This is a genomic window from Psychrobacter proteolyticus (assembly GCF_038155145.1).
Taxonomy (GTDB): Bacteria; Pseudomonadota; Gammaproteobacteria; order Pseudomonadales; family Moraxellaceae; genus Psychrobacter; species Psychrobacter proteolyticus_B.
This window is the reverse complement of sequence record NZ_JBAKAY010000001.1, coordinates 403699-519041: the sequence shown is the minus strand read 5'-3', so window position 1 is coordinate 519041 and position 115343 is coordinate 403699. Positions and strand designations below refer to the sequence as shown.

Below are 115343 nucleotides of genomic sequence, written 5' to 3'. Positions count from 1 at the left end.
GCTGCACGAGGCTCTACTCAACGTGCCACCCTGACCATCACTGTCAATGCAAATGGCGATGTGATCAATGTGACTGCCTCTGGACCTGATAGCACGGTCAACGAAGCGGCCAGACAAGCGGTACTCAATACTGGCAGTCTCCCGATTGATGCTGATGACCCCAAATACCCGACTTTTACCATACAGTTTAAAGGCAGCAATTAATCAGTTGCTAGGTTCTTATAATATTGGTAACGTGATGTTAAGCGGCTTGTCTCGCATAGGTTGCTGCCTCATCTAGATGCTTGTCTCATTAAATAAAAAATGAATATCATACTAATTTTAGGAGCTCCATTTACTCATGCGTACCCAAAAAAAATTACTAGTATCGTTACTCGCCAGTACCTCAGCATTGCTGGTATCGCAAAGTGTGCTCGCTGCACCTGTTGTACTAGAATTGGACTATGAGATTCCTGTTCAGCAAAACCAAGTCGCGTTTGTGCCGTTTGCGGGTGACTCTGTCTTATCACCGATTATATTAAATGACTTGAGTAAAACCGAGCTAAAAGTAACCAATCAAGATCTGCCGCAGCAGCCGCACAGTAGCAAAGAGCTGACAGGTACATTACCCGTTTGGCAAAGCATGGGCATACCGTATCTGGTTGTCGGCAGCACGCGTACCAATCGTGGCAAAATAATCACCGATTATGAAGTCATCGATGTTAAATCTGGTCGCGTGATAGAAGGCAAGCAAAGCCTAACCGCTGACAACAATAGAGAAAGTATGCGTTATGCCGGTCATGTCATCGCAGACAAAGTATACGAGCTGATTACTGGTATTCCAGGAGACTTCTCAGGGCGCATTGCTTATATTGAAGAAACAGGAACTGGCAAGCAAAAGATCTCGCGTCTCAAAGTGATGGATGCTGATGGCGAAAATGCTAGAACCATTACTGAAGTGACAGGCTCTATCTTCTCACCAGCATGGTCACCTGATGGCAACCGTATCGCCTACTCAGTACAACGTGAAAAATCATATCCCGTCATCTACGTGCAAAACGTCAGTGGCGGCGGCGCAACTGCCCTGACACCTTTTTCAGGTAGCAATCTAAGCCCTTCGTTCTCTCCTGATGGCAGCAAGATATTATTCTCTAGCAGCTTTGAAGGTAGCGCTGATATCTATGAGATGAGCGCCAGCGGCGGTACACCTAGAAGGCTCACTAATTTACCGAGCAGTGAAGTGCAGCCAAGCTATGCACCAGACGGCAAATCTTTCGTTTTCGTCAGTGATAAAACTGGCTTTAACAAGCCACAAGTCTATCGCTACGAGTTTGCCACAGGACAAACAACTAAAGTGTCAAACGGTGGTTATGCAACCAGCCCGCAGTTTAGCAGTGACGGTACACAAATTGCCTTTTTGAGTGGGCGCTCAGCGGCTATTATGAATAGCAATGGTGCTATCACTACCAATCTTGGCAATACGGGTATTGATGAAGCACCAAGCTTCTCACCAAACGGTAAACGCGTGGTCTACGCATCGACCCAAGGCGGAAAAGGCGTGCTGACCATCAAATCTCTCAACGGTGGCGAAGCGTTTGGTAAGTCAGGACAAGGCGTTATCCGCTCACCCGTATGGTCATCAAGCCCAAAATAATTGGTCGTACACCAAAGTAGCAATTTTGGTGATAGTGGAATAAAGATCAACTGTTAAGCAAACTTGTAAAAGCCCCAACCATAACGAATATGGTTGGGGCTTTTTTTGATTAAAAAACAGCAATAGAGATGGCGATAGATCTTAGTACTTATTTACTTTCAATGGTCAGCACCCCTCGTCTTTGATCTACCTTCCAATGTTACCTAACCCTCCCTCTTTCGTAACAAACCTGTAAACGCACTAGTACCAAAAAAAACATTGCAATGACTTGTATTTTACCTATACCCTAAATAGACCTGACTAATTGGTCAGGTTGTTAAAATATTAGCCAACATATATTAGTTATTTTTATTACTTATCTTACAGACGGATGCGTACCCCTATTGTTTACATCGATAAAAAACAAGTCAAAGATTGGGTTAAAACTTTGATCTCGTGATTTACCACATTGTCTGATATCTACAGTCAAGCGGGTACTAAGCAGTTATTTTAGGAGGAAACCACCATGAGTGAAAACGTTCCAGCGAATACCGATTTACTGTATAGACTGCATGACCGTCCTACCCCCATCAAAGCATTTTTAGGTGCTATACAGCACGTACTTGCAGCGTTTGTAGGTATCATCACACCCTCTCTTATCATAGGTGGCACATTAGGTTTAGGAGAGCATATCCCCTACCTTCTCAGTATGTCATTGATAGTATCTGGCGTTGCAACCTTTATTCAGACTCGTAAAGTAGGTCCTGTTGGCTCTGGCCTCATGGCGTTACAAGGTACCAGTTTTGGATTTTTGGCAGCAGTACTGACGGCAGGGTTTGTGGTAAAAAACCGCGGTGGTGGTCCAGAAGAGATTTTATCAGTTATTTTTGGCGTCTCATTTCTCGGTGCATTTGTTGAGATATTTTTGAGTCAATTTATCACCAAACTCAAATCTTTTATGAGCCCTATTGTTACAGGCTGCGTGATTGTCACGATTGGTTTGTCATTAACCAAGGTAGGTCTGACCGACTTAGCGGGCGGGTTTGGTGCTGAAGATTTTGGTAGTATTCCGAACTTGCTTTTGGGCGGTGGTGTGCTGGCAAGTGTCGTACTGATTAGCATCATCAACAATAAAGTCATTCGCTCAAGCGCCATCTTTATTGGTTTGATGCTCGGCCTTATCGCTGCCGTATTTATGGGACGTATCGACTTTTCATTGGTTTCTGAAGCGGCTTTTTTTACGGTGCCAATCCCCTTTAAGTATGGCTTTGGCTTTGATTGGCAGGCTTTTATTCCTATTGCCTTTATGTACATCATTACCAGTATTGAGACTTCAGGCGATCTGACGGCTACCTCGATGATATCAGGTGAACCGATCAAAGGCCCTCTCTATGAGAAACGCATCAAAGGCGGTGTACTAGGAGATGGTGTTAACTCTCTGATTGCGGCGGTATTCAATACCTTCCCTGTGACGACCTTTAGCCAAAACAACGGTGTAATCCAGATGACGGGTATTGCCAGTCGCTACGTGGGTTTCTATGTGGGCGGCATTCTATGCCTGATGGGGCTATTCCCTGTCCTTGGTGCTGTTTTTACGCAATTACCCAAGCCTGTCGTTGGCGGCGTCACGCTACTGATGTTTGCGACGGTAGCGACTGCTGGTATTCGTATCTTATCTACCGTGCAATTTACGCATCGTAATGTCTTAATCATTGCCACCTCACTGGGTCTAGCAACGGGTATCGCCTTTGTCCCTGACGTACTGTCACAAACGCCGCAGTTCTTTCAGAATATCTTTGGCTCAGCAGTAACGATGGCAGGGATTGTGGCTATCACGCTTGATATGATTTTACCCAAAAACTATGGCATCGAGTTTGATACCAAAGCACGGCATGCTGAAGACGGTTTAGAACCAACGCAAGAAGTCGCTTAAGGCTAAACACAAGCTAGGGCTGAACATATCGAAGTGTTTCGCCGTAAACGAGGTGTGATAGACAGACAAATAGCATAGTAACCGTCTATGCACCTCGCTTATTAAGCACTTGACTTATTAAATAGGCACCCTGTCAAACAGCCACCTTGTCATCATTCGAGGCCACAGCCTTTTAGAATAAAAGGCACCAGAAAATCTGCCGCACGCGCTTCATCTTCTGCGTCATAAGCGGTCTTATCCATTAATCCAACGATCTCAATCTCGAATTCAGCATAACGTTGGGTAGTCGCCCAAATCAATATCAGTAGTTGTAGGGGATCAGTAATCCCAATTTTGCCTTGCTTGTGCCACTCTTTCATTACCTGTGCTTTATCGTGTACCCACTCCTTCATCGTAGTGGACATGAATTCATGCAAATGCGGTGCACCGCCAATGACTTCAATCGCAAACAGCTTATGACGACTTGGATTGACAAAGGCTTGATGTAGCTTGGTACGGACGAATTTTTCGATGACCGTTTTTGGGTCGCTATCTACTGTCATGGTTACCAAACCTTCGTTCCATTCTTGAATGATCGAACGCAGCACTGCCATGTAGAGGTTTTTTTTATTTTTAAAGTAATAGTGAACATTGGCTTTAGGTAAGCCTGCCCTATCAGCAATGCCCTGCATCGTAGCGCCGCGATAGCTTTGGAGCACAAACTCTTCTTCAGCTGCCGCTAAGATAAGCGCTTGATTCTGTGCGCGAATGGCTTGTTGGCTACGGTGCAAAGGCGTATCAGTCACTGAGGTTTCTTCCTTTTGATTGTTTTGAGTCATAGCAGTGGTATCTCACTCTAAGAGACAGGTTCGACAAAATAGTCGCTATATTTCGCTGTATATTCTTATATAAATACATAGATTTGATCAGCATAACCTGTTAAATAAAAATATTTCGCATAAAACAGTTGACCAATTAGTCAGGTTTTAGCAAAATGGGAACTGTAAATCAATTACGCCGTCATTAATTGCCTCTTGCCAGACGTTTTGGACGGCTAAAATATCAGTGTTTCCTTAGCAAATCTGTTTCATATTGTCAGTTCACTATAACTTGAAATTACGCAAAGCGTATATAAGCACCAAAGGGCTGACTACGAACACATAGATTATCAGCTTTTGTTTTCAAGCCAATTAATAGCTGCTAGCTTAATCAAATCATCTATGAAGCTGAAGCAACCGCTACTTATCAAAATTACTGCTTATACCTATAAGTTTATGCAAATAATCATAAGGTATAAACCTCTATCAAACATTTATCGCCCGATACAGATAACGGGTTGTCATATTAGAAAAGGATGTCATCGTGAGCTTAACCTTAGCGCAATTTAACGACCTATCACAAGAAGTCGCCATCGCCCAATTATTGACTTGTTGCACCAGTAAAAGCTGGGCCTATAAACTTGCAGACGCCCGCCCTTTTGCAGACGTTGACGCACTGCTAACAAGTAGCGACGCTATCTGGAATAAAGTACGAAATGATGAGGCTAACTTATTAGAAGCATTTGATGGGCATCCGCAAATCGGCAACGTGGCATCTCTAAAAGAAAAATACCGCAACACACAAAGTAGCGCTGCACACGAACAATCAGGCGCTAACGATGCAGCAGATGAGGTGCTCGAAGCACTTGCCAAAGGCAATCGAGACTATCTCGATAAATTTGGTTTTATTTTTATTGTCTTTGCAACGGGTAAAAGCGCGCAGCAAATGCTAGATCTGCTATTAGCGCGCCTGCCTAATAATAGTGCTACTGAACTAGCTAACGCAGCCGCTGAACAGAATAAAATTACGCGTCTACGTTTAACTAAATTGCTAGGTAATGCTGAGACAAGCAAATAGTAGTCGCAGAGTTAGACTAGCATTTTCACCCGATTTATATTTTTCACAAATTTAAAGGAAGCATTATGTCTGCCACCCTATCATCACATATCTTAGACACTCATCTTGGCACACCTGCGGCTGATGTCGCCGTTACCTTACACCGCGTACAAGACAATGGTGTCGCCACATTATTGGCACATGGCACAACCAATAGTGATGGCCGTGTCATACCAGACGCTTGGCAGTTTGATACAGCCATCGATAGTACTGACCGTCAGCTAAATATTGGCCGCTATACCGTAACGTTCGATACTCAGTCTTATTTTGATGCTCAGCAGCTGACAGCATTTTATCCGCAAGTGGTTATCGACTTTGTGGTAAACGATGCCAATCATTATCACGTACCGCTCCTGCTTAGTGCGCACGGTTATAGCACTTATCGCGGATCATAGCTTTGGCGTTGTTTAGCTCTCTGCTTTGTTTTTAGTTTTCAAGAAATACTATCAAAAGAAATTACCAAGACATTTTATTAAGACACTGTCATATTAAAGGACATTTATTACATGGGCGCCTATCTTCTCGAATGGTTGAGTTTATTTTTCCGATGGTTTCATGTTATCGCTGGGGTAGCATGGATTGGTGCATCGTTTTATTTTGTGTGGCTAGATCTAAGCCTACGCAAACCGCCACAGTGGAAAACAGACAAAGGCATTTCGGGTGATCTTTGGGCCGTCCATGGCGGCGGGTTTTATGAGATTGCCAAATACAAACTCGAACCAGAAGAGATGCCAAAAACGCTACATTGGTTTAAATGGGAAGCTTATACCACTTGGCTGACGGGTGCGGCGATGATGTCTATCGTCTATTATGCCAATGCAACTGCCTACCTGATCGACCCAAGCAAAGTGCCGTTTACTAGTATCGGTGCCATTGCCACCAGCTTGCTTTTCTTATTTGGTAGTTACTTCATTTACGAAGTTATCGTACGCAGTCATTTGGGTAAAAATGCGTTTATCTTTAGTACGCTGATTTTTATCTTACTGGTCATCGCGAGCTGGGGTTCTTATCAGCTGTTTAGTGATCGCGCCTCATTTATACATATCGGTGCCATCTTGGGCACGGTGATGGTAGGTAACGTATTCTTCGGTATTATGCCGGCTCAGCGCGCACTCGTTGACTGTGTACGGCGCGGTGAAAAACCGGGTAAAGAAGTGGCTGAATTGGCTTTACAAGCCAAAAATCGCTCACTAATGAATAACTATTTTACCCTACCGCTCATCTTTACCATGATCAGCAACCATTACCCAATGATGTATGCTCATGAGAAAGGTTGGTTGGTATTGGTCTTCGTCGGTATCATTACCGCGACTGCCCGTCATTACTTTAACCAAAAGCATTTGGGTCATAAGAAACCACGCTATTTGGTTATTCCAGCTGTATTAACTGTATTATTAATTATCTGGATGCGACCTGAGCCTATTGAGCCAGCACCTGCAATGCCTGCTACTGCCTCAGTAGCACCTACGACAACTAATGGCACTTCGCCAGCTACAAGCACGACTACTGACTCAAGCACTGATACCGTTACTAACGCTAATAACAGTTCTAATAGTAGTGCTACTAATAGTGTTAGCACTGATGCAGCTACTGCTGAAGCCGTACCCGTGAGCGCATCAGCAGATGACGCTATGATGGATGTCGTGCATACGCGCTGTAGCACCTGTCATGCTGTGCAGCCAACACAGCAAGGCTTTGCCGCGCCGCCAGCAGGAATTATTTTGCAGACACCAGAAGACCTAAAAATTCATAAAGCGAAAATCGTCACTGCGGTACAAACGGGCTATATGCCGCTTGGTAATATTACTCAGTTGACGGATGCCGAGCGCCAACAGCTCGTAGCATATGCATCATCACTTTAATTTTTGATAAAAATAACTGTCCTTTACGAGCAATATTTTAATAAATATTCAAGGCTCTAAGCGATATAGGAATATAGATAATGAGCAAAAAAATTACCAGTGACTTTGATATCAGTACGTATCCCCGCGACCTAAAAGGCTACGCTGGCAATCCACCAAAAGCGAACTGGCCAGGTGGCGCAAAAATCGCCGTACAATTTGTATTAAACATCGAAGAAGGTGCAGAAAATAGCGTCATCCATGGCGATGGTCAATCAGAGCGTTTCTTGTCTGATATCTTAGGCACACCAGAATTTAACAACCGTCACCAGTCTATTGAATCTGCATTCGAATACGGTAGCCGTGTCGGCGTGTGGCGTGTATTAGATGTATTCAAAGAATATGGTATTCCTATCACCACCTTTACCTGTGCCGCCGCTGCTGAAAAGACCCCACATATTATTGAGCGTGTATTAGAAGACGGTCATGAAATTGCCAGTCATGGCTTACGCTGGATTACCTATCAAGACATGTACCGTGAGACGGAACGCGAACACATTCGCTGTGCCACCCAAATATTTAAACGTATGCTAGGCGGCCAACCTCTCGGTTGGTATACAGGACGTGATAGCCCAAATACTCGTGAACTGGTTGCTGAACAAGGTAGCTATATCTATGACTCTGACTCGTACGGTGATGAGCTACCATATTGGCTCAATGTAAAGGTCCAAGATGGCAATATGATCACGCGCAAACCACATTTGGTCATACCTTATAGCCTAGAGACCAATGACATGCGCTTTTCTTCTAGCCCAGGATTCACCCATGCTGAACCATTTTACCAATATCTAAAAGACAGCTTTGACACCTTATACGAAGAAGGCGCACACACTCCTAAAATGCTGACTATTGGCTTGCATTGTCGCATTATTGGGCGTGCAGGACGCATTAGAGCGTTAAAGCAGTTTTTGCAATATATCACCAATAAGCCCGACGTATGGATATGCCGCCGTGATGAAATCGCCAAGCACTGGTACGAAAATCATCCTGCTACGCCGGATAGCACTGCTAACTGGATGTAAGCTAGGCTATCGTCCTAGTACTCGTTCTACTTAGCTGAGCGCGTACGAATTGGCATAGATTAATAGATAAAATAAGCCATACGTTATTAATAAACATCATTATTAAAAAAGGAATCATTGTGAGTCAAAATACTTCAGAAGTTGGACAAATTATCTCCGCAAATAATCTACCTGATACCCTGCCAGCATTTGCCAAAAAATCAAACGTGGCCGACAGTCGTTTAGGGGCAAAAGCGCTATTTGCAACGGATGATTTTTTTGCGGATAAAAGCCGTATTCTAAATCCTGATGCGCCTATCTTTATCGTAGGCAAATTCGATGACAACGGTAAATGGATGGACGGCTGGGAAACACGTCGCAAGCGCCATTTGGGTTACGATTATTTAGTTATCCAGCTTGCTCGCCCAACCAAAATTTCTGGTCTAGATATTGATACCAGTCACTTCACGGGTAACTTCCCCTCTTCAGCTAGCGTCGATGCCTTGTACGCACCAGAGCTACTGCAGCAAGATGAAGCTGAACTTACCAGTCTAAGCAAAGAAGATTGGGACAATAAAAACTGGCAGGCGCTAGTAGGTATGACCCCGCTTCAAGGTCACAATCATGAGCTTGTCGAGATTGATCATGAGCAAACGGTCACCCATATTCGTTTAAACATTTATCCAGATGGCGGCGTTGCCCGACTACGTGTCTATGGTGATATTCAACTTGATGCCAGCCTAAATACACAAGATGAGACACTTGACTTGGCGGGTGCATTAAATGGTGGTCGTGCCATTGCCAGTAACGATGCGCACTTTGGTGCGGCTAGTAATTTACTACTACCAACTAAAGCGCCTAACATGGGTGATGGTTGGGAGACTCGTCGTCGCCGTGAGCCAGGCAATGACTGGTGCATTATCGCGCTAGGTCAAGCAGGTATCGTTGACGCTATCGAGATAGATACTGCCCATTTTAAAGGCAATTACCCTGATAAAGTCTCGATCCAAGCCGTCTACTCACCAAATACACCAGAGCAAACTTTAGTGACTCAGAGTATGTTTTGGGAAACCTTACTTGAACCACAAAAAACCAACGCTGACGACGTTCATACTTTTAGTAAAGACAAGCTTCAGATAGACCAGCCTATCACTCATATTCGGGTTAATATTTTTCCAGATGGTGGTATCAGCCGTGTACGCGTGTATGGAAAAATTGCTGAGGCTAATACTGACACTGGTACTGATATTGATAGCAAAGAGGCAAAATAATGAGTGTCACTCTAACGGCCAAGCCTTTGACTAAGGCAAACTTTGCCCCCTATGGCTCGGTCATCCAGCGCTATAGTATTGATGAGCAAACCGCTGACAATACTTATGAGATCAACAATGGCTATGCGGTTCGTCATCATGCACTTGCCGAAAGTAAACTAGACGGTGGCTCAGTTGGCATGAGTATCTTTCGCGCCAAAAAGCGTGAGAATCCGATTGCCCTTTCGGTCATGGAATACCATCCGCTTGGGACACAGGCGTTTGTATCTATGGAAGGCCAAGACTATATCATCGTAGTTGCCAAAGCTGGTGTGCCGCCGCAATCGCCTGATGACCTAGTAGTGTTTTATGCGAAATCTCACCAAGGTGTACAGTACGATGCTAATGTCTGGCATCACCCTCTACTCGCGCTTGGCCGTGACAGTGATTTCTTAGTTATAGATCGTATCAATGGCGAGGGTAATAACTGCCATGAGATTGATATCACAGATTGGCATGTGTCTATTGAGTTAAAAGGCGAATGCAGTTAACTGAATAAAAAATAGTCGCATCCGACATGTACAAACTTAAAGCCAGCTAATGTCTATTAGCTGGCTTTTTTATGTTTATTGAGTTATTAAATCATATACCTATCAATTGATTAAAGCCCGTCAGACGACCCAATTTGGGGCACATGGATATCCATTTTGGTGCTTTCATGACGCATCTGATCCTTCGAAAAACATTGTTTGCCACATATATTTAAATGTACGGAAATTGGCTCTCTCATTTGAGAACAGTTAAGGACTATTTTGCTTATTTCTACCCTTATTAATGGCTAATAAGACTAAAAATTAGACGACTCTGTAGATGACAGCTCTCTAGGTCATTTGTGGCACAGTTATTGAATGCTCTTTAGTAGTAAGCATTTAAGCGCTATCAACCAACCGTTGTCTAACGAGCATTGGATTAATAGTTTGTTTACTAGCAAATAGTAACGATGCAGTTTTGGGGCAATCAACAATCAATTATACATAAAGGGGTCATATTTTGCGTTTTGATTTATTAACAAGCTTATCCTGTCATACCAATTCATCTAGCCAAAAGCTAGCTTTACTCAAACCATTATCAATAGCAGCTGTTGCTATCGCTGCTTTAGGTAGTATGTCTAGCATCCATGCTAAGACCTTCTTTACTGATACGAGTGTCTCCGTACTTTACGGTGATGACTACGAACTCGTAGAAGACGGAGAGCTAACGACCGTTACATTAGAGCATGCCTCTGCGCATGACTGGGGCGGCGTGTTCTTCTTTGTCGATCGAAACCAAGGTGCCGATGACATTGAAAACAATAGATTTAGAGAAACTTATGGCGAGCTGTCTCCTACATTCAAAATAGCAACTTTTAATGACAGTTTTATCAAGCAGGTTAATTTAGCCGCTACGTATGAATTTGGTTCGAACAGCACTGGCTTTGACCAAGATAATTATTTGGTTGGTATTGGTGCAGATCTTAATGTGCCTATTCCAGGTACGAAGTTTGCGTCGGCTACTTTATATCATGCTTTCAATGATAATACTGACGATGATCAGCAAATTACCTTGACCTATGGTTGGGAACGCAATAATTTCGTCGTAGATGGTTTTATTGATTATTCATTCAATAATGATGACATTGAAGATAATATTCATATCAATCCGCAAATTAAATACAACTTACAAGAAGTGCTCGGTATTGATAACCGTTTAGAAGTCGGCATGGAGTATAGTTATTGGAAAAATAAATACGGTGTTGATGGCGTGAATCAAAACTCTCCTAGTGCATTGGTAAAATTCCATTTTTAATACTCAATAGAAACTCTCTTGGCAGTAATAAACCCTTGTTCCTACAATATAGGAACAAGGGTTTGTTGTTTATATCTGAAAGAAATCTCACTTGTTCCTGATTTAGGTACAGCGTTTATTTACACCTATAAAGTTGATTTACGATAGCGACTTACGCCTGCGATGACTGTCTGATCAATTACTCTATCATCGCCTAGCATCATTAGTACAAACAACTGCTCTTCCAGTGTTTTAGTCTGCGCCATACGTCGCTCAAGCAATTCCGTTGCACCCATATCGATGACCACAAAATCCGCTTCTTTATTTGGCATAAAGTTACCGATTTTATCGTCCAATAATAGCGACTGGGCATTACCCAAAGTAATTTGGTACAGCCCTTGATGAGCGGATAGTTGATTGCTTTGTAGTTGTTGGATTTTATACGCTTCTGACAGAGTCGTCAGCATCGACAGACTTGTCCCTGCTCCAACGTCAGTGGCGATACTGACACCGGTATAACTTAACGTCTTGGGTAAATTAAATAGTCCACTACCCAGAAACAGATTGGACGTCGGACAGTGTGATATCTGCGTACCAGTCGCACGCAGACGCTCATACTCAGATATTTCAAGGTGAATACCATGTGCCAAGGTGGTGCGGCGACCCAGTAATCCCATCGTATCGTAGACATCGAGATAGCCTTTATGATTGGGATACAGATGTTTCACAAACGCAATCTCATCATGATTTTCTGCAAGATGCGTCTGCAGATAAACACTCTCGTAACTGGCATACAGCTCACCTGCCATTTGTAGTTGCTTGGGTGTCGAAGTAATAGCAAATCTTGGCGTAATAGCCACATGTTGGCGGCCGCGCTCATGCCAATTATCAATGATGTTTTGGGTATCTCGAATGCCCTGCTCAGCAAGCACACACAAATTATCAGGCGCATTTTGATCCATCAGCACATTACCTGTGATCATACGAGTATTGAGCTTGTGGCTTTCCGTAAAAAATGCGTTCACTGATTCAGGATGACTGGTAGAAAACACCATGGCGCTCGTTGTACCATTAGCAAGCAATTGGTTTAAGAAGAACTGCGCCGTATCATGTGCTACTTTTGGATCGCCAAAATTGGCCTCGGTGACGAAAGTATAATTGTTAAGCCAGTCAAGTAATTGCTCACCGTAAGCAGCAACCATATCTATTTGCGGATAATGCACATGGGTATCGATAAAGCCTGGCATGATAAGCTTATCACTATAGTCATGCACCTTGACTACTAACTGTTCTACTTGCTCAGAGGTATTAGCATATTTCGCTAATATTGTCTCGTTATGCCCATACTCTACAATGCACCCTGTCACATCATCTACGACAAGCGCACCATCAACAATATATTCAGGATAAACCTGTACACCTTCAATCACTGGTAGCAACGTTATGTCTTGTTCAACAGTCAATGTCTGTGAATGATCAGAGGTTGCACGCTCAGTACGATCGCTTTCGGTCAAGTAGTGCAGCAGTCGAGCTTGATAGATATGTATGGTCATTCGTAAATCTCACAATGGCTTGATAGTACTGAACAGTTTGATAAATAGTACTGAGCGTTTTAATGTTTTGATAAAAAGTATAAAAGTTATATGGAGTGAACCGTTCAAGAAATGGCCTGATGATACTGCTGCAACAGTTGTGCCACGATAGAAACTGCCACCGCCATCGGCTCTTTGCCGCCAATTTGCAATCCAATTGGCATGACTAACTGATTCACCAGTTGCTCACTGTAGCCACGCTGCATCAAGCGATCTTTAAAACGCTTGGCTTTGGTTGCCGAGGCAATGCAACCTACGTAAGGTGTCGAGATATCTGAACATTGATACTCAGACGAGCTAGTATCAGAAATAGTATCTAATGCTGCCCGTACTAACTCGAAATCAACACTATGATCATGAGTCATAACCAGAATAAAACGCTGACCACCCTGCTCGATAAATGGGCGTAAAAAATCTACAGGCTCATCATCGATATGCGGACGGATATGCGCTGGTAAGTTATAAAGTTTGGATTGATTAGTAGTAGATTCATCAACTAAGTAACGCTTAAACATCTCTGGGCGACTGTCCACCCAATCTACCTGACAAGGCAGCTCAGCGAGGATGGTCATTAGCGCTGATGCCACATGCCCTGCTCCAAACACTAGTACTGACATCGGTGGCGTTACATTGAAGCATTCGAACATAACGGTGACGCTACCGCCGCAACACTGTGCCAACTTTGCACCTAGCGGGTAGTGCTTAGTATAGACAGTATCACGGCGTACCCCTTTAGAAGGGGTTAGCGCGCTTGTATCATTAGCTTCATAAACTTTTGGTTTGACTTCTTTTGATACCGTTGCCGCTATTTCACCATTCAATAGCTGCCGTGCCGTATTGACAACGTCGTGCTCTAGGCCGCCGCCGCCTAACGTATCCATGATACTATCTTGCGTGACGATCATCTTTGCCTGTAGTGCTCGAGGAGCAGATCCATTTACGGCTACGACCGTCGCCAACACGTGAGCGATGCCTTGCTGCTGATATCGCGCTAGACCTTCATACCAAACGACTGGCGGTGCTAACGACTCATTCACTGTGCGCAGGACCTCTTGCCCCTGCTACATTTGGATGCTCTATCGCGTTAGGCTGGTCATCGGTTTGTTTGCCTTCAACTTCTTTTGGATCGATGTCTTTAGCATGACGTACGTCTTGCGGCATTGCTTTTTCGTTGTAAAGGTCACTGTTCTCTTCTGCGCCTTTTACTAAACTATCAACCGTATCTGTATCTGCTTTAGTTGTTAAATCCCACGACGTGCCTTGCATGTGCATGACTGCTTTTAAAACCGCTTCTGGCGTCGCAGGCATGGTCAGCTCTGGATTCTTTTCATAATCACCAAGGCTAGCCACTGCATTATTAAGGGCACACCAAACACTAGCTGCCAACATAAACGGCGGCTCGCCAACGGCTTTAGAGTTATAAATCGTTTGTTCTTCGTTTTTGCGATCGTACAATTTGACATTCCACTGCTTAGGCAAGTCATGCGCGGTTGGAATTTTATAATTAGCAGGACTATCAGATGCGAGCTTACCTTTGTCATTCCAAATTAGCTCTTCTGCTGTGAGCCAACCCATGCCTTGCACAAAGCCACCTTCAATCTGGCCAATATCAATGGCAGGGTTGATCGATTGTCCCGCATCATGCAGCACATCACAGCGCAGGACTTTGTACTCACCTGTCAATGTATCAATTTCCACCTCAGCACAGGCAGCACCCAAGGCAAAGTAGAAGAACGGACGTCCCCATGCTTTAGAGCGATCATAAAATATCTTCGGCGTTTTGTAGTAGCCAGTAGACGATAGACTGATACGGTTCTGGTACGATAGTTGAATCATCTCAGCAAAAGTCAATGTTTCTTTATCGCCAATATAGACATGGTTCTTTTCAAAACGTATGTCTTCTTGCGCTACGTCGAAATGCTCAGCAGCAAATTCAAGTATACGCGCTTTGATATTCAAGCAAGCGTTTTGAGCCGCCTTACCATTGATATCGGTACCTGATGACGCGGCGGTTGGTGAAGTGTTAGGCACTTTATCCGTACGTGTCGCTGATACTTTAACTGTATCCAGATCAACGTCAAATTCATTGGCAACAATTTGGGCGATTTTAATATATAAACCCTGCCCCATCTCCGTACCACCATGATTAAGGTGGATACTGCCATCGGTATAAATATGTACCAATGCGCCTGCCTGATTGAGCGTTTGTACCGTAAATGAAATACCGAATTTTACTGGCGTTAAAGCAAGTCCTAAGCGTTTGTCACTGCCTTCAGCGGCAGCTTTTTGATTGGCTTCTAGGATTTGCTGACGGCGATTGTCATAATCGCAATCGTCTGCCAACTTGGTCATGATAGTCGCTAAATCAAAATGCTCAATCGTCTGACCGTAATGCGTACTTTGACCATCTTGATACAAGTTTGCCAAACGCACTTGCAATGGATCTTGCCTCAGCGTATAGGCAATATGATCCATCATATATTCAGCAGTCATCAGACCTTGCGGACCACCAAATCCTCGATAGGCAGTATTAGATACCGTATGTGTCTTACAGCGATGACCTGCCACATGAGCAGCTGGATAATAGTAGGCATTATCACAATGGAACATCGCTCTATCGACAATAGCATCAGACAAATCTGGCGCATAGCCACACAAGCCAGCCAGTTGCATATCGACACCTAATATACGGCCAGACTCGTCTAAACCAACCTCATAACGGTTGGCAAACTCATGACGCTTACCCGTCACCACCATGTCATCTTGGCGATCTAGACGCATACTGACAGGGACATTATGGCGTTTGGCGATGATACCGCATAGACACGCCCAAGCAGCGGCTTGCGTTTCTTTACCACCGAAACCGCCACCCATACGGCGTACGACTGTGTTTACCGCATGAAATGGCAAGTCCGTCACTTCGGCGACCAACTGCTGTACTTCGCTTGGATGCTGTGACGACGTATACACTTCTAGCCCGCCATCGTCACAAGGTACGACATAAGACACTTGTCCTTCGAGATAAAAGTGCTCTTGCCCGCGCATATGAATATGACCTTCAATGCGAATTGGTGCGTTCTCAAGCGCAGTCGCCGCGTCACCACGCTTCATAAAATGACTCGGACGTACAAACAACTCTTGCTCTAACGCTTTATCAATACTAAGTACTGCTGGCAATGGCTCATACTCTACCACTGCCTTGGTAGCCGCTTTTTTGGCAGCACGATGACTGGTAGCCACTACTACAAATAGCGTCTGACCAACATACTCTGTGATGTCATCTACCATCAATGGCTCACCATCAAACACGGCACCGATATCCGTCTGCGCCGGCAAATCTTTAAAACTTAAGACATCTACCACCCCATCCGCATCTCTGACAGCGCTCACATCCATACTCAATACACGTGCGTGAGCATGACTACTTTTACCTACTGCTAGGTGTAGTGTGCCTTGCGGTTTTGCAATATCATCCACATAAGTTGCCGTCCCCATGACATGGCTGATCGCACTGTCATGCTTAGCCGAGGTGCCAATTTTGTTTTTTGGCGGACGCACGCGGCGGATACTATAACTATCAAATAAGGACGAATGATGGCTCATGGCGGATCTCTTCTATTAGGACGCTTTGATTAATGCTCTTTTATTCTTGGCAAATATAACGATAAGGCGATATTAGCAAACAACTTTGCTAGTTAAGCAGTCTCGGTCTGTCTACCTGCTACCAACTGCTTACCGCACTTCACCAGTAGACGCTGTACCACATGTGAGCGATATTCACGGCTGGCTCTGACATCAGTCATAGGCGTAACGTCTGCAGACAAGACTTGTGCTGCTTGCTCAAAACTCGCAATTTTAGCCGCTTGTCCAATAAGCGCTTGCTGACAGGTTGTGGCTAATAACGGTATGGCAGCCATGCCACCAAGTCCAAGCTTTGCATTCTCTATCGTCATGCCATCTGCTGATACATCGATTCGCGCCGCCAATAGACACGCTGAAATATCATCCTCATAACGTTTGCTAATTTTATGAATAAATAAGTGCTGATTGTCATGCATCAGAGGAATATGGATAGCGACTACGTAACTGCCTGCTTGCAGTTTGGTCTTTTTATAATCTAAGAAAAATTCTGATAAAGGTATGATTTCATCTATATAAATCGAATCGCTATTATCTAAATCGTTACCTGATTCTTCACGATTAGGCGCGCAATGACGCAGATGAATTGACGCATCTAACGCCAATAAAATCGGTGGTAAATCACCAATCGGTGATGCGTTGGCTATATTGCCGCCGATGGTGCCCATATTACGGATTTGTGGAGAGGCGATACGCTCAAACACTTGCGCAAAGCTTGGAAAATACTGCTCAAGCACAGGTAACATCTGCTGATAGCTCATGCCAGCGCCCAGTACTAGTGATTGGTTAGAAGCTTGCTCGTTATCTGACTCTTCATTGCTTGAGTCAGACTTTGCGTCAAGTAATGACCATGACTTTAGTGCCTCAACACCTGAAAGCTGGATAATGACCTCGTGATCAACCAAATGCTGGGTTACACTTAATCCCAAATCCGTACCGCCTGCCCAAATCGTTGCCTGTGGATTGGTTGCTAATACTTGATTAAGCTCACCTAGTGACTTGGGCATATATAACTGTCGCCCAGCATCACTGATTACAGGGGCAATCGCTTTCGACTCTTCATTCTTTAATTCGACGTTATCTAGCACGTTTTCAGATACTGCTGATTCTTTTGTACTACGCATCGCGTCTGTGGCTAGACTGATAGTCAAGTCTTTCACCGCTGAATGCTCCGCCTCTCTCTGCTGACCGATATCACTCATCAATAGGCCCGCCTCGATAATCGGACGATAACCTGTACAGCGGCATAGATTGCCAGAGATTGAAGCAACCACCTCATCATAGCTTAATTGCTTGGTATCGTTCTGACTTGCTGTCTCTTGACTTGTCTGCATACGATTGTTTTCGTAAACACAAGCCAGCGACATCACAAACCCAGGCGTACAAAAGCCGCACTGTGATCCGTGACATTCAACCATCGCTTGCTGTGCTGGATGCAATAGCGCTCGTTCTGGATGATGTTCTGGATTATCTGCTAAATAAGAAGCCGTCATCAGATGATGACCATCCATAAGCGACACTAGCGTAATGCAGGAGTTGACTGTATAGAACGGTGGCGTCACATTTTTTTCGTCGCCATTTTCATCATTGAGCGTTGGCTGGCTAGCACTAGGCAGGCGCTGAACCATCACAGTACAGGCACCGCAATCACCACTACCACAGCCTTCCTTCGTATCCGTTTGGCCTTCGTGCAATCGTAGATACTCAAGCACCGTCGTATTAGGGTTAAGCTGGGTTAGCTCGTGGCGTTTCCCATTTAAGTAAAAACTAATCATAGCAAGACTCGGCTAAAATAAAATAATGAAGATAAGCATAAGGCTTAAGGAATTTGACGGCTTAAATGCTGAACGTAAGCACTTGGTTTGCATCATGCGGCAACCGTTTAAGTACGGTTATTCTGTTTTATAACTTTTAAAGTATTCGCTGTTTTGTTTGCTAATACATTCTTAAGAGATAAAAAAATCAGCACAACGCACTTTTTATATCAGGTAAATCGGTTGCAAATATGAGCATTCATCGAACAAATTTGTTAGAAAACTCGTACTATAGGATACTTGACTATTTGGTCAGCTTTAAACATATTATCACTATTCTTATTTATAACACAACCCGTTAAAATGCCTATAGATACTATCCAATAGTTGGCAAATAATTAGTGAATAACTTCAATCTAAAGAAATAGCTACACGTTTTGTAGATTTTATTCATTGCTCAGCAACTCAAAACCAGGCGCTGTTTTTATAAATATTTCTAATTTTATACATGACAAATCAAACGAAGCGTTAGATAAGCCATACTATAAACAGCGAGATAGCATACTTAAAAACAGTGTCAAATACATGTATCGCCTTTAAACTGCTATGAACAGCTGATTTTTATATATAATGTCTGCAAATAAGCCCGACTCTTCACTACTATTATTTCTAATGATGGATAATCGTGACATATCGTTGGGCTAAAATCGTTTTTGAGATATTACTATGAAGTCATTTGTCTTTACTTATTTGCTAGTAGCAACGATGCTGGTAGGAGGTTGTCAATCGTTTCAATTCGTTGACAGTCCTATCCCCGTGAAGCCCGCCCCTACTAAGCTTGTTGCTCCATAAAAAGCCTAGCGCTTAATGGCACTTATCGTTCAATAAAAATTGGCGCAAAAAAAAGCAGACATCAATAATGTCTGCTTTTTTATTCGATCGCTCTGTCGGTTCTAGCTGTTTTTATAGCTTAGCATCAGCTGGTTGATGCTTAATAATCGTTTTGGCCAGATGATCACCAAACCAAATAGCAGTATCAATATCGCCCGAACCTGGTGTCTCTTCAGGTGGGCCATCAAGCGACTGAGTCATTAGACCCAAAAAGCTAGATAGACGATTTAAGTCGTGAGCCTCATGACCTGTCGGCATCAATGGCAGACCAATCCAATTCATACCATGTTGCATCGCATATAGAGAAATCTGCTGCAATACAGCAAGTTTATCACCGCTCAGACCGCCTGAATTGGCAAACGCTGCTGCCCACTTGCCTTCCCATTTACGATGATACCAACGCTTAGAAGTCTCATCCATAAAGGTTTTAAATTCAGCCGTCACACTGCCCATATACACTGCACTACCAAAAACCAGCAAATCTGCCTGATCTAAATAATCCCAATCAACATCATACACATCGACAGCCTTGGCTTGCGCTTCTGGCAATTGCTGATGCGCACCTTGTACTATCGCCTCAGCGACACGCTTGGTATGACCATAATTACTGTGGAAAATAACGGCGATTGAGACATTAGGCGCGTTATCAGTAGGTGTAGAGGTGTCAGACGATTTAGCAGGTGTATTCATACGTACTCTAATAATAAATAATTGGTTGAATATAAAACTTACAAAATATTGGATACTTAGCCACAGTCGATAGCTAGTGACTTCACTTTCACTGATAAGTACTTATCGATAGCTCAAGCTCTTAAGCTTTCAGGCGATACAATAGAATCGAGCCGAGCAACGTTTCTTTGAGTCAATTTAACTGGTAAAAACATCAATAATGATAGAGCAATCGCATAGTCTTTAATTGCACTGTCTTTAATTACATAGTCTCTATACGTCAGCGTATACATACCAGTATATATGCGACGACCTTCATTGAATTCAAGTCCATTGTATCAGACGTATTTTGTTTTTAAGTTATTTATTAAAGTCTGACTAATTAGAGCACATATACTTTATATAAATGGGTAAGTCGCGTTAACTGTTGAAATAGTAAAAACCACTCTGCAATAACTAATAAACCTATAATTATCAGCACTATAGACAACTATTAATATAAGGTCATATACACAGCAGTCCATTTATTCCATATAATCATATACTAATTCTACTTTTTCTAACCACTTCGTATTTACATTAATGACAATAGGATTATGATGTAACGCTTCTTACTGCTTAAACAAATTAACAGAAATACAGTTTCCAATTCTGCAAACCTGCGCAACTATACTCATATAAATTCTTATAAAAATGATATCTGATAACATCATCGGATAAGGAAGCTATTACCTTGACTACTCTCGTTCAACCTGTAAACGACACAAAAGATCCTATCATTAGAGATGATCTGGCCCTAAATGCACCGCAAAAACCCTTGATTATGGGTGGTGGCATCGTAGGATTAATAGTGCTTGCGTATCTATTAGCCACTCAACATATCTCTCAATCATTGCTACTTGGCATAGGTCTTTTGTTAGGCTATACCCTTTTTCATGCCCGCTTTGGCTTTACCTCTGCTTTTAGACGTATGATGGCAGTAGGTAACGGTCAAGCGATGCGCTCTCACATGCTGATGCTGGCAGTTGCTGTTACGCTATTTGCGCCAATCCTTGCTTATGGCACGACACTATTTGGCGGTCCTGTCGCAGGTTATGTCGCGCCATTAGGGGTTAGTCTAGTCGTAGGCGCATTTGTATTTGGTATCGGCATGCAGCTTGGTGGCGGCTGTGCCTCTGGTACGCTCTATGCGGTAGGCGGTGGACGCTCTGTTATGTTCATCACCTTTATTTTCTTCATAGTGGGCGCCACGATTGGTGCTTATCACTTGCCATTCTGGACAGAAGAGATGCCCGCTTATGCGCCTTTCTCTTTGGCAACTTCTACAGGTCTTGGTTATACAGGTGCATGGCTACTGTCGCTTGCCATATTCGGCATTATTGCATGGGTAACATTAGTCGTTGAGAAAAAAAGAAACGCACCAAAGATGGCACCCGTACCTTCTGAGTTTGGCTGGAAACGAATCTTTCGTGGTTCTTGGCCGCTATTTGCTGCTGCAATCGTCTTAGCTTTACTTAACGGTCTGACATTACTTACACGTGGTCAACCGTGGGGCATTACGTCAGCATTTACATTATGGGGCTCTAAAATTGCAAGCGGCTTTGGCATGGATGTGGCTAGCTGGGGCTATTGGCAAGGGGCTAATGCAGCAGCGCTTGAAGCTTCTATCTTTGCTGACTCAACCACTGTATTAAATATCGGCATTATCATTGGCGCGTTTATCGCCTCTGCTGCGGGTGGCTTGTTCAAGTTTACTAAGATTACTGCAGGTAACTTTGCAGCATCAGTCATTGGCGGCTTGATGATGGGATATGGCGCACGTCTCGCGTTCGGTTGTAATATCGGTGCTTACTTCGGTGGTATCGCCTCTTTTAGCTTACATGGCTATATCTGGGGCATACTGGCAATGGCAGGTACGTTCTTGGCACTATATTTACGTCCTCTATTTGGCCTGTCAGTACCAAAATCTAGCGACTCCGTTTGCTAATACATATGTTGTAACAATGCAGGTTTGGTACTTAATCCGTACTTAATCGGTACTTAAATAAAAAAACAGCAGAATAATCTGCTGTTTTTTTATTGTTTATCACTTTGTTTCCACTACCCATTATTATATAGTCAAAGAAATCTAAAACAGCTACAAGGCAGCCGACCGTAGATTGTACATATAGTACATCTAGGGAGGGTAACACCGTAGCGGTTTAGTAGTTCGCTGACTACAAAGCTGCTAACGACGGACGATGACTAGTGCCATCCGACCTGTTGCAGGTTGCTGCATATGAGTCTGACGGCGATACGAGTAATAGTGAGTATCTGCGTAACTACAGTCAATAGGTAAATCATTTACAACTGTAGCACCAGCAGCTTCTAACTGCATGGCAGCAAGCTTCGGTAAATCCAACTTTATTTTTTCATCATGAGATGATATAGAAAATAGCGACACAAAGTCATCGATATGCTTCTTTGACAACGTCTGGTTGGCTATACACCCAGCCAATAGCTTATCGCGAACGTCTACATTTACTTCATAATTTTCCTGACTGATACACACTCCTATCCAAGCTTGTATAGGGCCTGAATCAGTAAAGCGATTAACAGTCTCTGGTATCACACCGCAGGCCAATCCTTGCCAGCCTGCATGAATCGCTGCGATTTTTCCACTGGTTGGCTGATATAATACGATAGGCACACAGTCCGCCGTCATGATTGCCAGACCGCGACCACTTTGTTGACTGACCATCGCATCAGCAGACATTGGCGCCATATTCAGCGTAGTAGCATCGACATCATGAATATGTTTGCCATGAACCTGACTGACCCAATGTAAGCGATTAATAGCCGCATGCTGCTCATTTTGTGCAGAATTATCTGTCAGTTGCTCATTGATAGCAGCTAATAGATTCATGCGGTTATCTAATACTTGCAGTGCATTATCATTGACATGCAGACCTAAATTCAGCTCACCGTAATTTGACTGACCCGCATACCCTGTACGCTGGTTTTTAGCAGCAGAGTCATCAATATCATCATGCACAAAAGCAGCCGTCTGAAAAACGGCCACATCATCAATTTGCGCAATCATTCTCATCGGGAACGTGTTCATCATGGCTGCTCGCTTTCACCTCTCATCTAGTAAACGTTAGCGTTTACTCTTCATAATAACCGTCGCTCAGTACTGCCATCAGTTTTTGCATATCTTCAGGTAGTGGTGTCGTTACTTCAATGTCTTCACCTGTCGTCGGATGCACGAATCCTAACGTATAGGCATGCAGTGCTTGGCGCGGGAAATTATTAATAGCTTGACGCTGAGCTTCTGTTAATCCAGAGCGCAACTGACGACGGCCACCATAGACACGGTCACCGACTAGTGGATAAGTAATGTGACTTAGATGCACACGAATTTGATGCGTACGTCCAGTCTCAAGCCCGACATCTAGCAGACAGTAGCTTTCGTTCAATGGTGTGACATTTAGTAGATGCGTTACCGCTTCTCGGCCAGCGGTCATCACCGTCATCTTAGTACGCTGGTTGCGATGTCGACCAATCGGTGCATCGATACGACGATGACGAGATAAGCTTGCTTGGTCCCCTGCTACGACACACTTATAGTGACGATAAACAGACTTGTCTTTTAGTTGTTCCATCAGTGCCATCTGAGCAGGTTTGGTTTTGCCAATCAATAGCAATCCAGAGGTGTCTTTATCAATACGGTGTACGAGACCTGCACGCGGTAAATGATGCTGCTGAGGATAGTGATATAGCAATGCATTGACCAAAGTGCCGTTTTGATTACCTGCGCCAGGATGAACCACCATACCGACAGGTTTGTTGATTACCAATACGTCGTCATCTTCATAGACAACATCGATATCTATATTTTCTGGCTGGTCTTCACCATGCTGCTGTAACGTCGTTGATAGATGCAATACATCATCTGCTTTGACACGGACTTTCGGTTTTTGAACACTGCCGTTATAGAGCAGACTACCATCAGTAATCCAGTTCTGGAGTTGCACCCGCGAAAAGTCCGAAAACGCTTGTGAGGCGACCTTATCAATACGCAGACCAGCTTGATCTTCTGTGACCACATGCGTCATATCTACAATCACTGGTACAGCTTGACCCGCTACTGGAGCTTCATCGTCGTCGCCGTCCATATCGCTGTCATCAACATCATTATCATCAATGTCGCTATCGTTCAGATCGTTACCATTATCGATGAGCATCTCTTCATTATCAAGAGCATCATCATGCACTTGCTCACTCATCATTGATTGATTATCAGGTAGCTCATTATTGTTCAAAACATCATTTGGCATTGGTGACTCTTGTGCTGATGAATCAGTATCTAGCGATTGATTCGGTGATAAATTGGTAGTCATGGCATCATTATTCATAGCGGATTGATACATTGATACGTGGCAAAGCCCCTGACAGTGTTTTGTGAGGTGACTTCGAAGATAGTATTATAAATAGCAGTATAAAAAATTGTCGTTTTTTGATTATCGTTTTTTGCCTATAAATGGCAGATAACAACCTTCAAGATACAAAAAAGCAAAGACAATACCGCTCTAGTGTATCATGTCGCACGCATAAGCCCTATAGAAGCTGCATGCTATCTGTTGATTTTTGAGCGTTCCTTTGGGCTGTAAGATGCCTCGCTTAACTCTCTAGAACATGACATTGCTGTAATTTACTGTATATTTACTCATGCTAGCGACATTCGATATCGCTCGTGACAGCCGCTCATGTTAAACTGCCTATACAATATAGATGGCGAAAAAATAGACGTAGCAAATGTTATTCTATAAAGTATAGCCATGTTTTGCTGTATGCTATGGCACTGTATGCGAATGCCGTATTTAGATACAGTTTGAAAATGGCATTGGGGTTTGTTGACTGTGTTTGCCATTTAAACCGTTTGACTATGGCTAAATACATGTGGTCTATCACAGGCTTACTATACAAGCATTATGTATCAGACCCAATCTATCAGTACAATACGTCATAACAAAAACTGCATTCGATAAAAAATTTTTGCTGGTGGATCGCTGACTATTTAGCGTCGTTTTTTATCACTAACCTTTTATATAGCATGATAGCGCCGCTGCTATTATGCGCCTTGTGTCGGAGAAGAAGTATGCAAGCTGTTGGCAATACGTTTATCAAACTGTCCTCAATAACCCTACTGGCGCTTAGCGTCAATCTAGTGGGTTGCCAGACTTTTAAAAATCTAACTGGCGCCAAAGATGGTGAGGCAGTAGAAACAGCTGAAAAATCAGAGCAAGGGTATTATAACGAGGCCGTCAATCAGATTGACAAAGGTCACTATATCCAAGGTATCGAAGAGCTGACCAATCTGCGTACATTCTACCCAACCGGACAGTACGCTGAGCAAGCCTTGCTTGACATGATGTATGCACAATACGAAGGCGATAAGTATGAGATGGCAGCAGCAAGTGCTGAGCAGTTTATCCGTCTCTACCCATCTAACCCACAAGTCAGCTACGCCTACTATGTGCGCGGTGTGGCCAATATGGAAGGTTCATCTGAAAGCCTAAAGTTATTTAAGCTGAACCAAGCTGAGCGTGATACTGCGTATTTGCGTATTGCCTTTGCCAACTTCCAAGAGCTTATCAATAAATATCCAAACAGCCCGTATGCACCAGATGCCGCTCAGCGTATGACGTTCATCTACAATCAGTTTGCTGAGAGCGAAATGAGCGCAGCCAATTGGTATATCGAGCGTGAAGCTTATGTAGCAGCGGTTAACCGTGCCAAATGGGTATTTCAGTATTACCCACTTAGTGAGTCAACGCCAGATGCTCTTGCGGTATTAGCATATAGCCATGAAAAACTGGGTCTAACCGATTTGGCCAATGAGTACAAAACGCTATTGCAGATCAACTACCCAGAGATGCTAACCAGCAACGGTAGTGTGAAATTAAGCACCAAACGTGACCGTACTTGGCTCAATAAGATTACCTTTGGCAAGCTTGGTCGTTCGAACACAACTGACAAATCAGTCGCGTCTGGCGAGTATAACGGCGCAACCAAGACACAAATGATTCGTAATGCGGCCCAGTTGAGACTAGCAGGGACTAACACGACGCCTGCCAATACTCCAGTCACCAATAATACTGCTGCACGTAATGGTATTAGTGTGGGCTTAGGTCTGCCTGAAGCATCAGCTGAGCGCGTGACCAGTCAATCAAGTACTGGCTCAACTGCAAGAGAAGCCAACGTCGATCCACTAAATACCAATCCAACACGCCGCACTACGCTAAATGACGACAGTATGAGTGATATGGATAATAATTGATTACGTGAAGTCTTTCAGCCTAGCTAACACAGTCTGTATTCATTGAGAATAAGGTCAACATTATGTTGGCCTTATTTTTCTAGCAGTACCTTATTACCTCTGCCCCAACATAATCGACCTATGGTAAACTGTTTTTTGTATGAGCATTCCTAACCATATTCTTGAACAATTAAATAGCCAAGCTGACCTGATCAGCATCATTGGTAAACACACCACGCTTAAACGCGCTGGTAGTGAATATAAAGGCTGCTGCCCTTTTCACGGTGAAAAATCGCCTTCCTTTTATGTCAATCCACAAAAAAACATCTATCACTGCTTCGGCTGTAGCGTCGGTGGCAATGCCATCAGTTTTTTGCGTGATTATGAAAATTTGACATTTATTGAAGCGGTCAATGAACTATCAAAACAAACAGGCATTGAAGTACCCAAAGAAGAACAGCAAAACGTTAGTTATCAACGTCGCGCACCCAAACCTATTGCACCGCCGCCAGTGCATAATGTGCCTAGCCCAACTGTAGAACATAACAAAGTAGGTCAAGACGGTACGAATAAAGACAACCATCAAAATAATCGTCAAGACAGTCATCAAAACAATGTTGCCCAAAGTGACCAAAACTACATAGACCAGCCCAGTTACGATGACAATCAGGGCTACGAGAATTTCCCACCGTTAGAGGCGTATGATTCAGCGTCCTATTCGATGGACTCGTATTCCTCAGAGCCGTATTTGCCAAACCATGCAGATGACAGTGGCTATCCACCAGGATGGCTGACAGATACCGATACTAGCACTGGTATGCATGACGCTCATGGTATTGAGCAAAGCGATGATAAAGATGGCAATCTATATGAGCTGCTAGAGCAAATCCAGCAATTCTATCAGCATAACCTGACCACGCATCCTCATGCCAAGCATTACTTTTTATCGCGCGGTATCACTGAAGACATCTTTGAAACCTTTGGTCTTGGCTATGCACCATTTGGTTGGCAGCATCTTGAGCATCAATTTCCGCAGGATATTGAGGGTCTAAAAGCTTTAGGATTGGTACGTCAGTCAGAGTCTGGCCGCGACTACGATCTATTGCGCGACCGAGTCATCTTCCCAATCCGTGACAACCAAGGCCGCACTATTGGCTTTGGTGGTCGGGCACTCGATGACGAAGTAAAGCCTAAATATATCAACTCCTCAGACTCGCCCGTCTTTCATAAGCAGCATATACTGTATGGCTATTATGAATCACGTCAGCAGCGCGCAGACAGCTGGCTGGTGGTCGAAGGCTATATGGATGTGATCGCCCTTTATCAAGCAGGTATCTATGGGGCTATCGCCTCGATGGGTACAGCGATTAATGAAAGCCAAATATCGCGGTTACTGACACTCAATCCAACGCTTACCTTGAGCTTTGATGGAGATAGCGCAGGACAAAAAGCCGCTTGGCGTACACTTGAAGTTGCGCTGCCTGTATTGGCCGATGATAAAGAGTTGCGGTTTTTAACCCTGCCTAACAATCATGATCCTGACACTTTTATTAAGAGTCAGGGCAGCGATGCCATGCGTGAGCAAATCGCTAATGCCATGCCGCTATCGCAGTATATTTTTGCGTATTTGAGTGAACGTTATGACATGAGTCTGGCTGAAGGCAAAGCCAAGCTCATGTCCCAAGTACGCTCGTTGACGACCGCCTTACCCAAAGGCAGTAGCTTTCGCTATTTGCTCAACAATGACGTTTATCAAAAGCTTGGCGGCAGGCGCAGTCAGAATGTCGAGGCCAAAGATGCGCTGCTAGACTTTGATGGTGATATGACCATCAGTCAGCAATTGCAGCTTTGCTTTTTGTTTCAGCCGCGCGCGTTAATCGACGACCCTATTGAGTCGATTTGGCAACAGTCAGGGATTAATGGCTTACACCTACCTGCTCATATCAAACAAAAAGCATCGCCTGATACGCTACGTCCTCTTGCCTGGGAAGACTTGCAAGATGCTGCTCTGCTAGACATCGTAAGCACTATTAAGCGCTGTCTTAATTACCTACCAAAAGACGTCAACGCAGCGGCGCATTTCATTTTATCAAACGTAAAGCCTGCGACTCAAGACATGCTTAGCCGCAATTGGGGCGGCTTCTATAAAGCGCTAACCGCACGCAATATTTTGGGGCTTGATGGCCTAATCGAAGAGCTAGTCAGCCAGCTGCTTGAGCGCAACATGAAGAAGAAAATACAAGAGCTGATACAGAACCCTGATCATATTAAGCTTGCGATCGTCCGTAAACAAACCCAATTATTAAATGATTGGCTACGCGCACAGCAGGCAGAGCAATCGGCACAGATGGTCACGGTGCAGTCTTAATTTTTAATTTCAAATGTTGACCCTTTAAAAGTCTAGCAGCTGCCCCCACTACTAATGATTATGCCCAGTAGCATGAGTCGCTTCTAAATCATTTAGCTGATAGCAAATAATCAGTAAAAAATGGTCGGTAGCTATCACTAGCTCGTGCTTGACGACTGTGGTCTGTGTTAAACTGTGTCGCTGTATATTGACAGCACTGCTTGGTGAATGATTGTGAGCATGCATCGTTAAGCACAAATTTTAGGTATTATTTTTACGTATCCGCTTTTAGATACTATTTTTTAAGTACTGTATTTTTTTAAGTACCATATTGAAGTCTTTTTAGCTTTTTTAATTTTTAGCTGTTTATCAGCATTGTTATTGTAGTGTTTTGAGCCTTTATTCATATCAACTCATTTTTGATATTATTGACAACCTCTACGCCATATTTTGATCAATCGATTGATAAGATCAACGCAAAGAGCGAGCGATAGCGAGTCACAATATAAAAATGTCCGATGCAAGTAAGCGAGTATTTATGAACGATAAGTCAGTTTCTAAGTCCACATCTCAACTGGCCACCTTAATCCAAATGGGCAAAGAGCAAGGGTATCTTACCTACGCTGAGGTGAATGACCAGCTGCCCGACTCTATTACCGAAAGCGATCAGATCGAAGACATTGTGCAAATGCTGACCGATGTCGGTATCAAAATCTTTGAATCAGCTCCTGATGCCGATGACATCTTGATGAACGATGATTCAAGTGATGACGATATGGCAGCAGATGAGGCAGCGGCAGTACTCGCCTCTGTTGAAACTGAGCCTGGTCGTACCACTGACCCTGTACGTATGTATATGCGTGAAATGGGTACGGTTGACCTACTGACTCGCGAAGGCGAAATTGCCATTGCTAAGCGTATCGAAGAAGGTATTCGTGATGTACAGCATGCCATGTCTTACTGGCCTGGTACCGTACAGTTTGTCCTTGATGAGTACCAAAAAGTACAAGACGGCGAAAAAAAGCTATCTGACGTCATCACTGGTTTCTTAGATCCTGAAACCGAAGAAGACAAAATCGCTGCCCAAGAAGCAAAAGAAGCAGCGAAAGAAGAGCGTGAGCGCATTAAAGAAGAAAAAGAAAACCCACCGGTTATCAAAGCCAAGGTCAATGCGAAAGCAGCTGCGCTTGATGATGATGATGAAGACGAAGATGACGTTGAAGACGAAGCTGAAGAAGAAACCAGCGGTCTTGATCCAGAAGAAGTTCGTTTACGTCTAGAAGAGATTGAGCATCTATTCATTAAAGCCAAGCAAGCCTTGCTTGATTATGGCCGTGGTAGCGTACAGGCTGATACCGCGTATGCCCTACTTGCTGAACGCTTTATGATGTTGAAGCTAAATAACCGCTTGTCAGATCAAGTTATGGCTATTATGCATGACGTCTATGATGACGTGCGTAAGCAAGAGCGTCAAATCATGCGTTTGGTGATTCGCCGTGGTCGTATGCCGCGTGAAGAGTTCCGTAAGACTTTCCCTAGCAATGAAACCAACGTTGATTGGTTGATTGAACGTATCAAAGGTAAGCCTGCATTTGCTGGTACGCTAGAAAAAGTTACTGATGACGTCATTTTACTACAACGTCGTATCCGTGATTATGAGCAGCAGCTCGACATGAAAATCCATGATATGAAAGATGTGGCACGTCGTATGGCGGTTGGTGAAGCAAAAGCTCGCCGCGCGAAAAAAGAGATGGTTGAAGCTAACCTACGTCTGGTTATCTCTATCGCGAAGAAATATACCAACCGTGGTCTACAGTTCTTGGATCTTATCCAAGAAGGTAACATTGGTCTGATGAAAGCCGTTGATAAGTTCGAATATCGCCGTGGTTATAAGTTCTCGACCTATGCTACTTGGTGGATTCGTCAGGCGATTACCCGCTCTATCGCTGACCAAGCGCGCACCATTCGTATCCCTGTGCATATGATTGAGACGATCAACAAAATCAACCGCGTCTCACGTCAGTTGCTACAGGAAATGGGGCGCGAGCCAACGCCTGAGGAATTAGGCGAACGCTTAGAGATGGACGAAGTTAAAGTCCGTAAAGTCCTGAAGATTGCTAAAGAACCTATCTCTATGGAAACCCCTATCGGTGATGATGAAGATTCGCACCTAGGTGATTTTATCGAAGATGGTACGATTTCAAGCCCTGTTGATGATGCGACTGCTGCTGGTCTGCAAGAAGCGACGCGTGATGTATTGGGTAACCTGACTGAACGTGAAGCGCGTGTCTTGAAAATGCGTTTCGGTATCGATATGCCAACCGATCATACTCTAGAAGAAGTCGGTAAACAGTTCGATGTAACGCGTGAGCGTATTCGTCAGATTGAGGCAAAAGCATTACGTAAATTGCGTCATCCATCACGTTCTGAGCACTTGCGCTCTTTCCTTGAAAATGACTAATTTCTCAGAGAAATACTGAGCCTAGTTAATAGGTTTTCGATGATCGCTAAAAATAAAAAAGCTGAGTATATCTCAGCTTTTTTTGTGCCTGCTTTTTAATTCTAGAAATTATTAATTACTGTGTTTATTAATTACAAAGCTCCATAATTGCATAGCCTCCTAGTCATAGATCTCTTTAACCCAAGCGCTCCTTATTCAATGTACACCCCTATTTTCTTTACCTTCTACTACCTTCTTTCATTAAAAATTATCTAATTATAGACACAGACTATTCTTCAAGAACCACTTTATAGTTGACACTATCAACCTTATTCTATATAGTTGCTTCTATCAACTATATCAAAGAGTTTTTATGTCTAACAATTCATTGAGCGAAACACTACATCAATTAATGCATACCTATACCAACCTACTGCTGGAAGGCATTCGTCAGCAAGGGGTAGAGTTGTCCGTGACCAATATCAGAACCTTAAAAGGTGTCTGCTATAACCCGAATAGCACTGCGCTATCGATCTCTAAACACATGCAGCGAGACAAAGCGCAAATCACTCGTGCCTTAAATGACCTATTGGCGGCTGAGCTAATATTAAAGACAGACAACCCGCTTGATGGTCGTAGCCAATTACTACAGCTGACCCCTAAAGGCGAAGAGGTTATGACAAAGCTTGATGCAGCAGAAGAATGGACAAGACAGCAATTAACGAAAGATTTAAGCCTCGTAGAGCTTGCGTTATTTTTCCGTGTCAGTCGCACCATGATAGACAACGTTAGCAGCAGCAAGACTACCGATAAATAAGTAAGGACAAATCCATATGAATAACACAATAAATCAAAAACCCGTACGCGAAATCATGACCGTTGCTCACAAGCAAATGATTACTCCGCACTACATCCGTATATACCTCACAGGCCAAGCAGATACTATTGCCAATATCGCGACTATGACAGTTGGTGCAAACAATAAAGTGCTTGTTCCCGTCGATAAAGCTCAACCAATTGATCTAAATGACAATACTACATTCGTTGTCCGCACTTATACTCACCGCGGCGCTGATGTAGCAAAACAACAGATCTGGATTGATTTTGTTGCTCATGGTGATGAGGCGCCTGCTTCAGGCTGGGCCACTCATGCTGAGGTTGGCGACGAGGTTGGTATCTTAATGAAGCCTAAAACCAAAGCGCTTTGTCCCGATGCAGATAATTTTCTACTGATTGGCGATGCCACAGCGATACCAGTGCTAGGTTCAATATTAGAAAGCTTGCCTGCCAGTGCGACTGGTCAGTGCATCATCGAAGTACACGGTGCGGAAGATGAGCAAGAATTGCCGACAGCAGCCAATATCACCATGACATGGTTACACAACCCAGATCCAACGCAAGGCAGTCAATTAATCGACACAGTAAAATCTCTTGATTTGCCAACTGCAGAGCAGAGCCGTTTTGCTTATATCGCTAGCGAATTCTCATCTGTCAAAGCCCTACGCCATTACCTAAAGGTCGAGCAACAGTGGTCTAAGGATGAGCTATATGCCTTTTCTTACTGGAAAGCAGGTGTTGCAGAAGATCAATCTGTAAGCGATCGACAAGCAGAAAAAAACACCGACTAATTAATTGCTCTTTATGATAGGAAAATAACGATGCCGGCAAATACCGAGACCCTGCTCATTGATGGTAATAAAAATAGTGGCGCTAAGAATGATGGCACTAAAAAAACACCGTTGCTCTACAAAGTGTTATTAATACTTGTCTTAATGACTGTCATAGGTGGTCTCTTAACAGGTGTGATGACCTATATGAATGTCGGATACTCCGATACATTTTTTATAGATTGGTCTAGAGCGCTACTTGCAGCGTATGCGATCATGCCGATTGGCTTTTTACTGATGGGTCTGGTCACAAAATTTATTAATCATAAGTTACCTAATACCAAAGCGTACAAGCGCAATCTCATTACAGGTATATTGATGGCTTGTATAATGGAGTCTATGTTGGCCTTTAGTACTGCCTCAAAGACGATTGGTTTTGCCAATCAAACAGCCTTTTTAAATGGCTGGTTAGAAGGATTTATAGTTGCATTACCAGTAGGATTGACGTTAATGGTCATTGTCTCTATGACTATTAGACCAAAAATTGAGGCATTTCTAAAAAGCTAAGATATCACGACGATGCTTATTAGTTTTTTTGGTACACGACCGCGACGCTAACCAGATTAATAAAAAAGCTCAATAAAATTGAAAAACATAAAGCATTAAGGGCGTGTTGAATATTCAACACGCCCTTGTCATGTCAGAAGCTTTCTAATACTATTTTACTGCTGGTTATGTCAAAACTCACGTGTATTTAATAAGTCAGTCGTAACAACGTTTAGTGTTAAGTTCGATTTGAAACAATCTTTTTTTACCCGTCATATATTGTTACTATTCGACAATATTCCGATGACTAGACAGTACAACTGTCATAATTAATCTAGTTTTGGCTGTATACTCTACTGTTATAGAAACGTATAGTCAGAATACAAACGCTAGTTATAAGCTGTATGCTACTAGTAGCCGTTTATTTGTATATGGTTGACAGATTGGTAGTAAACAAATACTACTACGCTTTAGTGTTTATACTCATAATGAGTAAGCTAAAAATCTAATGTTCCACTCTGACAGTTGTTGATTATTAACTAGGTATCGATATCACACATTTTATGAATACAGAAAACATAATATCTGCACTTAACAACCCCATGCGTCGTCAAATCATAAAGTGGTTGAAGGACAGGTCGAACTTTCCAGCGTCATTACCAGAGCATGCTAATTTGGATGGGGTATGCGTCAGCTACATCCAAGAAAAAGCTGGATTGTCGCAATCAACCATTTCAAACTATATGGGTGTGTTAAAAAAAGCAGGATTGGTTACGTCCGAACGCCATGGACAATGGACGTTTTATCAGCGTCATGAAGCTAATATCGAAGCATTTCTCAATGAAGTTGAAAAAGAGCTGTTGAAGCTTTAAAAATTTCTCATAATCTATAGAGCTATTTTTCTTTGTTACAAAACATCTAGATATTTCAATATAACGATTAACTATCTCCATACCGCATCATCCAAACCAGTTACTTCTTCCCTTCTAGCTACCCCTTTCTCTTCTGCCATACTATTAGCTTGTAAAAACTTTATCCATAATGGAATATAGTCTCCTAATCAGGTTTTAATTTGCATAAAAAAAGCCGAGATACACTCAGCTTTTTTATATTTGTGAATATGACACTATTGATACATAGCTAATTTAATGCGCGCCTAAGCTTTGCTCAGCATCTGGCTTAGCATGCACACCGAAATTGTCTATCATCGCTTGGCTCGCCTCGTTCAAACCGATGAGCTCTACCTCAGTGCCTTCGCGGCGAAATTTAATAATCACTTTATCTATGGCGGCGACTGCTGTCACGTCCCAAAAATGCGCGCGCGACACGTCAATGACCACGTTAGAGACAGATTCTTTAATATCAAAGGAATCAATCATACGCTCTGCTGATGAAAAAAATACTTGTCCATCAACTTGATAATAACGCGTTTGCGCTGCTTCATCCATGTGACTATGCACACTCATATAGCGCTCAATCTTATTGGCAAAGAACAGTGCTGACAGCAGCACGCCAATCAATACGCCATAGGCCAAGTTATGCGTCGCGACTACCACAGCAACGGTCGTAATCATAACCACATTACTTTGCAACGGCTTGGTTTTTAGTTCTTTAAAAGAGCCCCAGTTAAAAGTACCGATAGATACCATAATCATCACAGCGACCAATGCAGCCATTGGAATAATCTTTAGCCAATCGCTTAAGAACACTACCATCAATAATAAAAACACGCCTGCCACTAAGGTAGAAAGACGTGTATAACCGCCTGATTTGACGTTGATGATCGACTGGCCAATCATCGCACAGCCTGCCATCCCGCCAAAAAAGCCACTAACCACATTGGCAATACCTTGGCCTTTACACTCTTGCGTACGGTCGCCTTTGGTATCAGTCAAATCATCTACGATCGTCATGGTCATCATAGACTCAAGCAAGCCAACTATCGCCAGACTAATAGAGTACGGGAAAATAATAATCAATGTATCTAAGTTCAACGGGATATCAGGTATCAAAAACATCGGCAGGGTATCAGGCAGCTGACCCATATCATTGATGGTTCGAGCCTCTGTACCTAATAAGATGGCTATAGCCGTGACCAGTACAATACTGATCAATGGCGATGGAATCACTTTACCGATCTTTGGAATATATGGATAGCCATAGATAACGACGAGACCTAGCGCCACAAGACCGTATACGTGTACTAGATTTGAACCTGCCTGCGGCATCAGCTCAGGAACCTGTGACATAAAAATCAAAATAGCCAAGGCATTGATAAAGCCGAGCACTACGGATTGCGATACATATTTCATCAAATTCCCCAGCTTTAAGAAGCCAAAGACAATCTGTATAACACCTGTCAGCACACTGGCTGCTAACAAATACTGCAATCCATAGTCTTTGACCAGCGTCACCATTAGTAGCGCCATCGCACCCGTCGCCGCCGAAATCATCGCTGGACGACCGCCAACAAACGCAATCACTACTGCGATACAAAATGAGGCATAAAGCCCTACTTGGGGATCGACACCAGCAATGATAGAAAACGCAATCGCTTCAGGAATAAGCGCCAAAGCGACGACCATGCCAGCCAAGACATCGCCTCTCACATTGGATAGCCAATGCTCTTTAATTGTATTTAACATATTTAACTCAGTTTTGGGGAACTGCTATAGTCTGTCAATAAACGAGGTATCTGATAGTTATTTGGAAAGTATCCAATGGTTACTTAGGAAATATCTAAAAAGTAGTTAAAAACCCGCTCACATCAAAAGTCTGACACATCTCTATCTAGGTACATTGCCCAGTGCTTATCAAATGATAAATATAAAAATGTGAACGATCATAGTTAGCGAGTTATCGTCATAACTTACTTTTAGTGGGGTAATCTTTACGATCCACTAGGTATATCGAATAGTGATACAAACGTTAAAGCAGTGCGTGCGCACAAGAAAAAGCGTCAGACGCTTTATGAGAGTAATTGCTATAGGAAGCAATCATTACTGAGGAGAGGGTCAGCTAGGGTGGCGTATTCATCTTTGTGGTGACAGCTTTTATAGAGTTAAGAAATGATATTTCGCGTCATTTTAACATATATAAAGTAGATTAATAAAAACATCGCCCTTTTGGCGAGGATTTAACTCCTTTAGCTATCTCAATTACCGAGCTTAAGTGACCACCCTACGCTTCTGTTTGAATAAATTTATAGCCTTTTGGGCTTTACAGAACTCGATTCTATATTAGAATCACACGTGACATTGAATAGTGTCTCCATATATCCCATCGCTAGGAAACTGACATGATTGTCCGGCAAACGCCTAATGCCCTTAAGATATTTTTCACCCTGCGTGGATCAATCATTCCAAAAATCTATCCGCAAATTTTGCTGATTACTATTCTTAGTACGCTTATCACGGTTATCCAGCACTGGCTTCCTGACTCGTTTCCTTATTATGGTATGGCAACGTTTACCTTGCTTGGAATCGCCCTATCGTTGTTTCTTGGGTTTCGGAACAATGCCAGTTATCAACGTTGGTGGGAAGCGCGCGGACTGTGGGGACAATTGGTCTATGACTCTCGTAGCTTAACGCGCCAAGTGCTGTCCTTTATAGATGATGGCAATGCGACTGCCATAGATGGTGGCGAGGATGACAATGTGACTGGACGCGTTACTCAGCGAACGATGGTATATCTGACCATTGCGTTTGCCCATGCGGTGCGCCACCGATTGCGTGGTACGCCACCTTGGACGGACATTGAGCCTCTTGTCGCGGCGATACATCATGACCGTATTCGCCAAGCGAAAAACGTACCTGATTATATAATGCACCTGATGGGTAAGCAGCTTGGCGATATTCGGCGTCGAGGACTGGTATCGGAGCAAGTCATACAAAACATGGACGAGCGCCTGACCTCTATGACAATTGTACTGGCAGCTTGCGAGCGCATTCATAATACCCCACTGCCATTTGCTTACATGCTACTGGTACATCGCACGACCTATCTGTATTGCATCATGTTGCCTTTTGGCTTGGTGGCATCACTCGGTTGGGCGACCCCGTTGATTTGTGCGGTGATTGCTTATACCTTTTTTGGTTTGGATGCGCTTAGTGAAGAGTTAGAAGAGCCTTTTGGCTTGGCCGCTAACCAATTACCTTTGACTGCCTTGTCACGCACTATCGAGATTAATCTACGAGAGGCATTGGGAGAGACAGATATTCCGCCTGATATCACTCCTATCAATGGTTATTTGCAATAGCTTCCATTAATAGTTTTAATAAAAGCCACTTAGCTTACTGTTTCGCGATAAATCTGACTAAATACAGACTTCACTTGAATAATCGCTCATAGACCACTATAAACAGTGCATATATTCTCTGCCTAATATAGCCATTCCACTATAAAAGTATGACAGCGTTAACCTCGCTTGAAGTATCACACATACATCTATACTCGGTTGCCTTGTACTACGTTTAAATTGAATCGACTATAGCTTGACTGATTTAAATGCCACTGATGTCCACACTGAGCCTGTCTCAGCTTTTGGCGTTATGATTTCGGCATGATTTAAGCAAATGTTTAACTAACTGAATGTCTATAGCAGCGATTTTCGAATGACTTAATGTTAGTTACTTACTACTAATGACTGATTAACTTTTTCCTATTTACCTATACCAGCGAGGCTCATATCATGAGTGATGATTCAAAAGACAACAACGACAACGTCGACAACAGCGCAAATAACCCAACCAGCAATCAGCCATCAGTTAAAGTCACTGATTTGACGCCAAATAAAGGTGCGTTGGTAGGCAAAAAGACCGATATTCAAAACCCAGAGCTTTGGGAGTTCCCGATGAACTACCCACTAAGCATCATCGGTCATGAAGGCGAGCGTGAGAGTTTACTTAATGAAGTAAAGCTAATTTTGGGTAGCCAATTCCCTGATTTTGATTTGGCGTCTATTGAAGTTAAGCCATCTAAAACAGGTCGTTTTCACTCGGCACGGGTCAATTTGTACCTAACGGCTGCTGAGCAAGTAAATGCGCTTTATGCCTCACTTGATAATGCAAAAACGGTTCGTATTGTTTTATAAGTCGCATAAAAAACTTTAACGCCTTTTTAGTCCAAATCGTCACTCGCTAGTAATAACATATGGGTGGCGATTTTTTGTGGTTTGATGTACAATCTGCGCCCGCATTATTGCCGCCATGACTCGCATTATCAGTCGACAATAACCGAGAGAATGAAAAGTAAAACTCACGATATTTTTACAAAAATTTTATTATTGACCGCATTTGCGTCTAACCCTTATCCCATCGTCCTTTGCCAAAATTTGGACTGCCTACAACCTTGTAGCAACATAGTTTTATTCTAAAATCAATATAGTATTTTCAAAATTTTCCCGCTATATTGTGCCTACCAATTAACAAACACGCTATATGTAGTACTCAGTGATTTTAACCGTCACTATGAGTAGTGGTAGCTTTTTGCCCAAAAAAACCAGCTAGCACAACCCCACATAATAGCGTTATAAAGAATGTCTGCCGCCCACTCGGCGCGCAGCATCACAATAAGCAATCAAAATAGAGGCCAGCATGACACATATTGACAAAATCCAAGTAACCAAACGTGATGGACGTTTAGAGCCTATTGATTTAGACAAAATTCACAAGGTAATAGCGTGGGCAGCTCACGACTTGGACAACGTGTCTGTGTCTCAAGTTGAGCTAAAGTCGCACATCCAGTTTTATGAAGGTATCAAGACTCGTGACATTCACGAAACCATCATCAAATCTGCCGCCGACCTAATCTCTGAAACCACGCCTGACTATCAATATCTGGCTGCGCGTTTGGCTATCTTCCATCTACGTAAGATTGCTTATAACAAATTTACCCCGCCGCACCTATACGACCATGTCAAAACTTTGACTGACGCTGGCAAATACGATCAGCACATCCTAGCTGACTATAGCCGTGCTGAATTTGATGAGTTAGAAGAGTATCTTGATCACTGGCGCGATATGAACCTTGCTTATGCCGCTGTTGAGCAAATGGCTGGTAAGTACTTGGTACAGGATCGTGTGAGCAAGACTGTCTATGAGAGCCCGCAGTTCTTATATATGCTGGTCGGTATGTGTCTGTTTAGCCAATACGACAAGTCAGACCGTCTTGATTTCGTCAAACGCTTCTATGATGCAACTTCAGAATTCAAAATCTCACTACCGACGCCTATTATGTCAGGTGTGCGTACGCCATCGCGCCAGTTTAGCTCGTGCGTATTGATCGAATGTGGTGATAGCCTAGACTCTATCAACGCGACCACCAGCGCCATCGTACGCTATGTGTCACAGCGTGCTGGTATCGGCATCAACGCAGGTCGCATCCGTGCCCTTGGTAGCCCTATCCGTGGCGGTGAAGCACAGCATACGGGCTGTATCCCATTCTACAAACTGTTCCAAACGGCTGTGAAATGCTGCTCACAAGGTGGCGTACGTGGCGGTGCTGCGACGTTGTTCTACCCACTATGGCATTTAGAAGTGGAGTCATTACTGGTACTGAAAAACAACCGTGGCGTCGAAGACAACCGTGTTCGTCATATGGACTACGGCGTCCAGTTAAACAAGACAATGTACACGCGCCTAATCAAAGGCCAAGACATCTCGCTATTCTCACCAGGTGACACGCCAGGCTTGTATGATGCGTTCTTTGAAGATCAAGACAAATTCGAAGAGTTATACACCAAGTACGAAAACGATCCTAACGTACGTAGTCGTCAGATTCCAGCTGCTGATTTGTTCAGCCTAATGATGCAAGAGCGCGCCAGTACCGGTCGTATCTACATCCAAAACGTCGATCATTGCAACACCCATAGCCCATTTGACGCGACGGTTGCCCCGATTCGCCAGTCAAACCTATGCATGGAAATCGCGCTACCGACCAAACCACTCGATAACATCAATGACGAAGAAGGCGAAATCGCCCTTTGTACGCTATCAGCGGTCAACTTGGGTAAAGTCGAAAACGTCAGCGACATCGAAGAGCCAGCTGAGCTAATCGTCCGTGCACTTGATGCCCTGCTCGACTATCAAGACTATCCAGTAAAAGCGGCTCAAAACGGCAGTATGCGTCGTCGCACGCTTGGCGTGGGCGTAATCAACTATGCTTACTACTTAGCTAAGAATGGCGCACGCTACTCTGACGACAGCGCGCTTGGTCTAACCCATCAGACGTTTGAAGCGTTGCAGTTCTATCTCTTGAAAGCGTCGAACAAATTGGCAAAAGAGCAAGGCGCGTGCCCTGCGTTCAATGAGACCACGTACTCACAAGGTATCTTGCCGATTGATACGTACAAAGCTGACTTGGATAAAATCTGCCAAGAGCCGCTACATCTCGATTGGGAAACGCTACGTGGCGAGATCACGGAACACGGTCTACGCAACTCTACCCTAACCGCCTTGATGCCGTCTGAGACCTCTAGTCAGATCGCCAACGCGACTAACGGTATCGAGCCACCACGTGGTCTGGTCTCTATCAAAGCGTCAAAAGACGGTATCTTAAAGCAGGTCGTGCCTGAGATTGATAAGCTAAAAGATCAGTACGAGCTACTATGGCAAATGCCAAACAATGACGGCTACCTAAAGCTGGTCGCTATCATGCAGAAGTTCGTCGATCAAAGTATCTCTGCCAATACCAACTACGATCCAGTTCGTTATGCTGGTGGCCGTGTACCGATGAAGATATTGCTAAAAGACTTGCTAAACGCTTATAAAATGGGTGTGAAGACGTTGTACTACCATAACACTCGTGATGGTGCGAACGACGCCCAAGCGGATATGGAAGATGATTGTGCTGGCGGGGCGTGTAAGATTTAAGTTTACATTATTAAGCTACGAAATTATTTTAGAAGAATCTTGATTTGAAATTAACTTTAATAATAGGAATCTACTATGTCAGATAAAAAAGTATTATTCATTGCCTTTGCAATGCCAGATGAGCGTCAACGCGACTTTTTAAAAGGACAGTCTTTAAGTCCTCGTGCTCCTTATGAATTTATTGATATGTCGGTAAAAGAACCTTACGATAAAGAATGGAAAATGAGAGTTCGTACTCGTATAAAAAGATCTGATGGAGTAATAGTTTTAGTTAGCGAAAACTCATTGAATTCAGATGGTCAGAAATGGGAAATTCAATGTGCAAAGGAAGAAGGCAAACGAATCTTAGGTATATGGATTTACAAGGGCGACAGAACAAATATTGAAGGTGTAAATACTAAAGTGTGGACTGACGCAAATATTATTTCATTTATCGACTCACTTTGATGTTTGAGGATAAAATTATGAGCTTCAATGAATTGTCAGACAAAACTCAAATGTTAATTGAAAAGCTATCAGCAGTCGAACATGATCGTTGGGCTCATTGGCAAAGTTACTTACATTCAAAGTGTAAAAAAAATGACGATGGTAGCTTGACTATACCAAAAGAGTTAGTCGAAAGATGGAGTACCCAAATAGAAACTAATTACTTCGAGTTAAGTGAAGAAGAGAAAAAAAGTGATAGAGAGCAAGTGATGAAATATTTGCATTATATTCTAGAATTCAAAGAACAATAACAACTATGCTTTCAAATCTGAAAAGTATTTGACTAATTTATTTAATAAGGGACAAAAAGATGTCAAGGAAAGCTTTGATAATTGGTGTAAATGATTACGATCACATTGGTTCATTAAATTGGTGCGAGAATGATGCTATATCTATTGACCAAGTACTGACCAAGAATGCAGATGGTAGCCCTAACTTTTCAGCTCAGCTATTAACAACTAACAATAGAAATAAAATAACACACAGTCTTGTTTATGAAAAAATTCAAGAACTATTTAGTGGAGAAGCTGATGTAGCTGTATTTTTCTTTGCTGGTCATGGAGGATTCAATGAGAATATGAGCGAAGGTATTATATGCTTGCAAAATTATTCGCAGAACCATGAAGGATTTATCCGCATTTCCGATATATTACACATAGCTAATGAATCTAAAATCAAAAATAAAATTATAATTCTGGATTCCTGTCAATCAGGAGCTGCTGGTAATGATAGAAATATTAAAAACGATTCCAGTGTAATTGGAGATGGTATAACTATCCTTACGGCATGTGCTAAAGAAGAATATGCCATGGAAAATAGTGTAGACCGGCATGGACTATTTACAAGTCTGCTTATAGAAGGTTTAACAGGCGGCGCTTCAAATATTTTAGGTCAAGTAACCCCTGGTAGTCTTTATAGCTTTATTGACAGTGCATTGGGACCTTGGGATCAACGACCTATATTTAAAACGAATGTATCGCGTTTTGTTTGTTTGAGAAAAAATATACCCTTAGTAGACCCCTCAATTCTAAGAGAGCTTCCTAATTTTTTTAAAGACCCTACCGATATATTTCCATTGGACCCATCTTTTGAACCAGACAGGAAGAATATTCCAGAAAATTTAAGACACTTACCTCAAAATATTAATAATGAAGAAATTTTTAAAAAGCTACAAAAGTGCAATCGGCATGGACTCGTAGTCCCACACGAAGTAGAACATATGTATGACGCGGCTATTGAGTCAACTGGTTGTAAATTAACAGCATTTGGAGCATATTACAGAAAACTCAGCTTAAAAGGTTATATTTAAATGTCTGTTTTTATAAGTTATCGCCATACTGATAGGAACACAGCTATTCAAATAGCTCATGAATTCAATACTAACAACGTTGATTATTACTTAGATGTAATTGATGATGAATCGAAAAGTACTGAAGATATTACAGAAGTTATAACCAAGAATATTAAGAAGAGCACACACCTATTAGCTATAATATCTCCTACCACAAGCGGTTCATGGTGGGTTCCTTTTGAGATCGGTCAAGCTACTGTTTCTAATCGGAGGATCTGTTCCTATGCTGTATCAAATAGCTCTCTAAACCTTAGTGGGATGTCTTTTAGATTCCTTTCAAACTTCTTACCTGAATATTTACGTAAATGGCCAGTCTTAGTTTCTAAAATGGATTTAGATAAATTCATAGAACAGTATAAGCGAGATACTAGGAGCTCTATTGGTGAGGGTTTTGAAAGTCGACGAAATAAAAGTGAATCATTTAGCAGGTCTGAACTTACCAAAAGTGGCGCAGATGCATTTCATGATGCTCTAAAAATGCGGTTATAAATTTGAATTGTAGGGTGCGCCCAGCGCACCCTACAAATTAAGCTCAAACGGAAGAGTCCTTAAGAAAAAAGAAAGCCGCTTTAACACGGTCGTTTAGCCCCGACTATAGCGATATCCTGCTGACGACGATGGCGATGCAGTCGGTGGCTGAACGCAGTATCGAGACAACAGGAATGCGGTCAGACACGATAGACTGCACGCCAGCGGCAAGGCAGATACAAGCGGTAGGCGGGATTGGCTACTGTTATAATTAAAACATAGATGTAACTAAAACGACGGAGGTCATGTGCAATATACCGCAATCATCAAAGACGGTGGTTTGTTTATCCCAAACGTATTTTCAGACCTAAACGATGGTGGCTCGCATATCGTACAAGTCGAGGTTGATATTGCAGAGGTGCGTCAGCAGTTAGGTGTGGATGAAGCACCAAAGACAACTGTCGCCAAAAAAAGCGTGGCAAAAGCAGTCAAAAAGCCCGTATCGAGAGCGGCTAAAAAAGACTTAAAAATAGCAGCAGAAGAGTCTGATGTGAGTACCTTACGCAAAAGCGCACTTGATGAATTAGAAGCACTCGATGATAGTGAGCTGAGCGAGATATTCAAAGCCTATATGAACGATGGGCAAGAGTCGTCACAGATATCACTAGAGAACCTCTAAGCTAAAACGCTATAATCCAAAAACGTGTCATAACCTCAAATCAAAACCAGTCAAACCCCTATAAATTAATAACCGAATCAATTATAAAGGCAGTCCCATGACTTACTCGATTTTTTCTCAAACGCCAAACAATGCGCTAAAAGAGCCGATGTTCTTTGGTCAGCCCGTCAACGTGGCGCGCTATGACCAACAAAAACATCCTATCTTTGAGCAATTGATTGAAAAGCAGCTATCGTTCTTTTGGCGTCCAGAAGAAGTCGATGTATCACGCGATCGTATCGACTTTAGCAATCTGTCCTCGCATGAGCAGCACATATTTTTGAGCAACCTCAAGTACCAGACCCTACTCGACTCTATCCAAGGTCGTAGTCCAAATGTGGTGCTACTGCCGCTAGTGTCTATCCCTGAGCTTGAGACGTGGATTGAGACATGGTCGTTCTCTGAGACCATTCACTCGCGCAGCTATACGCATATCATTCGTAATATCGTCAATGACCCAAATATTATCTTTGATGACATTATGCAAAACGAGCATATCTTAGGCCGTGCCTCTGATATCGCCCAGTATTATGATGAGCTGTACCGCAACTCACAGCTATATAGCTTGTACGGTCCAGGTACGCATAACATCAATGGCGAGGAAGTGACGGTTGATTTGAGATCACTGAAAAAGCAGATGTATCTGTGCATTATGGCGGTCAACGTCCTAGAAGCCATTCGTTTCTATGTATCTTTCGCTTGCTCATTTGCCTTTGCTGAGCGTAAATTGATGGAAGGCAATGCCAAAATCATCAAGCTCATCGCTCGTGATGAAGCGCTGCATCTGACGGGTACACAGCACATGCTGAACCTGATGCGCAATGGTCGTGACGATCCTGAAATGGTCGAGATTGCCGCAGAGTGCTATGAAGAAAGTATCGAGATTTTCCGCAAGGCTGCTGAGCAAGAAAAAGAATGGGCAGGCTATCTGTTCAAAGATGGCTCGATGATCGGTCTAAACAAAGACATTCTTTGCCAATATATCGAATACATCACCAACTTGCGTATGGAAACCGTCGGCTTGCCAGCGGCGTTCCCGAACTCAAAGTCAAACCCAATCCCGTGGATCAACACATGGTTGTCGTCTGACAATGTGCAAGTAGCGCCGCAAGAGACTGAGATTAGCTCGTACTTGGTTGGTCAGATTGACTCTGACTTATCAGACAGTGATTTTGATGACTTTGAATTATAAAAGCTGAGTTGTAAGAGCTTTGAGCTATAAAGGCTTGAGCGGTAGAGATTTGAAGCTATAAAATTTCTACCGCGGTAATCGTCTTATGGATTAATAGTAGGGATAGCAATAACACAGACATATCCCAATAGGATTCACGATGACTTGGGTAATGACCAGTAAAAAGCAGTTCTATCTACACGATGACGAGAGTCTGCTAGATGGACTGCTACGCACCGGACACGAGGTAAACTATCAATGCCGCGAAGGCTACTGTGGTAGCTGCCGAGTCAAACGTATTGCCAGCTCGCATACGGTCGATTATCCATTTGACCCATTGGCAATGATTGAAGAAGATGAGATCCTGCCTTGCTGCTGCCGTGTGCAAGGTGTCATCTACATCAATCATGACCCTATTGAGAAGTTATAGCAGGGTTATAAGCAATAGTGGCTATATGCAAAAAGGGTTATAAGTAAGCACAGTTAGCCTTTAAAATTTAGAAAAATCAGCTTCAACAAAAAGCGCGCTCCTTTAAATAAGGAGCGCGCTTTTTTATGCTATCAGCTAAATAAATGTGCTGTCTCATACATACATTATGAGTCAGCACATACTGGTAAGAAGAACCTACGACTTACTGCGACGCGGCATCTTGTTCAAACAGTTTCATCAACTCTTCGCGCATACGATCACGCTCTGCCTTTGACATCATTGGCGTTTCTTCGTCACCTTGAATGTTTGGCTGCTCCATTCCGCCCATGCTTTCATTTTGTAGTACAACAGGACGCTCAAGTGGTTCTTGTGCTGGACGCTCTTCTAACGTAATTTTTACTTGGGCGTTTTTACCTTGACGCAATATCTGCGCATCTAGCTCGGTATTTGGTGGCTTACGGGCAACGTACTGAATCAAGGTATTGGCATCTGTCATCTCGACATCATCGATAGTCAGGACGATATCACCGACGCGTAGACCGCTTTTTGCCGCTGGGCTGTTATCAATGACGTTTAGTACTTCTACGCCTGTCGATGTTTCTAACTGCGTTGGGTCACGTAGCTGTGACTGAATCTCGATACCTAACCAGCCACGACTGACACGACCGTCTTTGATCAAGGCATTCATCACCTGCTCAACCAGTGCCGTCGGAATCGCAAAGCCAATACCCATCGAGCCACCAGAGCGCGAGAATATGACGGTGTTGATACCGACTAGCTCACCGTGAGCATCGACCAGTGCGCCGCCTGAGTTACCCGGATTGATCGCCGCATCAGTCTGGATAAAGTCTTCAAACTTATTGACACCCAGTCCAGTACGACCAGTCGCTGATATAATCCCTTGTGTCACTGTCTGACCCACGCCAAATGGATTACCAATCGCTAGCGCCAAATCCCCCACACGAATTGGATCTTCGCGGAAACCAAGTGGCGTCAGCCCTGTCATATCGACCTTGATCACGGCTAGGTCGCTATCAGGATCTGTACCAATGATTCTGGCACGGCTCTTACGACCATCATTGAATGCGACTGTGATTTCATCGGCCTTTTCGATCACATGGGCATTGGTCACGATATAGCCATCTTCTGATACGATCACACCAGAGCCTAAATTGGTATTGCCCTGCTCTTGTGATGGGCCACCATGATATTCAAAAAACCGGCGCAGTACGGGATCATCCATATAAGGATGCTCTGTCATCGTTTGCGTCGTATAGATATTGACTACAGACTGCGATGCACGTGCCACTGCATTATGATAAGAAGAGATAGGCGCTGGCGTGTCCGACACTGGCTCTGCTGCTTGCTGCTCCGCAGGCGGGGTTCTCGGCGGCTCCCATGTGGCCTCCGACGTCGATTTCATACTCGTGAACAACCAGATAAACGCCGCCAACACTAGCAGCAATAAGACCCAAGGTAACCATTTTAATAAAGACGCCTTGTTATTGGTGTTCCGGGATGACGACATATAAAACCTCTATAAATTTATTGCAAACAGACAGTGAAAAACGATGTGAGATAATAGCGACCGCTTAGCTAGTCTTGACTCATCAATTGAATGGTCGAATGCTATACAGTTAGGCAGATTCACGTGTATAAATTATAACCGCAATACCAGTAAATAGTAACGTATCGTGTACCATTTCAGTTATCCAGCTTGTCTGCTTGCTTACAACGGCATGTTAAAATAGCTTTTACGATACTCGACACTTCAGCATTTCGAGAATTGAACATAAAGTCAAAAGAGCAAAACCAAACACTCTCAAACATGATAGATAATACATAATTTTTGCTTAATTAATCTATAGCACCTTACGACATACACTTTATTGATGACAGGAAAACATAATGACTGCAAATCATACGACAGCTGAATCCAATACTCAAAGCATCAGCGTTCAGGAATTGATACAGTTCTGTGACGACTATTTATCTACTAGTGCGTTTAAAGACTATGCGCCTAATGGTCTGCAGGTCGATGGTGGACGCCCGATTCAACGTATCGTTACTGGTGTCACGGCTTGTGAAGCCTTGATAGATGCTGCGATTGCTAACAATGCCGATGCGATTATGGTGCATCATGGATACTTCTGGAAAGGCGAACCTGCTACGCTTACTGGTATGAAAGGTCGACGCGTGCGCAAGCTGATGCAACACGGTATCTCTATGATTGGCTATCATCTACCGCTCGACGCACACCCAATCTCTGGCAATAACGCAAAACTTGCTGACATGCTCGGTATGACGATCAACGGTGCGCTCTATCCTACCGAGTCCCATCCTGTGGGCAATATCGCTACTTGTACACCGCAAACTGCTGACGATCTCATTGCCACCATTACTCAAGCCTTAGGTCGCGCGCCATTACATATTCCAGCTGAGTATCATACAGACTCATCTACTCAGACAAATGGTAGGCTAATCGAACGTGTGGGTATATGTACGGGCGGTGCGCAGGATATGATTGAGCAGGCTGCTACTATGGGCTGTGATGCGTTTATCTCAGGAGAGATATCTGAACGTACCACGCATAGCGCGCGTGAGCTTGGAATTGACTATTTTGCTTGTGGTCATCATGCAACGGAGCGTGGCGGTATTCAGGCGTTAGGAGAGATAGTCGCTCAAAAATTTGGTCTGCCAGTTACCTTTATCGATATCGAAAATCCAGCATAAACTAGCTACTTAGAAATCCATTTTAAACGGTTGTCATTTATAGAGAAAAACTTGTAGGAAAATGATAGTTCAAAAGCCAAACTAGACTTGCTAACAGCTTCAGTCAAACCATAAGCATAAAGTCTAGTTTGACTACTATTTAAACTTTGTTATTCTATTTTTGATTATTATGTACCAAATATCGGGAAAATTAACCGTTTATATCTTAATTGTTAAGTTTTATCGCTTTTTTCTTAACTCCACTTGAATAATGCAATTAGTAACCGCATATTACTACCCGTAAGAAAGAACGTTTTGTCATGAAACTTCCCATTATTACAGCTTCCGGTTATGGCACCAAAATAATGCTGGTCGTTGTTTAAGACTTTATCGTGCTATATCAGCGATAAGGTTTTAAACCGCTACCCATTGAAATACTATGTTTGCACTATATATGTTAGCAGCATGGTATTTTTTATTTTTGGTGTCGCGATGACGGTATGACATAGTCAGTTTGATAGACAGCTATAAACTATCAATTCTGGTTATTTTGCTTACCCTCATTGCTGGACAAACAACTTTAGTAGCCAGCTATCCTATTACTAGTAACGTAATATTAGTGATTCAAAGTATAGCCAGCCATCAAAGTTAGCATAGTTAAAACAGATGAATGTATTTGCCTCATTGGCAAAACCTTACATCAATGTTTCAAGCTATGCCTTTGTCTCAATAACTTAATCATGACCTTACCTATGTTTGATATATAGTTGTTTGGCCACTAGCCATATTTAGTTATCGATGAAGGAATCATCTGATTTATATCCTTCGCGTCGTTGTGCGTTCAGTATTTTAAACCAATACTCATAAACACTGTTTTAGAACGCTCTTATGACATATCGATAGCTGGCTGACAACAAACTATCCCACTAACTCTTAGAGAGAGTACGCTAGTGGCGCTATAGTCAAACAAGATAGAGCGGCATTTATCCTATTAAAAATGCCACTCTATTTAAGATACGATATCGATATATGTCAATATTATGCACATACATTTATACGTGTTTTTGCGGTAAGAAGGATGGCTAAAATCAGGAGACATCCATGCAGCGTATTACTTATCGTGTAAAAGTATCTGCGCAAGGGGCCAAACGCCGTATTTCTTATTTACTGCGTCCATCTAAACGCCTACTAAACACCAAAAGTAACATCGTTTCATCCGTTACCCCTATTGCGTCTAATCGTTTTGCCAGAACCAAGAAGCTGGCACAAATCTCTAGCATCGCTCTACTCTCGTTGCCCGCTGAGAGTTTGACGACTATGAACACATCGGTACCAGCCTATGACAATGTCATGCTGGAAAACACCTTGACCATTGCTGCGGTACCAGGCGATAGCACTTACTTTGCTACCGATGGCTTCCAACATGGTTTTGGGTTTGATCTGGTGCGCACTTATGCCGACGAGCTCGGTGTCGATATCAATCTAAAAGCCTATGCCAGTGAAGAAGCGGCGCTAAAGGCACTAAGAACCGGCAACGCTGACATGGCGTTGACTACGGCTAGCACCAAGCTAAAAAGCCAGTTGAACCTATCTTCTATCAATGTCAGCTGTGGTTATGATTCTAGTCTGACTAAGAACGGTCTACACCCTAAGGTAAGTTGGACGTTTAGCTCATCCAATGACCCACTATCAAGAAAGGCCAGCTACTTTTTGTGCGATAGCATCAAGCTAAAAAACACACAAAAACTTGCCGCGTTCTACAATCAAAACTTGCTTAAAGACGCCTATAGTCAGGATCATTTCCAGAGAACGTTGACGGAAAAGTTACCGGACTATCAATCTTCGTTTGAAGAGCAAGCACGCAATTATAATCATGATTGGGAACTACTGGTCGCGATGGGTTATCAAGAGTCACATCTTGATGCCAATGCTGTGTCGCCGACTGGCGTACGCGGATTGATGATGCTGACCAACAACACTGCAAAAGCAATGGGCGTCTCAGACCGTGTTGATCCTTACCAAAGCATTGGTGGCGGTGCACGCTATCTAGAGCAAGTAAAAGCAGACTTCTCTGACGTGCCAAAAACTGACCGTATCTGGTTTGCCCTCGCAGGTTATAACATGGGTCCCAATGCGGTAAAAAGAATCCAACGCGAACTACGAGCTCAAGGTATCGATGATAAGAGCTGGGCAAACGTCTATGCTTATTTAGCAGATAATAGAGCGTCGAATAGCCGCTATGGTCAAGCCATGCATTATGTCAGTAATATCCGAAGCTATCTTGAGACTATTAAAACTCAGACGGTCTAATCTATAAATATTATTAGATTTTTGAGAATGAAGTTTCCAAATACAAAAAAGCTGCTCTTATAAAGAGCAGCTTTTTTGTGCGATACGATTCATAGTTAATATTAATGACGTCTTATGTAAAAGGCATTCATTAATATCTTATTCATTAGCGATTTGGAACTGTCAGACGCTGACCACGCTGCAACATCGTATCAGCAGCGATATTGTTCATATCAGCCAGCTCTTGTGTTGAGACACCATATTTACGTGCTAGACCAATCAAGCTATCACCCGAGCCAACCGTATAGCTTACTGTCGCTTTTGGTACTTTAAGCGTTTGGCCGCGTTGTAGCTGAGCATTGGTCGCTAGATCGTTGGTCGCTGCCAAGTCCTCTACCGAGATGCCAAACTGACGTGCCAAAGCAATTAGGCCATCACCAGATTTAACTTTGTAGTTTTCAGTGTTACCCAGTTTCGTACCACTGCTTACTGAGCTACTACTGTTACTAGCAGAGCTGCTGCTTTGGCTGCTACTAGATGCACTTGCCACACTGCCGCTAGCAGGGATGGTAATAGTACGGCCCAGTATCAGATTCGAGTTGGTATTCAAGTTATTCGCTGATGCCAAATCGCTTAAGCCAATGTTGTAACGTTTAGCGACACCCGTTAAGGTATCACCTGATTTTACTTTGTAGCTGACCGCTTTGTCATTTAATTGACGATCGACCAATTCTTTAGAAGCAGGTACTTTAATCGTTTGACCACGTTGCAAGCGAGCTTTTGCATCAAAATTGCTGTTTACCGCAGCAAGTTCCGTTGCACTAACTCCGATGCTATTCGCAATACCAATCAGCGTATCACCTGATTTTACTTTGTAATTGGTGGTCGCAACCGAGCTTGAGCTGTTACTACTGCTAGCGCTTGTCGTACTTGCAGCATCGAAATCAACACTGGCTGGCACTTTAAGTGTCTGACCAACATATAGCGAACTTGTGCTGTTGAGACCGTTGAGACCGGCTAAAGTATCTGTCGACACGTTGAATTGACGTGCCAATGCAATTAAGCCGTCTCCTGCTTTTACTTTATAGTTTTTGGTCGCAGTGCTTGATTTACTCGGCTTGGTAGAAGGCGCTGCAGGTGTCGTCGCAGGCGCAGTTACTTTACCCGGTATGAGCCATAATTTTTGACCTCTGAGCAGATCAGCACGGCTGCTCAGATTATTGTAGCTGGCTAGCTGAGTGACCGATAAGCCAAAACGATTAGCCGTACCGATAAGCGTATCACCACCTTGTACAACATAACTGTCAGGCTGACTAGCGGCGGCGTTGTTAGCAGTGCTTAATGGCTCGATAGTCTTGGCATCATATAGATACAATGTGCTGCCAGAGAGCAGATTGGCACTGGCATCTATCTGGTTCCATTCTGCGATATCACGCCAGCTGACCCCTGCTCGACTCGCAATGTTCGAGAGCGTATCGCCACGTTTTACCGTATAAGTGGTACGTGCGCCTTGTGGTTTTGGCTTACTTACCGAAGTTTTGGCAAAGCTAAGTTTTTTCTCTGCACCACTCGCTTCTAAGATAGATTGCTGCGTCTGTACGGCTGATAGATTGATGTTGCCATCAGCATTGATAACATTGGTCTCAGAAGTATTTCTACGGATTTGATTGGCGATGAAATCACGCTCTTCTTTACTAAGCGGTGGCTCTTGGACAATTGTATTATTCTGAGTAATCTGAGCTGAGGTAGTCGGTAGACTGTTACTGCTCTTAAGCTCAGCATTGATCTTGTTAGTCTCTGCAGTGGTTAGTGGTGGCTCAGTGCGAGCTGAGGAATTACCGCTGTATACCGAGCTGCTAGTTGGTGTCGCAGATGGTGAGATATAGCTGGTAGTCTGCTGAGGTACACTTGCGCTAGCCGCATAATCAGCCAATGCGCTACCAGTAGATGGCAGTGATGAGGCAGTATATGGTTTATTATTATAGCTTGGCGTAGTCGCTGTCGTACTTGAACTACTTGCGTTATTTGATGCAAGCACGTTACCTGTACCATTACCTCTGAGCCCACTTAATTTGGCATCGGCATTGAGACTGACGTCGTTTGGAATGATGACACGCTGTGGACCTGAAGAGTCAACACGGCCTGATGTCAGTGCAGTATTTAGACGCTCTAGCTCATCATAGCTTACGCCAGTCAACTGCGATACTTCCGCCAAACTCACACCATAGTTGACAGGTACACTGCGGAAATGCTGACGGTTAGCGATAGCTGGTAGATACACACCATACTGCTCAGGTTTGGCGACGATTTCGGCCACGGCTAAGAAACGCGGCACATAGTTCATCGTTTCAGTCGGTAATTGAAGTGACCAATAGTCTGTTGGTAGTCCGCGCGCTGCGTTGGCATCGATTGCTTTCTGTACACGGCCAGGGCCAGCGTTATAAGCAGCCAATGCTAGCTCCCAACTACCGAACTGGTTGTGCAATGCTGTCAAAAAGTCATAGGCAGCACGTGTCGATTCGATAACATCGCGACGACCATCATAAGTGCTGCTTTGATTCAAGCCATAGATACGGCCTGTACTTGGGATAAACTGCCATAAGCCCGCAGCTGCCGCACTACTCGTACCACTTGGATCGTAAGAGCTTTCGATAACTGGTAACAAGGCAAGCTCTGTTGGGATATTGCGACGCTCTGCCTCTCGTACCGTATGATAGATATAGCGACTGGCGCGCGCAGTTAGACGATTAAGATAATCCTGTCTACTAGTAAACCAGCTTTTTTGACCTTCAATACGCTGATTATAGATTGGCTTACCACCATTCATGCGGTAGCCTGCGCGTAGACGATTCCACAAATCACCATATTGCTGAATAGCAAGCTGGTTACCTTCTACCATGGTCATGTCAGTGGCTTCTAACAAGTCAGCCAACTCATCCAAACTCTCTGCATCCAAAAACGCAGTTGAGTAGTCTGCACTACCTGTATTAGCCCCTTGATTGGCAGGACTTTTGGTGATGACAGATGAGCTATTGGTCGCACCTTTGTTTTTTACCGCTGATGTATTGCTACACGCACTAATCAGTAAAGTGGATACCGCAAGCGTCAATGGCAACGCAATAAATGAGCGAGAGTGTGATAGCACAGTAGACATGATATTGGAGGTTTCCTAACGACAGAAATTAATAAGATAAAGTTGATGGATAGTATAGTATGCAATGTAAAGCAAAGACTAGCCTAATATAAAAGATAATAATAGACGCTCAAGTAGCCTATAAAACTAAGTAATGACTGTTTAACCCACTAAAACCCTTTATAAGTTAGAATCTCAGCCAGTTAGATTAGCTATTGCTTATATGAATTATTGTATTTTGAGTATTGCTTGGTCAATGGCGACTTAATTAATAGCGACCTGTGATACTGCGCGCAAGAGCACTGCATTACCAGTAGACAAGGTTAAGGTCACACGAGATGTGGTGACAAATGATACTTGCTGACCATTTTTTACCCAGCTCTCATTGGTCGTCACATTGGCTTTGGCTTGTGAACCAGTAATCACCACATTATCTACCGAAATATCATAGCGATAATTAGACGTATCATTCCAGCTGTTTTGAAGCAGCTTTAAGTACGCATCTTTATCTAAACTGGTAGATTTACCTTTTCTAGATAAAGAAATAAGCGCGTCATCTGACACAAGGCGCGATACCTGATTGATACTTTGGCTATTCGCTGATGCTTTCATTGCGGCGGCATAGTTCTGTACCAAATCTTCGGTCATAGTAGCCGCTTGTGCATTGATACTGATGGTGCTGGCTACTGCTACGATTGCAGTGATGCTGGCGCTTTTCACCAATAGAGCTAATAGCCTATTTCCCAATAATTTTTTCATGATAATCCTTAGCGATATTTTTCTCGTTAGTGTCATATAGTGACGATTAACGCTCTTTTATCATTTATTTTGGCAGTGTATCTGTATAGATATATCTATATAAGTATACTCATATCATATGCCGAGCCTATCATCGAATTCTCACAGCCATGTGACACCCTGTGTAATTATTGCGACTAGAAACACAGGCTATCAAATCAAATGTTCTTAACACTTTATGCTGTAAATTCTAGCTCAAACGGTTAGATACTTTGTAGCTCTAGCTTGATAGTCAGCCCATAATGAACTGACCATTTTTAAACCATCAATCTTTAGAACCGTCAATACTATGGTTAAGCTATTAACGTTAGAGTTTGGCTTCATTAGGGCATAGTTAAGGTTTCGTTAAGACTTGGTTTCGTTATTACTATCTTCATACTGCTCATCATCGCTGAGCTTCATGCCCAAACGCTCTACCCGTCTATCCATCATCTGACGAGCCAAGGCCTGCATGTCTTCGACGCGGTCTATCTCATCAACAATCTCAAGACCTAACAATGTCTCAAACACATCTTCTAACGTAACCAAGCCTTTAACTTCACCATACTCACCGACTGTAATCGCAATATGAATACGGTTTTTTAACATCAACTCTAACAAGTCAAACAGCTTCATCTTAGAGAAGACAAAAGTGATGTCGCGTTGAAATTGCGTCAACGGCTTATGCATAGCATGGTTAACTTTAGCCAGTAGCATGTCGGTTTTTAGCACAAAGCCTGTAATGTTATCCAAATCACCATCATAGATTGGCAAGCGAGAAAAAGTCAGCTTTGGACGATCAACCAATAGTTCAGCGACGGTCTTATTCTCTTCAAATGCAAGCATCACCGAGCGCGGGGTCATGATATCTTCGACTTTAATAGCGCCAAATGCGAGCAAGTTACGAATGATACGCGACTCTAGTGGATCGATTTGACCTGACTCTTCACCGATACTAGCAAGAGCAGCAAATTCGCGGCGGCTAAACGTTTGCGGCTCTTTACCGCGTACTAATAATTTCGTCAGACGCTCTGAGAACCAGATTAATGGGTATAGCAGCATGATGATGCCACGAACGAAATAAGCAACCAAACCACTTAGCTGACGCCAGTAAACTGTACCCAAAGTTTTTGGGATAATCTCAGACAAGAATAAGATAGCAAGCGTCATGAGGGCCGAAAACAGACCAAACCACGCACTACCAAATACGATCGTGGCCTGTGCACCCGCACCGATAGAGCCAAGTGTATGAGCAACCGTATTTAACGTCAAAATAGCGGCTAGCGACTGATCAATATTGTCCACTTTAAGGCTTTTAAGCATTTCTGCTTTTTTAGGACTGGTTTCTTGCACATCCGCAATAAACGATGGCGTCATGCTTAGCAAAACAGACTCTGCTAATGAACAGACGAAAGAGACACCAATAGCGAGTAAGACAAAAAATATCAATAAAGAAACGCTAAGCGCGGTTGGTGCTGCCGCCTCGCTGGATGTTGATACAGCACCAGCTGCCCACACTGCCTGCGGTAGCATAAGAATTGCTAATGCAGATAGTGCCGAAAAAGAAGTATAACCAAATCGAGAACTAGTAGTCATTCTCGGGGGAGGTTCTGCAGATGCGTCTTTACGATGAGCGCGCGGACGACATAAACGAGGTACAAACATAAAAGTGGTGAACAAGTTAGGTAACCTAAAAAGAGTAAAAGGAAGATAATGTCATGAGCAATTTATATTGATTTTCAGATTATCATTAACAAAGTAATAAAAGACATCTGTCTATCGTATAAATAGTTACTCAAAGCTGATTTAGCTGATTTAATCGCTATTTCAAAGCCATACTATGCTTCAATAAGCCGTATTATGCTTGAATATATAGCATACTAAATACAGGCAATCATTGCCATTTGATAGTAGCATTGATGATACCATTTCACAATAAGTCACCATTTTTAAGTTTTTGTTTTTTGATGACTTTTATTACCCTACTATTAACGGTTGTATGACGACATCTTTACTAGCCAATTCATGACAGCTATTTAGCCTGAGGCTTTATATAGATTATCTGAATATAGTAAAAACATTGTTGTCCTACTCGTTGGCTGATAGTATGCCTTACGCTAAGAAAAACACGCTCAGCCTATGATTAACAGTTACCAAGTCTGGGATTTTTTGTTACTATGCGTCTAATTTTATTATTGTCTATGACTTACTGAGAGATATTATGAGCTTATTTATTCAAGCTGCCCATGCTGCACCAGAGACTGCAGGTGCTGCAGGTCTATTTGGTCAGATTTTACTGCCTGTTGCGTTTTTTGCGATTTTTTACTTCTTGGTCATTCGCCCGCAGTCTAAGCGTACCAAAGAACATCGTGCCATGGTTAACGCATTGACCGTTGGTAGTGAAATTATTTTCGCTGGTGGTTTAATGGGTCGTATCAAAGCAATCGAAGGCGATTATGCCGTTGTGAGCCTAAACAACAATACTGACGTAAAAGTACAACGTGCTTCTGTTATTTCAGTATTGCCTGCTGGTACGATCGAAAGCGTCTAATTAGAATGTTCACTAGCTTTTATTAGTGAAAATTTATTAGTGAACATTCGATAGTCGTCACATTAACGAATGTAATGACTAAAAAATGACCGTATATGATTTACGGTCATTTTTCGCTATTAACACAGTAAGGTAAAATTGCTATATAAATTAGGCTTACCGTTTAGATGTCCTATCTTTATCCAATCTAGCCATATGATTTTTGGTGACCAGATAAACAGACATCTGTATTATTTGCTTTACTGTTTTATGCGTTACTATCATCGCGGATGATCGCAATGGTGCATGATGACGGCTGCTGAACATAGCACTCGACCGTTGCTATCGCTAACTTCCCATCTGCTAACTTGTGGCCTACGTCGCCAGTCGTTTATCAACTTAAAGAAGTGATTATGCAATATCCCGCTTGGAAATACTTACTAATTGCCGTCGTGCTACTCGTTGCCGGTCTATATGCTGCCCCCAACCTTTACCCTGACGAACCTGCTGTGCAGATTACGAGCGCAGCCGCAGGAACTCAGCTATCTGAAGGCATCTTAACTGAGTCTCAAAGCTTACTCGAAGAGGCAGGTCTAGATAACCACGATGGTACGTTCGAGGGCAACAGCGCGCTGGTACGCCTCAACAATCCAGTCGATCAGCTAAAAGCGCAAGAAGTGCTACGTCAAAACTTGGGCGAAGACTATGTCGTTGCCCTTAACCTAGCACAGACTACCCCGCAGTGGCTACGCGATATCGGTGCAAGACCGATGAAGCTTGGTCTCGATTTGCGTGGTGGTGTACGCTTTGTACTCGAAGTCGATATGGACAAGGCGCTTGAACAGCGTTTGACCAGTGCCAGTCGTGATATGCGACGTGAGCTACGTGCTGAGCGAGTAGCAATCAAAGGTATCAAAACCGAAGATCGCGGCGTGGTATTGCATTTTGCTGATACTGATACTCGTAACCGTGCCCAGAATGTATTGCAAGGCTCGATGAGCAATACGTTTAACTTGCAGTCTTCTATTGATGATCAAGGTCCTGCATTGGTCTTATCGTATAACGATGCGACACTTGACGAAATCAATAGCTACGCGGTCAACCAGAACTTGACGACTCTACGTAACCGTATTGCTGAGCTGGGTGTTACCGAAGCTTTGGTACAGTCGCAAGGTGCTAGCCGTATCGTCGTTGAGCTACCTGGTGTACAAGATACTGCTGAAGCGAAACGTGTGCTTGGTCGTACTGCAAACCTTGAGTTCCGTATGGTGGCAGAAGATGCCGATACCTATACTGGCGGCATACCTCCAGCAGGTACAGAGGCATTCCCATTCGAAACACTCGATGGCCCGCCTGTATTGTTAGATCGTCAAGCGATCGTCACAGGGGACAAAGTAACCAACGCGCAAACTGGCTTGGATGAAAGTGGTCTACCTGAAGTAAGTATTACCTTGGACAGTGCTGGCGGCAAGCTCATGCAGAACGCCACACGTACAGCGGTTGGTCAACAGATGGCTGTATTGTTCATTGAAAACAAGCAAAGAATCACTTACGAAGAAGATCCAGCCACTGGTGAGACGACTGAAGTACGCACACCTTACGCTGAAACCAAAGTCATCAACCGCGCCAACATTCAAGCAGTACTGGGTTCATCATTCCGTATTACTGGTCTAGATAGTAGTGCTGAAGCAGCTGAGCTTGCGCTATTGCTACGTTCAGGCGCACTTGCTGCACCGATGTACTTCGTAGAAGAGCGCACTATTGGTCCATCACTCGGTCAAGAAAACATTGATAAAGGATTGTTCTCTACGCAAGTCGGCTATCTATTAGTCTTCGCGTTCATGATTATCTTCTATCGCTTGTTTGGTGTGATTGCCAACGTTGCGCTAGCCGTTAACGTTATTATTATCATTGCGATTATGTCAATTTTGGGTTCATCACTTACCCTACCTGGTATTGCAGGTATCGTTTTGACCATCGGTATGGCGGTTGATGCCAACGTACTGATCTTTGAGCGAATACGAGAAGAAATTGCCAACGGTGTCCGGCCAAAATCAGCCATCGTGGCAGGTTTTGATCGCGCATTTAGCAGTATTTTTGATGCCAACATTACAACCTTATTGGTCGCGTTTATCCTATTTGCGATTGGTACTGGTCCGATTAAAGGCTTTGCGATTACGCTAGCTATTGGTATTGTCAGCTCGCTATTCACCGCAATTTTGGTGACACGTGCACTGGTACAAATTGCTTATGGTAAGCGTAAATCCATCAAAAGTCTGAGCATCGGTTAGGAGAATATTATGGCGATCGATAATAACAACCCTTTAGAACAGCAGAATAATCCTGATCGAAATGGCTCAAACGGTGACACGACCAATGCAAGTACGCGTCGCCGTAACAAACCGCGTCGTGATGGTAAAGGTAGTAATACTAAAACCAATAACCCTACTACCGCAAAGTCAGGAAAAAGCTCTAGTCGTCGCGGCGGTAAAGGTCAAAATGCCAAAGACAGTCAAGCACTGTCTACCGCTGTTGATTCTGACGTAATATCAGGTGACGCTGCTGATGATGCCGCAGCTGTCGCTGAAGGTGGCATCAAGGCAGTTGGCAACCAGCGTATCATTCCATTTATGAAAATAGAAAAGCCGATGGCATTACTATCTTTATTTATGGTAATCGGTAGTATCATTGCTATCGCGGTAAATGGTCTGAACTTAGGTCTTGACTTTACTGGTGGTGTCTCTGCTGATGTACGCTATGAGCAGCCTGTTGAGCAAGTTGCTGTTGTACAAGCACTAGCAGACAATGGCTTCGATGATGCAGTTGTACAGTACTTAGGTACGCGAGAAGAGCTATTAGTACGTCTACCCCCTCAGTCTGATAACGTCGATGGGCTAAGCGCAAATCTGACGCAAGCATTGGCACTACCTAGCAACACCGCTACAATTAGCAACGTCAATATCATTGGTAGCCAAGTTGGTAATGAGGTTTATCTAAACTCAGTCATGGCATTGGTATTGGCACTGGTATGTATGCTTGGCTATGTTGCCCTACGATTCCAGTTCAAACTGTCTCTAGGTGCTGTACTGTCTCTATTCCATGATGCCGTCGTAACCATTGGTGTATTTGCACTATTCGGTTTCCCGTTTGATCTGACGGTATTGGCTGCGGTATTGGCATTGATTGGTTATTCATTGAACGATACGATCGTTGTCTATGACCGTATCCGTGAAAACTTCCGCCGTGTTCGCGGAATTACGCCAGAACAGACGATTGATTTGTCGTTGACCGAAACGCTACGCCGTACGATTATGACCATCTCAACTGTTCTATTGGTCGTACTAGCCATGCTCTTCTTGGGCGGTGATGGACTATACTGGTTCTCAGTAGCTCTGTTTATTGGTTTGCTTGCGGGTACTTACTCATCGACTTATATTGCCAGTTCGATTCCGCTGCGCATGGGTCTATCGCGTGATGACTTTATCGTAAAAGTGAAACCAGAGTTTGAAGAAGAAATCGTTACTTTCAACGATCCAAAAATGTTTGAGCAAGACAACGTTTAGTAAGGTATATTAGATAGATTGATACGTTGAACTAGCGTGTTATCACACTTTATATAATTACTGATTGTACAGCTACAACGTTTAAATAAGAGCACCTGACTCATGAATAATGAGTCTAGGTGCTTTTGTCTTTATAGCTATTTTGTCTCTTATATTAAATGTACTGCCTTACAATTTTATTATCATTTAACGAACACACCTCTTTATCGTTCACGTATAAACGAGCTACCCATGTCAGCTAATTCAGCAACTTCTCAAGCGATGCCACCTATTGACACAAGCTATAAGCGTATTGTCGCGATTGCATTGCCTGTGCTACTCGCCAATTTGGCTATGCCATTGCAGAGCGTGATTGATACGGCCATTGTCGGCAATATGAATGACACAGCGAAACTTGCTGGTATGGGTTTAGCCATACAACTGCTGTCGCTATTGCTTGTTAGCTTTAACTTTTTGCAGTATGCATCATCTGGACTTGCTGCGCAGGCATTGGGACAATTAGCTAATAATACTAGCAATACATCAGCCGTATTAGCACCTACGCCTTTACTGTCTATCCTACAGCGCGCGTTACTATTGGCATTTGTTATCGGAGGGATATTACTACTGGCAAAGCCATGGCTGATTGATTTTGGCTTACAAGCACTATCAGCTAATCCTGAAAGTGGACGCGCGGCGAAAACCTATTTAGACGTACGCTTTTGGGGCGTGATTGCGGAGCTGATGAATTTTGCATTTATCGGTTGGTTTGCAGGACAGGGTAAGACCCGTTATATGCTTTATCAGCAGGGCTTTATTGCTGTACTTAATATCGTACTGACTCTGTTTTTTGTATTTGCAATGCAAATGGGATTGGCTGGTGTCGCACTGGGAACGACTATCGCATTTTGGTTTGGAATACTGATGGCATTATGGTTGAGTCGCCAACATCTAAAAGTATCGTGGTCTGTATTATTCAAAGCGGATCGACAGTATTTTACGAAAGAAAAAATGCTTAGGCTATTTTCTTTAAACAAAGATATCTTTGTACGTACCCTTATTTTAACGCTAAGCTTTGCTTGGATTACTCGACTGTCTGCGCAAAGCGGTGATGTCATACTGGCGGCTAATGCTATTTTATTGCAAGTATTAAGTATATCTGCCTTCGCTTTAGATGGCGTCGCTGTCTCTGCTGAAACGCTGAGTGGACAAGCTGCAGGGAGACGTGATTGGCCACGTTTTCGTATTATCATAAAGCGTACAGGCGTGGTTAGTTATGGCCTTGCTATCATGTTGAGCGCCATTTGGTGGCTTGCAATGCCTACGTATTTGGGATTTATGACGAATATTGAGTCGGTGTTTACCCTCGCCTATGACTACCATTTATATGCCGTGTTGTTGCCTCTTGTCGGTGTTGGTGCCTATTGGCTGGATGGGATATTTTTTGGTTTGACGGCTGGTAGTGTGATTCGTAATGCGGCGCTGATACTGGCTGCTATTTTCTTCCCATTGAGCTGGGTGCTCTATCAGCAATGGGATATGACAGGTATTTGGCTTAGCGTGTGGTGTCTATTATTATTGAGACTAGTCATCCTAGGTGGGTTTTTGTACCGTGCCAATCAGACTGGCAGTTATGAAAAACTACAACCTGAAACTTAGTTAATTTTATATTATGTTTGCTCTATCAATTTTCGATAGAACGTTTTTATTAAGCTCGTTTTTTACTTTTTAATTTTGCAGCAATACAGTTTGAATCAATAATTTTTATATCGATAGATTTATAAAAATATCATAAGAAAAATTTAGGATGTCATGTGAATACTCATTCAAATGAATTAAGCCATCAGCATGAAAACCGCTACCACTGGGCTGAAGGCTTTAAGAAAAGCTTGCCAGTTGCTATGGGCTATCTGCCTGCCGGTATTGCCTTTGGTGTACTCGCACAGGTAGCAGGTATCCCGATATGGGCAACGATTATGCTCAGTATCGTTCTCTATGCTGGTGCAGCTCAGTACGCTTGTCTACCAATGCTAAGCGCTGGCCTACCGATTGGCAATATCGCCACCAATATTGCTGCGATTAATCTACGTCATGTATTCTATGGTATGCCGTTATTACAGTATTTACCGAAAAACAAGCTGGCCAAGACGTATTGTCTGTTCGCTTTGACCGACGAGACTTTTTCGATCATGACAAGCTTACCAAATGAGTCACGACGAGCGCTAATACTTCCTATCAGCTTATTTAACCAAAGTTGGTGGGTGCTGGCGAGTACGGTTGGCGTCATGATAGGTAGTACGCTCAGTGACTTGGTGCCAAATTTAGATTTTGCGTTGGTTTGTCTGTTTGCGATTCTCGCTTATGAGCAGTTTCAAAGTATCAAACGCTACTTCCCGATTGGTATTGCTGTGCTTGGCTTAATCATTGCTTCGCTATTTACCAGTGACTGGTTGCTATTAGTAGCCATCACTATCTGTATGTTTATGATTTTGGTACGTGGGTTTTGGATAGAGCATCAAAAGATGGGAGACTCTTATGACCAGTAGTTATCTTATTTTTGCTACGCTGGCCATGGCAGCAGTGACCTTTATCACTCGTGCGCTACCCGCACTGATACCTAGAAAGCTACTAGACACACCTTGGCTACATCGATTAAATGAGAGTTTGCCATTATCAGTGATGGTGCTGCTAATTTTAACTAGCCTCTCCTATCAGGACTTATCGACGACTGTTACTTTAAGCAATACCGAATTACATCTATTAATGGCACAAGTCGGTGCACTTATTTTGGTATTGTTTATCTATCATATCAGCCGTCAGCTTTTGGTCAGTATGGTTGTCGGTATCGCAGCAATCAATGGTCTGTTTTGGTTATTTAACAGTTTCTTAGGCTAAAAATTTCGTTCACTTATATATAGGTTAGTACCCTTAGCGATATTTTAAACATAAAAAAGCTAGATTCTATTTAGAATCTAGCTTTTTCTTATTTCAGAATAATGGTTTTAGTTCAGCTTAAAGCTCTTCTACACCCATCATATCAACTGGGGTATCAGCCACTATTTGTACGCCTTTTTTACCCGTTTTGGCAGTATCGTTACGCTGCTCTTGCAAGTGATCAAGATATGCTTCATTAATCTGACCAGTGATGTAACAGCCGTTAAATACAGCACAATCAAAACCTTCCACTCGGCTATGCTTGGTATCTTTTACCGCGTCGATCAAATCATCCAAATCTTGGAAAATCAAACGATCAGCGCCGATGATATCACGTACTTCTTCAACGCTATTACCCGAAGCAATAAGTTCGCTACGTACGGGCATATCAATGCCGTATACGTTTGGAAATTTCACTGGTGGCGCAGCACTGGCAAAAAACACCTTGTTAGCACCAGCATCTCGTGCCATTTGAATGATTTCATGGCAAGTCGTACCACGAACGATAGAATCATCAACCAACAGTACGTTTTTACCTTTGAACTCTAGTGGCACAGCGCTCAGCTTTTGGCGAACTGATTTTTTACGTTGCTGCTGACCTGGCATAATAAACGTACGACCGATGTAGCGGTTTTTCATAAACCCTTCACGGTACTTGACGTTCATTTTTAGCGCCAGCTCCATCGCTGAAGTACGCGATGTATCTGGAATTGGAATGACCACATCGATATCGTGATCATCACCCCATTCAGCAAGGATTTTATCTGCCAGTTTTTCACCCATGCGTAGGCGTGATTTATAAACTGAGATGTTGTCCATAATCGAATCTGGACGAGCAAAGTAAACATATTCAAAGATACAAGGCGTGTATTCTTTTTGCTCGACGCACTGATACGTATGTAGCTTATGGTTCAAATCAATGAAAATTGCTTCGCCTGGTTTTACATCACGAACGATAGTAAAGCCAGAACCTGTCAAGGCAACTGATTCAGAGGCAACCATATACTCAGTGCCGCCATTCGGTGCCATACGCTTACCAAAGATAAGTGGACGGATACCGTTTGGATCGCGGAATGCCAGTAAACCATGACCCGTGATCAAAGCGACAACGCCGTAAGCACCTTCACAGCGTTTATAGACAGCTTTTACTGCTTCAAAGATATCATCAGCAGTTGGATGTGTTTTGCCTAGATTCTGCATCTCATGTGCCAGTACGTTTAACAGTACTTCAGAATCTGAGTCAGTATTAAGGTGGCGGCGATCTTCGATATACAAAGATTTGGCCAAACTCTCAGCATTGGTCAAGTTACCATTATGCGCAAGGGTAATACCATATGGTGAGTTAACATAAAATGGCTGCGCTTCGGCGCTGCTAGAAGTACCAGCTGTCGGGTAACGAACGTGACCGATACCGAACTTACCAACCAGTTTCATCATATGACGATTCATAAATACGTCACGCACCATGCCATTTTCTTTACGTAGATAGAGTCGCCCATCTTGCAAAGTGACAATACCTGCTGCATCTTGCCCGCGATGCTGTAGCATCGTCAAACCGTCATAAAGAATCTGATTGACTGGTTCGTGAGCTGCAACTCCAATGACTCCACACATAATAGCTATATCCTATTTTGACTCATACATTAGTACGACAATAACGGCAAACTTAACGACAGTATATTGCTAAACTCATTCACTGTCGCACGCCGCTAACCTGATGATATTGTAAGAAACTTAACGAGATTTTTCGATAATCTATTTTTGATTATCAGTGACCCGTGCAAACATTTAGAAGTATAAAAAGAAGTAAAATAATAGACAGTTAGATAAAATAATAGGCAATTAAACAGTTACGACTGATTGACCTGATCCCACGCCATGCCCAATACGTCTGATACCAACGCCTTGCCCATCGGTGCATATGGCATTAGCTCAGGCGCTAGTACTGAGGTTTGCCACTGCGGCATCTGTACTAGCAATGGCGCACTGACGCTCAGTACAACCAAGACCATTAGTACGTTTTTGGCAGCACCCAGTACGCCGCCCGCCATTTTGTCCAAGACGCCCAAACGTAAGGTTTTAAGCACGCCTGAGAACACAAAAGCCATCAGATGCATGACTGCCAATATGGCAATCACTACCAATAAAAAAGCCATGGCCATCTGTAACACAGGGTTTTGTACGATACCCGTCAATTGGGGCGACACCACTCCTGCTAGCCTAGTAGCAGCGATAAGGGCGATAAACCAACCTACCAAGCCTATTGCTGTTTTAATCAGTCCTACTTGAAAGCCGCGCCATAAGCCAATCAAGACAACGATAGCAATCACAATATCTAAACCACTCATGCTTTACGCCTTATTACCTTATTTATTGGATTAGCTTTCCATGGCATCGTAATAGCCACCGATTGCCTGAATGCAAGACTGCACCAGCCCAGGACCACGATAAATAAGCCCCGTATAGAGCTGTACCATGTCTGCGCCTGCTTCGATTTTTTTGACGGCTTTGGCACTACTATCAATACCGCCTACGCCTATCAAAGCGACTTTACCATCTAACTGATCAGAGAATTGTTGCAAAATCTGGGTACTAATATGACTTACAGGACGACCCGATAGACCACCCATTTGATCACCATCACGCAAGTCTTCGACACCTACGCGGCTCAATGTCGTATTGGTCGCAATCAAACCATCAATTTCAAAGTCTATTAATTGCTGTGAGATATAATCAACTTGTAATGGCTCTAAATCTGGAGCAACTTTAAGCACTAATGGGACATAAAAACCATATTCAGTAGCTAACTGACTGTGACGGTTTTTAATCGTATCCATCAGCTGAGTCAGCGCTTCACCACTTTGCAAATCACGTAAGTTTTTGGTATTTGGCGATGAGATGTTGACCGTAATGTATGAAGCATGCGGATACACACGCTCTAAGCAATACACATAATCATCGGCGGCTTGCTCTACCGGCGTATCGGCATTTTTGCCAATATTGATTCCGATATTGCCTTTATATTTACAGCGTTTAACATTGTCGATTAGATAATCAACGCCTTCATTGTTAAAGCCCATACGATTGATAATTGCGTCTGCTTGCTTGATTCTAAATAGTCTTGGCTTGTCGTTGCCTACTTGCGGTCTTGGCGTGACGGTTCCTACTTCTATAAAACCAAATCCTAACTCAGCCAGCGCGTCAATATAATCGCCGTTTTTGTCCAAGCCTGCTGCCAGACCAACTGGGTTAGAGAACTGCAAACCCATACAGTCTGTTGGTTGCATTGACTGACCATACGCCAAGCCTAAAACACGCGCTTTATGCGCCTTATCCAATAAAGATAGTGTCATCTCATGGGCGTGTTCGGGATCCATATTAAACAAAAAAGGACGAAGTAAGGCATAAGACATAGTGATGGCAGACCCTGCTTGGAAGAAATAGTGAATAAAAAATGCGAATGAAATCGGGCGCAGCGATTATATCAGCTTAACAGAAATAAGAGCAAAGTTTCAGTCGCTAAATTTCTACATTTAAGCAGTAACCAATACTGATGAGTCTCTGCTACATAACGATGAATTGTCGTTTTCTAAGTTAAAGATATAGCACGAAGGTACTCTTAAACATCTACGGTACTGGACGCCCATCAGTCAACGCAATCCAACCACGTATAATGCGATATAAATGCCAGATAAAGGTAAAGGTCATAATCAGCAAACCAAGACCAGCCAATAATATTGAGCCAATAGCGATATTGCCACTATCCGCCAATACGCTAACGCCAAAGCCGCCTAGTGCAAAGGTAATCAAAATGATGCCAATGACGAACCAAACAATACTGTACCAAAAGGTCTTAATTTGCCAATCGAAATGCGTGGCTAACCATGACCCATTAGCATCATGGCGCTTAGCATAGTTCATGACAATCGGCACAATCCACAACAGACCCGCGGTAAAGTAGCTGATCACATATAGGAAATAAGTGATGTGGTTATAAGTAATTAAAGAACGGCGCTTATCGTTGCTCATACTGTCCCGCATTATGTGAGGTTTTCCTTACTGGTAATATTTTTGTTCAATAGTCATATGGTTAACTATTTAATGGAGCCGGATAAATGGCTTTTCAATGATACCAACGATACAGCAGTATTCTACTGTCTAATATCGAGTGTCGAGTAAAAAGCACACAGTGATATAAGCATCTAAAATACTTATCACAAAATGATGCATTTTAAGAAGTGACCGTTGCTTGTACCTGAATAGATTTATTGGTCAGGTCTTGCTGCATAGATAACTGTGTAAATTGCCAGCCTTGCTGTTCAAGCTTACCCAATGCAGTGCTGACGACCGCTTGACTAGGATGCGTAAAGCTCAATTGTACTGCATCGCCAGTCGCAACTACCTGAGCACCTGCTATACCTGAGTTATTGAGCAGCGCGTTAATACGACTAGCAGGAGGCATATCAACCTCTCCAGTAGCGTTATTCCCAGTATTCAATGCACTACTATCAATATTACCTGCCTGAGCACGCAACCAAAAATAATCTGCCACTTGCTCCTGATAGTCACTCTTACTATCGCTCGCTGCTTGATGAACGCTATAGCCACCATAGCCGCCTATAAACAACAGTAGAAATACGGATAATACAGCTAATGCTAGCTGATCACGGGGAGGTAATGCTTGCCAGCGCGTCGTTAGTACATTTTGATAATTATTCATACGCTCTGACAATACATGAGCCTTAGTACTGGTTGCAGAGACAGCTGCATTGCGTTTGGTACGGCGTTGTAATCGTTTCATGTTTTGACCTTTATTACCAATACCTTGATGAGTTACGACGCTGTCGCATTGCTTGCCATGTCGCTGTTTTCTGCAATATTATTTTCTATCACATTGACAGTGACTTGACCACTAAACTGACCTTGCTCGTTACTATTCACTTGCGCAAGTTTGGCATTCAAGCCTTGCGCTACCAGTGTGCTTGTGAATTTATCAAGGCTACCGCGATCTGGAGCAATCAAGGTAAAACTGAGCGCTGATGGCTGCATTACCAGTGACTGTGCATGCAATGAGGACTGTTTAATTAACGGTGATATGCGTGACAGTGCGGCCATATGCGATGCAGGCGCTTGGCTATCGCTACGCAGTTTTGGTTGCAGCTGTACTTGCAGTTTGGTGCGCGTACTCAGTGGCTCATCGGCGAACCAAGACTGATATTGTGCCGCAATTGCAGTCTTGGTTGCGGCGGTTGCTTCATTATACTTATACCACTGCACACCATCGGTTGCCATTTGCAGCACTAACGCTGATAGCGCAACCATCATTGCCACTCGCAAATATGGTGATAGTTGTGAGTCAGTAGATTTCATAAAGAAATTGAGCGCGTGACGTTCGGGACTGTCAATTGGCTTAGGTACTGTAGGCAGGGTCGTCAGTAGCAGCTGATGATCGGCGATCAACGCTTCAGTTTGCGCTACTAAATCCATGGACGATGATGAATCTAGTGAGTTAACCGATGCGTCAATAGGTGCGTCAATAGAGAGCAGCACCATTACCTCACTCAAATGCGGGAAGCGCTCAAACATTAGCGGTAAATAGCTGACGGCCATACCCTGACGCAATGATTGGCGCAGCAGCATAGTCTGTGAATCTTGATAAAGAGTTACTTGTTGACCTGCGCCCTCTTCTGGCGGTGGCAACAATAAAAAATCTGGCAGTAACGCCACTATATTCATACCGGCTAGCTGCGCGCTTTGTTGCCAGGATTCAATGTCGTTTTGTGCCAGTGCATACAGTTGCGTCGTATCAGCATTGCTCAATTGACGGATGTTTAATTGCTCAATAGGCGTTAATGACGTTTCTTCAAATAAATATTGCTTGCCGCTATTACCAAGCTGTTTAAGCTGAGCAGCATTAAGCGCTGTGTCCACGTGCAATGCATGACTTGAGGGAAAATATAGACAAAGCGCCTTTGGGCTACTGGACTTATAGTTACCATAGATTGTTTGCAGCTGTTGCCAACCGTCAACCATTTGCCACTGCTGTACATCTTCGTGCCAGACAGCTATCGGGCTATGCTGCGCTCGTAACCAAACATGTAACACTAAACGTGTCCTCAATTATTGCTGCGGTTATCAAAATATCGTTAAGGCTTATGCGGTTTTTGAAAGAGCTAGATGACTTTATACAATTAATAATTGGCATGCTTCTCGCCAATACCATTTCAAATCCGTTATATTCAATCAATTCTGCTCTAGCAAAACGTCCCTAATCAAAATATTAGAGTATCTAGTCTAGTACGGCTGGTCAGGAACAAAACGATCAACTTCCGTTGCCATGCCAGTCATCACAAACTCCATGTCAAACACTCTGGCTTCCGCTAGAGAAAATGACTCAGGATAATCGCCTGTCAGCAATCCCGCGATATAAGCGACGATAGACATATGACAAACAACAACCAAACACTCAGCTTCAATATTGGCAATATCTATCAGAGCTTGGCGAGCATCATCCGAGGGCGTTATATTGTCCTGCACAGATGAAGCTACTTGCGGCGCTCGCGACTGGAACGCAGATAAAGTTTGCTGCGCTCTAATATAAGGGCTAACCACAAAACGATCTGGACTATAGTGAGTGGTCACATACTCTGCCGTTTGCGCTGCTTGCTGCTGACCAAAGTCCGTCAGCTGACGCGCGCTATCTGGACGTGTTTCGTCTTCTGCTTGACCATGACGTACTAATATAATTTTCATAACCTTCCTTGGAGCGCTAAGTTCGACTCTCTTGATACTAATTTTTAATGATGTGTCTTACTTATCAACATCGCTGTCTTTGCTTTTGGTATTGCTACCAGAGGTTTTCATATGAGCGGTAAGTGCTGCATTGCTATGATCATGCGCCATGACAAACTCAACATCGCTACGGAACCCAGCTTCCATCAGATGTAGCGCAACGCCTAAAGCAGCCTTGTCTTCATAAATGACCGCATAGAGCGCATGGGTAATTGGCATATAGATACCCGCTTTGGTCGCCTTTTCATGTACTTGCTGAATGGTATTCACCCCTTCAGCAGTTTGGCCAAGCTTCTTGACCGCGGCATCAATACTCATGCCGCGTCCAAGCATATTACCGATACGATAGTTACGACTCAGCTCTGAGCTACAAGTGGCGTATAAATCACCAACCCCTGACAAGCCCAAGAAAGTGAGCGGATTGGCACCTTCCTCAACACCAAAACGACTCATTTCTGCCAAAGCACGAGTAAGAATCATCGCCTTCGTATTCTCACCTACTTCATAAGCGGCCGCCATACCCATGGCAATTGCGTAGATGTTTTTGAGCGCGCCGCCAAGCTCGACGCCGCGTATATCATCACTAGCAAATACCCTAAAGAAGGCACTATGTAATGCTGCTTGTACGGCATGACGTAATGGTTCCGACTCACTTGCGATAACCGTAGCAGACGGCATATTTTTCATGATTTCGATAGCGAGGTTCGGCCCTGACATGACGCCAAAATTCACTTCTGGAAGCACTTCTTTAATAATATCACTCATCATCGCAAAGGTGTCTTTTTCCATACCTTTAGTCAACGATACAATAGACTGACCACTGATAAAAGGCGCGATGTTTTTTAGCGTTTCGCGAAAGGCCAAACCTGGCACAGCGATAAAAACAATGTCTTTATCTTTGACACTTGCCGCCAAATCATGGCTGTATTTCAGTCGATCATCAAGCTTATAGCTTGGTAGATACTTTTTATTGGTCTGTGTTTTGGCCATCGCTTTTACCGTACGCTTATTACGTACCCATAGCGTGGTATCACAGCCATTACGTGCGGCTAAATTTGCCATTGCCGTACCAAAGCTACCACCACCTAAAAACGCCAAACGCAGCTTGGTAGGATTGCTATGAATGTCGGCCATATCCTTTGCCACAGCGGATTCAACAGGGCTAGGATTTGATTTTTTACGGCCGAGACCTGACTTGGTTGCTCGCTCAAGAATACCTGCAAGCATACCATTCTGCTTTTCAGATGACTCTTTGTCCGCTTCATTATTAGCACTGGTGTTGTTTTTATTACTATTGTTAGGGCTTGTCATGTTCTTTTATCCGTGTTGACTGACGTGTTATCAATAGAATCTATCGTGCTCAGCTACTGGCCTTATTATCTTTGAATTACAACTTTGTGCAATTATAATCTTATAAATAGACAGTACTAAGCTACATTACGACTCGAAGCGAACTAGCGGTTCGATATCAATAGGTTTGCGTTTGGACTCATCCTTGGGACTTGTGCCAGTATAAACAAAAGCGGTCACATAATCATCTGGGCCTACACCAAAATATGCTTTTACTGCAGGCTCATTGCATAGCAGCCCAGTGCGCCAAACGGTACTAAATCCTTGGGCCTTTAATGCCAAGATTAGATTTTGTACAGCAGCACCTGCACTGAGCATCTGCTCAAAAGGTGGCACTTTTTTGTGTTCTTGCATTTGAGTCACAGCCGTTATGATTAGCGGCGCTCGCAGCGGCATATTTTTAGTTTTAGTGATGGTTTTTTCAGACAACTCTTCGCCATCTTGTAGCGCTTTTGCTTGGGCAGCTTCGAGCAAGGCACGGCCTAACTCGTGGCGCGCTTCACCTTGCGTCACAATAAACCGCCACGGACGCAATTTTTTATGATCTGGCGCAGTTGCCGCACACTCAATGGCAGACTCAATCTGCGCACGCGTCGGTGCTGGCTCATCTAGATTGCCCATACTGCGTCTTGAATTTATCCAACCTATCAGCTCGTCACTGGTAGATGATATGTCATTCGCTGCTACATTCTTAATAGACAGTTTGTTGTCTTCTATTTCTTGGCTTTCATTATCAACATTGTCAGTTGTAGTCATTGTTTTATCCTTATTTATTATTATCTATCACTACTTATTATTTATAATATCATTTTCTTATTTTTTAACAGCTATAGAGCAGTTGAGAGCTACACATTAGGCAGTCTCAACTCAACGATAAACTACGCAACATCTTCAACTCGGTGATCCATGCGTAGGTAGTCTTCTGACTGCATCTCAAGCAAGCGTGAACGAGTACGTTCAATCTCAAACGCCAATTTTTCTCCTTGGTACAAGTCTAGAATAGGCTGCTCTGCCCGTACCAATAGTTTTACACGGCGATCATAAAACTCATCGACGAGATAAATAAAGCGGCGCGTTGGATCACGCAAGTCGTCATCTAGTGCTGGCACAGAGTCAACTAAAACAGTGCTAAATCGTTTGGCAAGCTCAATAAAATCAGCGGCTGATCGCGGTGCCATACAGAGATGACGGAAGTCACAGAATAAGATATCTTCGGTACAAGCGTTGATTTTTACTTCTCGTCCATTGATAGTAATGGGCTCTTTACTGATTTTCTGATTATTTGACAAGCTCGCAAAACGGTTGGCTAGCCAATGATAGTTCGCCTTAGTAAGCGGCGCTTCGTATAATTCAGCTTGCTGCAATACGCGCAGACGATAATCAATTCCCGAGTCGATATTCATTACCGTCGTATGACGCTCAACTTCCGCAATGGCAGGCATAAAACGGTCACGATGTAAGCCATCTTTATACAATCCAGCTGGCTCAATGTTTGAAGTAGCAACCAAAGTAATACCGCGATTGAACAGCATAGTGAACAAATCGCCCAATATCATGGCATCAGAGACGTTAGAAACAAAAAACTCATCAAAACAGATGATAACCGCTTCGTTATAAATAATATCAGCGACTTTTTCGAGTGGATCGCTCTCACCTTGTAGTTTGTTAAGCTCTCTATGGACACGCTGCATAAAATGATGGAAATGCAGACGCATCTTGCGCTCGATGGTCAACGAGTCATAAAACATGTCCATCATCCACGTTTTGCCGCGGCCAACACCGCCCCACATATAAAGACCCGTTGGCGCGACAGGCTTAGATTTTAAAAAGCCAAAAAAACCTTTCTTTTGCGGTGCACTATTGATGAGCTGATGGTATATCTCATCAAGATAGCTCATGGCCTGAAATTGCTGCTCATCCCGAGTAAACTCATCTGTACTGACGGCTTTCTCGTAACGTTGCAATGGAGATAAACTCATAATACGACTCATCGTTGAATTAAATAAATATCAAAATAGTAGGATAATTTAGCATAACGCTGGTGCTGCCAAGCAAGCCATGCTAAAACATATCAAAACGGAAACTATCAAGCTGAGTTAGCTATGAATAAACTTAGCTGTCCTGCCCAAAGCTATGCTTGTCTAATAAACCTTTGAGCTCTGACAAGCGACCATGGAAGAAATGACCCGCGCCATCGACCACGCTGACTTCAATACCTAATCGGTCTGCAAATGCCTGCATATTATCAGGTTCAATCACCTCATCCGCATTACCATAAATCTCAAAAGTTCTATCCGCAGGCAAATTAATATCAGTACTGTCGTTTTTTTCGACTGATGGTGCGATAAGGGCGATTTTCGTCACTTCAAAGTCATCCAGTCCCCATATATGTGCGGCTTCAAGCACTTGCTCAGCCACGCGTGCAGTAACATAGCCACCAAAAGAAAAGCCACCCAGCCATAGCTTTCGAGCATTGGTTTGTTCAGCAATCCATTGTAGCACGGTCATTGCATCGACCACTTCACCTTCCGCATAATCATGCTCGCCTGTCGATTGGCCAACGCCGCGAAAGTTAAAGCGCACCACGTGCATACCATTATCACGGGCAAAGCGATACATGGTGGTGACCACTTTGTTATTCATCGTACCATCAAACAAAGGATTGGGATGGCACAGCAGCGCCACCGTGTCTGTACTTGGGTCATTGGGATTGTCATTTTGCCACAGTGCGTCAACCTCGAGCACGCCAGCAGGAGCAGGAATCAATTGCATAGTATTACTTATTAATAAAAAATGAATGGCTCAATTATCCTAGATACAATTTATATTTCAAGTGATTTGCTGTGTACGGATGCGACTTGTTTTATTTTTGGTCAATAACGGTTGTCTGCCGTTTTGGAATATTGCTGTTCTTGAAGTTTTAAATTGATTTATATCTAGGGCATGGTTCATCGGCAATATACCGGTAATACAGCACACAATAACTGTCTAGACAGGTAATATCTAGATAAGCTACATTCATAAAGCTTTGCCTATAGCTAAGACGTTCTGCTTATATAAATCAGGAATTATTTATGAATACTTTTAATAAAACTGCCAGTTTGACGGCTACGTTAGTGGTTGCACTTGCTTTGAGCGCCTGTCAGAGTACGCCTTCTTCACCCGTGATTCAGCGTGCCAACTCTATCTATGAGACAACCGGTATCGCTGATACCAAGGTCAAAGCACAACAAAATGCGATCGATAGTGCTCAAAAAACTTGTCGAAGCAAGCAAGTGATTATCGTTGATGACAACGTAAAATATAACGGTATCTTAAACGAACGCACTGGCCGTATGGTTGGCCAAGTAGGTGCTGTCGTTGGCTCGATATTTGGCACGGGTACACCAGATTTGTCACGTAGCGATGATTATGAATACACCATTAACTTCCGTTGCCAATAAATATCGTCCATATCATATAAATCAGATACAGTGTCAGGCTCACTCAGCCTACTATTTGTAGCACTTTCACTTGCCCTCCTTGTATCTAAATTATCTCGAACCGACTATATCTAGCTAAAAATATATATCTACTTTTCTCTACACGACAATCTCTTTTAGACGCAAACAGGTTTACGATCTAACCGCTAACATGAAGTGACATACAATCGTCCTCTGATTAAACAGCCAACAAACTGCGATATAGATAATATATCAATCAAAGCTTGTTGGCTTCGCTTTTTGTACTCTCTTTTTTAAGTTAAACTATCCGCTACGTATTCAGCACATCCTCGTCAGTCTTTATATTTTCATTATCTTTGGTCTAATATTATGCGCAAACCCAATCTTTCAAATATTAAACAGGCCAAAGTATTAGCACCTGCCAAAGATTTGGCTACCTTGGAAGCGGAACTCGCTGAGCAGGAAGACCATCTAGAGGATACGGTCCTACGCCTAAGTGATTACTTGTCAGCGGTTGAAATGGTCATCAAACAAACTTTTGACCACCGTGTATGGGTAAAAGCTGAAATTCGTAATCTGTCGAGTAAAGGTGGTCATTACTACTTTGAACTGGCAGAAAAAGATGACGATGGCAAAGTGGTCGCCAGCTGCCGTGGCAATCTCTGGCGTTTCAAAGCTGCTCGTGTATTAGCTAAGTTTGAACGTGCGACTGGTATGCCGCTTGAGCGTGATTTGACCGTACTTCTTAAAGTATCGGCAGGGTTCCATGCTCAGTACGGCTTTTCAATCACCATTGAAGATATTGATCCTAGCTATACGCTAGGCGACTTGGCACGGCAGTATGCAGAAATGGTTGACCGCTTAACAGGTGAAGGGCTATTACATCTTAATCAGCAGCTACCTGCTCCTTTTGATATCGAGCATGTGCTGGTCATCGCTCCTGAAAAGGCGGCTGGACTAGGAGATTTTCAAGCAGATGCCGATCGCTTAGCCAGTACAGGTGCGTGTCAGTTCCACTACCATAATGCAACCTTTCAGGGCAATCATGCACCCGCTGAAATCCGTCAAGCCATCGTTAGCGCCCAGCAGCAGTTTTACGATACTTATCAACGCCTACCAGACTTACTAGTCATCATTCGCGGCGGCGGTGCGGTTGGTGATTTGGCTTATCTCAATGATTATGAGTTGGCAGCTTTGGTTGCTGAGCAGCCTGTCCCTGTCTGGGTGGGTATCGGTCATGAACGTGACAAAGTCATCTTAGATGAAGTCGCTCATACTAGCTTTGATACACCCTCAAAGGTGATTGCTGCTATCCATAGCCACTTGGCCCAGCTCGTCACTCAGACGCTACAATATCAGGCACAAATCAAGCAAGCGGCTCAGCGTCAATTGAATACTGCTGAGCAACAAACTGCGCGACAGTTAAGTCAAATACAATCGCAAACGATTGGGCAGCTCACCGCTCTACGAAAAGACAGTGACTATGCATGGCGCAGTATTCAACAAAGTGCCCAGCGCCAAGTAAAGCAAGCCGTCAGACTGACGGCTGAGCGATACACACAAACGCAAACCTTGGCGCATCAACAACTTGTAAAAGCCGCTACCAATAGCAAAAGTTATCAAGAGTCAATCATGCAGAACGCGCAGCAGAAAATTGTGCAAGCACAGCGCGATAGCGAACATCTACGTGACATCGTGCTATTACATCGCCCGTCTCGCGTGCTCAAGCAAGGCTATACCATGCTAACGGATGCTCAAAACAAGCAAACCCTCACTAGTAGCAGCCAACTGTATCCTGAGCAAACCGTTAATATCATTTTAAAAGATGGCAACGCAAAAGCGCAGATTATAGATGTCACTATGGATAAGAAAGCGACGGAAACCTCAGGCGTTCCAACTTAATCACATAATAATATCTACAAATTACTCATCTACTTACCTTTAACAATTAGGAAATTTTATGACTACCCCTACTCGCAGACGCAAAAAAGCCGCCCCAAAAACCTTTAAGGCGGCTTACGATATTTTAAAAACCAATGCGGCTGAACTACAGCAACAGGACGAGCCTGATATTGATAATCTGATGACAACGGTTGAAGAGTCTATTGCCGCTTATCGCGTTTGCGAGACTCGTATCAATGCTGTACAGCAAGCACTGGATGCGGCCTTTGCCGAAGAAAAGTCCACCAGTAGTGTTGATAGTTAAAAAAACAGCCACTAAATAGCAGCTGATTAGTCAAACCAAGCGCATCAAGCTCATTTGGCAATGCACTTGCTTTGGATTTGATTTACTCTGGTTCATCAACCTCAAAGACTTGGCGCAGATAGGCAAGATACGTATCATTATTGATCATGGTCTTGCCTGGGCTATCAGACAGCTTGGCCACTGGCTGACCATTACACTCTACCAATTTAAGCACGATATTAATCGGTGTAATGCCCATATCATTGGTCAAATTGGTGCCGATGCCGAAACTGGTTCTAATGCGCCCTTTGAAATATTGATGCAGCTCCCACGCCTTCTCTAAATCCAACCCATCGCTAAAAGTTAGAATCTTGGTTTTTGGGTCTATCTTTAGCTTCTCATAATGGGCAATTGCCTTATCACCCCAAATATAAGGGTCGCCGCTATCATGACGCAGACCGTCGAATAGTTTAGCAAAATACAAATCGAAATCACGTAAGAACGCATCCATGCCGACTACGTCTGTCAATGCAATACCCAAGTCGCCACGATACTCATGCACCCACGCTTCAAGCGCAGCCTTTTGTGAGTCACGCAGACGCACATCTAATGCCTGAAATGCTTGCATAAACTCATGTGCCATCGTGCCTATCGGCGTCATTCCTAATTGCTTGGCCAAATACACATTAGATGTACCACCGACTATCTTTGGCTCAGCTTTATGTAGTGTCTCCACTACATGTGCCTGCCAGCGTCGACTAAAGCGTCTACGCGTGCCAAAATCCGCAACAATAAATGGCGGCGTCTCCTGACCGTACTGAGTTTGCGCATCGGCATACTGATGTAAGAGTGCTACTTTTGCATCGAGGCGATGTTGCCCTTCTTCAATCACACTGTCATTAGATAGCGCATTAAAATACAGCTCATTGACAATGGCTAGTACAAATACTTCAAAGAACATCGCTTGAATCATTGGCCCTTCGATATCGATAAACAGGCGACCTTTATCGTCTGTACTTACCGTAATAAAGCGGCGTTTTAGCTTAAATAATTCTAGATAATCAACGAAATCTGAGCGAATAAAGCGCAGGCTACGTAAGTACTCTAGCTCATCTGGCAAAAAGCGCAATTCGCATAAGCTGTCTAACTGCTGCTCTAGATCTTTTTGGATATCAGCCAACGGATAGGCTGCATCTTTATTGTTACGGCAGCGAAAGCGATAAACACCATGGGTTTGCGGGAACTGATGCAGCATGGCTTGTAACATCGTAAATTTGTACAAATCATTATCAAGCAATGAAGTAATAATAGGTGCATAAGAAACGGTCATGCTATGGCCTTAAAAGTGCAAAATAAGAAACAAACGTCATTTGATAGACAAAGCGACATCATATGTGGACGATAAACAATACACGCTCATTCATTATGAGCCATCGATAAACCGTTCAGTATAACGAAGTTTGGTATTTATTTCAGAGTTCACTTTTGATTGCAGTGAAATGATTGCGATTAATAGTGACTGCCAGCACCACATTTGTATGCTCAACAGATCCTAAAACCATTCATAAAAATATCGTATAAGTCTATCCAGACAATCCATTCATAGGTGGTTATTACAGCTTACGCTTTTGCACTCATAAACTGCTCGACATAGTCATCAGCAGGATTATTCCGCAACTCGCTTGGCGTCCCCGTTTGTATGAGTCGACCGCCATTTAGCATACTGATACGCTGACCTACTTTGACAGCTTCATCGATATCATGGGTAATAAATACGATGGTCTTGTTCAATCGCTCTTGCAATTCGAGTAATTGGTCTTGCAACTGGGCGCGAATGAGCGGATCAAGCGCAGAGAATGCTTCATCCATTAGTAGAATTGGATTGTCCGTCGCTAAGGCACGAGCCAGACCAACGCGCTGCTGCATCCCCCCTGACAACTCATCAGGGTAGCTGTTTTCCAAATTCGATAGACCGACTTCATTGAGCCAATGTCGTGCCGTTTCATGTCGCTCGTTTACGCTCATTTTTCGAACACGCAGCCCATAAGCGACGTTTTGTATGACCGTCATGTGCGGCACTAAGCCGAAATGCTGAAAAACCATACTGACTGTCTGCTGACGATAATGCTGCAACTGCTTATCGTTGAGCGCTAAAATATTAATAGCCATAGCAGAACTGTCTTCTACTGCCGTACTTGTATTATCTGTCACTGATTGCCTATCAGCCATTGTATAAGTCGCATCTTCTCTATTCAGAGCAGTATCTACCCATATCTCACCACTGGTTGGATCTATCAAGCGGTTAATATGGCGTATCAGCGTTGACTTGCCCGAGCCTGACAGTCCCATGATGCAATGCAACTCGCCTGCCTTGATATCTAGATTGATATTATACAGACCAACTGAATAGCCCGTTTGCTCTTTTACTTTGATGCTATCCATACCCTCAGCCAGCAATGCCAATGCAGACTGTGCTTGCGTACTACTGGCATTATAAATCTTACTGATATTTTTTAATTGGATATGATTCATCGGTGCTCTCACTATTCACGTGGTTTTAGTATTAGGGCTTCGGTCGATTACCATGGATTCAGTCATATACCACTAGATAATTTTTTATCCAATCGGACGTCTGCCAGCTTCTATGGTTTTTTGACGGGTACGCTTACCTTGACCGAATGCTTGCGTGATACGGTCAATGATAATAGCAACAATAACGATGGCCGTACCTGCTTGTAGACCCTGACCGATATTGAGCGTTTGGATAGACTGCAATACATCTTCACCAAGCCCAGGAGCACCAATCATTGAGGCCAATACCACCATGGCAAGTGACATCATCACAGCCTGATTGATACCTGCCATAATACTGGGCAACGCTTGTGGCAATTTAATCCAGAGAAGTAGCTGTAAATGCGTACTACCAAAGGAGCGTCCTGCTTCGACCATTTCATGATTGACTTGTGTAATCCCTAATGTCGTCAGACGAATCAAGGGCGGCAACGCATAAATCACAGTCGCAAATAACGCAGGCACTTTACCAATACCAAACAACATCAGCACTGGTATGAGATATACAAAACTCGGCATGGTCTGCATGATATCTAGCACTGGTGTCACAATCTTGCGTAGCAGTTCGCTACCTGACATAGCGATACCAATAGGAATACCAATCACCACCGTAACTAGTACCGATACGATAAGCAGCGCTAAAGTATCAATCAGTGCGCCCCATAAACCAAAAGCGCCAATCAAAAACAGCCCTGCACCACATGCCAGCGCGAACCAAATCTTGCGAACACCAAGCCAGCCAAGCACAGTCACAAATGCAATAATCAACCAAGGCGGGATAACCGTTAATAATCGTTCAATAGGTAGTAGCAAATAAGTAAGCGCCATAGTGCTAATAGTACGAAATACATCACCATAACTTTGAACGACGTTTGCTAAAGCGTTATTGAGTGGGGTCTCAAGCGACCATGAAGGAAAGCTTGAGGCGAGCGCTGACGCATTGATACTAGATGTAGTTGTAGAGACAGCACCCGTTAAGCTAAGGCCTAACTTGGTAGCGAGGTTGGTAGCGGCCTCATCGGATAACCATGCTTGCCAAACCTCTGGGTTGTCACGCAAAAACACCATGGCTTGCTCATCGCCAGTGCGTTTACTTTCGCTCATCTCCAAGATAGCACCGTTGAGCTCATCAGAGGTAAATTGCACCTTTTCAAAGACAGCTGCTAGTTCAGGATTGGATTCGACAAACGGGGTAGAAACGGCAATACCTAACGGTGATACTGGGAATCCTGATACGCAATCCATCTTACCATCAGCGAGCAGCAGATTTTGCCAACAATCATCCTCATAAGCTGGGAACTCTAGTGGCGCAAGGTCATATTTTGCCATTAGTCCAGTGGGCTGCCAGTAGTAAAATAACAGTGGCTTATGCTGTTCAAAAGCGGAGGCAATTTCGGCATCGAGAGCAGCACCCGTACCAGGGTGTGCGTTGTTAAAAAGGCTGTCTAGGCCGGTGGTTTTTAGCAAACGTGTGTTAAAAATCTCACATGTCCAACCAGAGGGGCAGTTCATAAAGCGAGATTTACCAGGGTCTTCAGGGTCTTTAAATAGCTCAGTATATTTAGGCAAATCTTGATAGCTGCGAAGTCCTGGATTCTCTTCCAAGACGTATCGCGGGACATACCAGCCTTGAGTTGCACCACCTTTTAGCGTATCGCCGATGATGGCCACTTTATTCTGCTCAATGGCTTTTTCCATGATTGGCGAGCGACCAACCCACTGCTCCCCGATGACCTGAATGTCATTTTGTGATAGTGCTGTATCAAGTGCAGGCCCTGCTCCTGGTACTTCTTCTACTGTGCAGCCGTACCCATCTTCTACGATATGTTTGAGTACACCAGAGGTGAACTGCCCACTCTCCCATGTCAGTGCCCCAAATTTAATCGGCGAGTTGCAGGCAGCAGACGCCGATACAGGCAATAGTATCGCGCTCATCCACAGTAAGCTCAATGCAATCCATTGGCGCATACTCTTTCCTATTATTATGTTGTATCGGCATGAAATCACTATTAGAACAATAGAACTAAAAATCAGCTGAAAGGTCTATATCATGTTTACCAATGCTGGCTCTAGACCATTCAGCTACTATCTACTGTTGTTTAGACTTACTACAAAGTGTAGCGATTTATAGAAGTGATGACAAACGCTTATTTGTCGATTAGTTCAGTATATAAATTTACGATAATCTTGATAAAGCTCTTATGACAAGTCGCTCTTAATTTGAGAAATCTATATTTGAGAAGTCATATTTTAGACAAAAAAATAGCACCTATCTGGATAGGTGCTATTGGTTATGGAATCGATTAAAAAAGGTTACTATTAATTCCTATAGCTACTATAAAATGTTTAACTAAAGAATCGTTATTTCAAAAACAGCGCCATCGCCTTTTTAAACAGTCCACCATAAGGCGGCAATAGTAAGTTCAGACCATTGAGTTTAGTTTGGACAAAAATTGGCTTCATATGGCTTAGACGTTCAAAGCCAGCCTTACCATGGTACGCGCCAGTACCAGAATCACCCACACCACCAAATGGCAAATCGTGCTGAGCCACATGTATCAAAACTTCGTTGATACACAGACCACCCGAGACCGTATTGTTACGCACGTTTTCGATACTACTGTAGTTGTCACTAAACACATATAGCGCCAATGGACGTGGACGCGAGTTCACAAAGTAAATGGCATCATCAAGCGTCTCATAATGCATCAGCGGCAAAATCGGGGCAAAAATCTCGTTTTGCATAAGGTCGCTATCAGGCTCAGGCTCGCTGACGATGACTGGCGGCATTAGACGGGTTTCTATATTAGGCTCAACGGCAGTTAACGCATGTACCTCACCACCTGTTAGTGCATCTAGATAGCCTTTTACCCGTTTGAACTGCTCACTATTAATAATGCGAGAGTAATCTGGGTTTTCTTCGATATCAGGATAATGCTTGGTCATCCACTCTTTTGCGAGTTGGATAAACTGGTCATGGTATTGGCGCTGAATCAAAACATAATCTGGCGCAATACACGTCTGTCCAGCATTTAGTGTCTTACCCATCATCACACGATTAACGACAGACTCTAGATTGGCATCATCTAGTACAATCACTGGTGATTTACCGCCAAGCTCAAGCGTCACTGGTGTTAGATTTGGCGCAGCGGCAGCCATGACCTTTTTGCCCACCGCAGTCGATCCGGTATATAGCAGATGGTCAAATGGTAGCTCACTAAAGGCAGCGGCAATCTCAACTTCACCGAGTACCACACAGATCATATCTGGCGAAAAATAACGAGCAATGGCGTCAGCAAACGTCTGAGCAAATTGCGGCGCGGCTTCACTCATCTTGACCATTATGCGGTTGCCTGCGGTGATTGCATCAATCATTGGGCCGATTGCTAAAAATAACGGATAGTTCCAAGGCACCATGATACCGACCACACCCAATGGCTGAGGTTGGATTTCATTATGGGCTGGCATATATAGCGCTGAAATCGGCGCACGATGTGCTTTCATCCATTTTTTGCCGTGTTTTTTGGCGTGGCTAATACCGGTAAAGCTAGGAAACAACTCAGCAAACTGCGTCTCTGACCGGCTACGATAGCCAAAATCTGCACTAATCGCCTTTGCAAAACTCTCTTGGTTATCACTAAGCATCACTTCTAGATTGTCTAGCTGCATCGTACGAGTGCCCCAATCGTTGATTGGCTGGGTGCGGCTTAACATTTGCAAGCGTGAAAATTGCGCTTTCATCTCATCGATAGTCGTCGCCGTACTTAGGGCTTCAGGCACACGCTGCAGCGCAAAACCAGTCTCGGTCACTGGCTGCTCATGGGCGCTTTGGTTGCTATCTGTCATTTGTCTTCCTTGTCATAATCATAGTAATAGTCATAAGGTTTGTAGTCACTACATTATATTGGGTTAGAGGCTCTATCTTTCTAGTCAGGTGCACTCTTTGATAACCTACTCTGACTATAAATTTCATCAGATTCCATTCATCACACTTTAATGTAGCGCATCGACTGAGCAATGAACAGCACCTTTGGTTGACTACTGCGTCTGTACTAACAGTACCTTTGTAAGCGACCTACCACTGTTCTATACCAGTTACTTTTTCGTCCATTGTTAGCATTTACACCACTTGCAGACATTACGACAGTATATATCTTTGGGCGATAGTCGCCAAAACTGCTACACTACCGATGAGCATTATTTATTTTAAACTTGATAATAATAAGACAGATACTCTCATGCAAAATGACACACAACTCCTTAATGATACGCTTGTCAGCAAATCTCTCTCAGCGGCCGATTATGTCCCTACTCTCGATGCGATGCTAGCACGCACCCTTGAACGTATCGATCTAAAGAAACGACAAGGGCTGCGTACGCCTGATGAATTATGGATTGTCGATCATAACGATGTCTACACGCTTGGACAGGCAGGCAAAGAAGAACACATATTACAGCGTACTGATACGCCTATCATCAAGACCGATCGCGGTGGTCAGGTGACATGGCACGGTCATGGACAGTTAGTGCTCTATTGGTTGTTTGACTTGGACAGCCTCAAATGGAGTGTGCGCAATCTTGTCTCCCATGCTGAGCAAGCGATAGAAGACGTCATCAATGACTGTTTGCGTAGCTCACCATCTAGCAGCGACAATATCAGTGCTCATGCGCGCCGTGATGCCCCTGGTGTCTACTTATATGCAGATACTGCTGCAACAGATGACAGTACCTCTACAGATGACAACTCTCTTGATAATAAGATTATGCTTGGCAAAATGGCCTCGCTAGGCTTTAAGATTAAGCATGGCTTTAGCTACCATGGTATTGCGATTAATTTAAATTGTGACCTATCTTCATTTAACGCCATTAATCCTTGTGGCTATGCTGGCATGCAAATGTTGCGACTGTCTGACTTTGTAGCCATGCAGACAGATTCAGAGCAAACAGAGCCAGAGGCGCAAACCGAGCAGCAAATGAGCGATTTATTCAGCTATGAAACAGTCACTCAAAAACTTATTGATAATATCGCCAAGCGCCATGCTGGACTGATTGAGTTGCGAGCTATCGCGCCTAAGTGAGTTTTGAGCCCGTTTTTGCATAATCTTTTTTTGCATAATATCTTGCACGCTTAGACTTAAGCATTAAGAGAAAATTCAGTACAAACTTGCTATAATCGCATGCAGTACAAATCGGACGCAGCAACTATCCTTGCTGTGTCCCTAGCTCAACCCCTTATTCAAACATTTAAAACAAAAGCAAATTGGAGCATTTTATGGCAGATTTTAACAAAATTTTGGACGCAGGCGACGTAGACGGCGGCATCATCAACGTAGTAGTAGAGATCCCAGCTGGTAGCAGCCATAAAATTGAGTGGAATCGCGAATTAGCAGTATTTGAGCTTGACCGTATTGACCCACAGATTTTTGCTAAACCTTGTAACTATGGTTTCATCCCACAAACACTTGACGAAGACGGCGATGAGCTTGACGTATTGCTATTGACTGAGCAGCCACTACCGACTGGTATTTTCTTAAAAGCAAAAGTTATCGGCGTAATGAAGTTTGTTGATGATGGCGAAGTAGATGACAAAATCGTTGTTGTCCCTGCTGACGACCGTGACACAGGCAATGCTTACAACAGCTTAGAAGACCTACCAAAGCAGTTGATCAACCAATTAGAGTTCCATTTCAGCCATTACAAAGACCTGAAAAAAGCTGGTACGACGGTTGTTGAATCTTGGGGTGATGTCGCCGAAGCGAAAGAAGTTATCAAAGAGTCTATCCAACGCTGGAAAGATCTATAATTATCAAATATTGGCAAAAATACCAATAACGATAAATCATACAATACCGCAGTCACCATAGTGGCCGCGGTATTTTTTTGCTTGAACATTGCTTATCTAACATGGTTATAATGAGCATATTACTCATTCACACTTATACGCCGTAATAAGGACAGTCATGTTTAACCCCGACCCTAGCGCAAAACCGGTCAATACCAAGTTGCCAAGAGACGTCATTATGATGGTCGAAAAAAACAACCTAGTAATGGCCATTAAAACTTTGGCGGCAGACGAAAACATCAGTATGGATGAAGCCAAAAGTAGAATTGATGCTTATGAGACTCAGCTAAAGGTAAAGCAACAACAGAAGCTCAATACTATCGCTAGTAAACAAGGCATTCCAAATCAAGCCATCAGCTTTGATAGAGAACAAGAAGAAGACGAGCCTGGGCTATTGGTAAAAAATCGTGTTAAAACCACCAAACAGAGTCAAGGGTTTAAGGGGCTACAAGATGGTGTCGATAGTCAGTTGAATGACTTAGGCTACAAGAAACCCCTACTACCTTATTGGCTAAAACGACTGCTCGTCATTGCTGTCTTGATGATAGGAATATTTTGGATATTGTGGCGAGTATTTGGTTAAGTAATTTAGCTAAATAAAGGGCTGAATAAACATACCTTCTATAAGACTACATACCGGCAAGCTATAATTTAAGAATGTAGCTAGCCAGTATGCTAATAGAACACCTGCTTCTAAAGTATCTTATCGCATCTGCTAATCTCGAACTACTTAGAGTAATCCTTTATATAAAAAGTAACAGCCTACGATGGTTAACAGTACTGCAAAGCATTTTTTCAGCAACTGCGGTGATAATGCATGAGCGACTTTTGCGCCTAGCTTGGCGGTGAAAAAGCTCATGATGCTAATGCCCAAAAAAGCATAGATGTGAACAAAGCCAATCGTATTGGGCACATCAACTTGCGCCTGCATGCCAAAGAACATAAATCCTAGCGCACCTGCAATCGCGATAGGCAATCCACAAGCTGCTGAGGTTCCAACGGCTTTTTGCATAACTACACCGTAACGCGTGAGGTAAGGTACGGTTAAGCTACCACCGCCAATCCCAAAAATAGCAGAAGCGATACCGATACCCGCCCCTGCTGCTAATTGCTTAGGTTTTGAGGGCAAAGCTATATGGACATTGCCAGCATCGCTATTTGCTTTCTTTTTGCCACCCATAAACATTTTATAAGCGACCCAAAGCAAAAACACACCTACAATCAACTGCAGATACAACCCAGATATCTGTCCTGCGATCCCCGCCCCTAAAAAGCACCCTATCGCCAAACCTGGCGTCAGATTTTTAAAGACAGGCCACATGACTGCGCCCTTTTTGTTATGCGCCATGAGCGAGCTTATGGATGTAACGATAATAGTCGCCAGTGAAGTACCCAAGGCCAAGTGCATAATACTGTCAGGACTGTAACCCATTTGCGTAAAGACAATAAATAGCAGTGGTACGATAATAGTGCCACCGCCTACTCCAAATAGCCCCGCAGCAAATCCTGCTAGCGCCCCTATTATTAAAAAAGTTATTAATTCCACAGGATAGTTACTTCTTATTTAGATTTAATGAGATGATTATTATAGTTAAATGACTGCTCAATATTGCACGAGCAATAGCCCATAGGCTTAGGTGTTGGATAATAGGTATTGGATTAAACAAGTTCCACTTGCCCAACTCTAGAATAGGCACGATTAAAGTAAACCAACCCTTCATCAGTTCCGCCTTGTGGCTCAGCCTGATTGATGGCGACAACGTGGCACATAAAGACGCTATGCGTGCCGACTTCTTGAATTTGTTCAATCTCACAATCAAAGCTGACCAAGGCATCCTCCAATACAGGAGCGCCTGTTTGTAATTGTGTCCAAGAACCATATTCAAACCGTTCTTCTGAACACAGTTTAGAGGCAAAAGCATTGGATAGCTGCTCATGTTGCGCGCCTAACACATTGACACTTAGAATCTTATTTTCCAGAAAGTAGCCATGTGACCGAGACGTTTGATTCATACAGACAAGCAAGGTCGGCGGTGTGTCTGTGACACTACATACTGCCGATGCTGTAAACCCATGCACGCCCGTTGCACCTGCTGTGGTCACCACATTGACCGCAGTCGTTAACAAAGACATGGCATCTCTAAAGTCGGTCGCGTCAATCCTATCTTTAATCATTGCTTCAATCCTGGGAAACATTAAAAAATAACGTTAAAAAATTGTGCTTCAATTTTAGTTTTACAAAGGAAATTCTTTAAATAGAATTTCCTAAACGGCTCAACTCTAAGCAGTCAGTTCTTGACGAACGATTTGAGCACCAGCGCTTAATGCCGCGAGCTTACCACGGGCGACTTGGCGAGACAAAGGTGCCATGCCGCAGTTGGTCGCAGGATACAGCTTGTCAGCATCAACGAATTGTAGCGCTTTGCGTAGCGTATCTGCCACCTCTTCTGGTGTCTCGATAGTGTTGGTTGCCACATCAATGGCACCAACCATCACCTTTTTACCGCGAATCAGCTCAATCAGATCCATAGGTACACGTGAGTTTTGACACTCCAGTGAGATGATATCGATTTTCGACTGTTGCAGTTTAGGGAACGCTTTTTCGTATTCGCGCCACTCTGAGCCCAGTGTCTTTTTCCAATCAGTATTAGCTTTTATTCCATAACCGTAGCAAATATGGACAGCTGTCTCACACTTTAGACCTTCAATAGCGCGCTCTAAAGTTGCAATACCCCAGTCGTTCACATCATCAAAGAATACATTAAATGCAGGCTCATCAAACTGGATAATATCAACGCCAGCCGCTTCTAATTCTTTCGCTTCTTGGTTCAGAATTTTAGCAAATTCCCAAGCCAATTTTTCACGGCTTTTATAATGACCGTCATATAACGTATCAATCATCGTCATCGGCCCTGGCAACGCCCATTTGATTGGCTGGTCGGTTTGCTGACGTAAAAACTTGGCATCATCAACGAACACGGACTTCGGGCGACTCACCGCACCAACGACTGATGGCACACTCGCATCGTAGCGATTACGGATTTTGACCGTTTCACGCTTCTCAAAGTCAACACCATCAAGGTGCTCGATGAATGTAGTCACAAAATGCTGACGGGTCTGCTCGCCATCACTGACAATATCAATCCCTGCATGCTGTTGTTCTTGCAATGATACGCGTAGCGCATCTTGCTTGGCTTCAAGCAACTGCTCGCCCTCTAACGCCCAAGGTGACCAAATTTTCTCGGGTTCTGCTAGCCAAGACGGTTTTGGTAAGCTGCCAGCGGTAGACGTCGGTAATAGTAGTTTCATACGATTTATCTTCTAATTAACTTATTTTTTATTATGTTGATGAGTAATGCTCAGTTAAGCGGCTTGTTTCCTAGCTGTTTCTTTATCAGCAGCTTCTTTTTGAGTATCCTCGCCTGTTACATCATAGCTTGCAGCCCATTCCTCAAGGATTGTTTGATACGGCTTAATAAAATGCGTCTCAGTAAATCTGCCTTGGGTCACTGCCATTTGACTACGTTCGGCGCGGTCATAGACCACTTGAGTCAATGAATAGTCTTGGTAATTCAAGCTAGGTTGATACACTTGGCCAGCGCTTGAGTTGGCATTGTAAATCTCAGGACGGTAAATCTTCTGAAAGGTCTCCATAGTACTGATTGCACTAATCAGCTCAAGATCGGTGTAATCACTGAGCAAGTCCCCTGCAAAATAAAATGCTAATGGCGCGGCGCTTCCTTCAGGCTTAAAATAACGTACCGTTAAGCCCATTTTATGAAAATAATCGTCGGTCAACGAGTATTCATCTTGCTTGTATTCAATACCCAATACAGGATGCTGATTGACAGTACGATAGTAAGTCTTGCTGGTTGACACGCTCAGGCAAATCACAGGTTTTTTGTGAAAGTGAGCGTTGTAAGCTTCTGAATTCAATAAATATTGAAACAGCTTACCGTGCAACTCACCAAAATTATCTGGCGTTATGGATGCTAGGTTTTTGTCGCGATGCTCTGGTAACACAATACTAAAGTCATAATCACGCACGTAAGAGGAGAAGCTGTTGCCAACCATACCGTCGATACGCTTGTTTTCTTTGTGATCCACAATCGTTGTTTTTAGCGTTTCGATAATAGGAAATGTCTGACCATTGCCTTTAACATCCAGATCGACAGAGATGATATCAACTTCAACAGAATAACGATCTGCTGTCAGATTGTCCCAATGCGCCAATGCATTAAATCGGTTATTGATCATGGTTAACGTTTTGCGTAAGTTCTCTTGGCGGTGCTCGCCGCGTGCCAAATTTGCAAAGTTAGTCGTCAAACGCGTGCTGTCTGCAGGCTGATAGTTTTCGTCAAAACGAATGTGCTTAATTGAACAATTGAATTCTTTACTCATGGTGATCCGCTACCTTATTTATCTGAGATAAAACCAAATCTGTGTATGAGGTGAATCATACCGAAATCTAAACATGAATAAAAACGATACAATTTAAACATAAGGTGAATTTTATTCATCTTATTAAAAATTAGAGATACAAAGGAAATTTAACAGCGGAAGTTTTAAGAGTTCACTTAACGTATAACTAAGCCTTTCACACACTGGCGGCGAAGAAGGCTTTTATACTGCTTAAGAGTATTTGAGGCATAAAAAAAGGACACCGTAGTATCCTTCTTATTCAAATTTGAGCCTGATAACAAATTGATTCTAGTGATGCTCACCAGGAAGAATTTTGGCAAAGGCGCGCTGAGCAAGGTTAGGCTTGCTATCAGTCGTTTGCGCAGCGGTCGAACTTGGGAAAATGCGATAGCCAATGGACTGAACGCCAACGTTAAAGGCTGGTACCAGTGAATAAGTCGCCGAGGCAAATTTACCCATATTACTAGCAATGCTATTTGGCTTATGAACGATGGCTTTTGCGACCATCATCGCGGCTTCGTCAGGCATCAGTGCTGGCATATAGCGATACAGCTTAGTTGGCGCAATCATCGGGGTACGCACAAGTGGCATAAAGATATTGGTCACTTTGATATTATCGCCTTTGACTTCAGCAGCCAAACAGCGACTAAATGCATCTAAAGCCGCCTTTGACGCGACATACGCTGAAAAGCGAGGGCTGTTTGCCAATACCCCAATTGAGGATATGTTCACGATTTGACCAGTTTGACGACCAATCATCGTTGGCAAGAAGCCAAGAATAATTTTGACCGCGCCAAAATAATTAATCTCCATGGTACGTTCAAAGTCATGAAAACGGTTGACCGATTCATGCACTGAACGGCGAATCGAACGTCCTGCATTGTTGACTAGTACATCGACATGCTTAAAGTCAGCCAAAATATTTTCACTGGTTTTTTCAATCTCATCCATATTGGTCAGATCACATGGATAGTAGCTAGCCGCGCCGCCAAGCGTTTCAATGTTTTCTTTGACCATTTTTAGCTTATCTTCAGTACGGGCCAGCAAAATAACATGCGCGCCGCATTCACTGAGCAAAAAAGCCGTACGTTCGCCGATACCACTTGAAGCGCCTGTGATGATAATATTCTTGCCTTTGACGGCTTTGGTAATTGCTTTTTTCGAGAGATTGGCCATAAAAAGTCCTTTTCGTTTATTCTATAGTTATTGGTATTCGGTTATAGCATAGCAAAAAAATGTCGTATGGAGTGAACAAAACCATAGTGGGCGTTAGCTAACGGGACTTTTACAAATTTCGTCGACATAAATATTTATAAGTACATTTTTAGCTTGTTGTTAATTACTAAGTGTTAAGTACCATGCTTTTTTCTGATTAATTATGAGGAGTATCTGCTTGATAGACACACTAACTCACTATATCGACTTAATTGCCAAAATGATCGAAGTCATTGGCGTCCTCATTATGTTTTTTGGGCTATTTCTTGCTTTGTATAAAGCTTTTCGAGCGTCTGGTCATTTCAACAATGATACTTATGTTGAAATCAGACAGACTGTAGGCAAGTCTATATTGTTGGGGTTAGAAGTGCTGATTGCCGCTGATATCGTGGCTACTGTCGTCACCGAGCCATCGCTACGCAGCGTACTGGTGCTAGGTTTTATCGTACTGATTCGAACCTTTTTAAGCTTATCGTTACAGGTTGAACTAGAAGGTCGATTCCCTTGGCAAAATAGAAAACCTGCGCCTGACAAACCGTCTGATACTGACAATCATACTGTGCCAATTGACAAAGCATAGCTGTTAGATAAAAGCACCATCAAAAAACGATGCATCGACATGATTAGCACGAGTTTATAAAACAAGATTTAAGCGATTGCTACTCATGCGCCTGCAAAAAAGTTTCGACAACTTTGAATTGTCCAGCCGTGCTTTCTTCGCCATACATCGCCTGTCTAAAGGCATTAGAATTTGGAATACCTGTCGTATACCATGCAATATGTTTACGAGCGATGCGGCAGCCTGAGTACTCCCCGTAGAAATCATAAAGCTCTTGCAAATGAGCCAGTACGATCTCTTTTATCTCACTAACGCTCGGTGCCTCTAGACGCTCGCCAGTACGCAAGAAATGCTCAATATCGCGAAATATCCATGGTTGCCCTTGTGCAGCACGCCCAATCATCACCGCATCACAGCCTGTCATCTCATAGACGTGTTGGGCTTTTTGTGCGCTATCGATATCTCCATTGGCAATGACAGGAATACTGATGCTTTCTTTGACTTCGCGTATTAGCTCATAGCGTGCATTGCCTGTATACATGTCTTCACGCGTACGTCCATGAATAGCAATCGCTGCAATACCTGCCTGCTCAGCACGCTTGGCGACTCGTAAGATGTTTTCACGACCGTTTTCAAAACCCAGACGTGTCTTTAGCGTGACAGGTGCATCAACGGCATTGACCGTTGCATCTAGTAATCGCGCGACCAAATCCTCATCTTGCAACAATGCAGAGCCTGCCAGCTTACGACAGACCTTCTTGGCCGGACAGCCCATATTGATATCGATAATCTGTGCACCATTATCAATTTGATAGCGGGCTGCTTCAGCCAGTTTATCCGGCTCAGCACCTGCTATCTGTGCCGAGATAGGCGCAATCTCATTGTCAAAATTGGCACGGTACAAGGATTTTTTGCGCGCATAAAGCGCCGTATCAGCGATGATCATTTCACTGACCGCATGACCTGCACCAAATGATTTGCACAATCGACGAAAAGGATTGTCCGTCACGCCTGCCATCGGTGCGACCATCAAACGATTTTCAATCGTCAGGCCACCGATATTTAATAGCTGCAACAATGGATGGTCAGACAAAGGCGAGGACGAAGGTAAAATGGGAGAATCAATAGACATAAAAAACGGCTTGATTTGTAAGGAAAACAAGCCGTTATTCTAAGGATTCGTGCACATAATGCAAGCGATTAACGTGAATAACTTGCATGAATGATGTGTGATTTCAAACAATTACTCTAATTATTTATCAAGCACACTGCCCTGCTCTAGTGTGATGTCATCATCATGCTCTTGCATGCGCCACGGTAGACTATCAGGCGATACATTGAGGAAATGTAAATATTTCTCAAACTGATCAATAATGTCATTAATCACTGATTCAGATTTGTAGCCGTATAAGTCATAGGTCTGACCACCACGGCGTAGATACACCTCAGCGCGATGATGATGCTCTTGTGGCAAGGTATCCGCACTGTCTTCAGTATAATAATCAGGCGCATCATGCTCAGATAAGCGCACCTCATACCAAAATTCAACATCGTCACCGCGCTGTAGCTCTAATACGGCTCGGTTATTAACCGCGTCATAGTTGACCTCAGTCGTCCAACCAGTTTCTGCAAATTTAGACGACACCTCCATCATCGAAGGCATAACCACTTCTTTGATATAACTTAAGACCTTTTCACGCGTTGGCTTATCGGTCATATAGTCAATACGCTCGCGCCATGCAGACGGTTTGAGTAGATGCGGCGGCAGTCTGTTGTCATTACCGAGGCTCTGATTACGATGTCCTTCGATACGTAACGCACGCCACATACCAAACATTGAAATAAGAATAATAATCGCAAATGGTAACGCACTAACGATAGCCGCTGTTTGTAGGGCTTCTAAACCACCTGCAAGTAGTAATACTGCTGCGACAGCACCTTCAGTCACTACCCAAAAGCTACGCTGCCACCATGGTGTATCACTGCGACCACCTGCCGCTAGCGAGTCGATTACCAATGAGCCAGAATCCGATGACGTCACAAAAAAGGTAATAATCAATAAAATGGTCAACGACGACACAAATTCAGTAAATGGTAGATTCTCTAACAGTTTAAACAAAGCAATCGCTTGGTTGTTTTGTACTTCACTGATTAATGAGGTATAACCATCGACCATAATCATGTGTAGCGCGGTATCACCAAACACCGAAAACCAGAAGAACGTAAAGAAGGTCGGTACCAGCATCACACCCAATACGAACTCACGAATAGTACGACCACGGCTAATCTTGGCGATAAACAGACCCACAAAAGGTGCCCACGCAATTGTCCATGCAAAAATAAATAAGGTCCAGCTGCCGATCCAATTGCTATTCTCGTATGCCTGCAAGCTAAAGGTACGCTCGACAATATTACCCAAATAACTACCTGTATTTTCCATAAAGGCGTTCAAGATAAAAATGGTCGGACCGACAACAAATACGAACAGCATTAATGCAGTTGCCAATAGCATATTTAAAATAGATAAGCGTTTTACACCCTTATCCATCCCTGCCAATACCGATACCAGTGCCGCGGCTGTCACCAAGGCAATGGCAATCACCTGTACGGTCGTATTCACTGGAATGATATCTGGCAATAGATAATTGAGTCCCGCATTAATTTGCGACACTGATAAGCCAAGACTGGTCGCAATACCAAACATCGTACCTAATATCGCAAACACATCGACTGTATGACCGATAGGGCCATGAATCCTTTCACCAATAATCGGATACAGCGTCGAGCGTATTGATAGTGGTAGACCATGACGAAACGCAAAATAAGCTAGTGATAAACCAACGACACCATAAATCGCCCAAATATGAAAACCCCAATGAAAATACGCAATTTGCATCGCTTCTTTTGCCGCGGCAATAGTTTGCGGATCCGACATTGGCGGACTTGAAAAGTGCATCACTGGTTCCGCTACCCCATAAAACAGTAGCGCAATCCCGTAACCTGCCGAAAACAGCATGGCAAACCATTCAAGGAATCCGTACTCCGCCTCAGCATGATCAGGGCCCAGCTTGATACTGCCATAAGACGAAAACGCTAGTACAATAATGAACATCAAAAACAGTGCCACTGCCAGCATATAAAACCAGCCGAATGTCTCAGTCGTAAAACTAAGCACATCACTAAACAGAGCACCCGCTGCTTCAGGATTGATCGCGGTACCAATGACCAATAGCAGCATAATAATTGCTGCAGGTACAAAGACTGGTAATAAAATAGTCGAACGAGGTAATTTACTCATGAAAGATAATATCCTCAAAAGTTAACAATGCCTTTTTATGAAAATTTTTAATTAAGGCAAAGATTAGAAAGTATGTGTGAATGGTTATAATAATTATCACACTCTTTTCCAAAACCCTAGACAAGCGTTCAACTCGTAACATGACTTTAACGAATGTTACATGACTATTACCAAGAAAATAAAAAAGGCAGCTTGCTAGCTGCCTTTTGATTGTATATATATTTTTTTAGTGATTTATAACCTATAAATGCTCGCTAATTCGTAAATACCAATATTTTTTGTACCTAAATAGAAGCAATCTGTTTCCTAACTAGGCATCAATCACTGCCGCCAACTTCTGCGCAATATCTGCCAAATCATTGTTGTCGGCTTGGGTCACTGCATGACCTCCCAACTCATGGATACTTGATGGAATGAGATGCACATGATAATGAAAGACTGTTTGACCTGCTTGTGAGCCATTCAACTGCATTTGGATAACGCCTTCACGCTCAAAAACTTGACGCTGGGCTTGCATTACCTTTTTAGAGGTCATTAATACCGCAGCAGCGTACTCTGGCTCAAGATCGGCCAGATCTACCGCTTTTTGCTTTGGTATCACCAATACATGGCCTTCTGCTTGCGGCATGATATCCATAAAGGCGAGCGTTTTATCATCTTCATATACTTTGTGATATGGAATATCACCATCTAGCATTTTGGCAAAGATATTATTGTCATCATAAGTGGTCTGTTGATTCAATTCAGTCATTATTTTTCCTTTAAGGGTTTTATTATCAGTTAATTAATAGCTTAATAGCTATCCAAAATAGATAAAAGCATCTGTCATATAGTGGACGAAATATAGCCTTAGTACAAGTCAGTATGACAATCGAATTTGAAAAATATCAAGCCATATTCCAACCATACTAGCTCACTAATTTATTGGCGGGCCATGCCCTTAAAATGTTATATTAACCCTCTATTTTAACAACGCTATGTTTATGGATTTGCCTACTTTGCCGACCAATACATCAAACAACTTAGATAGCTCAGACAACAATACTGACGCTTTGCTCGATGAAGCAGCCCAATTATCTGGAGCGACCCTAGTTTTTGGAGAAGGTCTCTCTGTATCTAACAGCATTGCCTCAGACCAACTTGACCCAGCGCAACCTAACATTGAGTCTGAAAACACTACTCAAACCATTGATCCGAACGCTATCATATTAGCAGAAGCATTGACTGATAAAGCCATCAGCTGGCAGATACACAATTGTAAAATTATAAAGAAGACTGTCACGCAAGATTTGCCACTGCCTTTTTTGTATCACTATGACAGTTTAGATGATGCGATCAAACAGACGCATCCGCTTACTCCTGAGCTACTGATTCAGTTCAATACACCCATGTCGGCTCACGAAGCTGCCAAATTAATTGGCATTGACGAGGAGCTGCTGACCAGTCCTTGGCATGTAAAAATTATCGGCTCGTTGGTAGTCTTTAGTGAGGCATTGCAGTTGGCTGTACGGCTACACTGGACCAATACGGGTAAAGAGACGCAGCAGGTATATACTAAGAATGCTGCCGACGCTATTATTGCCGCTTTTAAAGACTGGCAGTTTTTTGGTCGTGTAGACGTCCTTTATAAAAACAATAAGCAAATATTAATTAGTATTGACGAGCTAAACCCTAACACGCAAGCACTACCTGCCGAGTCACTGTTGACGATTGAAGCTAGTAGTGATTACCAACAGCTACTGGCTACTCATGCGCTTGCAGCTATTGTGAAATTAGAAGCAGACAAAGCTGATCTTCCTTGGTTTGACAAAGCCATATTAGAACGCATTGAATAACTATTTTGAATAACTGTTTTTTCGTTCATCGCTTGTGGTTATTAATTCGTTATTATTAATTCACTGTTATTAGCATATTGTTTTTAGTTATTCATATCTAATGGTATGGTAACGAATTAGTATTATTCACTAGTACTCACTCTCTATAAAAAGCACACTATCCCTATTAAAACTGAGGGTGCACATTTTTATAACCCCGCCTATTTGTAAGGAATATCACATGGATTATCGCTCAAAAACCTCTACCGGCGGTCGTAATATGGCAGGCGCGCGCGCATTATGGCGTGCAACCGGCATGACTGACGGCGACTTTGGCAAGCCAATCATTGCGATTGCTAACTCTTTTACCCAGTTTGTACCCGGCCATGTGCATCTAAAAGACCTTGGACAACTGGTCGCCCGTGAGATTGAGCAAGCAGGCGGCGTTGCAAAAGAGTTCAATACCATTGCGGTCGATGATGGTATTGCGATGGGCCATAGCGGTATGTTGTACTCGCTACCAAGCCGCGATTTGATCGCTGACTCTGTCGAGTATATGGTCAATGCTCACTGTGCAGATGCACTAGTTTGTATTTCTAACTGTGACAAAATCACTCCGGGTATGTTGATGGCCGCCATGCGCCTTAACATTCCAGTGGTGTTTATCTCAGGTGGCCCAATGGAAGCAGGCAAAATCTTAGCCAGTACCGTTGGTAAGAGCCATAATACGGATAGTAGTGACAGCAGTGCCGTTCGCAAACTTGACCTAGTCGATGCAATGATGGACGCTGCTGATGATAGCATCAGTGATGAAGACGTCGCTGCTATTGAAGCTTCAGCCTGCCCTACTTGTGGTTCGTGCTCTGGTATGTTTACCGCCAACTCGATGAACTGCTTGACCGAAGCTTTAGGCCTAGCCTTACCAGGCAACGGCTCACTGCTAGCTACCCATTCATTGCGCCGCGAGCTATTCTTAGAAGCGGGTCGTACCATTGTGTCGCTTGCTAAACGTCGCTACGAGCAAGATGATGACTCTGTACTACCACGCTCTATCGCTACCAAAGCTGCTTTTGAAAATGCCATGAGCTTAGATATTGCCATGGGTGGTTCTACCAATACCATCTTGCATTTACTTGCAGCTGCCAACGAAGCAGAGATCGATTTTAAGATGGCTGATATTGACCGTCTAAGTCGCGGTGTGCCTTGCCTGGCAAAAGTAGCGCCTGCCTCACAGAAGTACCATATGGAAGACGTGCATCGTGCTGGCGGTGTCTTTGCATTATTGGCTGAACTCGACCGTGCTGAGTTATTAAAAACTGACGTGCCAACTATCCATAGCGCAACGATGAAAGAAGCGATTGATAAGTGGGACATCATGAACCCTGACAACCATGAAGCTCGCGCACGCTTCCTTGCAGCACCTGGTGGCGTACGTACCACAGAAGCATTCTCACAATCAAAAGAGTGGTCAAACCTCGACGTCAACCGTGAGTCAGGCTGTATCCGTAGTGCCAAACACGCCTACTCTACAGATGGCGGCTTAGCCGTACTATATGGCAATATCGCTGAGCGCGGCTGTGTGGTCAAAACCGCAGGCGTCGACGAAAGCATCTTGACCTTTACTGGTCGAGCACGTCTATTTGAATCGCAAGATGATGCGGTTGCTGCGGTACTGGCTGACCAAATCGTTGCAGGCGATGTGGTCATCATTCGCTACGAAGGCCCTAAAGGCGGCCCTGGTATGCAAGAGATGCTGTACCCAACGACTTATCTGAAGTCAAAAGGATTGGGTAAAGAATGCGCCCTACTGACAGATGGTCGCTTCTCTGGTGGTACATCAGGTCTATCAATTGGTCATGCTAGCCCAGAAGCTGCTGAAGGTGGGGCGATTGGTTTGGTCGAAGAAGGCGATAGTATTCATATCGATATCCCAAATCGTACCATCAACATGCAAGTAAGCGATGCAGACTTAGCCGCTCGCCGAGAAGCCATGGAAGCGCGTGGTCGTGATGCATGGAAACCTGTCAACCGTGACCGTCATGTTTCGCCAGCATTACGTGCTTATGCGGCTATGACTACCAGTGCTGATACTGGTGCCGTACGTGACGTGAGTCAAGTCGAGCGCTAGTCTGTAAACTATTGATGATACAGACATACTGATAAAAATATATTAAGCCTGCGCAATGCAGGCTTTTTTTTCACCAAAAAACAACGTAGCGGTCGTTTTGATAACTATTTTTTGCGGTAATTATTTTATTTTGACGTCATGATAAAGAGTATCAGTGACTGACTATCAACTATTGCTGTGAATTGTCATCAATAACTAGAATTACCTTCTTAAAATCGACCCTTAAAACATAGCGACGTGCGTAAACCTTATGATTGAAAAATATAACTTATTCTTATTAATCTGTGGGATTGCCTTTTTACTAGGGGCCTTGTTTCCTGTTATTTTTAAGCGCACCTCTATCTCTTTACCGATGCTCCAAGTCAGCTTCGGTCTGATGATGGGCTACTGGTGGACGTCTTTATCCTTTTTAGACCCACTTGATAACGGCTTACTTATCGAAAAACTGACTGAGATTGTTGTATTGGTTTCATTGGTTGGTGCTGGTATTAAAATCGACACAGAGTTGTCTTGGCGATTATGGCGACCAACAGTAAGACTGCTACTTATTACCATGCCTATTGGTATTTTTGCGATGGCAGTCTTGGGGTATTACGCGTTTGGTTTGAGCCTTGGTGCAGCTATTTTATTGGGTGCCGTACTTGCCCCTACTGATCCAGTGTTGGCTTCGAGCATTCAGGTTGGACCTCCCAATACAGGAGGAGAAGACACTCCGCGCTTTACCTTAACGTCAGAGGCAGGGTTGAACGACGGTTTGGCTTTTCCGTTTGTGTACCTAGCGATTAAGATTGCAGAAGCGTTCAGCGAAGGCAAAGCCTTTACTTACGAGATGCTATGGTCGTGGTTTACTCATGATGTCTTATGGAAGATTGGCGCAGGCGTAGTGGTAGGTATATTGGTTGGGAAATTATTGGCCAAAGTCGTGTTTTCTAAACATACCCGTGAGACTACCATCTCGCAAGGCTATGTGGTTATTGCATTGACGCTACTAGCCTATGGTCTTGCCGAGTATGTACATAGTTATGGCTTTATCGCTGTATTTGTGGCCGCATTTGCGTTTCGTCGCTCGGAGTGTGAGCATACCTATCATCAAAAACTGCATGATTTCGCTGAGCAATCAGAAGGCTTACTAATGTCATTAGTGCTGGTTATCTTCGGCATGTTCCTCGGTCAAGGGTTACAGGCAGGCGTCGAGCTGACATGGCGCGTCTATATCGTCAGCTTTACCTTCTTACTACTTATACGTCCAATTGGTGGATTTATTGCCTTATCAGGATTGAACTTACCACATACCGAGAAATATGCGATATCAGCTTTGGGTATTCGCGGTATCGGTACCCTGTACTATCTGTCCTATGCGCTCAATCAAGGCTTTTTCGCGGATGAGGATGCGCTTAAATTGTGGATTGTCTGTTCGATTGTTATTTTGACTTCTATCTTTATCCATGGTCTCAGTGCATCAAGATTGCTCAAAATGACACCAAACAAGCAGCATTAAAATTAATGCTGCTAGAGTATGTCTTCAAGTCACTTAACAGTTATCTGAATGAGCTAAGAATTATTAACTCTTAAAAATATTAAAGTATCTCTTCTACCCAGCTCAAGACGGCTTCTGTCAATGCAAACTGACGAATATCATTGAGCATAGTGGTATCAAAATTATGAATAAAGGCAAATGACAATTGGCGCTCAGGGTCACACCAAGCAACCGAGCCGTTATATCCCATATGCCCAAATCCTGATAAAGCAGGACTCATTCTCCTATCCGCATCATCGTTGTTAGCATACAAGCTAAATAATCTATGGTAGCCCAATCGCCATTTCATAGCCGCTGGCATAACCGCATCTAAACCCTCAACCTGCGGCGTAGATAACTGCTCAAAAGTAGCACTATCGATCAGTATTTTTCCTTGCCATATACCGCCATTAGCGAGCATTGCGTAAATCGTTGCCAGTGCTTTAGCGGAAGCGACACCATTTGCCGCTGGAATGACAGCTTGTAACGTCTGGCGGTTATGATAATCAAGAGCATGTTTGCCAGCAGGTATCAGCGCTGATTTATAATTTTTTAGATTGAGCTGACTGGTATTAAAATATAAGCTATTAATACGCGCAGTATTCAATACAGGCTGTACGCTATCAATATCAGAGCTATCTAGCTTTTCATCAAGGCTGTCATCAAGGCTACTTTGCGTCTCAGCTGCATGCTTATCGTTTAGCATTTTCTGTTGCCAGCGATGATAACTAGGTAAGCTTGCATAAGTACGTAAAGTCTCTTGAGAGTCTACTGTTAAGGTTGGTTTTTGGCGTTTCGATTTTAATTGGGTGCTCGTATCTTCTGTTTCTTCAAAATCTTTGGCCAATTTTGCCACCTGATCTACTTTGCTATCTGGCACACCAAAATAGCAGCTGTCGGCAATACCCAGAGGTTCTGTTAGATACTGGCGCAGGGCTTTAGCTAGCGACAAATGAGTAACCGCCTCTACTACGCCGCCCAATACCCAGCCATAGATCAATGCACTATAAGCGCTATCATATTTGGTCGCATCTTCGGGAGAGGTAATGGGCATCGCTGCAATGTGGCGCAGCATCGTATTCCAATCAAGTACCGTCTCGCTATCGACATCAATACTTTGAATCGAAAACAAATCGGCCTGATGTGACATGACTTGTCGCAACGTCATTTGGTCTTTGCCGTTTGCAGCAAATTCTGGCCAGTAATGGGCAATAGGTTTGTCATATTCAAGCAGTTGCTGCGAAACCAGCACATGAACCAACGTTGCCAATACCCCTTTACCGGTAGAGAAATTAATGGCCAACGTATCGGGCTGCCACGGCATATCAGGACGTGCCATACCTGTACTGGCTTGTGCAATACACTGACCTGCCTGATACACGGCCACAGCCCCGCCAGCAAGTGCATCATCAAGCTGTAAGTCTGTCAGTAATTGCTGTAAGTTTTTTTGAAAGTCAACGTTTATGAGTGTACTAGAATTTTCTGTATTATGATCCATTATTATTACCTTGCTCCAGTGATATAAATTATTGTATTTTTAAGATGATAGTAATACACAAGCTATATAAAATATTTGAACCAGTATAAATGAATTGTGAGCCAATAAAAAAGGCCACCTATTGGTCGCCTTTTTTATTGTTTGTTTCAATGATATTTTTAGAGTTTGCTAACGTCTACGACAGCATTGAAATGCAGTGCTGTAAATTTAGTTAACGCGGTACTAGCAAACGATTATGGACCTCTTGTTCAAGCTTGGTCAAACCATGGCTGCGTCCACGCGCCATAGCCGTATCCATCTTACGCCCGCGCAACCATCCTGCCCGCAGCGCTATTGCTGCTCCTACTCTATTACCCGACCTACAATGCATAGCGACTTTCTTGCCATGGTGCTGGCGTAGCACATTATCAAACGCCAATATCTTAAGCTGCTTTAGCTCTTTAGCACCGCTGATAGGCAGCTGTTCATAGTGCATACCTGCTTGCTCAACTGCTGATGCCTCATCAAAGCTCAACTCGTCATCAGGCTGCAAGTTGATGACCAGCTCGACGCCCGCTTTCGCTAAAGCCACGACTTTTTCATCGTCTAATGCACCGCACACGATAGTGTTTGCATCGGGACGAAAATAAGGCTCAAAGATATCGGCTAAATCGATGCCATTATCGGCACTAATATGCATGTTAGCACCGCTATCGTTAGCAGCGACCGTATCAGTCGTCATCGAGCTATCTGTTTGATCTACGTCTATCGCGTTTTCTTCTGAAGGCATGTTTTGTGAAGTCATAATAATAAATATGTACGTTAAATATGGCTGTTAAAATAGAAGCTTTATGATGTTTATATTACTTGCTGTCGCTCTTTAGGGTTACAACACCCGCCAAATGCGGTTTATTGTTTTTAGAGCTATACAGTCCAAACTCACAAGTATCATCTACGTTTTTGAGCTGAGCTACTGGCTCAGCAATCAGCTCTACTTCAGCTGGCAAAAAGATAGGCAGCTTAAATGAGACGTCAATTGTGTAAGCATCAGGCAAGTCACCCATTAGAGCAAGACACTTAGCTTTTGACCACATACCGTGCGCAATCGCTTTAGGGAAACCAAACGCACGTGCTGATAGTGGATGCAAATGAATCAAGTTAAAATCGCCTGAGACAAAAGCATAACGACGACCGATATCTTCTGGCACTTCAAAAATGCTATGAACACCCTCTTCGTTTACTTCAGGCTTGACCATGACTGGACGCGGCACGCTCTTCTTATCTTTACTGCTAGGTTTTTTGCTACGTGATAAATAAGTCGACGTACCTTCCCAGATGACTTCATCTTCTGACTTTACGATAGTCACGAAGTCAAACTGCTGACCTTGGGCATGATCGCGCAGGTTATCAAAAGTGACCGACATTGCTACCGTTTCACGCTCTCCAATCGGGCGATACTGGGTGACGCTATTATCGACATGGACAAGACCTAACATGGCAAATGGGAATGGCTCTTTGACCATCATGTTCATCTGTAGCGTCTGTGAAAGTACCGAGAAGTAAGTCGCTGGCACTTTACCATCATCAGCAAAACCGCAAATTTTGCGATAATCATCTAGGTTTTCTTGATCGATATGCAAGTCATCTACATAGTAAGTAGATTGTGGCAACTGGTCTCTACTGACCTTGCCACCATTACCGATAGGCAATAAGCTTTTGACAATATTGGCATAAGTGGTGTGCGCTTTTGGCAACGCATCATAATGTTTGTCTGACATAAGTACATCCTAAGTGTGGCTTGAACAAGTTCTTTAACGTATATAAAGACAATCTGCAGTCATTGACTAAAGCCTACTATTAAATCATCTAATAAGCATTAAATTTAATCAACCTCATGAGTATCTTTAATAGCAAAAAATAGTTTGGCTATTGGTTCTTGTGTTTTTATCATAAAAAAGCCACCCTTGGGCAGCTTTATTACACTTTATCAGAGATTATTTCGTAAGCATATGTGATACAAACGAGAAATAATACCTCATATGATACAGCTACTGTCTCTATCCGTACCTTATTTCTCACATATACCTGTCAATTAATCAACATTACGCACCAAGTAAGCTTTGACCACAGACGCGAACCGTGTTGCCATTTAGACCGCCAGACGCAGGTGACGCGAACCATGCGATAGTCTCAGCCACATCTACTGGCAAGCCGCCTTGGCTCATTGAGTTCATGCGGCGACCAGCTTCACGAATAGCAAACGGAATGGCTTCTGTCATTTGGGTTTCGATGAAACCAGGAGCGACTGCATTGATCGTCATGCCTTTAGCATTGTCTTCTAATTGCTTGGCAGTTGCGTTAACCAAACCAATCACCCCAGCTTTAGAAGTGGCATAGTTAGTCTGACCCATGTTGCCAGCGATACCTGAAATTGATGATACACATACGATGCGTGCATTTTCTTTCAGTACGTCATTGTCCAACAAGTAGCGATTCAATCTAGCGATACTGGTCAAGTTGATATCAATGACCATGTTCCACTTTTTCTCATCCATCTTAGCCAACGTCTTATCACGAGTCACGCCAGCATTATGAATGATTGAATCTAGACCACCACGTTTTTGAGCAGCGTCAGCGATTTCTGCACCAGCGTCTTCACTAGTGATATCTACTGTCAAAGCAGAGCCGCTGATTTCGCTAGCAACTTTTTGTAGGTCAGCTTGCTGCTGTGGTACATCTAGACAGATAACATGAGCCCCTTCACGAGCCAATACACGAGCGATGGCTTCGCCAATACCGCGACTTGCGCCAGTCACTAGCATAGTCTTGCCGCCCAAAGGCTGGTTCCAGTCAACATCGACTGAGCTGCCTTTACTGACACGTACTACTTGTCCTGATACGTAAGCTGAACGAGCTGAGGTAAAAAAGCGTAAGGTTGAATCTAGGTTTTCCTCTGCGCCTTCTTCAACATAAATCAGCTGCGCTGTGATACCGCGCTTAAACTCTTTACCCACTGATTTCACAAAACCTTCAAGCGAGCGTTGAGCCATTGCAAATTCAATATCAGTGATGTTCTCTGGCGTACGGCCAACCACAACCACACGGCCTGATTTTTCTACGCGGCGTGCAACTGTATGGAAAAACTCATAAAGCTCTTTTAGCTGTTCAGCATTGCTGATATTACTGGCATCAAAAAGCAATACTTTGAATTGATCATCGCCGCCCGTGTTGGCTTTTGCCTCAACGCCTGCATCAGCAAGTGCGTCTTTGATGTCATCACTGCTGTTTACATATACTTCGGCATGGACGTCTGACAGGATACGGGCAACAGACTCACTGACACTCTTGTCATCACCAGTAGCACGGCCAACCAATACGCTACCACGCACCAAACGCTCGCCGCTTTCGAAACGATCAAGCGTCGTTGGCATCGGCAAACCTAAGTTTTTTGCTACTTTTTTGCCAATAGAAGATTGAACAAAATCACCGTAACGGTCTGACATAATATAATCCTTATAATTAATGATTCGTATAATAATAAAAAATGCAATGAATCTATTATATAGAGACATTGACATCGTAATTATTTAAATTTAGTAAATCGCCTCAAAACTAGCCTAACTATACACTTCCCTTATAAACAAGTCCAAAAACAGATAATGTCTACAACAATCTGTAAACAAGTCAGTATACAAGCCAGTCGTATTTAGCAGCGTTAAGCGCCACTATAACATGTTAAAATCTGACCTATAGGTTATGGCATACTTAATTATTGATAACAATATATTATCAAACGTACTGTTATGCAATGCTAATATTTCTTACTAGCCAGTCTATTAGAGCGATGCGTCATGGTCATGAATCTACTACCGACCTCATACAAGCGTCACATAGTTTGCTAAAGAGATACATTAAGTGAATAAAAACGCCTTATGATAAACAACTGTATTGCGTAATAAGTGATAATATTTGCTTGTATAAAATAACTTAACTATTTTTATTGTTACCTATCACTTTTTACTTCTACCCATACTTTTTAAGGATAATATTATGAGTAATAAAAACAATCATCCAGATAGCCCTGTTGTTGAAAGTACAGTTGTTAAAGCAACGGATACAAAATCAGATACAGCAAAAAAAGAAACCGCTGCAAAAAATACCTCGACTAAAGACAATAGCGCTAAAGATACTAGCGCTAAAGAAACTGCTAGTAAAAAAGCGGTCGATGAAAAAGTAGAAACCACTGCTGCCAAAAAACCTGCTCCAGCTAAAAAAGCCAGCACAACCAAACCAGCTTCAAATCTGAATCGTGTTGCGATCTTAGGTGGTAACCGTATTCCATTCGCGCGCTCAAATGGATCATACGCTGATGTTAGCAACACAGACATGCTAACCGCTGCATTGGACGGTTTGGTTGAGCGTTATAACCTGCAAGGCGAAACAGTAGGTGAAGTGGTATCTGGCGCAGTGATGAAACTTAGCCGTGATATCAACCTTACTCGTGAAGCCACATTGAATACCGCGCTAAACCCACATACGCCAACTTATGATATCTCACAAGCTTGCGGTACTGGCTTACAAGCGACCTTTGCTTCTGCTAACAAGATTGCACTTGGTCTGATCGATTCGGCAATCACTGGCGGTGTAGATACTACTTCTGACGCTCCTATCGCTGTCGGCGATGGCTTGCGTAAAGTACTTATCAAACTTGGTGCAGCAAAAGACAACAAACAACGTCTAAAAGCGCTAATGGGTCTCAATCCAAAAGACTTAATCGATTCACCGCAAAATGGTGAGCCGCGCACTGGTTTATCAATGGGCGATCATCAAGCGATTACCACGCTTGAGTGGAATATCAGCCGTGAAGCGCAGGATGAGCTTGCATTTAACAGCCATCAAAACCTAGCACGCGCTTATGACGAAGGCTTCTTTGACGACTTAATCACACCGTACAAAGGCTTGACTCGTGATAACAACTTGCGTCCAGATACTACCTTAGAAAAACTGGGTAAATTAAAGCCAGTATTTGGTAGAAAAAATGCCAATCCAACGATGACAGCTGCCAACTCTACGCCGCTTACTGATGGTGCTTCTTGTGTACTACTAGGTACTGATGAGTGGGCAAAAGAGCACGGTCTAAAGCCACTTGCTTATATCGTCCACCAAGAAACCGCAGCGGTAGACTTTATTGGTAAATCTGGTACTACAGAAGGCTTACTAATGGCACCAGCTTATGCGGTACCACGTATGCTTGAGCGCGCTGGTCTGACTCTACAAGACTTTGACTTTTACGAGATTCATGAAGCCTTTGCTTCACAAGTACTATCAACCTTAGCTGCTTGGGAAGATGAGAAATTCTGTGAAGAGCGCCTAGGCTTAGATGCACCGCTAGGCTCTATTGATCGTAGCAAGCTAAACGTAAACGGTTCATCACTAGCGGCAGGTCATCCATTTGCGGCAACTGGTGGTCGTATTTTAGCTACTGCTGCTAAATTATTGGATCAAAAAGGTTCAGGCCGCGCACTTATTTCTATCTGCGCAGCAGGTGGTCAAGGCGTAACTTGTATCCTAGAAAAATAAGCTTGGTCACTTTTAAGTGGAAAAGATACACTGACTTATTATTTTAATCAGTACATATCTATCAATAAAAAAATGCCCTTTAATTTATTTAAAGGGCATTTTTTATTGTCCGTACTTTGCTATGATAGAAAAGACCTAGATAGTAGCCTCTTAAAAAAGCCGATACGCAAAACAAAGGTAATATTTATGGGTAAGACAAAAATTTTATTAAGAAAAATGAGGCAAGTCATTTTTGGCTCTGAAAAACTGGTGATGACAGAACCGCTTGCAACCGCTGATTTTCGATCTCTAACGACTGAGGAGGATGTAGATCGGTACAATCAGGAACAAGCCATTCTTACTGAACGCATCGAAAAAGACATTCTTGATGATGATTTACGTCGAAAAATGCACCAAGACTTAATCGATACATATGATGAAGAACTAGAAAATGAAATAGATGACTATGCACGTGACTTTCGTTTTAACGGACGTGAGATGAGCGAGCAAGAAAAACTGGATCGACGCACCTACTTTCAAGAGCTGGTACGACTACAGCGAGAACTGATAAAACTACAAGATTGGGTCGTTGATCGCGGTGAGCGTATCGTCGTTATTTTTGAAGGGCGGGATTCTGCTGGTAAAGGTGGTGCCATTAAACGCATTACCCAACGATTAAACCCACGCGTGTGCAGGGTAGCTGCCCTGCCAGCTCCCACTGAACGCGAGCAAACGCAGTGGTACTTCCAACGTTACGTGGCCCACTTGCCTGCAGCAGGCGAAATCGTATTGTTTGACCGTAGTTGGTACAACCGCGGAGGCGTTGAGCGTGTCATGGGGTTTTGTACTGACGCGCAATATGAGGAATTTTTTCAATCAGTACCAGAGTTTGAGCGTATGCTCGTACGCTCAGGCATTCGCTTAGTAAAATACTGGTTTTCTATCACCGATGATGAGCAACATGCACGATTTATGAGCCGAATATATGATCCGCTTAAGCAGTGGAAACTCTCACCAATGGACCTACAGTCGCGCCGACGCTGGGAAGATTACACCAAAGCAAAAGAAACCATGTTTGAGCGCACTCATATTCCTGAAGCACCTTGGTGGGTTGTCGAAGGCAATAATAAAAAACGTGCTAGGCTGAACTGTATTGCCCATTTGCTCGACCAAATCCCTTACAAAGAAGTGCCTCGTGACGAAATTGAGTTACCCAATCGCAAACGCGATGATGAGTACTACCGCGAACCTATTCCCGATGATATGTATGTGCCGCCTCGTTATTAAGCGACTAGCGCCTACTACTATAAAAATCTAAAGAAACTTGATCTAAAAAAGCAGCCTTACTAATTAATAAGGCTGCTTTTTTTATATTAATAAGTTCAAAACCACAGCCAAACTTATTAAAGATACAGGTGTGATTTCTAGTTATTGCCTAGTTATTACCTAGATACTACATAGTATAAGTCGATTGCAAGCTATCGATTTTTCCAGCTAATAAGCGCTCAACTTCATTCTTGATTCTTTGGCCAGAGACATCACTACCAATCTGTACAGCAAACCCTGCTGGGCGACTGCCTTGACTCTTAGAGTTAATCCAAACAACCTTACCATTCATTGGTAGGCGTTCACTAGAGTTAGGTAGCGTGATAGCAATAAACACTTCATCACCCAATTGCTGAAGTTTGTCCGACGGTACAAACAAAGCGCCATTACTGACAAAAGATAAATAGCTGGCATATAACATTTCGATACTTTCATAATGACAGGTTAAAATCCCGCCACGTCCTGGCATTGCCATAGTCAGCTTCCTTCATCAACTGGGTTTAGTATGTTTATATAAATAATTGATAGTATATAGTTAAGAACAATTGCAAATTTACGAACACAAATTAAGCGTTAAAACATGGCTCTATAAGCTTGCCAACTCTTGCATTAGCTTATCATAGGCAAATTTTTCTTGCACATTTTGTTGCAGCGCAATTTTGGTCTGCTGCACGCTGTTAGCAAATGCCTCTAACCCGCTATCAGTAGGTTGATAAGTAGCCAATATCGTTGATAGATTGACATCCTTTTGTAGTTCACTCAGCCCCAAACAGACACGGCGTATATCAAGGAACATCAGCTCAGACAGCTGTATAAACTCTTTAATATTAAGCTGACCTTGCCAATAATCACTTGCCGCCACACCACTACGTTTACCACTACGTAATGCCTGCCACGTGGTCAGCCATAAGCTGCGCTTGCTATACCATGGTGCTTGCGCCAAAGCTATAGCAGCTAACGGCGCACCATTGGCCAATTGTATCAATTGCTCAATCGCAGCGTTACCAACGGCTTCGCGGTTAATCGTATGACCTAGCGCCTGCGTCACATAATCGACAGCAACAGTCGGCTCAATTGTCTGTAGTGCCAACTGTTGAACACGACTCTTAATCGTTGGCAATAGCTGAGCAGGCGTATCACTAATCAAAAATAGATGCACCTGCGCTTGTGGTTCTTCCAATGTTTTAAGCAGCGCATTAGCAGCGGCCACCGTCATTTTTTCAGCGTGATCTAATACACAGATGCGCATTCCTTGCCCGCCTTGATAAATAAAAGGCTGCAAAGCACGAATATCATCTACTTTGATCTTAAGAGCACTATTACTAGTAGCTTTAGCGCCTTTTTTATCTTTTGTACTGCTTGATTTTTCTTGAAGCGCATCGCTTTCGGCACTGATAGGCATACTAACGAGTGGTAATACTTGTAGGCTCGGATGAGTTCCCGATTTGAGCCACTGACAGCTCTCACATACTTCGCAAGCACCTAGTGGGTGTGTACCACGCTCACGGCATAATAGCCAAGCGACCAATCGCCATACAAAGGCGCGTTTGCCCATACCCTGCATACCAGCAGCGAGCAATGCATGCGGCAAGGACTGCTGCTTAAGTACGCGCTCGGTCAACTGTAACCACAGTACTTTTTGCCATGGCAATAGTGGCGCAAAATACATACGGTCTGTGTTATCTAGTGCGTCCATATTTCCTGTCAAATTATTCATGGTTATGGCTCTATCACATTGATTAGGTATTTCAGGTATAGCCACGACGACGATACTTTAGCGTTGTAGAAAACTTAGAATCACACGCAACTTTGCTCAGACTATTACTTAGTAGAGTTTTGAAAGTTATCTAAGCTCATCGCGTTTAGACGGTCTAAATCTTCTTGTGTATCGACACCAGCTGGTAGCTGACAGGCAGCTTCTGCGATGGCGATATGCTGACCATTTTCTAAAACACGTAACTGCTCTAAGCTTTCAAGTATCTCAAGTGGCGTTTGCGGCCAGTTTACGAACTGCTGTAATAGACTGACACGATAAGCGTATAAACCCAAATGGCGATAGGCGTTCTTCGGTGGTTGCGTCTGATTATTATCAGCTAATACAACATCACGGTCACAAGGAATCGGTGCGCGGCTAAAATAAAGCGCACGCTGTAAGTTATTAGCAGATTGGCTGACCACTTTTACTACCGATGGCCGCTGGAACGTATCATAGTCATCGATAGGTTCACAGAGTGTGGCCATCACACTATCCTCATCCGCTACCAAAAGCGCCTGTACTTGCTCTAAAAGCAATGGCGGTACAAGGGGTTCATCGCCTTGCATGTTCACCACAATATCGTGGTCAGCCCAACCCTTGATAGCTGCTACTTCTGCCAAGCGATCCGTCCCTGAAGCATGCTCACTACTGGTCATAACCACATCAAAGCCTGCATCGATACAAACTTTTGCAATTTGCTCATCATCAGTCGCTATACACATGTCATCAGCAAAACTTGCGGTCTGCGCTTTTTCTGCTACCCAAAGTATCATCGGTTTACCATGAATAGTTAGCAATGGCTTACCAGGTAGTCGTGTACTCTTAAAACGTGCAGGAATCACGATATGGGTCTTGGCGGGCGTAGTGGCGAATGACATGGCGTATTCCTATAAAAATTATACGGCGATTTAAAGTATTAGCTGATATTTATAATGAGGCTGAGGTATTCATATCATGGTCGATACGAACCCCTAGCGCCTTTAGCTGCGCATCTAGATTATGATAACTATTCTCTGATAATACAGCCGTCACTGGCAAGACCCATAGTCTACTGACAAGCTCTATATACTCATCACTTAAGGCTTGTGTCGCTGTATAGTTTGCCAATAGTGCTCTGATTTTTACCGCATCTTTACTGGTTACGATAATAGGATAATCACCATATTGTAAAAGCTCAGCCAAACTAAAATCATAATGGTCAGGGTAAGAATGCCCTAGGACCTCAAAACCAATGGACTCTAAGGTATCAAAAAACCGCTGCGGATAGCCGATACCACTAACAGCATGGACGCGGCTACTATTAGTAGGCTTCACACTATTTATTTGAGCTGCACTCGATGTAGGATTCCATAGGCGCTGTAACTCAGCTGGTTGCAAATGCATGGACAAACGGTCAGTAGACTGTATCTTATTATCACTTCTAGAAGTCCGAGTTAAATCTGTACTTGGCTTTTCATGATAGATAACATTTGCACCCTCTAATCGTGACATCGGCTCACGCAAAAAACCTGTTGGTAATAGCTGCTTGTTACCAAACCCACGGGCAGCATCTACCACAATCCATTCGATATCACGCTGTAGTGCATAATGCTGCAAACCATCATCTGCAATAATCAATTGCAAATTAGGCTCTGCCTTTAATAGAGTGGCAATCGCTTGCTGACGATTGGGACACACTGCCATAGCAGCACCTGTCATATGAGCAATCAAACACGGCTCATCCCCGACTATATGGGGTAAACTGGTAGCACTAACCAATGCAGGCATTTGACTCGTATCACCGCCATACCCGCGACTGATTACCCCTACTTCTATGCCTTTTTTTTGTAAGTAGTTGACCAGAGCAATAATCAGCGGCGTTTTACCACTACCGCCAACACTGATATTACCAATGACCATCACGGGAATAGGTGCGCGATAGCTTGATAATAGGCCAGCCTTATAAGCTTGACGACGCAGCAAGGTGATGAAACCGTACAACCAACTGACAGGCAGCAACAACCATAACCAAACAGCTTGACGTTGCCATGCGCGGGTGATTGTCGTCTCAATACTCATTAATCAATATCGCTTATCTTATTGGTTCATGGCGGCGTGAAAATTGGCTAAAAGCTTCTAAACTGGCTACTCGAAATCTCGAGCATACATTTGCGCATAGTGGCCTTGCAGCTGCATTAGCTCATTGTGCGTTCCTAATTCAACAATCTGACCACCATCCATCACAGCAATACGATCCGCTGATTCAATAGTCGTCAATCGATGGGCAATGACCAGTGTGGTGCGGTCTTTCATCACATTATCGAGCGCTTGCTGGATATAATACTCAGACTCATTATCCAGCGCGCTGGTGGCTTCGTCTAAAATTAGAATCGGTGCATCCTTTAGTAGTGCGCGAGCAATAGATAAACGCTGACGCTGACCACCAGATAGTTGCAACCCTTCAGCACCAATTTCACTCTGATAGCCATTTGGCATTTTCATAATAAAGTCATGAGCGAAGGCATCTTTTGCGGCTTGTTCAACCTCAGCTTGAGTCTTGTCAGCTAGGCTGCCGTAAGCAATATTATTAAATACGGTGGTATTAAACAATACTACTTGTTGGTTCACCATTGCAATCTGAGCACGCAAACTCTCTAACTTAATATCTTCAATAGGCATACCGTCTAATGTGATTTGCCCTGAGGAAGTCTCTAGAGTACGTGTTAATAAATTGACCAGTGAGGACTTGCCCGCACCACTTCGCCCGACTAATGCAACTGTCTCGCCTGCTTTAATATTCAAGGTAAAGTCACGTAGAGCCACCGTCGAATCTGGATATACCAAGCTGATATTGTCTAACGACATTTGCCCTGATAGCGCTTTACTGATTGTTCCTGTGTCTTCTTCTTCTGGCTCATCAAGTAGTGCAAAAATCGACTCACCAGCAGCCAGACCTTTTTGCAGCTTCTGATTAATATCAGTTAGTGAACGTACTGGCTTACTCAATAAACCTGCTGCTGCAATGTAGGAGATGAACTCACCTGCTGAAATATCATCTATTACTGCAGGTCGCAACGCAAGCCAGACGACAACGGCCATCGCAACCGCCATCAACAGCTGTACGGCTGGCGTATTAATACTATTGGTAACAACCACCTTCATACCTTGGCGTAGATTTTTCTTCGATGTCTTATCAAAACGTGCTGATTCGTATGATTGACCACCGTAATTTTTGACCACTTGATAGCCACCGATGACCTCATTGGTAATGTGACTGACATTACCCATCGTCTCTTGGATACCTTTTGAGAGCTTAAGATAGCGCTTTGATGCAATACGCACCAGCCATAGTATTGGTGGCAATACCACAAATAAAATAAGCGTTAGACGCCAATTGCTATAAAACAAAAAGCCAATCAATGCGACAACGGTCAAACCATCACGCAGCAAGGTCTTCATTGAGTCTGTACTGGCGGCCGTGACCTGTTCAACATCAAATATCAATTTCGATGAAATCGTACCGGCTGGATTGGCCAAATAAAACGAACTAGGCAAGCGCAGTAATTTATTAAAGACTTCTACACGTAGCTCATAGACTAAGTTGCGTGAGACCAATGCAGAGTAATAGTTACCCAAAAAACTACCAACCCCGCGCACAAAGAATAGCAATATAATCAATAGTGGAAATAAGGTTTGTTTGCTTCGATCATTCTGATTGATAGCATCAGTAATATATTGCAGAAGCTTGGCAGTCCAAATCTCTGTCCCTGCATTAATTGCAAAACCTAAAGCCGTCAATAGCAATGCCCACCAGTAAGGCTTTAAATACCTTAATAAGCGTAATAGTGTCTTACTCTTAGGCGTAACGGGCGATACTGCCGATGCATTTTTAGCAGAAGATTTTTTAGAGTCAGGTAAATAAGCTTGGCTCATAAAAGCCTCAATTTGGGTATCGTGGTATGAATGGGCTGTGTGTCACACAGTTTTATGATGATAAGACTATATCTGTTATTGCGGCAGCGTTTGGCCAAGTGGTACCACTGTACTGATGTTTAAATTCAAAAATCCGAGCTTTCCAGCGATATCCATTACTCGTACCACAGACTGATGAGTTGCATTGGCATCCGCTGCAATAACAAATAGCATATCGCGATTGCTGCCTGCCTCTTGCTGCAACATACTGGTCAGTTCTGCCTCATTGCTACTAGCAAGTGTAATGCCGTTGACCAAATAGCTACCATCTTCTTGCACAGCTACTTCGATACTATTGTTTTGTTCTGTCAGTGCAACACCTTCCGCTTCAGGAAGGATAATATTTAAACGACTAAAGTGATTAAATGAAGTAGCAAGTAATAAAAACACAATCAAAAACAGTAAACAATCAATCATCGGTGTTAGATTAATTTCAAGCGGTTCAACCGTTGGTTTTCTAAAACGCATATCAATCTCTTTAATTCATCTACCATTTATAGGCTTAA

At 43.3% G+C, this 115343-nt stretch carries 95 protein-coding genes (1 of these 95 running past the window's edge); 49 read left to right on the top strand and 46 right to left on the bottom strand.

Translation table 11 applies throughout. The features are described from left to right. The 3 genes from V6252_RS02045 to V6252_RS02035 form a co-directional block, all read left to right on the top strand. On the top strand, positions 1 to 204 hold the final stretch of the coding sequence (locus V6252_RS02045) for a cell envelope integrity protein TolA (RefSeq protein WP_341609064.1). It extends 819 nt beyond the left edge of the window; 204 of the gene's 1023 nt are visible here — the last part of the coding sequence; its start codon lies beyond the left edge, outside the window; it ends in the stop codon at positions 202 to 204. Positions 205 to 340: 136 nt separating this feature from the next. After that, the gene (locus V6252_RS02040; protein ID WP_341609063.1) at positions 341 to 1633 is read left to right on the top strand and encodes a translocation protein TolB; all 1293 of its coding nucleotides are present in this window, start codon (positions 341 to 343) and stop codon (positions 1631 to 1633) included. A gap of 505 nt (positions 1634 to 2138) precedes the next feature. Then, complete coding sequence (locus V6252_RS02035; RefSeq protein WP_341609062.1) at positions 2139 to 3545, top strand: nucleobase:cation symporter-2 family protein; 1407 nt, start codon at positions 2139 to 2141, stop codon at positions 3543 to 3545. Between the two features lie 152 nt (positions 3546 to 3697). Here the strand turns inward: V6252_RS02035 and V6252_RS02030 are convergent, their stop codons facing one another. Further along, complete coding sequence (locus V6252_RS02030; RefSeq protein WP_341609061.1) at positions 3698 to 4363, bottom strand: TetR/AcrR family transcriptional regulator; 666 nt, start codon at positions 4361 to 4363, stop codon at positions 3698 to 3700. Positions 4364 to 4886: 523 nt separating this feature from the next. On the opposite strand from V6252_RS02030, the gene uraD reads away from it, so the two are divergent. The 7 genes from uraD (at position 4887) to V6252_RS01995 (ending at position 11456) form a co-directional block, all read left to right on the top strand. After that, the gene (uraD, locus tag V6252_RS02025; RefSeq protein ID WP_341609060.1) at positions 4887 to 5420 is read left to right on the top strand and encodes a 2-oxo-4-hydroxy-4-carboxy-5-ureidoimidazoline decarboxylase; all 534 of its coding nucleotides are present in this window, start codon (positions 4887 to 4889) and stop codon (positions 5418 to 5420) included. A gap of 65 nt (positions 5421 to 5485) precedes the next feature. Continuing rightward, the gene (gene uraH, locus V6252_RS02020) at positions 5486 to 5854 is read left to right on the top strand and encodes a hydroxyisourate hydrolase (RefSeq protein WP_341609059.1); all 369 of its coding nucleotides are present in this window, start codon (positions 5486 to 5488) and stop codon (positions 5852 to 5854) included. Positions 5855 to 5965: 111 nt separating this feature from the next. Further along, complete coding sequence (locus V6252_RS02015) at positions 5966 to 7321, top strand: urate hydroxylase PuuD (protein WP_341609058.1); 1356 nt, start codon at positions 5966 to 5968, stop codon at positions 7319 to 7321. Between the two features lie 80 nt (positions 7322 to 7401). Next, the gene (gene puuE / locus V6252_RS02010) at positions 7402 to 8382 is read left to right on the top strand and encodes an allantoinase PuuE (protein WP_341609057.1); all 981 of its coding nucleotides are present in this window, start codon (positions 7402 to 7404) and stop codon (positions 8380 to 8382) included. A gap of 149 nt (positions 8383 to 8531) precedes the next feature. After that, positions 8532 to 9632, top strand: a complete 1101-nt coding sequence (gene alc, locus V6252_RS02005) for an allantoicase (RefSeq protein ID WP_425355840.1) — start codon at positions 8532 to 8534, stop codon at positions 9630 to 9632. Then, positions 9632 to 10162 (top strand): ureidoglycolate lyase, encoded by a 531-nt coding sequence (locus V6252_RS02000; protein ID WP_341609056.1) that lies wholly within the window; start codon positions 9632 to 9634, stop codon positions 10160 to 10162. Before alc ends, V6252_RS02000 begins: the two co-directional genes overlap by 1 nt. A 499-nt stretch (positions 10163 to 10661) precedes the next feature. Beyond that, complete coding sequence (locus V6252_RS01995) at positions 10662 to 11456, top strand: DUF5020 family protein (protein ID WP_341609055.1); 795 nt, start codon at positions 10662 to 10664, stop codon at positions 11454 to 11456. Between the two features lie 125 nt (positions 11457 to 11581). Here V6252_RS01995 and guaD read toward each other — a convergent pair whose 3' ends face one another. The 5 genes from guaD to V6252_RS01970 form a co-directional block, all read right to left on the bottom strand. Continuing rightward, on the bottom strand, positions 11582 to 12988 hold the full coding sequence (gene guaD, locus V6252_RS01990) for a guanine deaminase (protein ID WP_341609054.1): 1407 nt from the start codon (positions 12986 to 12988) through the stop codon (positions 11582 to 11584). 104 nt (positions 12989 to 13092) lie between these two features. Next, a complete protein-coding gene (locus V6252_RS01985; RefSeq protein ID WP_341609053.1) occupies positions 13093 to 14064 on the bottom strand; it encodes an XdhC family protein in 972 nt (323 codons plus the stop codon). Next, positions 14057 to 16630 carry a xanthine dehydrogenase molybdopterin binding subunit gene (gene xdhB, locus V6252_RS01980; protein WP_341609052.1) on the bottom strand — a complete coding sequence of 858 codons (2574 nt, stop codon included), beginning with the start codon at positions 16628 to 16630 and terminating at the stop codon, positions 14057 to 14059. Before xdhB ends, V6252_RS01985 begins: the two co-directional genes overlap by 8 nt. A 92-nt stretch (positions 16631 to 16722) precedes the next feature. Then, entirely contained in the window at positions 16723 to 18441 is a 1719-nt protein-coding gene (locus V6252_RS01975; protein WP_341609051.1) for a xanthine dehydrogenase small subunit, read from the bottom strand. Between the two features lie 942 nt (positions 18442 to 19383). Then, complete coding sequence (locus tag V6252_RS01970) at positions 19384 to 20001, bottom strand: flavodoxin family protein (protein ID WP_114701015.1); 618 nt, start codon at positions 19999 to 20001, stop codon at positions 19384 to 19386. Between the two features lie 712 nt (positions 20002 to 20713). Here V6252_RS01970 and V6252_RS01965 point away from each other — a divergent pair. Next, complete coding sequence (locus V6252_RS01965) at positions 20714 to 21967, top strand: YeeE/YedE family protein (protein ID WP_341609050.1); 1254 nt, start codon at positions 20714 to 20716, stop codon at positions 21965 to 21967. A gap of 240 nt (positions 21968 to 22207) precedes the next feature. Here the strand turns inward: V6252_RS01965 and V6252_RS01960 are convergent, their stop codons facing one another. Both V6252_RS01960 and V6252_RS01955 read right to left on the bottom strand, forming a co-directional pair. Beyond that, on the bottom strand, positions 22208 to 23086 hold the full coding sequence (locus tag V6252_RS01960; RefSeq protein WP_341609049.1) for a polyphenol oxidase family protein: 879 nt from the start codon (positions 23084 to 23086) through the stop codon (positions 22208 to 22210). Positions 23087 to 23126: 40 nt separating this feature from the next. Then, entirely contained in the window at positions 23127 to 24362 is a 1236-nt protein-coding gene (locus V6252_RS01955; RefSeq protein WP_341609048.1) for an RluA family pseudouridine synthase, read from the bottom strand. Between the two features lie 758 nt (positions 24363 to 25120). On the opposite strand from V6252_RS01955, the gene V6252_RS01950 reads away from it, so the two are divergent. From V6252_RS01950 to V6252_RS01920, 7 genes are all read left to right on the top strand, one after another. Then, entirely contained in the window at positions 25121 to 26302 is a 1182-nt protein-coding gene (locus V6252_RS01950; RefSeq protein ID WP_341609047.1) for an outer membrane protein assembly factor BamD, read from the top strand. Between the two features lie 139 nt (positions 26303 to 26441). After that, entirely contained in the window at positions 26442 to 28649 is a 2208-nt protein-coding gene (locus V6252_RS01945; RefSeq protein ID WP_341609046.1) for a DNA primase, read from the top strand. A gap of 517 nt (positions 28650 to 29166) precedes the next feature. Then, a complete protein-coding gene (gene rpoD / locus V6252_RS01940; RefSeq protein WP_191115137.1) occupies positions 29167 to 31089 on the top strand; it encodes an RNA polymerase sigma factor RpoD in 1923 nt (640 codons plus the stop codon). Positions 31090 to 31441: 352 nt separating this feature from the next. Then, positions 31442 to 31885 (top strand): MarR family winged helix-turn-helix transcriptional regulator, encoded by a 444-nt coding sequence (locus V6252_RS01935; RefSeq protein ID WP_201547344.1) that lies wholly within the window; start codon positions 31442 to 31444, stop codon positions 31883 to 31885. Positions 31886 to 31901: 16 nt separating this feature from the next. Beyond that, a complete protein-coding gene (locus V6252_RS01930) occupies positions 31902 to 32696 on the top strand; it encodes a siderophore-interacting protein (RefSeq protein WP_341609045.1) in 795 nt (264 codons plus the stop codon). 30 nt (positions 32697 to 32726) lie between these two features. Next, positions 32727 to 33242: a DUF2798 domain-containing protein gene (locus tag V6252_RS01925; protein ID WP_341609044.1), complete on the top strand. Its 516-nt coding sequence runs from the start codon at positions 32727 to 32729 to the stop codon at positions 33240 to 33242. A gap of 542 nt (positions 33243 to 33784) precedes the next feature. Next, entirely contained in the window at positions 33785 to 34093 is a 309-nt protein-coding gene (locus V6252_RS01920; protein ID WP_101204781.1) for an ArsR/SmtB family transcription factor, read from the top strand. 273 nt (positions 34094 to 34366) lie between these two features. Here the strand turns inward: V6252_RS01920 and V6252_RS01915 are convergent, their stop codons facing one another. After that, positions 34367 to 35866, bottom strand: coding sequence for a SulP family inorganic anion transporter (locus V6252_RS01915; protein WP_341609043.1), 1500 nt, complete (start codon positions 35864 to 35866; stop codon positions 34367 to 34369). Between the two features lie 653 nt (positions 35867 to 36519). Between V6252_RS01915 and V6252_RS01910 the strand changes: the two genes are divergently transcribed. The 11 genes from V6252_RS01910 (at position 36520) to yfaE (ending at position 45716) form a co-directional block, all read left to right on the top strand. Continuing rightward, complete coding sequence (locus tag V6252_RS01910; RefSeq protein WP_341609042.1) at positions 36520 to 37479, top strand: bestrophin family protein; 960 nt, start codon at positions 36520 to 36522, stop codon at positions 37477 to 37479. A 543-nt stretch (positions 37480 to 38022) separates the two neighbouring features. Continuing rightward, positions 38023 to 38313 carry a YbeD family protein gene (locus tag V6252_RS01905; protein ID WP_057762424.1) on the top strand — a complete coding sequence of 97 codons (291 nt, stop codon included), beginning with the start codon at positions 38023 to 38025 and terminating at the stop codon, positions 38311 to 38313. Positions 38314 to 38815: 502 nt separating this feature from the next. Beyond that, the gene (gene nrdA / locus V6252_RS01900) at positions 38816 to 41092 is read left to right on the top strand and encodes a class 1a ribonucleoside-diphosphate reductase subunit alpha (RefSeq protein WP_341609041.1); all 2277 of its coding nucleotides are present in this window, start codon (positions 38816 to 38818) and stop codon (positions 41090 to 41092) included. 75 nt (positions 41093 to 41167) lie between these two features. Further along, positions 41168 to 41539, top strand: a complete 372-nt coding sequence (locus tag V6252_RS01895) for a TIR domain-containing protein (RefSeq protein WP_191115130.1) — start codon at positions 41168 to 41170, stop codon at positions 41537 to 41539. A 17-nt stretch (positions 41540 to 41556) separates the two neighbouring features. Continuing rightward, positions 41557 to 41829 carry a hypothetical protein gene (locus tag V6252_RS01890; protein ID WP_191115129.1) on the top strand — a complete coding sequence of 91 codons (273 nt, stop codon included), beginning with the start codon at positions 41557 to 41559 and terminating at the stop codon, positions 41827 to 41829. Positions 41830 to 41888: 59 nt separating this feature from the next. After that, entirely contained in the window at positions 41889 to 42887 is a 999-nt protein-coding gene (locus V6252_RS01885; protein WP_341609040.1) for a caspase family protein, read from the top strand. Beyond that, positions 42888 to 43418 (top strand): toll/interleukin-1 receptor domain-containing protein, encoded by a 531-nt coding sequence (locus V6252_RS01880; RefSeq protein ID WP_191115127.1) that lies wholly within the window; start codon positions 42888 to 42890, stop codon positions 43416 to 43418. 128 nt (positions 43419 to 43546) lie between these two features. Further along, positions 43547 to 43672 (top strand): hypothetical protein, encoded by a 126-nt coding sequence (locus V6252_RS01875; protein ID WP_261862785.1) that lies wholly within the window; start codon positions 43547 to 43549, stop codon positions 43670 to 43672. Positions 43673 to 43704: 32 nt separating this feature from the next. Continuing rightward, on the top strand, positions 43705 to 44076 hold the full coding sequence (locus V6252_RS01870; protein ID WP_341609039.1) for a hypothetical protein: 372 nt from the start codon (positions 43705 to 43707) through the stop codon (positions 44074 to 44076). Between the two features lie 97 nt (positions 44077 to 44173). Further along, complete coding sequence (gene nrdB, locus V6252_RS01865; protein WP_201547353.1) at positions 44174 to 45307, top strand: class Ia ribonucleoside-diphosphate reductase subunit beta; 1134 nt, start codon at positions 44174 to 44176, stop codon at positions 45305 to 45307. Positions 45308 to 45446: 139 nt separating this feature from the next. Beyond that, complete coding sequence (yfaE, locus tag V6252_RS01860) at positions 45447 to 45716, top strand: class I ribonucleotide reductase maintenance protein YfaE (RefSeq protein ID WP_101205363.1); 270 nt, start codon at positions 45447 to 45449, stop codon at positions 45714 to 45716. A 202-nt stretch (positions 45717 to 45918) separates the two neighbouring features. Here yfaE and V6252_RS01855 read toward each other — a convergent pair whose 3' ends face one another. Further along, positions 45919 to 47244 carry a S1C family serine protease gene (locus V6252_RS01855; RefSeq protein WP_201566687.1) on the bottom strand — a complete coding sequence of 442 codons (1326 nt, stop codon included), beginning with the start codon at positions 47242 to 47244 and terminating at the stop codon, positions 45919 to 45921. A gap of 380 nt (positions 47245 to 47624) precedes the next feature. Here V6252_RS01855 and V6252_RS01850 point away from each other — a divergent pair, with 380 nt between their 5' ends. Together V6252_RS01850 and V6252_RS01845 are read left to right on the top strand one after the other, a co-directional pair. Then, complete coding sequence (locus V6252_RS01850) at positions 47625 to 48449, top strand: Nif3-like dinuclear metal center hexameric protein (protein ID WP_341609038.1); 825 nt, start codon at positions 47625 to 47627, stop codon at positions 48447 to 48449. A gap of 1080 nt (positions 48450 to 49529) precedes the next feature. Continuing rightward, complete coding sequence (locus V6252_RS01845) at positions 49530 to 50738, top strand: transglycosylase SLT domain-containing protein (RefSeq protein WP_102094788.1); 1209 nt, start codon at positions 49530 to 49532, stop codon at positions 50736 to 50738. Positions 50739 to 50883: 145 nt separating this feature from the next. On the opposite strand, the gene V6252_RS01840 is transcribed toward V6252_RS01845, so the two are convergent. The 3 genes from V6252_RS01840 to V6252_RS01830 form a co-directional block, all read right to left on the bottom strand. Then, positions 50884 to 53871, bottom strand: coding sequence for a LysM peptidoglycan-binding domain-containing protein (locus V6252_RS01840; protein WP_341609037.1), 2988 nt, complete (start codon positions 53869 to 53871; stop codon positions 50884 to 50886). Between the two features lie 243 nt (positions 53872 to 54114). Then, positions 54115 to 54609 carry a hypothetical protein gene (locus V6252_RS01835; RefSeq protein WP_101205368.1) on the bottom strand — a complete coding sequence of 165 codons (495 nt, stop codon included), beginning with the start codon at positions 54607 to 54609 and terminating at the stop codon, positions 54115 to 54117. A 384-nt stretch (positions 54610 to 54993) separates the two neighbouring features. After that, entirely contained in the window at positions 54994 to 56292 is a 1299-nt protein-coding gene (locus tag V6252_RS01830) for a CNNM domain-containing protein (RefSeq protein ID WP_201571462.1), read from the bottom strand. Between the two features lie 556 nt (positions 56293 to 56848). On the opposite strand from V6252_RS01830, the gene yajC reads away from it, so the two are divergent. The 6 genes from yajC (at position 56849) to V6252_RS01800 (ending at position 63594) form a co-directional block, all read left to right on the top strand. After that, a complete protein-coding gene (gene yajC, locus V6252_RS01825) occupies positions 56849 to 57178 on the top strand; it encodes a preprotein translocase subunit YajC (protein ID WP_057759529.1) in 330 nt (109 codons plus the stop codon). A gap of 392 nt (positions 57179 to 57570) precedes the next feature. Further along, positions 57571 to 59448 carry a protein translocase subunit SecD gene (secD, locus tag V6252_RS01820; protein WP_101205370.1) on the top strand — a complete coding sequence of 626 codons (1878 nt, stop codon included), beginning with the start codon at positions 57571 to 57573 and terminating at the stop codon, positions 59446 to 59448. 9 nt (positions 59449 to 59457) lie between these two features. Next, entirely contained in the window at positions 59458 to 60720 is a 1263-nt protein-coding gene (secF, locus tag V6252_RS01815) for a protein translocase subunit SecF (protein WP_290177817.1), read from the top strand. Positions 60721 to 60951: 231 nt separating this feature from the next. Beyond that, positions 60952 to 62358, top strand: a complete 1407-nt coding sequence (locus tag V6252_RS01810; RefSeq protein ID WP_341609036.1) for an MATE family efflux transporter — start codon at positions 60952 to 60954, stop codon at positions 62356 to 62358. A 155-nt stretch (positions 62359 to 62513) separates the two neighbouring features. After that, the gene (locus tag V6252_RS01805) at positions 62514 to 63245 is read left to right on the top strand and encodes an AzlC family ABC transporter permease (RefSeq protein ID WP_341609035.1); all 732 of its coding nucleotides are present in this window, start codon (positions 62514 to 62516) and stop codon (positions 63243 to 63245) included. Beyond that, positions 63235 to 63594 carry an AzlD domain-containing protein gene (locus tag V6252_RS01800; protein ID WP_341609034.1) on the top strand — a complete coding sequence of 120 codons (360 nt, stop codon included), beginning with the start codon at positions 63235 to 63237 and terminating at the stop codon, positions 63592 to 63594. Before V6252_RS01805 ends, V6252_RS01800 begins: the two co-directional genes overlap by 11 nt. 117 nt (positions 63595 to 63711) lie before the next feature. On the opposite strand, the gene purF is transcribed toward V6252_RS01800, so the two are convergent. From purF to V6252_RS01745, 11 genes are all read right to left on the bottom strand, one after another. After that, a complete protein-coding gene (gene purF / locus V6252_RS01795) occupies positions 63712 to 65247 on the bottom strand; it encodes an amidophosphoribosyltransferase (protein ID WP_341609033.1) in 1536 nt (511 codons plus the stop codon). Between the two features lie 236 nt (positions 65248 to 65483). After that, on the bottom strand, positions 65484 to 65981 hold the full coding sequence (locus V6252_RS01790; protein ID WP_102090972.1) for a CvpA family protein: 498 nt from the start codon (positions 65979 to 65981) through the stop codon (positions 65484 to 65486). Positions 65982 to 66011: 30 nt separating this feature from the next. After that, the gene (locus V6252_RS01785; protein ID WP_341609032.1) at positions 66012 to 67046 is read right to left on the bottom strand and encodes a quinone-dependent dihydroorotate dehydrogenase; all 1035 of its coding nucleotides are present in this window, start codon (positions 67044 to 67046) and stop codon (positions 66012 to 66014) included. 214 nt (positions 67047 to 67260) lie between these two features. Then, positions 67261 to 67662 carry a DUF4870 family protein gene (locus V6252_RS01780; protein WP_227526596.1) on the bottom strand — a complete coding sequence of 134 codons (402 nt, stop codon included), beginning with the start codon at positions 67660 to 67662 and terminating at the stop codon, positions 67261 to 67263. A 202-nt stretch (positions 67663 to 67864) separates the two neighbouring features. Further along, on the bottom strand, positions 67865 to 68434 hold the full coding sequence (gene gspM, locus V6252_RS01775) for a type II secretion system protein GspM (RefSeq protein ID WP_341609031.1): 570 nt from the start codon (positions 68432 to 68434) through the stop codon (positions 67865 to 67867). Between the two features lie 32 nt (positions 68435 to 68466). After that, the gene (gspL, locus tag V6252_RS01770) at positions 68467 to 69738 is read right to left on the bottom strand and encodes a type II secretion system protein GspL (RefSeq protein ID WP_341609030.1); all 1272 of its coding nucleotides are present in this window, start codon (positions 69736 to 69738) and stop codon (positions 68467 to 68469) included. Positions 69739 to 69927: 189 nt separating this feature from the next. After that, positions 69928 to 70386 carry a phosphohistidine phosphatase SixA gene (gene sixA / locus V6252_RS01765; RefSeq protein ID WP_290177810.1) on the bottom strand — a complete coding sequence of 153 codons (459 nt, stop codon included), beginning with the start codon at positions 70384 to 70386 and terminating at the stop codon, positions 69928 to 69930. Between the two features lie 57 nt (positions 70387 to 70443). Then, the gene (locus V6252_RS01760; RefSeq protein ID WP_341609029.1) at positions 70444 to 71736 is read right to left on the bottom strand and encodes an NAD(P)H-dependent glycerol-3-phosphate dehydrogenase; all 1293 of its coding nucleotides are present in this window, start codon (positions 71734 to 71736) and stop codon (positions 70444 to 70446) included. A 126-nt stretch (positions 71737 to 71862) separates the two neighbouring features. Next, the gene (locus tag V6252_RS01755) at positions 71863 to 72531 is read right to left on the bottom strand and encodes a nitroreductase (protein WP_341609028.1); all 669 of its coding nucleotides are present in this window, start codon (positions 72529 to 72531) and stop codon (positions 71863 to 71865) included. A gap of 122 nt (positions 72532 to 72653) precedes the next feature. Next, the gene (gene zapE / locus V6252_RS01750) at positions 72654 to 73754 is read right to left on the bottom strand and encodes a cell division protein ZapE (RefSeq protein WP_341609027.1); all 1101 of its coding nucleotides are present in this window, start codon (positions 73752 to 73754) and stop codon (positions 72654 to 72656) included. A 133-nt stretch (positions 73755 to 73887) separates the two neighbouring features. Beyond that, entirely contained in the window at positions 73888 to 74547 is a 660-nt protein-coding gene (locus V6252_RS01745; protein ID WP_261868888.1) for an alpha/beta hydrolase, read from the bottom strand. 302 nt (positions 74548 to 74849) lie between these two features. On the opposite strand from V6252_RS01745, the gene V6252_RS01740 reads away from it, so the two are divergent. The 3 genes from V6252_RS01740 to xseB all read left to right on the top strand — a co-directional run bounded on the left by V6252_RS01740 (position 74850) and on the right by xseB (position 77424). Next, positions 74850 to 75218 (top strand): hypothetical protein, encoded by a 369-nt coding sequence (locus V6252_RS01740; RefSeq protein WP_296210987.1) that lies wholly within the window; start codon positions 74850 to 74852, stop codon positions 75216 to 75218. A 369-nt stretch (positions 75219 to 75587) separates the two neighbouring features. Further along, positions 75588 to 77120, top strand: coding sequence for an exodeoxyribonuclease VII large subunit (xseA, locus tag V6252_RS01735; protein ID WP_341609026.1), 1533 nt, complete (start codon positions 75588 to 75590; stop codon positions 77118 to 77120). A gap of 58 nt (positions 77121 to 77178) precedes the next feature. After that, positions 77179 to 77424, top strand: coding sequence for an exodeoxyribonuclease VII small subunit (xseB, locus tag V6252_RS01730; RefSeq protein WP_101205385.1), 246 nt, complete (start codon positions 77179 to 77181; stop codon positions 77422 to 77424). 82 nt (positions 77425 to 77506) lie between these two features. Here xseB and pncB read toward each other — a convergent pair whose 3' ends face one another. From pncB to V6252_RS01710, 4 genes are all read right to left on the bottom strand, one after another. After that, entirely contained in the window at positions 77507 to 78733 is a 1227-nt protein-coding gene (gene pncB, locus V6252_RS01725) for a nicotinate phosphoribosyltransferase (protein WP_341609025.1), read from the bottom strand. A gap of 290 nt (positions 78734 to 79023) precedes the next feature. Then, positions 79024 to 79935, bottom strand: coding sequence for an ATP-binding cassette domain-containing protein (locus V6252_RS01720; protein WP_341609024.1), 912 nt, complete (start codon positions 79933 to 79935; stop codon positions 79024 to 79026). An 84-nt stretch (positions 79936 to 80019) separates the two neighbouring features. Continuing rightward, on the bottom strand, positions 80020 to 81942 hold the full coding sequence (locus V6252_RS01715; RefSeq protein WP_341609023.1) for a glycine betaine ABC transporter substrate-binding protein: 1923 nt from the start codon (positions 81940 to 81942) through the stop codon (positions 80020 to 80022). 393 nt (positions 81943 to 82335) lie between these two features. Beyond that, entirely contained in the window at positions 82336 to 83820 is a 1485-nt protein-coding gene (locus V6252_RS01710) for a coniferyl aldehyde dehydrogenase (protein WP_425355835.1), read from the bottom strand. 392 nt (positions 83821 to 84212) lie between these two features. Between V6252_RS01710 and lipB the strand changes: the two genes are divergently transcribed. From lipB to V6252_RS01695, 3 genes are all read left to right on the top strand, one after another. Next, positions 84213 to 85052 (top strand): lipoyl(octanoyl) transferase LipB, encoded by an 840-nt coding sequence (gene lipB / locus V6252_RS01705; protein WP_341609022.1) that lies wholly within the window; start codon positions 84213 to 84215, stop codon positions 85050 to 85052. 194 nt (positions 85053 to 85246) lie between these two features. Then, the gene (locus V6252_RS01700) at positions 85247 to 85777 is read left to right on the top strand and encodes an inorganic diphosphatase (protein ID WP_057759479.1); all 531 of its coding nucleotides are present in this window, start codon (positions 85247 to 85249) and stop codon (positions 85775 to 85777) included. A gap of 157 nt (positions 85778 to 85934) precedes the next feature. Next, positions 85935 to 86399 (top strand): hypothetical protein, encoded by a 465-nt coding sequence (locus V6252_RS01695; protein WP_341609021.1) that lies wholly within the window; start codon positions 85935 to 85937, stop codon positions 86397 to 86399. A gap of 147 nt (positions 86400 to 86546) precedes the next feature. Here the strand turns inward: V6252_RS01695 and V6252_RS01690 are convergent, their stop codons facing one another. From V6252_RS01690 to V6252_RS01670, 5 genes are all read right to left on the bottom strand, one after another. Further along, positions 86547 to 87362 carry a sulfite exporter TauE/SafE family protein gene (locus tag V6252_RS01690; protein ID WP_341609020.1) on the bottom strand — a complete coding sequence of 272 codons (816 nt, stop codon included), beginning with the start codon at positions 87360 to 87362 and terminating at the stop codon, positions 86547 to 86549. 113 nt (positions 87363 to 87475) lie between these two features. After that, a complete protein-coding gene (locus V6252_RS01685; protein WP_341609019.1) occupies positions 87476 to 87991 on the bottom strand; it encodes a flavin reductase in 516 nt (171 codons plus the stop codon). Between the two features lie 105 nt (positions 87992 to 88096). Further along, positions 88097 to 89125, bottom strand: coding sequence for a methionine synthase (locus tag V6252_RS01680; RefSeq protein WP_102090954.1), 1029 nt, complete (start codon positions 89123 to 89125; stop codon positions 88097 to 88099). A 54-nt stretch (positions 89126 to 89179) separates the two neighbouring features. Then, the gene (locus tag V6252_RS01675) at positions 89180 to 90217 is read right to left on the bottom strand and encodes a DUF1852 domain-containing protein (RefSeq protein ID WP_341609018.1); all 1038 of its coding nucleotides are present in this window, start codon (positions 90215 to 90217) and stop codon (positions 89180 to 89182) included. Positions 90218 to 90526: 309 nt separating this feature from the next. Further along, a complete protein-coding gene (locus V6252_RS01670) occupies positions 90527 to 91414 on the bottom strand; it encodes an SDR family NAD(P)-dependent oxidoreductase (RefSeq protein WP_296207820.1) in 888 nt (295 codons plus the stop codon). A 217-nt stretch (positions 91415 to 91631) separates the two neighbouring features. Between V6252_RS01670 and V6252_RS01665 the strand changes: the two genes are divergently transcribed. Beyond that, entirely contained in the window at positions 91632 to 92033 is a 402-nt protein-coding gene (locus tag V6252_RS01665; RefSeq protein WP_341609017.1) for a DUF1622 domain-containing protein, read from the top strand. 79 nt (positions 92034 to 92112) lie between these two features. On the opposite strand, the gene dusB is transcribed toward V6252_RS01665, so the two are convergent. The 3 genes from dusB to V6252_RS01650 all read right to left on the bottom strand — a co-directional run bounded on the left by dusB (position 92113) and on the right by V6252_RS01650 (position 96061). Next, positions 92113 to 93144 (bottom strand): tRNA dihydrouridine synthase DusB, encoded by a 1032-nt coding sequence (gene dusB, locus V6252_RS01660; RefSeq protein ID WP_341609016.1) that lies wholly within the window; start codon positions 93142 to 93144, stop codon positions 92113 to 92115. Between the two features lie 120 nt (positions 93145 to 93264). After that, positions 93265 to 95310: a BCCT family transporter gene (locus V6252_RS01655; protein WP_341609015.1), complete on the bottom strand. Its 2046-nt coding sequence runs from the start codon at positions 95308 to 95310 to the stop codon at positions 93265 to 93267. A 310-nt stretch (positions 95311 to 95620) separates the two neighbouring features. Continuing rightward, on the bottom strand, positions 95621 to 96061 hold the full coding sequence (locus tag V6252_RS01650; RefSeq protein ID WP_298807805.1) for an HIT family protein: 441 nt from the start codon (positions 96059 to 96061) through the stop codon (positions 95621 to 95623). A gap of 232 nt (positions 96062 to 96293) precedes the next feature. Between V6252_RS01650 and V6252_RS01645 the strand changes: the two genes are divergently transcribed. The 3 genes from V6252_RS01645 (at position 96294) to V6252_RS01635 (ending at position 100750) form a co-directional block, all read left to right on the top strand. Further along, positions 96294 to 97145: a hypothetical protein gene (locus V6252_RS01645; RefSeq protein ID WP_341609014.1), complete on the top strand. Its 852-nt coding sequence runs from the start codon at positions 96294 to 96296 to the stop codon at positions 97143 to 97145. Positions 97146 to 97365: 220 nt separating this feature from the next. Further along, positions 97366 to 99252, top strand: a complete 1887-nt coding sequence (ilvD, locus tag V6252_RS01640) for a dihydroxy-acid dehydratase (RefSeq protein ID WP_057759459.1) — start codon at positions 97366 to 97368, stop codon at positions 99250 to 99252. 250 nt (positions 99253 to 99502) lie between these two features. Further along, positions 99503 to 100750: a cation:proton antiporter gene (locus V6252_RS01635; protein ID WP_341609013.1), complete on the top strand. Its 1248-nt coding sequence runs from the start codon at positions 99503 to 99505 to the stop codon at positions 100748 to 100750. 79 nt (positions 100751 to 100829) lie between these two features. On the opposite strand, the gene V6252_RS01630 is transcribed toward V6252_RS01635, so the two are convergent. The 4 genes from V6252_RS01630 to V6252_RS01615 form a co-directional block, all read right to left on the bottom strand. Continuing rightward, positions 100830 to 102266 carry a serine hydrolase domain-containing protein gene (locus tag V6252_RS01630; RefSeq protein WP_341609012.1) on the bottom strand — a complete coding sequence of 479 codons (1437 nt, stop codon included), beginning with the start codon at positions 102264 to 102266 and terminating at the stop codon, positions 100830 to 100832. 211 nt (positions 102267 to 102477) lie between these two features. Continuing rightward, positions 102478 to 102987, bottom strand: a complete 510-nt coding sequence (locus V6252_RS01625) for a beta-lactamase hydrolase domain-containing protein (protein ID WP_425355839.1) — start codon at positions 102985 to 102987, stop codon at positions 102478 to 102480. 121 nt (positions 102988 to 103108) lie between these two features. After that, positions 103109 to 104023, bottom strand: a complete 915-nt coding sequence (locus V6252_RS01620) for a MaoC family dehydratase (RefSeq protein WP_341609011.1) — start codon at positions 104021 to 104023, stop codon at positions 103109 to 103111. A gap of 324 nt (positions 104024 to 104347) precedes the next feature. After that, positions 104348 to 105748, bottom strand: a complete 1401-nt coding sequence (locus V6252_RS01615) for a 3-oxoacyl-ACP reductase (protein WP_341609010.1) — start codon at positions 105746 to 105748, stop codon at positions 104348 to 104350. Positions 105749 to 106295: 547 nt separating this feature from the next. Between V6252_RS01615 and V6252_RS01610 the strand changes: the two genes are divergently transcribed. Beyond that, the gene (locus tag V6252_RS01610) at positions 106296 to 107825 is read left to right on the top strand and encodes an acetyl-CoA C-acetyltransferase (RefSeq protein ID WP_341609009.1); all 1530 of its coding nucleotides are present in this window, start codon (positions 106296 to 106298) and stop codon (positions 107823 to 107825) included. A 186-nt stretch (positions 107826 to 108011) separates the two neighbouring features. Next, positions 108012 to 109091: a polyphosphate kinase 2 gene (gene ppk2 / locus V6252_RS01605; RefSeq protein WP_298807815.1), complete on the top strand. Its 1080-nt coding sequence runs from the start codon at positions 108012 to 108014 to the stop codon at positions 109089 to 109091. A gap of 166 nt (positions 109092 to 109257) precedes the next feature. Here ppk2 and V6252_RS01600 read toward each other — a convergent pair whose 3' ends face one another. From V6252_RS01600 to V6252_RS01575, 6 genes are all read right to left on the bottom strand, one after another. Beyond that, positions 109258 to 109605, bottom strand: a complete 348-nt coding sequence (locus V6252_RS01600; protein WP_201572079.1) for a PilZ domain-containing protein — start codon at positions 109603 to 109605, stop codon at positions 109258 to 109260. A 111-nt stretch (positions 109606 to 109716) separates the two neighbouring features. Further along, positions 109717 to 110847 (bottom strand): DNA polymerase III subunit delta', encoded by a 1131-nt coding sequence (locus tag V6252_RS01595; RefSeq protein ID WP_341609008.1) that lies wholly within the window; start codon positions 110845 to 110847, stop codon positions 109717 to 109719. Positions 110848 to 110951: 104 nt separating this feature from the next. After that, positions 110952 to 111764 (bottom strand): 3-deoxy-manno-octulosonate cytidylyltransferase, encoded by an 813-nt coding sequence (kdsB, locus tag V6252_RS01590; RefSeq protein WP_341609007.1) that lies wholly within the window; start codon positions 111762 to 111764, stop codon positions 110952 to 110954. Between the two features lie 49 nt (positions 111765 to 111813). After that, the gene (gene lpxK, locus V6252_RS01585) at positions 111814 to 112944 is read right to left on the bottom strand and encodes a tetraacyldisaccharide 4'-kinase (protein WP_341609006.1); all 1131 of its coding nucleotides are present in this window, start codon (positions 112942 to 112944) and stop codon (positions 111814 to 111816) included. A 66-nt stretch (positions 112945 to 113010) separates the two neighbouring features. Next, positions 113011 to 114798 (bottom strand): lipid A export permease/ATP-binding protein MsbA, encoded by a 1788-nt coding sequence (msbA, locus tag V6252_RS01580; RefSeq protein WP_341609005.1) that lies wholly within the window; start codon positions 114796 to 114798, stop codon positions 113011 to 113013. Between the two features lie 75 nt (positions 114799 to 114873). Next, positions 114874 to 115305, bottom strand: coding sequence for an ExbD/TolR family protein (locus V6252_RS01575; protein ID WP_057759437.1), 432 nt, complete (start codon positions 115303 to 115305; stop codon positions 114874 to 114876). Positions 115306 to 115343: the final 38 nt, after the last annotated feature.

What these genes read in the sequence shown, in the direction of transcription:
- V6252_RS02040 (WP_341609063.1), top strand. Translation starts at nt 341, where the DNA reads ATGCGTACCCAAAAAAAATTACTAGTATCGTTACTCGCCAGTACCTCA.
- V6252_RS02035 (WP_341609062.1), top strand. Translation starts at nt 2,139, where the DNA reads ATGAGTGAAAACGTTCCAGCGAATACCGATTTACTGTATAGACTGCAT.
- V6252_RS02030 (WP_341609061.1), bottom strand. Translation starts at nt 4,363, where the DNA reads ATGACTCAAAACAATCAAAAGGAAGAAACCTCAGTGACTGATACGCCT.
- uraH (WP_341609059.1), top strand. Translation starts at nt 5,486, where the DNA reads ATGTCTGCCACCCTATCATCACATATCTTAGACACTCATCTTGGCACA.
- V6252_RS02015 (WP_341609058.1), top strand. Translation starts at nt 5,966, where the DNA reads ATGGGCGCCTATCTTCTCGAATGGTTGAGTTTATTTTTCCGATGGTTT.
- puuE (WP_341609057.1), top strand. Translation starts at nt 7,402, where the DNA reads ATGAGCAAAAAAATTACCAGTGACTTTGATATCAGTACGTATCCCCGC.
- V6252_RS02000 (WP_341609056.1), top strand. Translation starts at nt 9,632, where the DNA reads ATGAGTGTCACTCTAACGGCCAAGCCTTTGACTAAGGCAAACTTTGCC.
- guaD (WP_341609054.1), bottom strand. Translation starts at nt 12,988, where the DNA reads ATGACCATACATATCTATCAAGCTCGACTGCTGCACTACTTGACCGAA.
- xdhB (WP_341609052.1), bottom strand. Translation starts at nt 16,630, where the DNA reads ATGAGCCATCATTCGTCCTTATTTGATAGTTATAGTATCCGCCGCGTG.
- V6252_RS01975 (WP_341609051.1), bottom strand. Translation starts at nt 18,441, where the DNA reads ATGATTAGTTTTTACTTAAATGGGAAACGCCACGAGCTAACCCAGCTT.
- V6252_RS01970 (WP_114701015.1), bottom strand. Translation starts at nt 20,001, where the DNA reads ATGAATACACCTGCTAAATCGTCTGACACCTCTACACCTACTGATAAC.
- V6252_RS01960 (WP_341609049.1), bottom strand. Translation starts at nt 23,086, where the DNA reads ATGATGAACACGTTCCCGATGAGAATGATTGCGCAAATTGATGATGTG.
- V6252_RS01955 (WP_341609048.1), bottom strand. Translation starts at nt 24,362, where the DNA reads ATGACTACCAATTTATCACCGAATCAATCGCTAGATACTGATTCATCA.
- V6252_RS01950 (WP_341609047.1), top strand. Translation starts at nt 25,121, where the DNA reads ATGCAAGCTGTTGGCAATACGTTTATCAAACTGTCCTCAATAACCCTA.
- V6252_RS01945 (WP_341609046.1), top strand. Translation starts at nt 26,442, where the DNA reads ATGAGCATTCCTAACCATATTCTTGAACAATTAAATAGCCAAGCTGAC.
- rpoD (WP_191115137.1), top strand. Translation starts at nt 29,167, where the DNA reads ATGAACGATAAGTCAGTTTCTAAGTCCACATCTCAACTGGCCACCTTA.
- V6252_RS01935 (WP_201547344.1), top strand. Translation starts at nt 31,442, where the DNA reads ATGTCTAACAATTCATTGAGCGAAACACTACATCAATTAATGCATACC.
- V6252_RS01930 (WP_341609045.1), top strand. Translation starts at nt 31,902, where the DNA reads ATGAATAACACAATAAATCAAAAACCCGTACGCGAAATCATGACCGTT.
- V6252_RS01925 (WP_341609044.1), top strand. Translation starts at nt 32,727, where the DNA reads ATGCCGGCAAATACCGAGACCCTGCTCATTGATGGTAATAAAAATAGT.
- V6252_RS01920 (WP_101204781.1), top strand. Translation starts at nt 33,785, where the DNA reads ATGAATACAGAAAACATAATATCTGCACTTAACAACCCCATGCGTCGT.
- V6252_RS01915 (WP_341609043.1), bottom strand. Translation starts at nt 35,866, where the DNA reads ATGTTAAATACAATTAAAGAGCATTGGCTATCCAATGTGAGAGGCGAT.
- V6252_RS01910 (WP_341609042.1), top strand. Translation starts at nt 36,520, where the DNA reads ATGATTGTCCGGCAAACGCCTAATGCCCTTAAGATATTTTTCACCCTG.
- nrdA (WP_341609041.1), top strand. Translation starts at nt 38,816, where the DNA reads ATGACACATATTGACAAAATCCAAGTAACCAAACGTGATGGACGTTTA.
- V6252_RS01895 (WP_191115130.1), top strand. Translation starts at nt 41,168, where the DNA reads ATGTCAGATAAAAAAGTATTATTCATTGCCTTTGCAATGCCAGATGAG.
- V6252_RS01890 (WP_191115129.1), top strand. Translation starts at nt 41,557, where the DNA reads ATGAGCTTCAATGAATTGTCAGACAAAACTCAAATGTTAATTGAAAAG.
- V6252_RS01885 (WP_341609040.1), top strand. Translation starts at nt 41,889, where the DNA reads ATGTCAAGGAAAGCTTTGATAATTGGTGTAAATGATTACGATCACATT.
- V6252_RS01880 (WP_191115127.1), top strand. Translation starts at nt 42,888, where the DNA reads ATGTCTGTTTTTATAAGTTATCGCCATACTGATAGGAACACAGCTATT.
- V6252_RS01875 (WP_261862785.1), top strand. Translation starts at nt 43,547, where the DNA reads ATGGCGATGCAGTCGGTGGCTGAACGCAGTATCGAGACAACAGGAATG.
- nrdB (WP_201547353.1), top strand. Translation starts at nt 44,174, where the DNA reads ATGACTTACTCGATTTTTTCTCAAACGCCAAACAATGCGCTAAAAGAG.
- yfaE (WP_101205363.1), top strand. Translation starts at nt 45,447, where the DNA reads ATGACTTGGGTAATGACCAGTAAAAAGCAGTTCTATCTACACGATGAC.
- V6252_RS01855 (WP_201566687.1), bottom strand. Translation starts at nt 47,244, where the DNA reads ATGTCGTCATCCCGGAACACCAATAACAAGGCGTCTTTATTAAAATGG.
- V6252_RS01850 (WP_341609038.1), top strand. Translation starts at nt 47,625, where the DNA reads ATGACTGCAAATCATACGACAGCTGAATCCAATACTCAAAGCATCAGC.
- V6252_RS01845 (WP_102094788.1), top strand. Translation starts at nt 49,530, where the DNA reads ATGCAGCGTATTACTTATCGTGTAAAAGTATCTGCGCAAGGGGCCAAA.
- V6252_RS01840 (WP_341609037.1), bottom strand. Translation starts at nt 53,871, where the DNA reads ATGTCTACTGTGCTATCACACTCTCGCTCATTTATTGCGTTGCCATTG.
- V6252_RS01835 (WP_101205368.1), bottom strand. Translation starts at nt 54,609, where the DNA reads ATGAAAAAATTATTGGGAAATAGGCTATTAGCTCTATTGGTGAAAAGC.
- V6252_RS01830 (WP_201571462.1), bottom strand. Translation starts at nt 56,292, where the DNA reads ATGTTTGTACCTCGTTTATGTCGTCCGCGCGCTCATCGTAAAGACGCA.
- yajC (WP_057759529.1), top strand. Translation starts at nt 56,849, where the DNA reads ATGAGCTTATTTATTCAAGCTGCCCATGCTGCACCAGAGACTGCAGGT.
- secD (WP_101205370.1), top strand. Translation starts at nt 57,571, where the DNA reads ATGCAATATCCCGCTTGGAAATACTTACTAATTGCCGTCGTGCTACTC.
- secF (WP_290177817.1), top strand. Translation starts at nt 59,458, where the DNA reads ATGGCGATCGATAATAACAACCCTTTAGAACAGCAGAATAATCCTGAT.
- V6252_RS01810 (WP_341609036.1), top strand. Translation starts at nt 60,952, where the DNA reads ATGTCAGCTAATTCAGCAACTTCTCAAGCGATGCCACCTATTGACACA.
- V6252_RS01800 (WP_341609034.1), top strand. Translation starts at nt 63,235, where the DNA reads ATGACCAGTAGTTATCTTATTTTTGCTACGCTGGCCATGGCAGCAGTG.
- purF (WP_341609033.1), bottom strand. Translation starts at nt 65,247, where the DNA reads ATGTGTGGAGTCATTGGAGTTGCAGCTCACGAACCAGTCAATCAGATT.
- V6252_RS01790 (WP_102090972.1), bottom strand. Translation starts at nt 65,981, where the DNA reads ATGAGTGGTTTAGATATTGTGATTGCTATCGTTGTCTTGATTGGCTTA.
- V6252_RS01785 (WP_341609032.1), bottom strand. Translation starts at nt 67,046, where the DNA reads ATGTCTTATGCCTTACTTCGTCCTTTTTTGTTTAATATGGATCCCGAA.
- V6252_RS01780 (WP_227526596.1), bottom strand. Translation starts at nt 67,662, where the DNA reads ATGAGCAACGATAAGCGCCGTTCTTTAATTACTTATAACCACATCACT.
- gspM (WP_341609031.1), bottom strand. Translation starts at nt 68,434, where the DNA reads ATGAAACGATTACAACGCCGTACCAAACGCAATGCAGCTGTCTCTGCA.
- sixA (WP_290177810.1), bottom strand. Translation starts at nt 70,386, where the DNA reads ATGAAAATTATATTAGTACGTCATGGTCAAGCAGAAGACGAAACACGT.
- V6252_RS01760 (WP_341609029.1), bottom strand. Translation starts at nt 71,736, where the DNA reads ATGACAAGCCCTAACAATAGTAATAAAAACAACACCAGTGCTAATAAT.
- V6252_RS01755 (WP_341609028.1), bottom strand. Translation starts at nt 72,531, where the DNA reads ATGACTACAACTGACAATGTTGATAATGAAAGCCAAGAAATAGAAGAC.
- zapE (WP_341609027.1), bottom strand. Translation starts at nt 73,754, where the DNA reads ATGAGTTTATCTCCATTGCAACGTTACGAGAAAGCCGTCAGTACAGAT.
- V6252_RS01745 (WP_261868888.1), bottom strand. Translation starts at nt 74,547, where the DNA reads ATGCAATTGATTCCTGCTCCTGCTGGCGTGCTCGAGGTTGACGCACTG.
- V6252_RS01740 (WP_296210987.1), top strand. Translation starts at nt 74,850, where the DNA reads ATGAATACTTTTAATAAAACTGCCAGTTTGACGGCTACGTTAGTGGTT.
- xseA (WP_341609026.1), top strand. Translation starts at nt 75,588, where the DNA reads ATGCGCAAACCCAATCTTTCAAATATTAAACAGGCCAAAGTATTAGCA.
- xseB (WP_101205385.1), top strand. Translation starts at nt 77,179, where the DNA reads ATGACTACCCCTACTCGCAGACGCAAAAAAGCCGCCCCAAAAACCTTT.
- pncB (WP_341609025.1), bottom strand. Translation starts at nt 78,733, where the DNA reads ATGACCGTTTCTTATGCACCTATTATTACTTCATTGCTTGATAATGAT.
- V6252_RS01720 (WP_341609024.1), bottom strand. Translation starts at nt 79,935, where the DNA reads ATGAATCATATCCAATTAAAAAATATCAGTAAGATTTATAATGCCAGT.
- V6252_RS01715 (WP_341609023.1), bottom strand. Translation starts at nt 81,942, where the DNA reads ATGCGCCAATGGATTGCATTGAGCTTACTGTGGATGAGCGCGATACTA.
- V6252_RS01710 (WP_425355835.1), bottom strand. Translation starts at nt 83,820, where the DNA reads ATGACAGATAGCAACCAAAGCGCCCATGAGCAGCCAGTGACCGAGACT.
- lipB (WP_341609022.1), top strand. Translation starts at nt 84,213, where the DNA reads ATGCAAAATGACACACAACTCCTTAATGATACGCTTGTCAGCAAATCT.
- V6252_RS01700 (WP_057759479.1), top strand. Translation starts at nt 85,247, where the DNA reads ATGGCAGATTTTAACAAAATTTTGGACGCAGGCGACGTAGACGGCGGC.
- V6252_RS01695 (WP_341609021.1), top strand. Translation starts at nt 85,935, where the DNA reads ATGTTTAACCCCGACCCTAGCGCAAAACCGGTCAATACCAAGTTGCCA.
- V6252_RS01685 (WP_341609019.1), bottom strand. Translation starts at nt 87,991, where the DNA reads ATGATTAAAGATAGGATTGACGCGACCGACTTTAGAGATGCCATGTCT.
- V6252_RS01680 (WP_102090954.1), bottom strand. Translation starts at nt 89,125, where the DNA reads ATGAAACTACTATTACCGACGTCTACCGCTGGCAGCTTACCAAAACCG.
- V6252_RS01675 (WP_341609018.1), bottom strand. Translation starts at nt 90,217, where the DNA reads ATGAGTAAAGAATTCAATTGTTCAATTAAGCACATTCGTTTTGACGAA.
- V6252_RS01670 (WP_296207820.1), bottom strand. Translation starts at nt 91,414, where the DNA reads ATGGCCAATCTCTCGAAAAAAGCAATTACCAAAGCCGTCAAAGGCAAG.
- dusB (WP_341609016.1), bottom strand. Translation starts at nt 93,144, where the DNA reads ATGTCTATTGATTCTCCCATTTTACCTTCGTCCTCGCCTTTGTCTGAC.
- V6252_RS01655 (WP_341609015.1), bottom strand. Translation starts at nt 95,310, where the DNA reads ATGAGTAAATTACCTCGTTCGACTATTTTATTACCAGTCTTTGTACCT.
- V6252_RS01650 (WP_298807805.1), bottom strand. Translation starts at nt 96,061, where the DNA reads ATGACTGAATTGAATCAACAGACCACTTATGATGACAATAATATCTTT.
- V6252_RS01645 (WP_341609014.1), top strand. Translation starts at nt 96,294, where the DNA reads ATGGATTTGCCTACTTTGCCGACCAATACATCAAACAACTTAGATAGC.
- ilvD (WP_057759459.1), top strand. Translation starts at nt 97,366, where the DNA reads ATGGATTATCGCTCAAAAACCTCTACCGGCGGTCGTAATATGGCAGGC.
- V6252_RS01635 (WP_341609013.1), top strand. Translation starts at nt 99,503, where the DNA reads ATGATTGAAAAATATAACTTATTCTTATTAATCTGTGGGATTGCCTTT.
- V6252_RS01630 (WP_341609012.1), bottom strand. Translation starts at nt 102,266, where the DNA reads ATGGATCATAATACAGAAAATTCTAGTACACTCATAAACGTTGACTTT.
- V6252_RS01625 (WP_425355839.1), bottom strand. Translation starts at nt 102,987, where the DNA reads ATGACGACTGATACGGTCGCTGCTAACGATAGCGGTGCTAACATGCAT.
- V6252_RS01620 (WP_341609011.1), bottom strand. Translation starts at nt 104,023, where the DNA reads ATGTCAGACAAACATTATGATGCGTTGCCAAAAGCGCACACCACTTAT.
- V6252_RS01615 (WP_341609010.1), bottom strand. Translation starts at nt 105,748, where the DNA reads ATGTCAGACCGTTACGGTGATTTTGTTCAATCTTCTATTGGCAAAAAA.
- V6252_RS01610 (WP_341609009.1), top strand. Translation starts at nt 106,296, where the DNA reads ATGAGTAATAAAAACAATCATCCAGATAGCCCTGTTGTTGAAAGTACA.
- ppk2 (WP_298807815.1), top strand. Translation starts at nt 108,012, where the DNA reads ATGGGTAAGACAAAAATTTTATTAAGAAAAATGAGGCAAGTCATTTTT.
- V6252_RS01600 (WP_201572079.1), bottom strand. Translation starts at nt 109,605, where the DNA reads ATGGCAATGCCAGGACGTGGCGGGATTTTAACCTGTCATTATGAAAGT.
- V6252_RS01595 (WP_341609008.1), bottom strand. Translation starts at nt 110,847, where the DNA reads ATGAATAATTTGACAGGAAATATGGACGCACTAGATAACACAGACCGT.
- kdsB (WP_341609007.1), bottom strand. Translation starts at nt 111,764, where the DNA reads ATGTCATTCGCCACTACGCCCGCCAAGACCCATATCGTGATTCCTGCA.
- lpxK (WP_341609006.1), bottom strand. Translation starts at nt 112,944, where the DNA reads ATGAGTATTGAGACGACAATCACCCGCGCATGGCAACGTCAAGCTGTT.
- msbA (WP_341609005.1), bottom strand. Translation starts at nt 114,798, where the DNA reads ATGAGCCAAGCTTATTTACCTGACTCTAAAAAATCTTCTGCTAAAAAT.
- V6252_RS01575 (WP_057759437.1), bottom strand. Translation starts at nt 115,305, where the DNA reads ATGCGTTTTAGAAAACCAACGGTTGAACCGCTTGAAATTAATCTAACA.